The sequence below is a fragment of the Nocardia sp. NPDC102475 genome (assembly GCF_055584605.1).
The window spans coordinates 350,801-464,071 of sequence record NZ_JBVJLS010000001.1 but is presented as its reverse complement, the minus strand read 5'-3'; the positions used below and the strand labels follow the sequence as shown (position 1 = coordinate 464,071).

Below are 113,271 nucleotides of genomic sequence, written 5' to 3'. Positions count from 1 at the left end.
TCGTCGTAGCGGCGATCGAGTTCGCGCAGCGGATCCGCCAGCACCGGCCGGGAACGCAACTGGGCCAGCGCCCTGGTTTCGCGGTCGACCCAGCCGCGCAGTGCGGCGGCGGCGCGGGCGCGCATATCGCGGACCCCGGCCAGTTCGGCGGCCGCGTCGGGCACGATGCGCTTGGCGGCATCGGTGGGGGTGGCGGCGCGCAGGTCGGCGACCAGATCGCACAGCGGGTTGTCGGGTTCGTGACCGATCGCGCTGACGATCGGCGTGGTCGCGGCGACGATCGCGCGGCACAGCGTCTCATCGGAGAAGGGCAGCAGATCCTCGACACTGCCACCACCGCGGGCCAGCACGATGACCTCGACGGCCGGATCACGATCGAGTCCGCCCAGCGCCTGCACCATCTGCGATACCGCGGCCGGGCCCTGCACCGCGGTATTGCGGATTTCGAAACGCACTGCGGGCCAACGATTTCGGGCCACCGTCAGCACATCGCGCTCGGCGGCGCTCGCTCGGCCGGTGATCAGTCCGATTGTCTTGGGCAGGAACGGGATCGGCCGCTTCAGCCGGGGATCGAATAGTCCCTCCGCGGCGAGCAGTGCCTTCAGCCGTTCGATGCGGGCCAGCAGTTCACCGATGCCGACCGGGCGAATCTCCATGGCCCGCAACGAAATCGTGCCGCGACCGGTGAAGTACGCGAGTTTGCCGTACACCACCACCCGGCTGCCCTCTTGCAGCGGGACGGCGGCGCGGCGGATGAGATCCGGATGACAGGTCACCGACAGCGACATATCGGCGGCGGTATCGCGCAACACCAGGAATGCGGTGCTGGTGCCGGGACGCAGATTGATCTGGGTGATCTGGCCCTCCACCCAGATGCTGCCCAGCCGATCGATCCACTGCGCGACCTTGATGGCCACCGAACGCACCGGCCACGGCTGCTCGGCGGAGTTGGCGGGAGCCGCTCGGTCGGGTTGGCCGGCGGATTCCCGGCCAACCGTCGACGAAGACGCGGGGGGTTCCGTCACTGGGCCCGCACGGTGGCGATCCGGTTCGTCAGCATGGTCACGAACGGCGCCCTGGCACGCGTCTGCTGTTCGTACTCGAGCAGGGCGTTCAGATCTTCGACGGTCAGCATGCGCAGGCGGGCGCGCAGCTGGGCCAGGGTCATATTGGCGTAGTCGTAGCGGGTGGCGACCTCGGGCTCGACGACCTCTGGTTCGGGCTCGGGCTTGGGTTCGGGGACCGCGGAAACCTCGGTCTCCGGCACGGCGATGGTCTGTACCGGGGCGGCGTGACCATTGGTCTCACCGACGCGGGCGGCATCGGCGGCGAAGTCGGTCGGTTCGTCGTCGTACAGGTCGAAACTGCTGGTGCGTGCGGGAGCCGTGAACTCCGGCTCGGTGTCCTCGTCGAAGGTGGCCCAGTCGGGCTGCTCGACGGGGGTGTTCGTGAGACGGTCGAATACACCGTCGCCCTTGAGGGCGAGGCTGGTCACGAACTGCTGGACGTGCATGCTGGTCTGCAACATCTGGCTGATCGCGGTGATCGGGAAATTCATTGCGGCAGTTGGTAGCCGACGGGTTTCTTCGATGGCGTATACGGCCGCGCCGGCGGCGACCCGGGCCAGGAACGGTGGTCGAAACATGCTCCTAGCCTGCCCGATACGGGATGTTATGCAAAGCACTGGTGTCACAGACACGGAATCTACTTTGGCGCGCGGGGGGCCCTGCGTGGTTACGCAGGCTGCCTCCTCCGGGCCTGACCACGTGCGCCCGGGGGTTCTGCGTCATCCGGCGGCCTTTTTCGCCCGGTGCGAGTGTGTCGAGAACGACGTGACCGGCCGTCCACTTACTCATCGGCCGCACGTAAGCTGAGGGGCATGTCTTCGGCCATCCCCTTGAACGTCGGAATCGCCAGCTCGGCCGGTTCCGGATCCGCCGATGCCGATGGTGGTAAGCGCGTGCTGCTAGCCGAACCGCGTGGCTACTGCGCCGGCGTGGACCGCGCGGTCGAGACGGTGGAGAAGGCGCTCGAGAAGCACGGCGCCCCGATCTACGTGCGCAAGGAGATCGTGCACAACCGCCATGTCGTGGAGACGCTGCGTGAGCAGGGTGTGATCTTCGTCGACGAGACCGACGAGGTGCCCGAGGGGGCGCTGGTCGTATTCTCCGCGCACGGTGTCTCACCCGCGGTGCACGAGTCGGCGGCGGCGCGCAATCTGCGCACGATCGACGCCACCTGCCCGCTGGTGACCAAGGTGCATCAGGAGGCCAAGCGCTTCGCCCGCGACGACTACGACATTCTGCTGATCGGTCACGAGGGGCATGAGGAGGTCGAGGGCACCGCGGGCGAGGCCCCCGAGCATGTGCAGCTCGTCGACGGTCCGGATGCGGTCGACCGGGTCACCGTGCGCGACGAGTCCAAGGTGATCTGGCTCTCCCAGACCACCCTCAGTGTCGACGAGACCATGGAGACGGTGCAGCGGCTGCGCCAGCGGTTCCCCGGATTGCAGGATCCGCCGAGCGATGACATCTGCTACGCCACCCAGAACCGTCAGGTGGCGGTGAAGGCGATGGCGCCGGAATGCGACCTGGTTATCGTGGTCGGCTCGCGCAATTCGTCTAATTCGGTGCGCCTGGTCGAGGTCGCGCTCGGCGCGGGCGCGAAGGCTTCCTACCTGGTGGACTACGCCCGCGAGGTCGACCCGGCGTGGCTGGCAGGTGTGCGCACGGTTGGCATCACCTCGGGTGCGTCCGTGCCCGAGATCCTGGTGCGCGGTGTGCTGGATATGTTGGCGGAGCACGGGTTCGGTGAGGTGCAGCCGGTGACCACCGCCAATGAGACGTTGGTATTCGCACTGCCGAGGGAGTTGCGGACGTCGCGTCGCTGAGCAGCGCCAACGGTTTTCGCCCGTCGCCAGTATTTCGCTGCGGTCGGTGTTTGCGTTCTCGAGAGTTTGTCGAGGGTAGTCGAATGGTGGCTGTGGGTGAAGTTTGGAGCCGCCATTCGACTACCCTCGATGGCTAGAGGCTTTCTGGCCGGCGTCGCTCGGTTCGGCTCGAATCGCGTTCGCGATAGCGCACATTGGGCTGTGGATGGGGCGGTGCCTCGCCTCGCCTTCTTGCCGCGGTGCGGCTCGGATCGCCCTCTGCCCGGGGGGCCGCCGATCGGGCGGCCCGTGTCGTATCGCCTTCGCCTCGAGCGGCTGACACCGATCGTGCGGCTCGTGTCGGTTCGGCCTCGCCCCGAGCCGCTGCCGCAGTGGGACGGGTGCTCGATCGGCGCTCGCGACTCGGGCGTTCGTCACTCCGTGCGCTCTTCGCGTCGCCGACGCGTGGCGGGGTGTCCGCTACTTCCGAACTACCGCGCCGACTCGGTCGCGGCAGATGCAGATCGGTATCGAGGTCGGAGGTATCGACCTGGGGGCGGCGGGTGCGGCGGCGCGCGGCATCGGCGCGCGAGCCGTCGTCGGTGCGCTCCGACCTGGTGCGTTTGGCTGCGTTGCCGCGGCCCCAACTGGTGCCGCGACGGGATTCGTCGGCGCGGCCGGCGGCCTCCTCACGCCTGTGTAGCAGGATCCGCCCGGCGCCGATCGCCCCCACCAGCACGGTGGCCAGCGCCATGATCGGGAACCGGTTCACCAGCGGGATCGCCAGATTCAGCAGGATGTCCTTGAGGCCGGTCGAAGCGCCATCGGTGAGCTGCTGATAAGCCAGCGGCACCGCGACGAACAGCAACAGTGGTGGCAGCACCATCGTCGTGAAGAGTCCGCGATAGCGAACGGCGAGCACTGCCGCGACGCAGCCGAGGACGTACAACGTGTTGAACGTCGCGGTCAGCTCGTTATTCTCGCCGTGGGCATCGATCAGGAACCCCAAAAACGTGCACGCCACCGCGATCAGTACCGCCGCCCCGGCCGGAATCCCCGGCACCGAGGGCAGGATCGAACGATGCGGCGCGGGCACCCGGGTTCGCACACGTTGGGAAGCAGCCACACCATGACACTAACTGCCGCCGTGCGCGGCGGCGTTACGGCACGGCCGTCGCAGGGCTAATCGTCGGCGTCGGCGAAGCCGACCGCCCGCGGCAATGAATCGACCCGATGGATTGCCGGCACCTCCTGCTCGGCTATTTCAAGATCGTGGAGTTTGCGTGCGGTGACCATTACCCGCGACTCGACCGAGGCGACGGTGTAGTTGAAAGCGTCTACGGCTTTACCGAGTTGCGCGCCGAGGCGGTCCAGATGTCGGCCGGTCATGCCGAGCCGGTTGTAGAGCTCGCGACCCAATTGCTGAACGGTAGCCATATCGCGGGACAGAGCTTCCTGCCGCCAGCCGAAGGCGACTGTGCGCAGCAACGCGATCAAAGTCGTCGGAGTAGCGAGGATCACGTTGCGGCCGAACGCGTACTCGAGCAGGCCCGAGTCGGTGGTGAGTGCGGCATCGAGGAATGGATCGCCCGGTACGAACAGCACCACGAACTCCGGCGCGGGATCGAAGGCCAGCCAATAGGCCTTATCGGCCAGCTGATCGATATGGGCACGCAGATGTTTGGCATGGCGGCCGAGCAGTTCGGCGCGCGCGTCCGGGTCGTCGGTCGTGGTGGCGTCGAGATAGGCGGTGAACGGCACCTTGGCGTCGACCACGATCTGCCTGCCGCCTGCGAGATTGACCACAAGGTCCGGCCGCACCATGCCGGTGCGTTCGGTAGCCCCGTCGCTGCGCGCCGCCCGGCTCACCTGGGTGTCGAAATCGCAGTGCCGGGTCATGCCCGCCAGTTCCACCACCCGCTCCAATTGGATCTCGCCCCAGCGACCGCGCACCTGCGGTGCGCGCAGTGCGGCGACAAGCTGACTTGTTTGGCTGGTGAGCTGATGTGACGTGCGCTGCATCCCGGCGACTTGTTCGCGCAGACTCGAATAGGCGTTGATCCGGTGATGTTCGACCTGCTGGATGTGCTGGTTCAGCGTGCCGACGGCCTCGCGCAGCGGATCTACCATCGCGCCGATGGCGTGCGAATGTCGGCGTGCCGCATCCTCATTCGCCGCGGTGAGCGATTGCCGCAGTAGCCGCTCATTGTCGGTGGCTGCGGCCAGTCTCGCCTCCGCGGCCGTCGCGCGCTGCCCGGCGCGCGCGGCATGCCCGAGCCAGCCGAGCCCTACCCCGGCCGCGAACACCAGCATCAGTGCGACGAGCATCGGTGCGGTCATAGCGCAGATAGTGCCGCATGGCACCGACAAGTTCGAAACCCGCGAGCTATCGGACAGCAGTTCGTCGACAAATAGCTGGAGCCCGCGGATTCGTACAGGGCAGCCGACCGCCAACCCGCGCGCAGCAAACAACGTGGTTGGGTCGCGCATCCTGCATTGGCGACCACAACGGAGCGAGTCTTACGAGCAACCCGTTCGCGGCCCGTCTCGCGTCCGAGTCGTCGAAGCGCATGCGACGTAGTCGCGAGTCTCGACGGCACCGCTAGCGACTGCTTGCAGGTCGCTCGAAATGGTCGGACGCGAGACACCGGGGGCCGCGAATACGCCGCGCCCGCGCGGCCAAATTGTTGAGTGTGTCGGTGCGATCGCCTACGGTTTCGCGGCATGCGGATGCTGCACACCTCGGACTGGCACATCGGGCGCACATTCCATGGGGTCGATCTGCTCGCCGATCAGGCCGCCGCGCTCGCGGCCATTGCCGAATTGGTGGCCGCGGAATCCGTTGACGTCGTCGTACTGCCGGGGGACGTGTACGACCGATCCATTCCCAGCGCCGACGCGATCGCGGTGTGTATCCAGGGATTCGAGGCGATCCGCGCGGCCGGAGCGCAGATCGTGGCGACCTCCGGCAATCACGATTCGCCGACGCGGCTCGGCGCCGGTGCGAGTTTCGCGGCAGCGGGCGGGCTGCATCTGCGCACGACGGTCGCCGCTGCCGATCAGCCGGTGCTGCTGTCCGACGAGCACGGCGCGATCGCCTTTTACGGCATCCCGTACCTCGAGCCGGAAATCACTCGCGCCGAACTCGGTGTGCCGCAGGCGCGTTCGCATGCGGACATCCTGGACGCGGCAATGCGCCGGATCCGGGCCGATATCGCCGAGCGTCCCGGCACCCGCACCGTGGTACTCGCCCATGCCTTCGTGGTCGGTGGCGAGGCGACCGGTTCCGAGCGTTCGATTTCGGTCGGCGGCGTGGAGACGGTGCCGCTGTCGGCATTCGACGGCATCGACTATGTGGCACTCGGCCATCTGCATTCACCGCAGGCGCTCTCGGAATCGGTGCGCTATTCCGGTTCCCCGCTGCCGTATTCGTTCGCCGAGACCTCGCATCGCAAGGCGGTATGGCTCGTCGATCTGGACGCCGCCGGCCTGCATTCGGTACAGCGCCGCGACCTCCCGCTCGTGCGCGGCCTGAGCCGCCTCAGCGGTACCCTCGACGAATTGCTCAGCGACGCGGCCTATTCCGAGGCCGAGGCGCACTACGTCTCGGCGACGCTCACCGACTACGCCCGCCCCGTCGACGCCATGCGCAAACTGCGCGACCGCTTCCCGCATGCGGTGCACGTGGAATGGTCGCGCCCGGAAGGCAACCCGGAACTGCGCTACCGTGAACGCGTGCACGGACGCCGCGATACCGAAGTAGCGCAGAGCTTCCTCACCGACGTCCGCGGCGAACCAACCCCGGGTGAAATGGCCTGGCTGGAACGGGCACTCGCCGCGGCGATACGCGAACCCGACCGGGAGGTGCCCGCAGCGGTCACGCTTGCCGGGGAACTGTCCGCATGAGGCACCATCGTGCGCTCAGCCAGGTCGCCAGCGGACACCGCTTCAGAGAATCCGTGCCGAACCCCCTTCGCGGCATGGGCTATCGAGACAACCTTGCCGCAGGCGTGGGTTCTTGCAGCAGGGGCGCGCTCGGTGGATGTTTTCTGGTTCGCCGGACGACGCTCCGCATGCCCGCGACGTCGACTGCGCCCGACGGGAGCGGTGGATGAGGCTGCACCGGCTGGAGATGACCGCATTCGGTCCGTTCGCCGAGACCACGGTTGTCGACTTCGACGCGCTCGGCGCGGACGGGCTGTTTCTGCTGCACGGGCAGACCGGAGCCGGAAAGACGACGGTGCTGGATGCGATCGCATTCGCGTTGTACGGCAGCGTGCCCGGCGCACGTGGCGAGAGCAAGCGCCTGCATTCCGATCATGCCGACGAGCAGACGCCGCCCCGGGTCGTGCTGGAGGCGACGCTGGGTGGGCGGCGAGTGCGGTTGACGCGCTCGCCGGAATTCCAGCGGCCGAGCAAACGGGCCAAAAGCGGCTGGGTCAAAGAGAATGCCGCAGCGACGCTGGAATGGTTGGACGGGCGCGGCGCGAATCTCGCTCGCCTGACCGATATCGGCGACGAGATCATCCGCCTGCTCGGCATGAGCGCGGACCAGTTCTTCCAAGTCGTGCTGTTGCCCCAGGGTGATTTCGCGCGATTTCTGCGCGCGGAGAACGAGGAGCGCGAGAAGCTTCTCGAAAAGCTCTTCGACACCGAACGTTTCGGCAGTGCCGAGCAGTGGTTGGCAGACAAGCGCCGGGCCTCGACCGCGGACGTGGAGTCGCGCAAGCAGGGCATCGATCGGTTGATCGCACAGGTCGCGGTGGCGGCGGGGGAGACGGCGGCCGAAACCGTCGGGCCACTCGAGGCAGTTGGCTGGTCGCAAGATCTGCTCGCGACCGCACGTGCGGCACTCACCACGACCGCAGCGGAAGCCGAACGGTGCCAACAGGAATCGGTGCGCATCAGGTCCCGTGCCGAGGAGCAACGCCGCCTGCACGAACTGCGCCGCCGCATGACCGCGGCCCGCGAGCGGCTCGACGAATACGCGGCCGCCGCCGACCACCGCGCCGATCTGCAGGCCGAACTCGAATCGGCTCGCCGTGCCGCGCCGGTCGCCGAGGCCATCGATGATGCTCGCGCGGCGGTAATGCACGCCAGGCGCAAGTCGGACGAAACCCACCGCATCGCGGCACGATTGGCCGCACTGCTCGCCCAGCCCGCTGGCGCGGATGTCGCGGGTAAATCGCTGATCACGGTCGAACGCGGGCCGGACGGAAAGCCGATCGTCGTCGCCGACGCGGATGTCGATGCGGCCATTCGACGGTGGAGCGCCCAGATCGGCGCGCTCGACGAGGTGAGCGCCGATGCGACCACCGCGACTCGGCTCACCTCCGAACTGGCCACGCTGCGCGATGAGGACACCGCACTCACCGGCCGCGTGGACAAGCTGACCCGAATGCGTCAGCAACTGCCCGAATCGATCGCCACCATCGAGGCCCGGCTGCGCGAAACCACCGAGGCCGCGGCCAAACTGCCCACTCTGACGGCCGAATGCGAACGCCTGCAGGCAGCAGCGATGGCGGCGGTCGAACTCGCCGGTCGCAGAACAAGTCTCGATCACGCCCGGATCGAATTGGAGTCTGCCCGCGCGGCGCACCTCGATGCCAAGGAACGCGTACTCGACCTGCGTGAACGCAGGCTGGCCGGGATGGCCGCCGAACTCGCCGGGCAACTGCTCGACGGGGAGCCGTGCACGGTATGCGGCTCGGCCGACCACCCCGCACCGGCTCGCGCCGCGGCCAGCGCGGTATCGAAGGACGCCGAGGATGCGGCGGCCACCGCCGAGCGCGCGGCCGAGGACGCCCGCGACCGGGTGCTGGCCCGAATCACCGATCTGGAACGCGAAATCGACGCGCTGATCGCCCGCGGCGGCGATGCCGACCGCGTCGAACTGGCCGCCGCCCTGCGCGCCGCGACCGACCGCTACGAAGACGCCGCCGAACTCGCCACCCTCTCCGACAGCCTCACCGCCGAACTGTCCCGCCTGCGCACCGACGAATCGCGCCTGCACGACGAACTCCGCGAATCCGACACCCGCCGCAGCACCGTCACCACCCGCATCGCCGCCGCCACCGCGCGCCTCACCGAACTCACCGACCGCCTGCGCACCGCCGCGGGCGCCGACGAAACCATCGACCGCCGTCGCACCCGCCTCGACACCCTGATCGGCGACGCCACCGCCCTCCGCGACGCACGCAATGACGAGTCGACCGCAATCGAGCAGGTCACCGTGATCGCGGACCGGGTCGAAAGCCTTGCGCTGGCAGCGGGTTTCGTCATCGAGCAGGCTGAGAACTCCGTCGCGACCGGACCGGGGGCAACGCCCGGCCGGGCGGCTGGTTCGAATGCTTCACAGGTCGCCGATCCACGCGGCGCGGCCAGCGGAAATGCGGTCACCGATGCCGATGCCGATGCCGATGCCGATGCCGATGCCGATGGTGCTGGTGCTGGTGCTGGTGCTGACACGGTCTCCAATTCGACCGAGAGGCGCGTCGATAATGCGGAGACCATCGGGGGCGCAGTCGGTTCGAGGTCAGCCGAAGACGGTACGCAACCGCGCGACGACGTGGCCTTGTTGACGGCATATGCGCGAGTAGTCACCGCCGCCTCGCGAACCACGCAGCGGCAGAACGAGATCGAAGCGAAATTGGTGGCCGCGGATCGGGCTCGCGCGCATGCCGAGGCGGTCCTCGCGGAGCCGGAGATCCAAGCCGCCGCCTCGACCGAACCCGGCGATCTCGATGAGTTGGAGTCGGCCGTCGCCGCCGCGCAGACCCAGCTGAACGCAGCCGTCGCCGCGCATGCGGAGGCCACTCGGCGGGTGAACCTGCTGGAGGATTTGGGCGGTCAGCTGTGGGCAGCGGTCGATCGGATCGCCCCGGTGCAGCGCGCCCACGAGGAACTGGCGGCGCTCGCGGAGGTGGTGGCGGGTCGAGGCGAGAACAATCGCCGAATGTCGTTGCGCTCCTATGTACTTGCCGCCCGGCTGGAGGAGGTGGCATTGGCGGGTTCGGTTCGTCTGCGCCGGATGTCGGGCGGCCGCTACGAATTCGTGCACTCCGACAAGGCGGGCCCACGCGGTCGTCGCGGTGGCCTCGGCCTCGATATCCGCGACGACTACACCGGCGCCGTCCGCCCCGCCAAAACCCTCTCCGGTGGCGAATCCTTCATGGCCGCACTCTCGTTGGCTCTCGGCCTCGCCGATACCGTGGCGGCCGAATCCGGCGGCGTGGTGCTCGACACCATCTTCATCGATGAGGGTTTCGGCGGCCTCGATGCCGACACCCTCGACGCGGTCATGGGCGTTCTCGACGAACTGCGCGCGGGCGGGCGCGTGGTCGGCGTGGTCAGCCACGTCGACGAAATGCGCCAGCGTATTCCGAGCCGCCTGCACGTCATCCGTGGTCGAGCGGGCTCCCAGCTGCGCACCACCGTCGCCTGAGCGCACGTGCTGATCACTGCGTGGCCATCGTGACAACTGCGCTTTTCGGGCCGCCCACCAGGATCCAGCCGTGCGCGATGACCGCGACCCACCACAGCAGCACAATGACCTCGAACCACAGAGCTCGGGCAAAGCAGGCGAGGAGGGCGACCAGCCCGATCGTGATCGCCGTGGTAGTAATGGCCAGGTAACGTCGCCGCAGCAGCAAGTACCCGATGCCGGGCATCGACGCGTTGCCGAGTGCGACCGCGAGCGGGTCACGGGGCCGGGCTACCTGCATCGTTCGATTCGGTTCGGTGAGCTGATCCCTGGTCAGCCCGGGGACCGGCTCGTGGCCGCAGGCGCGGGCATACTTCTCATCCGAGAGGCGCGCCCGAACGCGCCCGATCACATCCGCTACCCGCCGATCGGTCCAGCCCGCATCCGGTCGCAGCGTATGCAGCAGTGCGGCGGCTTCCTTCCAGGTCCACGGCTGCGGCCAGCGCTCCTGGTAGAGGTAGGGCTGGCCGAGCGCGACGAGCGCCAACTTCTCGTCCGCATCCAGCGGCCACGGCTCGGGCTTCGCGGTGACATGCTCATGGCGCGGCGCGGGCAGATCGCCGTCGACGCCGGTCACGTAGACCTCGAGCAGGTGTTCCCGATTGTGCGACCCGCGAATGAACATCGGGGTGTAGCCGGTGCCGAGCGGGAACGGTTCCTCGCCTTCGAACACCAGCCGGGCCCGCGGCAATCGAATGGGTACGCCGCCGGTGTTGTCGAGCTGCCAGCGGTTCCACCGGTAGGTCAGCGTTCCGTGCACGCGGCTGATCCGCAGATCGTCCCCGCCGACACCGACATCCACCTCCCCGACATTGCGGCCGAACTCGATGAAGTTCCCGTCGTCTGGCGTGCCGTGGACCCCGCCCGCCGTCGACAGCACCGAGATCGTGCCCGGCGCGGTACCGACGGCTCCTCTCGCCAATCCGTGACCCGACGGGGACATCGGATACACGCCTTTGCGTCTCGGCTTTCCCTGCGGCACAACGGCCTCCTCATGGCTGGTCTGGTCCGGATCCGGACGGCGCTGCCGTTCCGTCACCGCGAGCAGTGCGGCCGCGAGTGCGTAGACATCCGATTTGGGACCGGCCGGACCACCCGCCGTGACCTCTGGTGCCAGATACCGCCATTTGCCACGCGCGATATCCGGTGTGTCACCGGTGCCCGCATTGCGCAGGTCGAGCGAGCTGCCGAAGTCGGTCAGCCAGGCGTCGCCGTCGTCGGCGAGGATGATGTTCTCCGGGGAGATATCGCAGTGCGGGATGCCGCGATCGTGGCAGTGTGCGAGCGCGCTCGCGATCTGCTCGCCGACTACTGCCGCCCGGGCCGGGCCGAGTTTGCGTTGTTCGCGCGCTACCTCGGCGAGCGAATAGCCCGGCACATATTCCGTTACCAGCCAGCACACATCGTCGTGTTCGAAGATGTCGTACACGCCGATGATGTGCTGATGTCGCAGGGCTGCCGCATTGCGCGCGGCGGTGCGCAGCCGCTGGGCGCTGTCCGGATCGTCCGGGCGCGGACATTTGAGCACGACGTCGCGGCCGAGGTCCTCATCCGTCGCCCGCCAGGCCATACCCTCGCCGCCGAGCTTGAACAGCTCCCGCAGCGTGTACCGGCCCGCGATGCGGTCTCCGACGCCAACCATGCGCCCGCCCTCGTAATTCGGCCCATATCCCGATATTCCGGCCCAAATCTCGCGAACGCAGTCTAGCGCTCAGCGCTACATTCCGTTGTGCTGCTCGGCAATTCGCGCTCACCGCTTTCTGCTCCGGTCGGTCTCGTCCGCGGGTACCACCGGGGTTTGTGGCGGATTTCCGCTAGCGCCAGGTGTGGGTTGCTGCCATTGTGGATTGGGTGACGATCACGGCTTTGGATTTCGAACGCTGCTATCGGGCGGTATCGACCCGGGACTCCCGATTCGACGGCCAGTTCTTCACCGCGGTGCGAACGACCGGAATCTATTGCCGCCCTTCCTGCCCAGCGATTACGCCGAAGCCCACGAATGTGACGTTCCTGCCGACGGCCGCGGCCGCGCAGCAGGCCGGATACCGGGCCTGTCGCCGCTGTCTGCCCGATGCCGCACCCGGATCACCGCTGTGGAATACCCGCGCCGATCTGGCCGCACGGGCGATGCGACTCATCGGGGACGGCGTCATCGAGCGCGGCGGCGTGCCCGCACTGGCCGCCACGCTGGGCTATTCGCAGCGCCAGGTGACCCGGGTGCTCACCACCGAACTGGGTGCCGGTCCGCTGGCGCTGGCCAGGGCGCATCGCGCGCACACCGCGCGGCTGCTGATCCAGACCACCAATATGCCGATGTCCGATATCGCCTTCGCGGCCGGATTCGCCAGCATTCGCCAGTTCAACGACACCGTCCGCGAGGTATTCGCGGTCAGTCCGACCACCATGCGCACCGAGGCGCAGCGGGTGACCCGCTCCGGCGGCCAGCTGGTGCCCGCCACCAATGGATCGCTGACGCTGCGGCTGCCTTTCCGGGAGCCGCTGGACCGCGGCTGGCTCGAATGGTTCCTCTCCTCGCATGTCGTGCCGGGCATGGAGCTATGGGAGGACCGCGCCTACACCCGGAGCCTGCGCACCCCGCACGGACATGCGACCACGCGGCTGAGTTTCCAACGCGATCACGTGCGCGCCGAACTGTCCCTGCACGATATGCGCGACCTCGCACCGACCGTCGCACGGCTGCGGCATCTGCTGGACCTGGACGCGGACCCGGTCGGCATCGATGAGGCGCTCGGCGTGGTGTCCGCCGATACCGACGTCATCGAGACGTCGGGACGAGATCTCCCGGACGCCGGTGCGGCACCGGCCGACCATCCCTTCAATGTCGGTGCGGCCACCGTCCGCCGTGGCCGAGCCCGCCCGCCGTTCACTCCCGGTATCCGGGTGCCCGGTGCGCTCGATGGTCCAGAGTTATTGCTGCGCACCATGATCGGGCAGCAGATTTCGGTATCCGCCGCCGCGACCCACACTGCTCGACTGGTCGAGGCGCTCGGCGAGCCGATCGACGGACCGGTCGCACGGCTGTTCCCGACACCGGCCGCGATCGCCGAACGCGGGGCCGAGGTATTGACCGGCCCGGCGCGGCGGATCCGCTCGATTATCGGCGTGGCCTCGGCTCTCGCCTCCGGCGATCTGGTGCTGCACCAGGGCCGCACCGCCGCCGACCTGCGCCGCGACCTGTTGGCGCTGGAAGGTGTCGGACCGTGGACCGCCGACTATGTGACCATGCGACTGCTCGCCGATCCGGATGTGCTGCTCGACACCGATCTCGTTGTCCGCCAGGGCGCCACCCTCCTCGGCGTCGATCTCACCGATACCGCGCGCTGGGCCCCGTGGCGTTCGTATCTATCCATGCACCTGTGGAAGGCCGCGCTCGCCGGTCGCAAGGCCGCACCGCCGAAAGCAACCGCGACGAATGCCGTCGCCGCACCGAAAGCGAAAACCCGATCGTGACAACAGAGTTCGCGACATCCGGCACTCCTATCGGCCCGTTCACCGCACTTGTCGATGCGGACGGTGCCGTGCTCGCCTCCGGCTGGACCGACGACGCCGAGAACTTGCGGCAGTTGATCCACCTGAGTCTGCGGCCCGGCGAGCTACGCGGGCGTGCCGACCTCGGCGCGGTGACCCGCGCGGTCACCGCCTACCATCGCGGCGAGTTGACCGCCATCGACGCGATCGAGGTGCGTCAGCAATCCGGCGAATTCCTCATGCACGCATGGGAAGTGCTGCGCAAAATCCCGGCGGGCGATCCGGTCACCTATACCGAATACGCCGCCATCTCCGGCCGTCCCGACGCCACCCGGGCGGCCGCCAATGCCTGCGCCCGCAATGCCGCAGCGCTTTTCGTGCCGTGCCACCGGGTTCTGCGCATCGGGGGAGCGCTCGGCGGGTTCCGTTGGGGGCTGCCGGTCAAGCGTTGGCTGTTGGATCACGAGCGTGGCGAAGCTCAGTCGACCGTCGAATAGCCGGATCGTTCAGCAGCAACGATTCTGCGGATTGGTATCCGCATCCGCGTGCCTGCGCCGCCAATACTCGCGCTCCGACGGAATCTCGCAACCGGGGTGATTGCGCTGCAGATGGTCAACATAGCGCTGGTAATCCTGGCCGCCGAGCACCGCGTTGAACCATGAACCGAATGCGCGAACCCTTGCCGCACCGGCACTTCCGACCACCCGCAGACGCCGAATGACGGCCGGTCGAGGTGACCGGCCGTCATTCGGCTGCGCCGCTGCGGTCAATGTGCTGATGTTTCCGCCGTCGCGCCCTTGGTATGTGCGGCGCCAGGTGCCCGGACCTGCCCCGATTCGATCAGGGCATCCCATTCCTTCTGCACCGCTTTCTCTTCCGCGGTGGCGATGAAGCCGCGCGGCGCGAAGATCTTCGACGGTTCGTCCGGCGTTTCACTGCTCGGTCCGCCGCCTGCCCGCCAGGCACGCAAGCAGACCACCACACCGACGACCGCGACGACCAGCACCAACACCGCGAAGATGATCGACAGCGTGCCCTGGATGAACGTGTTGCGCACGACCTTGTCCATATCGTCGGCAGTCTTGGCCGGTGCCAACAACTTTCCGGCATCGCGGGCGGCACTGTAGTTATCGTGCTGCTTCCAGTAACCGATCTTCGGATCGGCGGAGAAGATCTTCTGCCAGGACGCCGTCATCGTCACGATCAGATCCCAGATCAGCGGCAGCGCGGGAATCCACGCCCACTTCACCAGGCCCTTCTTGATCAGAATGGTCAGCACGACGGTGAGTGCGATCGCGGCCAGCAGCTGGTTGGAGATGCCGAACAGCGGGTAGAGCGTGTAGATGCCGCCGAGTGGATCGGTGACACCCATCAGCAGCACCGAACCCCAGGCCGCGACCACAATGGCCGAGCACAGCCACGCACCGGGCCGCCACGACGGATCCTTGAACTTCTTCGCCGGACCGCCGAGATTGCCGAGCGAATCCGAGAGCATGAAACGCGCGACGCGGGTACCGGCGTCGATGGTGGTGAGGATGAACAGCGCCTCGAACATGATCGCGAAGTGGTACCAGAACGCTTTGAGCCCGGAGCCGCCGAGGAATCCGGACATCACCTGGGACATACCGATCGCCAGCGTCGGCGCGCCACCGGTGCGCGAGATGATGCTGGTCTCGCCGACATCCTTGGCGGTCTGGGTCAACTCACCCGCGGTGATCGGATCACCGCTCAGGCCAAGGGAGTTGGTGTATGCGGCGGCCTTCTCGGCGGTACCGCCGGTGAGACCCGCGCCCGCGTTCATGGCGAAGTACAGGTGCTGGTCGATGATGCTCGCGGTGATCATCGCCATGATCGCGACGAACGACTCCATCAGCATGCCGCCGTAGCCGATCATCCGCGCATGCGACTGCTTCTCCAGCAGTTTGGGTGTGGTGCCGGAGGAGACCAAGGCGTGGAATCCGGACAGCGCACCACATGCGATGGTGATGAAAAGGAACGGGAACAGGCTGCCCGCGAAGGACGGACCGTTGCTGTTGTGCGCGAACTGCGATACCGCGGGCGCCTTCAGCACCGGCATGGTGAACACGATGCCGAGCGCGAGCAGGCCGATGGTGCCGATCTTCATGAACGTCGACAGGTAATCGCGCGGTGCGAGCAGCAACCACACCGGCAGTACCGAGGCGATGAAACCGTAGACGATCAGCAGCCAGGCGATGGTGGTGCCGGACAGCGTGAACAGGTCACGGCCCCAACCGGATTCGGAAACCCAACGGCCGGAGATGATGACGAACAGCAGCAGTGCGAAGCCGATGACCGATACCTCGCCGACCCGGCCCGGCCGCACGAAGCGCAGGTAAAGGCCCATGAACAGGGCGATCGGGATGGTCATGCCGATGGAGAACACACCCCACGGGCTGCCGCCGTGCAATGCGCCGTCCGGACCCTTGACCGCGGCGAGCGCCTGCACGACCACGATGCCGAGCACCGCGAGCAGGATCATCATGATCACCAGCACGGCAACGATCGCGGCGACACCGCCGATCGGCCCGAGTTCGTCGCGGGCCATCTGCCCGAGGCTGCGCCCACGGCGCTTCGACGAGGCCCACAGCACCAGGTAGTCCTGCACGGCGCCGGCGAGGACAACGCCGACGATGATCCAGATGGTGCCCGGCAGATAACCCATCTGCGCGGCCAGCACCGGTCCGACCAGTGGACCGGCGCCCGCGATGGCGGCGAAGTGGTGCCCGAAGAGCACCCGCCGGTCCATCGGCATGTAGTCCTTGCCGTTCTCCAATTCCTCAGCGGGCGTGGCCACATCGTCGCGCGGCTTGGTGATCCGGTATTCGATCAGCCTGGCGTAGAACTGGTAGGCGGTCACATAGGTACAGACCGCCGCGATCACGATCCACACCGCGTTCACGTTCTCACCGCGGGAGATGGCGAGTACGGCCCAGGCTATCGCTCCGACGACCGCGATCGCCCCGAAGATCGCCTTCTTCCGTGGCGTGATCGGGGAGTGATCGACCACCCCGACGGGCGGCAGATCGGGATCCGTCCGCAAATATTCGATTGTCGCCATCCGCTTACTCTCCTGAAAAACGCGCAGGATCCTGCTCAAACATCTGACAACGTATCCGATCGGTGATGTCGATCGGGCTCGTTTCCGATCGGCTTTGGACAACGTTAAGTTTTGTTCGTGTGTCGGCCATCACGTCGGTGTTGCCGAACGTATGCTGCCATGCGATTCCGCCAAGCTCCACACCCGCCTGGAGGAGGGCCTCGTTGCGCAGGCGCACGCTGCTCGGTTCGGTGCTGGCCGCGCCGCTGCTCGCCACCACCGGCTGCGGATCCGATGACGACGCGCTGACCTTCTTCTTTCAGGCCAGGCCGGAGGAGGCGCGGGTCCGGCTGAAGATCATCGACGAGTTCCAGCGCCGGCATCCGGAGATCCGGATCCGCACCATCATGTCCGGGCCGGATCCGCTGCAGCAGATGCTGACCTACTGTGCCGGCGGCAAATGCCCCGATGTCATGATGGCGTGGGAGTTGCTTTATGCCGGACTCGCCGAACGCGGGGTGCTGCTGGATCTGCGCACGCTGCTCGATCGGGAGCCCGAATACGCTGCCGCACTGCGTGCCGACAGTTATCCGGCGCTCTACGACACCTTCACCTATGGCGGTGGGCAGTACGCGCTGCCGGAACAGTGGTCGGGGGTGTTTCTCTACTACAACCGGGAGTTGTTCGCCGAAGCCGGAGTGACCGCGCCGACCCGGTGGCGGGATGCCTGGACTTTCGCCGAATTCCTTGATGCCGCAAGGGCACTCACGCGGCATGAGTCATCCGAGCGGAACCGGCAGTGGGGCTTTGCCGACGCCTGGGTGCCGTATTTCTCGGCCGCGTGTTTCGGTATGAACAACGGGGCGGAGTGGTTCTCGCCGTCGGTGGATCCGACCAGGACCAATCTCGGTGATCCACGGTTCGCCGAGGGGTTTCAGTTCTATGCCGATCTCGCGGTTCGCCACCGGGTCGCACCGAAAGTTGCTGACCAGCAGTCGGTTTCGGCACCGGACCTGTTCCGTCGTGGACGCGCGGCGATGGCGATGGGCGGGCATTGGCTGTATTCCGAGTTCGCCGGACAGGATGGTCTGCCCATTGATGTCACGGTGTTGCCGGTCGGGCCGCATGGTGGCCCGGGGGCGATTACGGATGTGGGGAGCACGGGGTTGTCGATTGCCGCGGATAGTCCGCGCATCGAACAAGCGTGGGAATTCGTGAAATTCGCGACCGGTCCGGTGGGACAGGCCATTATCGCCGCCTCCGGACTCTTTGTGCCGGTGCTGAAATCCGCAATGGGCTCTGCCGGATTCGCGGACGCGCATCGCGAGATACGCAACCTCCAGGTGTTCACCGAGGGGCCGGAGAATTCGCGGGCGCTGCCGGTTACTCCGGTGTGGGGCAAGGTTTCCGCTTTGCTCGAGCGCGGCGGCAACCGGGTGCTACGCGGTGCCGCAACGGCTGAATCGGTGAGCGCGTCCCTGACCGCCGATATCAATACCCTGCTGGAATCCTCATGAAACTGATCGGTAGCCGGATGCGTGCGCCACACGAGCGAGGGCGGCTCGAGCGGCGGCGTGAGCGGGCGGGCTGGGTCTTCGTGGCGCCGAATCTGGCGGCGGTGCTGGTGTTCTTGCTGCTTCCGCTCGGAGTTTCGTTGTATCTGAGTCTGCACTCGTGGGACTTGTTCAGTGCGCCACGGTTCGTGGGGATGTCGAACTATCGGCGGCTGTTCGTGTCGGATCCGTTGTTCCTCATCGCATTACGCAATACGGCGGTGTTCACCCTGTTGACGTTGGTGCCGACGGTGGTGATCGGGCTCGCGGTTGCGGCGGTGCTCAATCGAAAGTTGGCCGGTATCGGTATCTTTCGAACCATCGCGTTCCTGCCGCTGGTCGCCTCGACCGTGGCCATGGCGGTGGTGTGGCGCTTCATCTTCACCACCGATGACGGGCTGCTCAACATCATGCTCGGCTGGGTCGGCATCGATCCGGTGCCGTGGCTGACCGACCCGGACTGGGCGCTGGTCTCGCTGAGCATTGTGACCGTATGGAAGAGCGTGCCTTTCGCGACGGTCATCCTGCTGGCTGCGATGCAGGGCGTGCCCGAGACGCTGTACGAGGCGGCGCGCATCGACGGTGCGGGAGCGCTGCGGCGCTTCTGGTCGGTGACACTGCCGTTGATTCGCGGGCCACTGTCGTTCGTCTTCGTCATCACCATCATCAACTCGGTGCAGGCCTTCGATCAGGCCTATGCCTTGACCGGCGGCAACGGCGGGCCGGAGACCGGGACCTATCTGCTCGGAATCATGTTGTTCCAGAACGCCTTCGGGTTCTACGAGGTTGGCTATGCGGCGGCGCTGGCCTGGGTGATCTTCGCGATCCTGCTGGTGCTGACGCTATTGCAGCTGCGGTTCGCGCGCCGGGCGGAGGTGGAATTGTGAATGCGTACGAGGCGGTTCGGTCGCTTCCGGTGCGGATCGGTGTGCGGGCACGCAGTACCGGCCGGGTGGACCGGGCCATTCTGCGCCGGACGCTGCGCGGCGTCCTGATCTATGTGGCGCTCGTCGGTGTCGCCTGGTGTGCGCTGTTTCCGATTCTGTGGGCATTGTCGGGTTCGTTGAAGCGCGATGGTGAGATCACCGAGCCGACACTGGTCCCCGCTCGTCCGCAGTGGTCGAACTACGGGAAGGTCTTCGACCTGCTGCCGCTGGGGCGGATGCTGCTCAATACCGCGTTCTATGCGTTGTGTGTCACAGCGGGGCAGGTCTTCTTCTGTTCGCTGGCCGGATATGCGTTCGCGCGCTTGCGATTTCGCGGACGCGATGTACTTTTCCTCGCCTACCTCGGCACGCTGATGGTGCCGTTGACGGTTACCGTGATTCCGCAATTCCTGATCATGCGTGCCTTCGGCTGGGTGGACACGCCGTGGGCGATGATCGTCCCCGGCCTGTTCGGCAGCGCATTCGGCACCTATCTGATGCGCCAGTTCTTCCGAACCTTGCCCGCCGAACTCGAGGAGGCGGCGATCGTCGACGGGTGCACGACCTGGCAGGTGTTCTGGCGAGTCTTGTTGCCGCACACTCGTCCTGGGCTCATGGTGCTGGGGGTGCTGACCTGGATCGCGGTCTGGAACGACTTCCTGTGGCCGCTGATCATGATCCAGCGCAACGACATCGCCACCGCCACATTGGGTTTGGTGCGCCTGCAAGGCCAGTACCACACGCAATGGCCGATTCTCATGGCCGCGGCGGTGGTCATCCTGCTGCCGCTGGTGGTCGTCTACGCGATCGCGCAGCGGGCGTTCGTGCGCGGTATCGCGGCCTCGGGTCTGGGCGGGCGTTGACGGCCGCGCTGATGGCGGCCGTCGCTATTACTCGCCCCAATAGGTGCCGAAGCTCCAGAGGTTGCCTTCCGGATCACGAACGGTGAAGCCGCGCGAACCGTAGTCCTCATCGCGCAGGCCACGCACCACCTCCGCGCCCGCCGCCACCGCGCGGTCATGCAGGGCGTCGGGTTCTGCGCAGACGAGGTAGATCGAATCGGTGCCCGGCCCGCGCTCACAGAACGGGTTGTCGCCCTTGCCGATAGAACTGAACATGATGCCGCCGCCGAGCGGCCAGCGCAGCTGACCGTGCTCGATGAACGACGGATCGTCCTCCCTCGCGTAGAGCGCAACCTCCTCGAAGCCGAATGTGCTGGTCAGGAAGGCCACCGCCGCGCGAGCGTCGGTGAAATTGAGGCACGGCCATACGGCGGTGCGAGTTGCTGTGGTCTGTGGTGAATCCGTTGGTGTCGTCATGAATCCAGCCTCACCCGCCGGACTCCTCTGGGTCTTGTACAGATGGAATCTCCTCCGCGAGCCATGCGGTCGGGCTGCAACCGGCGAGTTCCGCGAAGTCGCGGTCGAGGTGGGCCTGGTCGTAGTATCCGCAGGTCGCGGCCACCTGCGCGATCGTCACAAAGGACGGCGTGTGTCCGATCATCCGCCTGGCGCGTTCGAAGCGGGCGATCCGAGCGGCGAGCTTGGGACCGAGCCCGAACTCGGCGCCGAAGCGTCGGGCCAGATGTTGACGGCTCCAACCGATCTCCTCGGCGAGCGGGCCGATCTGCGCCGCACCATCGGATTCGACCAAAGTGCGCCAGGCCCAAGTCAATTCGGGCGTCACCAGGCGATCATGACAGGCCAACCTGGTCAATACCCGATCGCAGGCGGCGAACCGCTCCGGCCAGGACGACAGCTCCTGCAATTCCTCCCACAGCTGCCGCCCGACCGGCCCCGCCACCTCGGCGCATTCCACCGAGGTGTTCCACAGCGCACTCGCGGGCATCCCGAACAGGGCGCGGCTCCCGAGCGGCGTCAACTCGATCCCGATCCCCTCCTGATAACCGTTGTGCGAGATAACCGCCGAACTGGCCTGCAACCCACTCAGCACACACCGGTAATCCTGCGGCGACTGCCGCGAATCCGTCTGCGTCACAACGTCGATACTCGGTCCGATCGACACGATGAACGTCATATGCCGCGACGGCAGCCCCCGATGCAACCCGGGCGCGAACCCGCTCAGTCGATACCCGAGGTACCCATCGATGAACGCCGCGAGCGCAGGTGCCGGACGTGCCGTCACCACTTCGGTGGTCGGCTCCATGCCCGGAACGCTACGCTGCCGATCGGCTATCGCAAGGCGAGTCAGCCGGCGACGTTGATGTGGTGGTGGATCGACTGCGGATCCGCCGCCAGCTCGAGCAGGCAGGCGGCCAGGTCCTCGCGGCTGATCCGGATGCCGAACGTCACGTTGCGATCGACCGCGGTTCGGTAGGAACCCTTCGCCGGACGGTCGGTGAGCTGCGGTGCTCGCACGATGGTCCAATCCAGTTCGGTGTCCCGCGTCGCCTGCTCGGCAGCGGCCATATCGTCGAGGCTGTGCCGCAGCAGCGGACGCAGAACGAGCGGCTTCACCACGAAACGAGTGCACCAATCGTCGCCCGGCCCAGCGATTCTCGCGCTATTGCTGATCAGAATCAATCGTCGCACGGCCACCGATGCCATGGCCTCGGTGATGGCGAGTGCGGCATCGGTGGCGACCGTCGTCGGGCCCTTGTTCCGTGACCCGATGGTGTCGAGCACGGCATCGGCGCTTCGGATGGCCGTCTCGATGTCATCGGGATTCATGACGTCGGCCTTGATCACGCGCAGTTGTGGGTGATCCGCGAATGGGTGCTGACCGCGCACAACGGCGGTCACCTCATGTCTGGCGGCGAGTGCCTGGCGCACGAGGTGTCCGCCGGTGCGGCCGGTCGCTCCGAAGATCGTGAGTCGCATGTCTATCCCATCAGGTTGGTGAGTATTTACTAACCTAGAATGGGTGAGTACTTACTAACCTGTCAACCTGGAGGCCGCATGGGCACGCGTGACCAGATTCTCGACGCCGCGGCAGAAATCATGCGCAACCGTGGCGTCGTCGAGGCGACGACCAAGGAGATCGCCAAGGCGGCGGGCTACTCCGAGGCCGCGCTCTACAAGCACTTCAGCGATAAAGAGGACCTGATCCTGAACGTCCTCCAACACCGCATGCCCGGCCCCGCCGCGACCCGATCCGAACCAGGTTCGGCCACGATCGAAGCGAACCTTGCCGCCCTTGCCCGTGCCGCCCTGGCCTTCTACCAGCAGTCCCTGCCCCTCCTCGGCGGACTACTCGCACAACCCAAACGCATGGCGGCACATCGCGACTCGATGCGTCGGCACGGTGCAGGTCCCGGCCACGCCATCGCCGGAATCGCTGCTTATCTGAGTGCCGAACAGCAACTCGGCCGACTCGGTTCCGAAGCCGATGTCGAAACCGCAGCTGCGCTCCTCGACGGCACCTGCTTCCACCAGGCCTTTCTGCGGTTCTACGAGGAGGGACCCGATGCGACTGCCGCCCCGGACGAGTTCGCCGACAGCCTGGCCCGGACGCTCGTGCGCGGGCTCGGATCATCCGACGAGTAGCGCCTCTCTCCCGTTCGGCCGCGGCGGTGAGATTTCGCACTCGGCGCGGTAAATAGGTAAGGGTTGTCGCAGCGTCGGGCTACCTTTACCCCTCCTAAGGATTTTTGGAGGTGTGATGCGGCGGGTGCAATACCAGCGCAGCGGTGGTCCGGAGGTACTCGAGGTGGTGTCGGCCGAGGTGCCGACGCCGGGCCCCGGGGAACTGCTGGTCCGGGTCGAAGCGGTTGGTGTGACACTGCCGGTGGTTCGCAAGGTGCGTGAGCCGCGGGAACCGATCGCGCTGGGTGGCGAGGTTGCGGGCGAGGTGGTCGCGGTCGGTGAGGGCGTGACCAGCTGTATGCCCGGCTACCGCGTCACCGGTCTGGTCTTCGGCCACGGTTATGCCGACTACGCGCTGCTCTCCGCCGCGATGGCCTCGCCGATTCCCGACGGCGCTTCAGCCGTCGATGCGGTCGCACTGGTCCGCAGCGGTTTGGTCGCACTCGGTGCGCTCGATGCCGCGAATCCCAAGCCGGACGAGTCTGCCCTGATCACGGCCGCCGCCAGTGGTGTCGGCCACCTCGCCCTGCAATTGGCGCGGGTGCGCGGGGCTGCGCGCGTGGTGGCGGCGGTCTCCGACCTCGCCAAGGTCGACTTCCTCCGTGGCCTCGGCGCTGACGAAGTCGTCGCTTACGACCAGGAATCCTGGGGCGAGCCCGTCGACTACGTCCTCGACGCCGTCGGCGGGGAGCTCCTCACCCCGGCCATCGCGGCACTGGCTCCTGGTGGCCGACTCGTCGCATACAGCTCGGGCGGCGGCACCATCCAGGCCTACGACCTGCTCGTCGGTGCGAAGTCTGTTATCGGCTTCCAAATGGCCCGCATCGCCCGCAACTCCCCGGACCTGTACGAACACTGGCGCCAAGAACTCTGGCAGTACTTCGCATCCGGTCTACTCCACCCGGTCGTCCACGCGGAATTCCCGCTGGAAGACGCCGCCGAGGCCCACGCCGTCATCGAGAACCGCTCGAACCTCGGCAAGGTGATCCTGATTCCCTGACGCAATCAGCATGCGTGCGTAACGCATGAGAGCGAGTCCTGCGAAGGCCGCTCGCTCGGCCGCTGCCGAAGGGGTGCGTCCTGCCGCGTAGACTCTGTTCCTCGTGAGCGAGTGTGCGAGCGAACCATCCAACACAGCGTCTGAGACGTACGCGGCTGCCGAGCGAAGCGAGGTAGCCGCGTGAGTCTCACCCTCGGAATCGTCGGCCTGCCCAACGTCGGAAAGTCGACGCTGTTCAATGCGCTGACCAAGAACGACGTGCTGGCGGCGAACTACCCGTTCGCGACCATCGAGCCGAACGTCGGGGTGGTTCCCCTGCCCGACCCGCGACTGGACAAGCTGGCCGAGATCTTCGGCTCCCAGCGCATCCTGCCCGCCACGGTGTCGTTCGTCGACATCGCGGGCATCGTGAAGGGCGCATCCGAGGGCGCCGGACTCGGCAACAAGTTCCTCGCCAATATCCGCGAGGCCGATGCCATCTGCCAGGTGGTACGGGTCTTCGCCGACGATGATGTGGTGCACGTCGACGGGCGCGTCGACCCGCTCGCCGATATCGAGGTGATCGAAACCGAGCTGATCATCGCCGATATGCAGACCCTGGAAAAGGCGATCCCGCGGCTGGAGAAGGAAGCCAAGGTCAAAAAGGACCGCAAGCCGCTGCTCGACGCGGCCAAGGCCGCCCAGGAAGTTCTCGACAGCGGCAAAACCCTGTACTCCGCCCGCGCCCAACTGGACGGCGAACTGCTGAAAGAACTTTCGCTGCTCACCACCAAGCCGTTCCTCTACGTCTTCAATGCCGACGAGTCGGTGCTCACCGACGAGGCGAAGGTTACCGAGCTGAAAGCCGCTGTCGCACCAGCGGATTCGGTCTTCCTCGACGCCAAGGTCGAAGCCGAACTCCTCGAACTCGACGACGAATCCGCCCTCGAACTCCTCGAATCCATCGGCCAGACCGAACCCGGCCTGCACGCCTTGGCCCGCACCGGCTTCCACACCCTGGGCCTGCAGACCTACCTCACCGCAGGTCCGAAAGAGGCCCGCGCCTGGACAATCCACCAGGGCGACACCGCCCCCAAGGCCGCCGGTGTAATCCACACCGACTTCGAACGCGGCTTCATCAAGGCCGAAGTAGTCGCCTACGACGACCTCATCGCCGCCGGCTCCATGGCCGCCGCCAAGGCCGCAGGCAAGGTCCGCATGGAAGGCAAGGACTACGTCATGAGCGATGGCGACGTAGTCGAGTTCCGTAGCGGAGTAGCCTCACCGTCGAAGAACAAGTAGCGTTTGAGGGCTGGTGAGAGGCTCGAGAGCCAGCTGAGCCTCGTCCGGTTGCCGGGCGGGGCTCAACAGACGCCGATACGCCGCGGCCGTGCATCGCCCGCGCGCTTTTGCGAACTCGGCATTTCCTCGGAGCAGATCGGGCACAGAGTATGCCGGCTTCGCGGCCGAAGCGTCGATGGCGTGGCCTGGTCATGGTCGGAACTGCGCGTCGACCTCGATATGTATTCCAGCTGCGTCTCGTAGCCGGTAGGCGTAGCGCCGGTGTCCGACTTGGACAACCCCGGCCAGGTCCGTAGCCGCGCTGACAATCTGACCCGCCCTCACCGCCGAGAAGGCCCGCCAGCTACGCGAGCGCGCCGCCGCCCGTGAACGGAAGTCCTTGCTGGCCAAGGAGTTCGGCATCGGCAGGAAACCGTGTACAGCTACTTGCGGACCCCGGCCGCTGCAGGTGTCACTGGCTGAGCCGGGCACGGAGTCGGATACGGAACTGGCCGAGGTCGTGGTTGGTGAACCGGTAGCCGGACTCGACAGTGCCACCGGCACGCGCTGGCGTCTCGGCCAGGGGCTCGCTGACCGCCCGGCGGACTGCAGCGGGATCGAACCCTTCCCGGCCCAGCAACGCCGCGGTTTCGTCGGCGATTCGGCCGGGAATAGCCATAATCCTGGCCGGAGTCGATGCGCGTACGTCGTCGTCGAGATCGGCTCTGCTGATTGCTCGTGCGCGGATGTCGTCATAGGACCGCTCAGCGGGCGGGTTGATCAAGCCGGTGTGTAGTCCTTGCCGACCGCCTCAGGGCAGGACGCGGTAACGGATGTGGGTTGCCTGCGGTGTGTCGATCACCCGCACGACCTCCAACTCGACCTCTGCCGGTAACACGTCGAACATCCTGTGGCCGCGACCGAGGAGCACCGGGATCACGTGGATCTGCACCTCGTCCAGGACGCCGGCCTCGATCGCACGTTGCGCCGTGTACGCGCCACGCACCTGCACGTCGCGCTCGCCCGCGGCGGCCTTCGCCTGCGCCATCGCGCTCTCGATCCCGTCGTTCACGTACGTCACCAACGGATAGCCCCACCGCGCGGCCGGGCTCGGTGGGCGGTGACTGGGCACGAAGATCGGCAGGCCGTTGTGGGAGCCGCCCCAGTGATCCATGAGCTCGGCCGTGCGCCGTCCGGACAGCACTGCGCCGGCAGCGTTCCATTCGTCCTCGAATTCTCGGGTCGGCCCCGACTCACCGCTGGAACCGGCCCATCGGTGCAGCCGCTCGCCGTCCTCACCGCCGAGGAAGTCGTCGGGATCGGCGATGTAGCCGTCGAGGGACATCGACATGTCGAGTACCGATGCGGACACTGCAACCTCCTGAGGTGTGAACACTTGCTTCTGGGACAGCCCGTCTTGGCAAACTGCTGTACCGGATCAGTCTGTTCGTCACGGAACAGGCCTCGCATCGGACGAAAGGATGTGTGCTCAGCGACCTTCGGATATTTCGGCGTCGTGGACGAGGATGGCGATCTGCATGCGCCGACCGGAACTCGAGCGACTTGCTTTGCGTCGGGCTTTGGGGTGCAAGGGTTGCGGCCTTGGTGCCCTGGCAGTCAGCGGCCTCGTAGACTTCAGTGTCTGACTCCGCTGTCATCGCGCGCCTGCCCAGGTAATCGTGATGATCTCGTCAGAATCGGTGGCACGCATCGCTGCCACGCGGGCACCCACAACAAAGCGGGCAAGGAACGTCGCGAGTGCGGCTGATGCCCTGGCGGCCTCGGACCACCAGCCGGAGTCAAGCTACTTACGTACCACGTAGCGCAGATGAAGGACGCCTGGATCCTCCAGCGTGCGCACCAGATCGAGTTCGATGTGTTCGGGTGGGAGCCCGTCGAACAGCCGTCGACCTTGGCCGAGCAGGACAGGTCGAAGCTGGATGTCGATTATGTCCAGTACTCCTGCCTTCAGTGCCTCTTGTCCGGTGTAGGCGCCGTGCATCATCACGTCCCGGTCCCCGGCGGCCCGCTTGGCTTGTTCCACACAGGAGGCGATGCCATCAGTGACGTATCGAACCTGCTCGTGGGGGTTTCGTTCCGGTGGCTGGTGCGTCGGTACGAAGATCGGCACTCCGTTGTGGTGATCCCCGTCCCAGTAGCCGGCGAAGTCGCCTGTCCGTTTACCTGTAATCACGGCGCCGGTTGCCATGGCTTCGTCGAACACGACTTGGCTGTTGGGATGTTTGGGTCGGAATGCGTTGACTCCTTCCGCGCCGGGCTCGGCGCCGCCGTCGAGCCAGTTCATCAGGCGCATACCGTTGGTGCCTGCCGGGTTCTCGGCGTTGTCGTCGGGTCCGGTGATGAACCCGTCCAATGACATTGCCATGGTCAGAAATACTTGGGACATTCTTTTACCCACATCGTTATTGAGCGATCGGTATTCGGGTGGTGAGTTGTGTGAAATACGCCAACGTGGGCGATCCTGCGACCGGGCACATTGTCTTCCCGATGCGGGCGGTCCCGTCGCAGTCAATGCGCCCCCACGCGTGGCGTTGTCCGGAGGTCTGTAGGCCGGCACCAGCCTGCACAATCGGCGATTCGGCCGATCAGGCCTACGTGTCATGGACCGGCGATGACCGCCATGTGTCCAGGGCGGTGGCCCAGGCCTCGTTGTCGTTGGACTCCATGAACTCTCTGCGGTCGATGAGCAGATAGATCTCGCCGACCGTGGTCGTGGTCGCCAAGATAAGCGGTTTGCCGGAGTTGAGCAGGCCACCGATGAATCGGCCGTAGAGATCGGTGTACTCACGGGTTATCCCAGCCAGATCGTTGCGCCGTATCACCAGGTCACTTCCATCGCTGTGCCATGGCGACAGGGTCAGCGCGTGCTCGGTGAGAGCGATCTGCCCACGATGGCGGAACAAGGCCTTCTGGCTGACCATTCCGGCGGCTTTGTCCGCAGTCGTATTGGCGTGCAGATCGGTGGCGGTGGCACCGACGTAACTGCCTGCCTTGAGCACGGTCATGAGCGAATTCCTTTCGGCCGACGGACTGCTGTACCGGATCAGTCTGTTCGTCACGGAGCAGGCCTCGCATCGGACGAAAGGATGTGCGCTCAGCGACCTTCGGATATTTCGGCGTCGTGGACCAGGATGGCGATCTGCACGCGGTTGTGCACGCCTGCTTTGCTCAGGATGTGAGAGACGTGGGCCTTGATCGTGGGCAAGCTCAAATACAGTGCCGCGGCGATGGTGGCGTTCGATTCCCCCTGCCCGATGCGCACAGCGATCTCGAGTTCGCGATCGCTGAACTCGACCAGCCGGGCGCGCGCGAGGTCGCGTCGTGCGGTTCCACTGGTGTCGCGAGTGGCGTGCAATGCGGAAAGCACGGTGCGCGTGACCCCCGGTGAGAGTACCGAGTCACCGGCGACGACGGCGTGGATGGCGGTGACGATGTCGGCGGGAGCGGTGTCTTTGACCAGAAATCCCGCCGCGCCCGCGGCGAGAGCATCGAGCACCAGTTCATCATCGGCGAAGGTAGTCAGCATGATGATCTGCGGTGGGCGGAGTCCGGCATGGATCTCCCGAGCAGCGTCGATCCCGCTGCACACGGGCATCCGGATGTCCATCAGCACCACATCCACGCTCAGCGCGGCGACCGCAGCGACAGCCTCGACTCCGTTTGCGGCTTGGCCGCGGATTTCGATCTCATCGTGCCCGCCGAGCATGAACGCTAGTCCGGTCCGTACCAGCGGATCGTCATCGACGAGCAACACCCCGATCGGTGCCACAGCGGTCACCGGTTCCTTTCGGTAGTCGCAGGTGTGAGTGGAGTGGCGGGAAGGCGCGCGGCAATTCGGAACCCGCCCGCATGCGCTGGGCCGTGCTCGAAGCTCCCGCCGACCAGCTCAACCCGTTCCCGAAGCCCGATGAGCCCTGCGCCGGCACCGGGAATCGACTGCCGGAGCATGCCCGGCGACGCAGAATTTGTCACCGTGAGTTCCATCCATCCCGGTCCAGCCGACTCGAGCCGCACCCGTACGCGACTCTTCGGAGCATGCTTGCGAATATTGGTCAGCGCTTCCTGCACTATTCGGTAGATTGTCAGGCCGACCCGAGGGGCGATGTCATCGAGCGGCACCGCGGTGGCGAGTTCGATTTTGTCGCCCTGCTCAGCCGCGGTGGCAATGAGCGTTCGCAGGTCGGCCAGTGTCGGCGGTGGCCTACGCCCATCGGAATCGTCGTCGCGCAGAACGTAAATCGCTGCGTGAACTTCATCGAGACCCTCGTGGACAGTCTGACGAATCGCAGCTGCCATCGCAGTGACCTGCTCCGGTGGCGCGTCGACACGGTACTCGAGTGCACCGGCCTGCACCGCCAGTAACGAAAGTCGATGCGCCAAGATGTCGTGCAGCTCACGGGCGATACGCCGCCGCTCGACCAGGCGGGCATGCTCAGCGGCGGTTTTCCGGGCAAGTTCAGCCTCGTCGATCCGCTCGACCAGCACCTTGACGAGCTCACGACGGGCGCGAACAAACATCCCCCATCCGGTGAAGGAGAAGATCATAAAGGCGGCAATACCTGTGTCGACCCACAGATCTGATCCACTGGAACCGTACAAAGCCAGATTCGGAACCGACATCACCGAAAACGCCACAGCGAGCCAGATGGCTGTGCGCCAGCGACGGTATTCAGCCACTGTGAAGACCGCCACCAACACAAGTCCGCCACTGATTGTGGTGAATGTCGACACCACCAAGATGTAGAGGGCGAACCACACAGCGTATCGACGTCGCCACCAGAGGGCAACGAACCCGATCACCCCCAGCACCCCATCCGCGCACCGCAACGCGATGGGATAGCCAGCGATCCCCTGCACCAAGGAATCCTTCACCACCAGGCTGAGCGACAGTGCCAGGATGCTCATCACGACATTGATCGCTGCAGCAGTCAACGCTGATCGCGTTTTAACCACACGCGGACCCTAACCCACCGCGAAGCGGCGGCGGGCACACCTGCCTGGTCAGGCAGTCAACTTCATGACTACCGGGGCCAAACGAAAGGTCATGTTGCCGTAGACCTTTGGTCGCGATAGTTGACAAACCAAGTCTCGCCCGCCAGGCTTACCGTCCATCATGACCGACCCCGCCCACCGCCAATCACAGACAGACAGCGCTCAGCAACCCGCGCGCACCACGCGATAGGCGGCATTGTGGGACGTTCCAGCCGAGTGATCGCTCGGCAGCTGAGTCTTCGACCCAGTCCTTCGACCCAGTCCTTCGAATCATTGGTCAACGCAACGTCTGACGCCGGTCGTGTTCCGAACTCATCGGTCCGTCGGCGTCGGCGGCTTCGACCGGCGCACTGTCATCGGCAGTAGCGATGTTCTGCAGCGCAGTCGATCTCGCCGCGTAGAACGCCCGAACAGCGGCTAGTTAGAGGATGAGTTGGACACAGTGCCTACGGCCGACGATTGCCGGAATCTCAACTGCTACCGGTCGGGCTGAAGCCTGGCAGCGGCTCTACCAGAGTGATGCTGTTTCCATCGGGGTCGGTCAACTGACCGAACTTCACCCTGGTGGATGTAGTGTCGTCGTAGGTCAGCGCGATATCTGCAGCCGCCAATGCCTTCTGTGCGGCGGTGATATCGGGCAGGTGCAGGGTAACCATCCCGCCTCCGGCGCGGTTCGGGTCCAACACCACTTGGAGTGTCTGTTTATCAGTGAAGTGCCAGTCGGCCAAGGTTGCCATCGGGCGGGCGTCAGGGCCGCGACCGAGCAAGCGGGAGAACCATTCGATGGCAGAGTCCATGTCGTGCACCGGAATTCCAGCCAAGATTCCCGCAACGTCGAGCTGGGTCATGTTGTCCTCCTCGGGGTATAGCCGTGTGTCGACCGATGAACAGCCACCGGGCCAGGTCTGTTGAGCAGTCAAGTGATTCGACGCGATGGCGCGCTCAAACTAATCGGTCCCGCCACCAACTCACGGAACGTCCGCTCGTCGGCATGAGCGCGCACTCGAGTTGACTAGAGCCAGGCGCGTGAAGCGGCAGGGAAGCAGGACCGTCCGTGGTTCGACCGCTGGATACCGCGCAGAGGTTATTCGGTTACGGAACGCGAGTCGAGGGGTGAACAGGGTGTTTGACGTGCAGATATTCGACGCAACCGTGGTCGAGTTCCGTTTCAACGTATAGCCCCGTCCAAGAGCAAGTAGTGCTCGTGGGCTGGTGAGAAGCCCAGAGTTCATTGAGCCTCGTCCGGTTGCCGGGCGGGGCTCAGTCGTTGTTCGGGTAGGCCGGTGGCTGTACAGCGCACTGCGCGTTGATCTTTGGCTGCCGCAAGCTGGCCGGTTCGGTCAGCGCGGTATGCGGCATGTTATCGGCTAGAGGCGTATCGCCGTACGGACAAGGCCGGCGACGGCTTTGGATCTGCTGTGTGGTGGCCAGGCGATGACGGTCGTGACGGCCGGTGCGTCCGGCACGGGCACGATGGCGTGATCGTCGCGTAGCTGGGCTCGGAGCGACTCGGGCATGAGCGCGCAGGCCCGTCCGAGCGTGATCAGCTGGGTCAACTGGGTATGGTCGCGAACCTGCGGGCCGGGGCCGTCGGGATAACTCCCATCCCGTCGAGGCCAGCGTGGCAGGGGCAGGTCCGTCAGGGCGTTGACCTCGGCCATCGATATGTGGGGTCGGTTGGCGAGGGGATGCCCCGCGGGCAGGACCACGACCTGCTGTTCGGTGTGCAGATCCTCGGTATCGAATCCGGCTGTCGTGTCGTAGGGCCGGTGGAGCAGAGCAACGTCGGCACGCCCGTTGCGTAGCAGGCCTTCCGGTTCGCCGGGCCCGCAGAGCATCACCTCGACTGCGACAGCGCCCGGTTCGGCGGCGTAGGCGTCGAGCAGCTTCGACAACAGTTCGCTGGACGCTCCTGCCTTGGCGGCCAGCACCACACCGGGCCGCTCGGCGGCGGCGCGGCGGGTGCGGCGCTCGGCGGCTTCGACCGCTTCGAGAGCGAGCCGGGCCTCCCGCAGGAGCACCGACCCGGCCTCGGTCAAAGCGATCGCGCGAGTAGTGCGGTGCAGCAGAACGACTCCGAGCCGCCGTTCGAGCTGCTGGATCGCACGCGACAGCGGCGGTTGCGCCATCGCGAGCCGTTGTGCCGCCCGCCCGAAGTGCAACTCCTCGGCGACGGCGACGAAATATCGCATCTCCCGCGTCTCCATCGGGTCATGGTATCCGGCGATGACCACGACCAATACCCGTGCGGTATCGCCGCCCACCCGACCGGTCTTGGACGCTGCACCCGCAACCGCAGCAGGATCGGCGGCGTGAGTGAACAGACGATTGCGCTGGTGACCGGCGCGAACAAGGGAATCGGATACGAGATCGCCGCTGGCCTGGGCGCGCTCGGCTGGCGAATCGGTGTGGGTGCGCGTGATCGGCAACGCCGCGACACCGCGGTGGAGAAGTTGCGCGCGGCCGGGACCGACGCGTTCGGTGTGCCGCTCGATGTGACCGACGACGCAAGTGTGGCCGCGGCGGCCGAATTGATCGCCGACCATGCCGGAGGGCTCGATGTTCTGGTCAACAATGCCGCGATCACCGGCGGTATGCCGCAGACACCGACCACGGTCGATCCCGCGACCGTGCGAATCGTCGTGGAAACCAACGTGATCGGGGTCATCCGGGTCACCAACGCGATGCTGCCGATGCTGCGCGATTCCGCATCTCCGCGCATCGTCAACATGTCCAGTAGCGTCGGTTCTCTCACCCTGCAAACCACGCCCGGTCTGCCCAGTACCGAGATCGGTTCTTTTGCCATCACCGCATACATGGCATCGAAGACGTTTCTCAACGCCGTCACGGTCCAATACGTCAAAGAGTTGAGCGACACCAATATCTTGATCAACAGCGGTTGCCCGGGTTTCACCGCCACCGACCTGAACGGTTTTCGCGGCGTCCGTACACCGCAACAGGGTGCGGCCATCGCGATTCACCTAGCGACCCTGCCCGACGACGGCCCGACCGGAGGATTCTTCGACGACGCCGGAACGGTGCCCTGGTGACAGACACACCGGTGCCACCATTCCCGTTCTCGAAGTCAGCCACGCGTCGCGCGTCGGAGGAGAAGCACGACAATGACAAAGGCAGTCAGATACGACGAGTTCGGCGGAATCGAGGTCTTGCGGGTCGACGAGATCGCCCGCCCTGTGCCCGGAGACGAGCAGGTCCTCGTGCGGGTCGAAGCGGCGGGCATCAACCCCGGTGAGGCAGCCATCCGAACCGGCGCGATGGCTGACATTTTTCCCTCGACGTTTCCGTCCGGGCAGGGCAGCGATCTCGCCGGGGTTGTCGCGGAAGTCGGCGTCGGAGTCGACCGATTCTCGGTCGGCGACGAGGTGATCGGGTTCTCCGAGAAGCGGGCCGCTCAGGCCGAGTTGGTCCTGGTCGACGTCGACAACCTCACACCCAAACCGAACGACGTCTCATGGGAGGTGGCTGGCGGCTTATACGTCGCCGGCGTGACGGCATGTGGGGCAGTACATTCCGTGCAACTCGACAAGGGGGAGACCGTTGTCGTCTCCGCCGCAGCCGGAGGAGTCGGCTCGCTCGCCGTTCAGCTCGCGCGCCGTGCCGGAGCCACGGTTATCGGCCTGGCGAGCCAGTACAACCACGAGTGGCTGCAAGGCCACGGCGTGATCCCGGTCGTATACGGTGACGGCGTCATCGACCGGATCAAGGCCGCCGCACCGGGCGGCATCGATGCCTTTATCGACACCCACGGCGGCGGGTACGTCGAACTGGCCCTTGCTCTTGGCGTCGCGGTCGAGCGGATCGACACCATCGCCGATTTCGCAGCGGCCGCGAAGTACGGAGTCATGACCGAACCCGGGACCAACGCCAGGCCGGGCGCCGAGGTACTCGCCGAATTGGCCGCCTTGATCGCCGAGGGACACCTCGAAGTCCCGATCGCCAACGTCTACCCGTTGACACAGGTCCGCCAGGCCTACGCCGAACTCGAACGCCGACACACCCACGGCAAAATCGTGCTCGAGCCCTAACCCGCACCAACACAATGCAGCCCGCTCCCAGCGGCACTGCTCAACCGCAGGATAATCCCGACGACACGGCCCGGTCGGCCACCCCAGGGATTGCGACAACCCCGGACGACACATCCGATATTCGGCATGAGCGCGCACTCGAGCTCACTAGAGCCACCCGCGCGAGGCGGCGGGGGGATGCGAACAACCTCCCGATAGGTTGCTTCGACGACGGATTCGTCCGTGAGATCGGCGTGCACTACCTGCATGCCGACCGAGTGGTCGACTTTGTCCACACCGACGACCACCGCGCCCTCACGCGTAAACCGATCGGCGACGGCCGGACCGATCAGACTGGCGGCCCCGTTGATGACACAGACCTTGCCGGCGAGCCTCTCAGCCACCACGACCTCCTACATAGACGTTCGGCACGGTGACACTCCGTAGCTGGTGGCGATCGCGGCGGCGCGGTTGCGCATAGAGTTGCGCAACCATTGCGGGGCAAGGGCTTCCGCGTTCGTGGCGAGTTGCCATAGTGCCCATTCGGCGTGTTTCGCATCTTGGAAGGTCACCTCCAGCCGCAGCCAGCCGTCTGCGTCGGCTTCTTCGGCGCGGACGGTCAGCGCGGTGCCCACCAGATCCTCCAGCCCTGCGGGGTTCACCCGTACCAGCACGGTGACTTGGTCGCCGCCGGTTCGAAACTTCGTGCTGCGTTCCTGCCAGGCGCGGTCCAGATCGACCCGGTCCGGTCGCTGGGCGGGTTCGGGGAGTTCCTCGGCGGCCAAGACCCGCGACAGCCGGTAGGTACGGTCCGCGCCGGACCTCGTGGCCAGCAAGTAGACCTGGTCGCGGACGGTGACCAGGCCGATCGGGTCCACCGTGCGCCACTTCGGGGCCTGGTCCACAGCCGCGTAGTGGATGCGCAGCTTGTGTCCGGCGAACACCGCGCGCCGGACCTCGGTCACTACCGTGTCGGGCGCCTCTTCAGCGACCAGTCGGCGTGCGAGGAGGTCGGTCTCCGGGTCGATGAGCAGTCGCTGGGCCGCGTCGTCCGCGGTGGCCCGATGGCTTTCGGGTAGCGCGTCGACCACCTTGCGCATGGCCGAAGTGAGCGCCGAGCCGAGGCCGAATGCCTGTGCGCCGCGCCGTGATCCGGCGACCAGCAGGGCAAGTGCCTCGTCGTGGTTCAGTCCGGTCAGCTCGGTCTGGAAACCGGGCAACAATGCGAAACCACCGTGCCTGCCGCGTTCGGCGTAGACCGGGACGCCGGCTGCGGACAGCGCCTCGATGTCGCGCAGCACCGTGCGGGTGGATACCTCCAGTTCGCGGGCCAGCGCGGGCGCGGACAGCTGACCGTGCCGGCGCAGCAGCAGCACCAGCGAGACCAACCGGTCGGCGCGCATGCGAAAACTCTACGGAATACACGACACAGGATGTCGTGATTCGTTGGGAGGCTTATCAATATGACAAATGAGAAAGTGGCCACTGACCCGAACGACCTGGGCAGGTACTTCATCGAGCGCGCCAACGCGGGCGACGTCGACGGGCTGGTGGCGCTGTACGAGCCGAACGCCGTACTGGCATTCCCGCCGGGCAACCTCGCGACCGGACATGCGGAGATCCGCAAGGTGTACGAGCAGTTCGTCGCGGCCGCGCCGGTGCTCTCGCCGGGTAGGCAGCATCCAGCGCTGGTGAGCGGCGACCTGGCCATGACAGCGTCCACGCTGACCACCGGCGAGGTGACCGTCGAGATCGCCCGACGCCAGCCCGACGGGTCGTGGCTATGGACCGTGGACCAGCCGGCACTCGTGCCGTAGCGGTGCGGCGGTGGGCCGGCGCGACCGAGCCCACCGCATTACCTCAGGTGGTTCGAGGTTGACGGGGTCAGGCCGCGGACGTGGGGCCATGCCTTGGCAAGTGCGAGTAGCTGGCGCAGCTCCGCGGTGAGGTCCCGTGCCCCCGGTTGGACTTGGTGTCGGGGCGTGAACCGGCTTGCGCTCGGCGGGTGCCCGGCAGCTTTGGTGGCGATGGCCTCGGCGATGTGGCGGGCATAGATATGTGGGTCACCGCCGGTGGCGGCCAGTTCGTCGGGGCTGCTGCTGTAGCGCTTGAGATGCAGCAGGCTGTCGCGGATCTCGACTGTCATGCGGTGCAGACGGATGGCCGGGTCTGTCCGGCCGCTGTGGTCGCGCCGCATCTCCAGGACGATTTCGGGTACGGCCGCGGTGAGATCGGCCCACATCGGCCGCAGGCGGCGGCAGTATCGGCCGGTGCGGTCCCAGCCGATGTGGGTGAGCAGGGTGCTGATCAGCGGCACGGTGATCGTGGCGGGAGCGCCGACGGCAGAGAGAATGAAGGCGCCCCATCCTTCCCAGTGCATCTCGGGATCGAATGACGGTTGGCCCGTTATGAGCCTGATGATGGTCCCGAGCGGGTATCCGACCGCTACGATTCCCAGGCCCACTATGGTGCCCAGCACCGCTGTGTACATTGCACGTTCCTGCCAGAGGGTAGCGCCTGCGGCGCGCATCTCGCGCACACTTACTCGGCCGAGGAGCAGGGCTGTAGCGCCGAGCGGCAGGGAAAACGTGACGCAGATGACGACAGTTGACCAGCCGAGGGCTTGGTCGATCAACTGGTCGGCGTGGCGGGCGGGCGTCCCTGCGATCAGGATGATGGTGGTGGCGGTGATCGTGAGGAGGTAATAGCGCGACTGCCTGCGCCACGTGTGTGCGGGATCGGCGCCTGCCCACAACTTGGCGATGCCGTAGATATGCGAGATGGTCAACAGGGTTGCTCCCAGTGAAAGCTGTCGGGCGATGTTGACCACGTCGCTGTCGTCGCCGGGCACCAGCCAGGCCAGTGACTGCTCGAACCAAGCCTCCCGCAAAAGGTTTTCGAAGAGAGCGGCGGCGAGCCCGCGGTTGATGAGCCGGTCGACGATGCTGTCCCGCAACAGCCACCACCGACCGGCGAGCACCAACGTCATACCTGCCAGGACGGGCCAGGCGATCAAACTCGGGACCGGGGAGGTCATCTCATCGATGCCGGTTTCGGAAGAACGTCGAGCGGAACCGGCTCGCCGACCGCTTCGGCAGCATCGCTTCGACGAGCAGCAGGTCGGCGAAGGTTTCGGCGGCGTGCTCGCGCTCGCTGCCGTAGTCTTGGCGGCGCAGTACGCTGCGGATGGTTTCCAGTGACAGCGATGGCATCAATTCGCGCAACGGCAGATCAGCCGCGGCACCACTGGGATCGCTCGCGGTCCCGCCGTGGCCGAGCAGCATGTGACCGATCTCGTGGGCGATGATGTGATCGGCATGCCATTCGGAGTCGGCCCCGTACATGATCACGTCGTCGCCTTCCCGGGCAATCCACAGGCCGCTTCCGGTGCCGCATCCGTTCCCCGACAGTGCGCCGACGTCGATCGGGCGCAACGTGATCGGCCGTCCCCGGTACTCTGCCACCCGCGCGATGTATTCCGTTATGTCCCACGGGTGGGGGATCGGTACCAGGCGACCCAACTCCTCGAATCGCGCGGCGAGATCCTCCATTACGCCTTCCCTCGTTGATCACGTGACCTATGCCGATATTGCGGTGAGCGTAGTCGCCGCCGGAGCATTGTCGCGGACGTGGCCTGTCGCGCAAGCATTCTCGCATCCGCCTTCGGCGGCTCGGCCGCAACATCATCGGCCTTCGCTCACACCTCGAGCTGCGCAGAGGCAATCCCGCGGCTTGCCGCCCTTGGCCGCGAGCGCGAGAGGTCAGCCCCGGTCTTCGCGCGGCGCTGGCGGTGCAGGCATTTCGACTCGCCTACCTGTCTTCGGCGCTACTGTGCATCCGGAATTGACGGTCGGCAGGATCAGTCGAGCGCGGCGCGGGGGCGGAGGATGACGACCGGGATTTCGCGCTCGGTCCATGCTTGGTAGGTGTCGAAGTCGGCGTAGGCGTCGACCAGCCTCGGCCATAGACGTGCGCGTTGTTGCGGGTCGGCGGTGACTGCGCGCACGGCATGGCGTTCGCGGCCGATCTGGATATGGATGTCGGGGGTGGCGCGCAGGTTGTGGTACCACTGCGGGTGTTTGGCGAGGCCGCCCTGGGACGCGACGACAACGGTGTCGGCGCCGTCGGTGATGTAGAGCAGTGGCGTGGTGTGGGTGGTCCCGGACTTTCGGCCTCGATGCTCGAGCAGCAGCGTCGGTACCGGCTTGCGGAATCCGGCGCCGATGCGCCATTTTCCGCCGATGCGTCCACCGGTGCGTTTGTAGACCCAAACTTGGATCTTGCCTGTGTATTTGAAGATCTTCGGCAATACGGGCGAGTCGAGCTGTTTGGGGCGTGGTGGAGGGGTCATTGCGTTCCTTCGATCAAGCCGACTGGCTTGACCATACACATGTGGCTAAATGTATGGTCAAGCGATCGCGATGACCCGGTCCAGACGGCGCGGGTGAAGGAGTGAGCAATCCGGTGCGCACGCATGGATGGTCGGGTACGGCGCCCGTGAACGACGACGAAGCCGTCGAGCGCATCCTGGCCGCTGCGCGTCGAGCGATCGACCGATCAGGCAGCGATTTCAGCATCGCCGAGGTCGCGCGCGACCTCGGCGTCACCCGCCAGACCGTGTACCGCTATTTCCCCAGTGCGGAAGCACTTTTGACCGCGACCGCGATCGCGCAGACCACACATTTCCTCGACGTCCTAGCCGAGCACGTGAGCAAGATCCGTGACCCCGCCACCGCCGTCGTGGAAGGCATCGCCTACACCCTCGAACGTCTGCCCCACGAGAAATACCTCAACCTGCTGCTCACCCCTGGCCGCGCCGGCGCCTTCTCCGCGGGCGTAACCTCCGACACCGCACTGGCATTCGGCCGCTCGATCCTGCAACGTTTCGCTGTCGACTGGGCGGCCGCCGGGATCTCCGACCCCGATCTGGACGAACTCGTCGAGCATATGCTGCGCATCGTCCAGTCGTTCGTCATCGACCCCGGCCGCCCGCCCCGCCGCGGGGCGGAACTTCGGACTTACCTCACCACCTGGGTCGCCCCGGCACTCGATCCGAGATAGCGGGGTGTGGTCAGTCGACGCCGAGCGGTGGCCGGTGCAGGACGAGTTTGGTGGTGTGGGCTCGGTAGGCGTCGGGCGCGTCGTCCCAGTCGGCGAGCAGGGTGGTGACGGTTTCGGCGGGGAACCCGGTGCGGGCGACGAAGTCCAGCAGGGCCGGTAGCACCGGACGCACTTGGGAGACACCGATTTTGAGGGTCGCATCGTTCGCGTACATGTGCATCAGCGGCACCTTTGTACCCGGCGGGAGGTAATAGCCGACCGGTGTGCAGATCCCACCGGGTTGCAACGCACGCAGGGCGGCGTCGACACCGGCGGCGGTGGAGGTGCCTTCGACGACGATGTCGTAGCGGCGCGACGGCAGATCCGCGTGACGTAGCTTCCCCTTCTTGACCGGATGTGCTCGCGCACCAAGCTTTTCGGCGATCGCGAGACGTTCGGACCGGTGATCGACATAGTCGACGATCTCGGCGCCGTGCACGACGGCCAGCCCGGCGGCGTAGAGCCCGATGCTCTGGGCTGCGCCGCCGAGGATGAGCACCGACCCGCCGGGTCGTTCTGTCAGCGGCGCGACGACACACCGCCATGCGTCGGCGAGATTGTCGCTGGCGGCGGCTACTCGAAGCGGGTCGAGTCCGTCGGGTAGGCGCACGAGCAGGTGGTCGGCATACGGGATGCGCAGGCGGTCGGCGACCATGCCGCCCCACGGTCCGCTGGCGGGTCCGAATCCGAAGGCGGCCAGTGGGCCGGTGCGGGTAGTGGAGCATTTGGCGGTGAGCCCGCGCATGCATTCGCGGCACTCGCCGCAGGACACCGCCCACGGCACGACGACGAAGTCGCCGCGCGCGAGTCCGGTTACGTCCGAACCTATTTCGAGGACTTCGGCGATGCATTCATGGCCGATGCCGAAGGGACCCTGGAACGGGACCGGTCCGCAGATTCCGGACACCACCGGGTCGATCAGCCCGGCCCGGATGCCCAGCTGCATGGCACGCGAGACGTGGCGGTGGATGGGCAGGGTGTCGCCGTCGCAGCGGCCGGCGACGAACGGGCGCACGATCGCATCCCGCGCATCGGTCAGGACCGGATCGGGGCGCTCACGCCACTCGAGGTGGTTGGTGCGCAGGAAGTTCAATTCCCGCATCAGCCGCGCGCCTGTGCCGCAAGGGCTTTCAGTTCGGCGAAGCGCACGACGGTGCCCGCCGCGCCCCAGGTGCCCTCGGGCTGCTCGTGGATGAGCACCCAGACGCGCAGTGCGTCGTCCACGCCGAGTCCGGCGGCTGCCAGCACATCGGCGGTCACCTCTTTGATCAGGCCCTCCTTACGCCGAGCGGAAAGTGCGCCCTCCGGCACGGTGACATCGACCCGGAACCGCGGCAGGTCGTCCTCGGCGCTGCTGAAGCCGCCGCCCGGTACTTCATCGATGCGGCACCACGCCTGCGCGCGGAAGAACGCGGTGTCGGGTGCGCCCTCCCACTTCAGCAGGGTGGCGGGCAGCGTCTGCTGCAGGGTTCGGCGGGTCTCGGGGGACAAGACCGCCGCGGGCAGGGTGAGCTGGATCATCGGCATGGGAACACCTCCGTTATAACGACTGTTATATGTCGTGGACGGTACGCTATGACAGTCGTTATGAGCAAGGGAGTGTGATGGCGCAGTCGGAGGCGCGAGATCGAATGGTGGCCGGTGCGGCCGACATGCTGCGCCGACGCGGGCTGAACGCGACCAGCGTGCGCGAACTGGCCAAGCACTCCGGCGCCCCCCTCGGCTCGACCTATCACTACTTTCCCGGCGGCAAATCCCAACTCGCCGCCGAAGCCGTCCGTTTCGCCGACGCCCTGGCCGCGCGCAAACTCGCCGAGGAGCTCCCCGTCGGACCGGTCGCCGGGCTACGGGCATTCGTAGACATGTGGCGAAAAGTAGTGGTGGACAGCGATTTCCGTGCCGGATGCCCAGTACTGGCCGTCTCGGTCGAAGACCAGCCCGACGCCGACGACGAACCCCGCCGCGCCGCGGCCGCCGCCTTCGACCACTGGACCGAACTACTCGCCGAATCCCTTCGCACCCACGGCGCGACCCCCGACGCCGCCGACCGAACCGCCACCCTGATCGTCGCCGCCATCGAAGGCACCGTCGCCATGTGCCGAGCCCAACGCAGCACCCGCCCCCTCGACCAAACCGCGGACGCCCTCGAAAACGTCGTGCGCGCGGTGACCGACCAGGCCGTGAAGTAGTCCGTTACAGTCGCCGGTTCAGCTGAGCACGGGAGTACTGGGGAGTAGGATCGTGCTGGTCGGGGATGGTTTTTATTCGGTGTGAAATGCCGACGATCGGGCGGTTTGAATAGAGGAGTGCCCGCGATCCGTCATCGGATTGGAGGATTGATCATGCTTCGTATTTCGCTATTGGTCGCTACTGGTGCTGCAGGGATCGGCGCGGCTCTTTTTCCGGTGAGTGCGCAGGCTGGTCCGGATGATCCTGGGACGCCCTGTGGGGACAAGATGGTTATGAATACGCATCAGGAGTGCGTTCAGATCGGCAGTTTTTGTACGTTGTCGGATGGGATGATCATCGGGAATATCGGGCCCGATGGGCGGTGTGTTATTCCCGGTACGAATATTTGAGGTCGTTGCGAAAGTTGGTGGGGCTAGCGGCCTCTGGGGTATTTGGTTACTACGGTGCCGTCGGTGTCGGCGGCCAGGTAGGCGCCGCCGTAGTCGTCGGTCAGGTAGACCCTGACTGTTGGCTTGTCGTTGTTGAAGGTCCAGGCCGGGTCGACGATTACGTAGCGGAGGGTGGGGGTGGGGATGCCGAGGCTTTCGTCGGCGATGCGGAACAGGTCGGGGAGGATGTCCCAGTTGATCGAGCTCAGCTTGACGGTGGCTTTGTCCGAGAGTGGGCCGCCTGCGCCTTTTCGGGTGGCTGTTCCGTCGCGGTAGACGAAGAGGTCGTAGAGGTTGGGGTTGTTCTTGACCGGGGCGCCGACGTCGGCGTAGGTCGGGTAGAACGTTGCTTCGTTGAATTCATCGCCGCCGGAGACCTTTTCGAGTGCGGCGATGGCCTGGCGGATGCTGGTCGGGGTCAGGAGGTCGACGGGTTTGCCGCTTCCGGGGGTTCCGGACGGGCTTGCGGATCGACTTGTCGTGGGGAATTCGTCGGTCGCAGGTGGATTGCTCGGAGTGGCCTGGTTGCCGGTCGAATCGGGGCGCAGGGCCACTATCACTAGCGTGGCGACGACAGCAACGATGACTGCGGCGGCCGCGAGGCCGATGACGATCCCGCGTGAGAGTGGTTTGCGTGCAGGGGGATTCGCCGAGCCGTATGGGTGCGGCGAGTGTGTCGTGCCGGGTGCCGTGCCGCTGGATCCCCGGAACTCGCCGACTGAGCCAAGCGTATTGAAGACACCGGGCGCGTTGCCCGCGCCTGGTGTATTGAATCCGCCGGGTGCACGGGCTGCGTCGGGTGTGCTGAATGCGGGTGGGTTGCCCACGCCTGGCGTTCTGAACGCGGATGGGTTGCCCACGCCAGATGTGCTGAATACGCCGGGTGTGTTGCTCGCGCCTGGTGTATCGAATCCGCCGGACATATTGCCCGCGCTCGGTGTTTCGAATCCGCTGCGTGCATCTCCTGGACCTGGGGTATCGAATCCGCTGGGAGTGCTGAATCCGCCGAGTCCATCCGCACTGCCGAACCCACCCGCCGCAACCGCCTGCGCAAGCATCAGATCCACCTGCTCGGCACTCGGCCGACGATCCGGATCGGGCACCAACAGCGCCGTCAACACCGCCGTCAACACCCCAGCGCGCTGCGGCGGCGGCACTTCGCCTCTGATCACGGCAGCGAGCGTGGCAACGGTCGACTCACGCCGCATCGGGTGAAACCCCTCCACCGCGAAATACAGCAGCAAGCCGAGTGACCACAGATCAGAGGCTGTATGCCCCTCCTGACCACTGAGCCGCTCCGGCGCAACATAATCCAGTGAGCCGACCACGCTGCCGGTGGAGGTCAAACCGTTCATGCCATTGATCGCGGCGATACCGAAATCGGTCAGGACCGGCGAACCGTCTTCGCGCAGCAGCACATTCGCGGGTTTGATATCGCGGTGCAGTACGCCCACCTGATGCGCGGCACGGAGGGCGGCCAGGATGCCCCGGCCGAGGTGCGCCACTTGCAAAGGCTGCAACGGCCCACCAGCCAGGTGGTCGGCGAGGCTCTGGCCGCGAACCAATTCCATGACGATCCATGGATGCGCCACTTCGGGCGAATCCACGATGTGGTGGATGGCAACGACATTCGGATGACCGATCCGGGCCAGCGCCCTGGCCTCTCGCAGCACCCGCTCGCGGTGCACGCCGGGCGAGCCTGCGCCATCGGTCTCGGCCCGCACCTCCTTGAGCGCGACCTCGCGATGCAGCGCGAGGTCATACGCACGCCACACCGTCCCCATACCGCCGCTACCGAGCGGCTCGAGCAACTCGAAACGCCCGTCGACCACTGCACGCTCGGAAATCACGGCGCAAGCCTATGGTATCGGCGCGCCCACGCGACATACGTGTTTCACATACATCATCCGGCGGAGATGAGGCGCTCCAGCCCGGCGAGGGTTCCGACCCGGATGGAGGTCAGGTCGATGACGACCGATACGGTTCAGCTCCACCATGATCGGCTGGTCGCGACTCGTCCGGTCCTGATCTGCTCGGCAGGCGCGGCGCATCCGAAAATGCGCGAACTGCTCGGCTCGGACTGGAAGACCCGGCACCGCATCGAATTCGCCTTGTACACAACGGTTGCCACCCTCGCTTGGCAACACCTGCCGTGTCGGCTCACCCTGACGCCGTTGGCCCACAACCGATTCCGATACGAGAAGATCCGTGCTCGCTACAAGAGCCTGCAGCTGAACTCATTCGCCGCCTCGGCTTGAAGCGCGCTACTTTCCGGTGCCGACCAACTGGTCGAAGAAGGCGCGGTAGCTGCGCAGCGCCAGCCGCAGATCTTCGGTATCGCCGTCCTCCTCGCGCGACCACAGCCGTTCCAGCGACTGCTTGCGCTCGGCCAGCGCGGCGGACAACTGCTGAACTGTCGTCATGACCAGATCGTCGGCCTGTGTCACCGCATCGTGCGGGCTGTCCACGAAACTGCCCTGCAACTGCCGCCATGCGGTGCGCAGGCGCTCGACATCGGCAGCACCGAAGAGCGGCTGATCGCCGATTTCCTGTTGCCCTGCGGCCGTGCGCTCATCTGTGGCCGCGCTCTTGTCTGCCGCCGTGCGCTCGTCTGCGACTGGGCTCGTGCCTGTCGCAGTGCTCCCTGCGGCCGTGCCTCCGCCTGCGGTCGTGCGCTGGTCTGCGGTCGTGCGCTCGCCCGCGGCTGCGCTCTCGCCTGTGGTCGTGCGCTCGTCTGTCGTCGTGCGTTCGGCCTTGCCCGTGCGCTCGTCTGCCGCCGCTATGCTCACGCCCGCAGCCGTGCCACCGCCTTCAGCTATGCGCTCGTCCGCAGCGCTCTCCCTGTCAGCCGAGCCCGCAGCCGACGTAGCCCCGCCCCCGCTCGCCTCAGCCTCCGATATCGGCGCCGACCCATACGACGCAGCCGAATCGCCCTCGGTCCCGTTGCGTGTCCCGGTCGGCGAAACCCCTTCCGGCACTTCGCCTTCCAGACTCCGCTCCCGGTCCTGTCCTGTGCTCATCGCTTTGCATCCTTCTTCTCGCCCGGCGCGCTGCCGAGCAGGTCCTCGAACAACTCGCGGTACTGCACCACCGCGAATCGCATGTCCTCGGTGGAGATTCGGGTATCGGAGCGCCGGATCGCGATCTCGTGTGCGGCGCGATAGTGGCCTACTGTCGCCGCGTGCTCGACGGACAGATCGGCGAGCTGCTGGTCATACCCTTCGGTGGGGTAGCCGCGCTCGGCCATGATGTCGGCCACCAGCACATCGGCCGCGGTTACGGCATCCGCCGGAGCGTCGACGAAGCGCTCCTGCATCCGCGCCCACTCGGTGCGATACCGCTGCTTCTCCTGATCCGAGAGCTCCCGGATATCGAGCTCGGCATGGCGCCGCTCCCGCTCGGTCAGCTCACGGTCGGTGGCTTTGCGGCTGTCCAGCTCCTCCCTGGTCCGGTCGTATTCGGGCCCGAACTTCTCGCGCAGCCGCTTTCTTCGCAGCATCGGCCAAGCCGCGACCAGCAACCCGGCCACGACCAAAACCACCACCACGACGACCACAATTGCTATCACTGCAGAAGACACGCGATCCTCCTAGCTCAGACGGTCGTGTCATGCAGGTAATGCCTCGCCGACGGCCATCCAAACCTCAGGAACGGACGTCGACCGCCTCCGGCGCGGGCGTCGTTTCGCGCGGCGCGCCGCGGCGACTATTCAGCCAGGCGCCGACGAACATCATTGCGGCCCCGAGGGCCTGCGTCGGCGAGATGGACTCTCCGAGCAGCATCCACGCGCAGCTGAGACCGAAGGCGGGCACGAGGAACATCGCCGCCGCCGCGGTCGCCGGTCCGACCTGACTCACCGCGCGGTAGTAGAGGACATATGCGAGGGCGGTGGGCAGCGCGCCGAGATAGGCCTGATTGAGCCAGAATCCGAGGTCCAGCTCGGACCACCGAACGTCGGAAAGTTCAGGAGCGGCGATGAGCCCGAGCGCGAGCGTGCCCGCAGCGGTGGCGTACACGGTAACGGTAGGGGCGGACAGCCGAGACAACAGCGGCGCTCCGAGCATCGTGTAACTCGCCCAGCAGGCCGCCGCCGCAAGGAAAACGAGATCGCCGAGCAGCCGATGGGTTCCGGTCGCGGGGATGCCGAGAAAGAACACGCCCGCACCGGCGATCGCCACGGTCAGCCCCACCATTCGGATGCGAGACAACCGCGTACGGCTGACCAACGCCGTCACGACCACCGTGAAAATCGGTGCGGCCATCGGGACGATCACGCTGCCGTCCGCCGCGGGGGCCAGGGCAAGCCCGAGAAAGAACAGAAAGTTATAGCCGAATATCCCGACCAACCCGAGCCCGGCCGCGCGAGCGGCATCGGCGGCGGGCAGTCGCGGCGCGCGCAGCACGATGAGCAGCACAACCGTGCCGATCAGAAATCGCAGAAATCCGGCAACCGCATGCGGCACCTCGTTCACCGCAAGTTTCGAGGAGGCGAACGCACTGCCCCACAACGCCATGACCAGGACCAATAGCAATCGGATACGCACAGGTCGATCATCGGCGGGGGCCGCGCCCGAGTATTGAACGCTGGTGCGGTGACAATGGACCGGTGACCGAGCGTGAATGGGTCGACTACCGGCGAATGGCGGACCGCCCGGTCGAGGTCATGCACGCGCATTTCGAACGGCACGTCTACGACCTGCACAGTCACGAGACGTACTCGTTCGGACTGACCGAATTCGGCGCGCAGACCTTCGACTGCCGCGGCGCCACGCGCACCAGCGCGGCGGGCATGGTGATGGCCTTCAATCCGGACGAGCCGCACGACGGACACAGCACGACCGAACTCGGATTCACCTATTGGATCGCGCATATCGGGTCCGAGTTGATCACCGATCTGCTGGCCGACCGCGCGGGCCGCGCGACCGGTCTGCCGTTGTTCGCCGACCCGGTGCTCCGAGATCCGATGCTCTCATCGGCTCTACGCAGGCTTTGTGCGAGTCTGATCGGCCCCGCCACCGAACTCGCCGCCGACGAGGCATTGGCCGCGTCGGTCGCGGCGCTGGTGCAGCGCGGAACCCGGACGCCGATGAGAACCGCTGTGGTACAGGCTGGTTCGGCAGCCGATATCGCACGGCGGGTCCGGGCGGTACTGCACGATCGCTATCTCGACCCCATCTCCATGGACGATCTGGCCGAAGCCGCGGAATGCAGCCGATTCGCCCTGTATCGCGCCTTCCGCACCAATTACGGTCTGGCACCGAGCGATTACCAACGACTGCTGCGGCTGCGCACGGCGCGCAGATTGATCGCCGCCGGCCGACCGATCAGCCAGGCGGCGATCGATGCCGGATTCGCCGATCAAGCCCATCTGACCCGCTGGTTCCGGCGCTGCTACGGCATTACGCCCGGCGTGTATTTCGAAGGGGGTCAGGGCTCGACGGGTTCGAGTGTCGCCCCGGTGAAGGTAACGAAATCCGGTCCCTCAGTGAAACTTTCGGAAGTTTCCTCGCCGATGTAAAGGTCCAGATGCCGCGGGCCGCCGAGTCCCGGCGTGAATTCGTCGCCGATCGTCCAGGTTGCCGCACTGAATCTGCCGCATACGCTGTCGGGCCTTGCGTTCCCGCAACCGGTGAGCCGCAATCGAGTTCCCGGCTCGATGCCATCGGCGGCCGCACTCTCGAACGGATGCAGCGCCTCGCCCCGGGTGTCCCGCGGTTCGGTGTCGAGCCAGAAGCCGACATCGTAGGACCAGTTCAGATATTGCCCAGCGTGCCCGCCGCTGGTGATCCGGCCGGTGCCCTCATCGCGGACCACGTCGATGAAATCCTCTGGCAGCGAGCCTATTTCGACATTGGCGTCGGTGCATTCGAGATCGCCGCAGCCGCGTACGGTTTCGAGCGATCCGGAGTGATAGGACTCGACCGCCGTGTAGTACACCGTCACTGTCCAGCCGTTCCATTCGTCGGCCTCGGTATCGAGTCCGCAGCCGACGGCGAGTGGCGACGCCACGAACAGTGACGCCGCGACCACCCCGAACCCGAACCTCACCGCAGCGATATTGCCCGACGCCCCGGGTGCCGCGCCACTCGGTGGTTTACCGAGCGGGCGGACGCGGCCACGGATTCTCCTCGAGATGCTCTATCGACATATTGAACCGAGAGATGAGCCCGCTCAACTGCGTGATATCGGCGGCCGTCCAGTCGGCGACGACCGCGCCGATGCCCTCCTGACTCTGCTCGCGATCGGCGGTCACCAATTCCAGGCCCTTGGCGCTGGCCCGGATCTTGCGGGCAATGCCGCCGTCCGGATCGGGGACGCGCTCGACCAAGCCCTGCTTCAGCATCGCGGCGACCTGCCGGTTGATGGTGGAGATATCGAGCTGGAAGGCCTCCGACAGCTCGCGCAGGCTGAGTGGGAAGTCCATCTCCAGTCTGGTCAGGATCAGATACGCCGACCGGTCGAGCTGGAAGCCGGGCCGACGCAACAGCGAGGCCGGGAAGTGCCGGGAGAGCAGGGTCAACTCGAAGACGAGGCGGGTGAGTTCATCGTCATTCTCGGGACCTGATTCGGGCATGGCCCACACTATGTCGGCTGAATCACGTCGATTGCAAATTGTGCACGATACATAGGATGTGTACCGTACATATTCATGTCTGTTGCAGCCGACGCGTCTTCGACCGTCACCGAAGACGACGCCCGGCGCCGTCCCGCATCCGGCCTACTCATCGCGACCCTCGGCATGATCGGTGTCGTCGTATCACTGATGCAGACGCTGGTCATTCCGATCATTCCCACGCTGCCGACGCTGCTGGACACCTCGGCGTCCAATGCGTCCTGGGTGATCACGGCGGCCCTGCTGGCCGGTGCCGTCGCCACCCCGATCAGTGGCCGACTCGGCGATATGTTCGGCAAGCGCCGGGTGCTGTTCGCCAATCTGGTGTCGCTGGTCGCCGGTTCGGTGGTGTGCGCGCTGTCCTCCGCGCTGGCGCCCGAAATTATCGGGCGCTCGCTGCAGGGTGCGGCGGTCGGCGCGATCCCGCTCGGCATCAGCATCATGCGTGACGAATTGCCCGCCGAGAAGGTGGGTTCCGCGATGGCGATCATGAGTGCCACACTCGGTGTCGGCGGTGCGCTCGGCCTGCCGCTGGCGGCGGCGATCGCGCAGAATGCGGACTGGCACATGCTGTTCTGGACCGCGGCCGGGCTCGGAGTCATCTGTGCCGCACTGGTTTTCGTCTTCGTACCGGAATCGCCGGTGCGCACACCCGCGCGTTTCGATTTCGGTGGTGCGGTCGGACTGTCGATTGCGTTGCTGGCCTTGCTGATTCCGATCACCAAGGGTGCGGACTGGGGTTGGGGCAGTGCGACCACGCTCGGCCTGTTCGCGCTCTCGCTGGTGACATTCCTGATCTGGGGCTACTTCGAACTGAAGCAGCGCTCGCCGCTGGTCGACCTGCGGGTCTCGGCGCGGCCGCGCGTACTGTTCACCAACCTCGCTTCCATCGCGGTCGGGTTCGCGCTCTACGGCATGTCGCTGACCTTCCCGCAGCTGATGATGGCGCCGGAGCAGACCGGATACGGCTTCGGTCTGTCCATGGTCAATGCCGGATTGGCGCTGGCCCCAACGGGATTCGTGATGATCCTGCTGTCGCCGGTGTCGGCGCGGCTGTCGGCGGCGCGCGGCCCGAAGGTCACGCTGGCGCTCGGCTCGGCGGTGATCGCGGTCGGTTATCTGTGTGCCGTGGTGCTGATGAACAGCGTCTGGGAGCTCATGATCTCGGCGATGATCGTCGCCGGCGGTGTCGGTCTGGCCTATGCCGCGATGCCCGCGCTGATCATGGGCGCGGTGCCGCTCACGGAGACTGCCGCGGCCAACGGCCTCAATTCGCTGATGCGCTCGATCGGTACGTCGACCTCAGCGGCGGTGATGAGCGTGGTGCTCGCCCACATGACGATGCAGCTCGGCTCGTACGTACTGCCCTCACGCGACGGCTTCCACACCACCTTCCTGATCGCCACGGCCGCAGCCCTGGTCGCCATCGTGCTCACGCTGGTCATTCCGATGCGCAAGGCAGCCGATGCCGCCGATAAGACCGGGCACGCCTGATCATCGGGGCACGAGCCCGAACGGCCACCGGGCCGATCCTCAACGGCGAGGATCGGCCCCGTTGTCGTTCGATGGCCGGCGGTTCAGTCGATCGGCACCAGGGTGTACATCCACCACGGCCGCCGCGGGAATTCGGACATGAAGACGTTCAATGTCATTCGGCGCAGTTCGCGACGCGCCGGATCGCGCACGTGGATCCACTGCCTGGCGATATCGGCCGGTGCGACATCGGTGAGCCACAGTTGCTCCCACTCCGGTGCCGACCGGCAGGCGGAGATGATCTTGTCCAGCCGCTCCTGCGGCACCAGGCCAGGCGCCATCATCCGCAGCGCGTAGACCATCAGATGCGCTTCCTTGTGCCACTCGTGCACGGCCTGTCTGGCCGCCGGATTCAGCATCGTCCACTCGAGGATATTGTCGCCGGGCTCGAGCCCGGGAAATAGCCGCAGGTAAGCGGAGTTCGCGGCGACCAGATCGAAGGTGGGCACGATCTGGAACCAGGCGGGCTGGGCAATGCTGCGCAAAGTGCGCAGATCGGTGGGCAGCGGGACGCTAGGCGCCGGTCCGAAGGTCTCCGGAAACTGGCTCGCCTGCGTGAGACTCACGATGTGGTCGCGGAAGAACACCGGTACACCCAGCGCATCGAACAATCGGCCCAGCGTCGCCGAAGTCGGCGCGACCACCCCCTGTTCGAAATCCTCGATCACCGTCTGCGGGAATCCGGTGGCCACGGCCATCGCGGCCTGGGTCAGTCCAGCGGCTTCCCGGCGTTCCCACAGATAGCGGGCGATCGAAGGGCGGGTATCCGCCATGGTGCTATGCCTCCTGATCCTCGGGATCAAGAGTTGATCCCCCCGTTCACATACCCGTTCCAACCTAACTTCGACCGAAAGCCTTGCCGCGACGTTGGATAACGCTACGGTGCCAGTTCGACGGACTCGGTATAACGCCGCGCGAGGGTGCGCAGGTGCGCAACCAGTTCCGGTGGGCCGTCGACCCGGAAGTCCATCATCAGCATGCTCAGGTAGATGGCAATGGTTTCCAGGGCATCCGCGCCGGTCAGCAGGATGCAGGTATCGGCGTCGACGGCCTCGACCACGCCGACGGCCGGGTTGATGCGGGCGATCACCGTCTCGGCGGGCACCAGGACCGTCACCCGGGCATGCACCTTCCAGCCCGTGCTGGCGATATGGCGCATGACGAAGGCCACCAGATCGTCGTCGGGCAGTGACCGTGCGGCGAAGCGGCGCGACCCAGTGACGGCGCGCTGTACCTGGGCGACGGGAATCGCACGCCAGGAATGGGTTTCGAGGTCATAGGCGACCAGATACCAGCGGCGCTGCCAGTTGATCAGCCGATAGGGCTCGATTTCGTTGTCCGCGTCTGGATCCAGGCCGATGTGCACGGTGGCGCCATCGCGGATGGCGCTCGCAAGCGTGGTCAGTATCGCGGCCGGGACCGGGGCATCCGGTTCACGTGAGCCGGTGGTCGCCGGTCCGACGGCGGTGGCGTTGCGCAGCGCGGTCACCTTGCGCTGCAGGCGTTTCGGCAGGATCTGTTCGAGTTTGGCCAGTGCCCGGGCCGCGTTCTCGGTGATATCGGCGATGCCGGTGGAGCCGTCCTCGGCCAGGCCGATGGCCACGGCCACCGCGACAGTCTCATCGTCGTCGAGCAGCAGCGGCGGCATGGTGCTACCGCGGCCGAGTCGGTAACCGCCGATCGCACCCCGCTCGGCGTGCACCGGATAGCCGAGTTCGCGCAGTCGCTGGATGTCGTTGCGCAGCGTCCGGTCCGTGATGTCGAGCCGTTCGGCCAGTTCACGGCCGGTATGCGCGCGGTCTTGCAGCAGCGAGAGCAGACGTAGAACGCGCGTTGTGGTGGCCGCCACCGTCGCCTCCGGAAATCTTTTTGGATGAAGCCGATGTATTAGGAACGAAACTAGCCTAATGGCCTCATAGGCTTGGTGACATCAGCAAGAAGGAAAAAGAAAGGCCAGCCATGAACATCACCACTGCCGCCGACGCCACCGTGACCCTGCGCCCCGTCTGGCGCGATGTCCTCGCCACCTCCTACCGCGCACTGACCGAAGTGGTCGCGGGTATCGGCGACGACCAGTGGCAGTTGGCGACCCCGTGCTCGGAATGGGATGTCACGCAGGTGATTCAGCACGCCGCGGGCGATCAGCTCGCCTTCGCCAAGGCGCTCGGTATCGGAATCGGCCCCACCTACAACCCCTTCGCACCGTCCGGCGCCATCGACGGCACGGCCGCCGAGTTGGTCCGCGATGCGGTCGAGCAGACCGCGACCGCCTGGGCCACCGTCACCGACGAGACCGAGACCGTACCCACCCCGCTGCCGCACGGCGCCCTGCCGACCCCCGTCGCCGCGGTCATGTGCGCCTTGGACGCGGCCGTGCACGCCTGGGATATCGCGATCGCGACCGGACAGCCGTCCCCGTTGAACGACGAACTCGCCGGTCACCTGCTCACCGCGGCGCGGACCATGAACCCGGCGCCCGGCGGCGGTCCGGAGGCGGAAATCGTTGAGCCGCTGCGTCAGTGGGGTGCGTACGCCGCGATCGTCGACGGCGCGGCGGATGACACGGTGGTCGCCGAGCTGCTGCGCTACCTGGGGCGCGACCCGCAGGCCTGATTCGGGCGGGGGTCTGAGCGTGCGAAGTGCACGCTCAGACCCATTCAGCGAGCAGTGACGAACCCTTCCGCCACCATCCAATCCCGCGCTACCTCAGCGGGTTCGCGGCCATCCACGTCGACCTGGCGATTCAATTCGGTGATCGCCTCATTGGTCAGCTTCTTCGATATCGGCGCCATGATGTCGGCGACCTGTGGATGCGCGTGCGCAAAGGACTTCCGCATCACCAGCGCCGCATTGTATTTCGGGAAGAAGCCCAGATCGTCTTTCAGCAGGATGAGCCCGAGCGCCGGAATCCGGCCGTCGGTAGCGGCGACCGAGCCGAACCGGCACTGCTCGGCATCGGCGGTGGCCTGATAGACCACCGCATCCTGCACGATCTGCTTGTGCACCTTGCCGACATCGATCCCGTACTTGCGCGCCATTCCGGGATAACCGTCTTGGCGCACATTGAATTCGGTGCCGACGCACGTCGCGGCGGCGGCCGGATCGGTGGCGATCAGCCGGGCATAATCGGACAGCGTGACGACACCTGTCTCTTTCGCGGTATCGGCGCTCATCACCAGCGCGTAGGTGTTGTTCATGGGCGCCATATCCGTCCACACGATGCCGTGCGCGGCCAGGTCTGCGTCGCGAACCGCCTCGAACTGTCCGACTTCATCCGGAACCGGTGTCTCGTTGCCGAGATAGTTGATCCACCCGGTGCCGGTGTATTCGTAGGAGATATCGATCTGACCGTGTAGTTGGGCATCGCGAACACTGTTGGAGCCCTGGATATTCGTCAGATCCCGGACCTGCGCGCCCGCCGCGGACAGGGCGAATTCGATGAGATATCCCAGGATGTTCTGCTCGGTGAAGTCCTTGGAGCCCACCGTAATCGACACACCGTCGAGCTCGGGCACGGGACGAATACTGCCGGGACCCACCCGCAGCGGCACCGCGCTCCCGGACTGTAATCCGCAGGCGCTCAATACGAATACGGCCGCAAGGCCCAGCACCCACGCCCTCACTTCAACCCCCTCGGCCCTAGGTACTGTTCGGCCAACGCACCGAGCCAGTCGACGAGCAGTGCCAGCGCGACCGCGAGGACGGCCCCGACCACCAGCGTGACGTTATCGCGCAGCTTGTACCCGGTATCGATCAGAATGCCGAGACCACCCGCGCTCACCAGGAAAGATAGCGTCGCGGTCCCGACCGCGAGTACCAGCGAGGTGCGCAGCCCGGCAAGGATATAGGGGACGGCGAGCGGAAATTCGATGCGGCGCAATACCGTCAGCGCCGACATGCCCTGGCCACGTCCAGCATCGATGACCGCGGGATCCACCTGCTGGTAGCCCAGGATCGTATTGCGCAGCACCGGAAGCAGCGAATAGAAGGCGATCGGCGCGACGCCGATCCAGAACCCGGTGGTGCGGGTGGCGAGGTAGAACAGCACGATCAGGCCGATCGCGGGTGCGGCAGCGCCGATATTGGCGATACCCACGAAAAGCGGTGCCAGACGGCGATATCCGGGCCTGGTGAGCAGTGTGCCCAGCGGTACCGCCACCGCGACGACGATCACCACGACCGTCGCGGTGATCAGCACATGCTGCCAGGTGACGGTCGCGATATTGGATACGCTGATACTGGCCTGCTGGGTGACGGTGAGATCGCGCCGGAATGCCCACACCAGCACACCCGCGGTGAGTACGAGCACGAGCGCCGGTTGGACCAGCAGCCGAATGCGTTCGGCCCGACGCAGTGTCGTCGGCGATGCGGTGGCCGGTGCGGTGGTCGCCGTGGTCATGTCGTCGCATCCGTCTCGGCGCCCGCATGCGTGGCGCGCATGGCCGACAGATGGCCGACGAGCGTGTCGATTGTGATCAATCCGGCGTATTCACCGCGCCGACCGGTGACGACCGCGGTGGCGGTCTGTTCGGCGAGCAAGGCCTCCAACGCATCCTGCAGTGTCGATTGCAGTGACAGCTGCTCACCGACCGACGAGCCGACATCGCGCAACGAATTCGCCTGTGCCAGTTGCTCACTCGACACCCAACGCAACGGCCGCTGCTGCGCGTCGAGAATCAGCGCCCATGGCCAATCCCGTCCGGCCAGCGCGGCGCGGAGGCTGTCGACCGAATCGGACTCGGGGGCCGTCGGGCAGCTGCCGAGCTCGACATCGCGGACCCGGGTGAGGGTGAGCTGCTTGAGCGAGGCATCCGCGCCGACGAACCCGGCCACGGTCTCATCCGCGGGATCGGCCAGGATCGCCGCCGGGGTGTCGTACTGCAGAATCCGGGATTGATTGCCTAGCACCGCGATTCGATCGCCCAGCTTCACCGCCTCGTTGAAATCATGGGTGACGAACACGATGGTTTTACCCAGTTCGGATTGCAGGCGCAGCAGCTCGTCCTGCAGCAGGCCGCGGGTGATCGGATCGACCGCGCCGAACGGCTCGTCCATCAGCAGCACCGGCGGATCGGCCGCCAACGCGCGGGCCACTCCGACGCGCTGCTGCTGACCGCCCGAGAGCTGCCTGGGATAGCGGTGGCGGTAGGTATCGGGATCGAGGCCGACCAGCTCGAGCATTTCGTCGGTCCGTGCGGCGACCTTCTTGCGGTCCCAGCCGATCAGGCCCGGCACCGTCGCAACGTTTTTCGCGACCGTCAGGTGCGGGAACAATCCGGCCTGCTGGATGGAATAGCCGATGCCCCTGCGTAATTGGTCCGGATTCACGCCGGTGACATTGCGTCCGCCGATCGTGATGGTGCCCGAGGTCGGCTCGATGAGGCGGTTGATCATCCGCATGGTGGTGGTCTTACCGCAGCCGGACGGCCCGACCAGGACGACGATTTCGCCTGCCGGGATGGTCAGCGAAACCCGGTCGACGGCCGGATCACGTTGGCCCGGATAGTGTTTGGTGACCTCGTCGAGCACGATCTCGACGCCGGATACCGCCGATGCCGTACTGTCGCCGCGGATTTCGGTATCAGTCACGTAGTCCCCTCGAGGTGGTGAGTCGCCCGACGATGACGAAGATCCCATCGAGGATCAGCGCGAGTACGACGATCAGGATCGTCCCGACCAGAGCCTGCGGCACCGCATTCGGACTACCGAGCCGGGCCAGGCCGGAGAAGATCAGATTGCCGAGTCCGGGTCCCTTGGCATAGGCGGCAATGGCCAGAATGCCCATGATCATCTGGGTGCTGACCCGCATCCCGGTCAGGATCGATGGCCAGGCCAGCGGTAATTCGATGCGCGCGAGTACACGGAGCCGATTCATGCCGACCCCGCGCGCGGCGTCCACGATCGCCGGATCCACCGAGGCCAACCCGATGATGGTGTTGCGCAGAATCGGCAGCAGGGCATAGAGCACCAGCGCCGTAATCGTCGGTCCGACACCAAGTCCGAGGAACGGAATCAGCAGCCCGAGCAGCGCGAACGACGGAACGGTGAGGATGGCGCTGGCCAGCGCCGTCGCCACCGAGGATCCGAAAGGGCTGCGGTAGACCAGGATGCCGATCAGCACGGCAACGACCGTCGCGAGCAGTATCGACTGCACCACGGCCGAGACATGCAAATACGAATCGGTGACCAGCTGCGCGCGCCGATGCACCACGAATGTCCACAATGTGTCCAGGGCCGTACCTCCCCGTCGCCCGGTGTCCTCGGAGACTATCGCGCCTGCCGCTCGACCGGGACGAAATTCGCGCGGGCGGCAATTACCAACGGCCACCTTGCCTTCGAGAGGCTGCCCCGCACCCATCCAGTTGAAACCACATCCGCGGGAACCGCGGGGCGGGCCCGTTCGTCCTAATGATCAGGAGTCGAACGCTTGGAGGGGGAGTATGTCGGAGCGAGAGGTGGCCGATCGGCGACGGTATCGGTGGCCGGTGCTGGGCCTGGTGGTGGTTGCGCTGGTCGCGGCAGGTGTGGTCGGGGTGCGCTGGTGGCAGGATCGCGCGCAACCCGCACTCGCCGGTGACCGCCTGACCGCATTTCCAACGATCGACAGGTCCGGGCTGGACCCCACGCAGGGGCGGATCGTCGCGGCTCTCGAACGGGAATTCAAGGCGCAGGGCGACGGTCCGAAGTACAGCGAAGGTTCCGGCGAATCGTGGTGCGCCGACTTCGTCAGCTGGGTGCTGCGCGAGGCGGGCGCGCCGCTGGCCAATCCGAACTCCGGATCGTGGCGGATTCCGGGTGTGTACACGCTGCAGGAGTACTACCAGGGTGCGGGCCGCTTCGCGCCGGCCCGTTCGGGATATCAGCCGCGCACCGGTGACGTGTTGCTCTATGCCGAGGGAAGCCCCTTCAACCAGCACACGAATTTCGTGCTCACGGCCGCGAACGGGACCGTGACGACCATCGGCGGCAATGAATTCGGCGAGGTCGCGATCCATCGTTTCGCACTGCTGGAGGTGCCGGGGGTGGTGGGATTCGGTCGTTTGTGAATAGGGTTGGTACTCAGCCGGTCTTTCTAGTGGCTATGCATTGCCGGCGGGTCCTCCGCTAGCACTTACCATTGACTAGGCGGCGCCCGGCAGCGCCGTCTTTCGGTCCCTGTCCTGCTACCCCCTCATCAGCAGGACAGGGACCTCTTGGTGGGGGATGCCGGCCCGACCTCGCCGAAATCTGCGTCGCGTACCGTGTCGGTTGTCCGTTGAGAGGTTAGGGTTTCGGAAACTCTGATGCTGCCAATCGAGGAAAAGACCGACGATCCCGTGTGGATCGACTACGCCGACTTCGGGGAACGGTTCGTCACCCACGCGGTGACGGCCGAACGGATCGAGGCCGCCGTCTCCGCGATGACCGACCACGGCATCGCAATCGGTCCGTTCTCCCTCGGACCAGTGGGCTTGGCCGGATTCATGGCCGAGGGCAAGGTGGGCAAGCCGGTCATTCTGCGCAACGGACCGCATGTCACCTTCGAGGTGACCGTGCCGCTGACGATGTCGGTGAAGGTGCTGCTCGGCGGGCGGAAAATGCGGCTGGAGGCGGTCGCCGAAATCGATCTCACGCTGCATGCGCGCACCGCGGATCCGCTGCTCATCGTCATCGATATCCCGCCGATCACCTCGCGTGATGTCAGCTTCGTGCTGCGCGCCCAGGCCATCGATTCGGCCTGGGAGTGGTTGCTCGATCCGATCGCCGGGGTGGTGCAGCGCGAGGTCGCCAATCGGGTGAATGCGATGCTCGCCGAACCGCAGGCGCGGCGCGGCCGGGCCTTCGACGTCGAGGCCATCATCAACGGCGTCCGTTCCGAGCACGTCGATCAGGCCGAATTCGACTGGATCGGCTACGACGAATTCGGACATCAGTTCTTCTCCCGCATCGTGACCCGCGATCGGGTCTTCGAATTCGTCGAGCGGATGGCGGGCCGTCCCATCGAGGTCGGGCCACTGCGCGCTGGACCGCGCGACTCCGCGACCGTCACTGTGCAGGGCAATGTCCGAACGCCGCAGCTGACGGATCGCTCGGACGAGCCGGTCTCCTTCGATCTGACACTTCCGGTGAGCCTGGATATCACCGTCGATGTGCTCAAGGCCAACCAGTATCGCGCCGATGTCGAGATTCCACTGGTGCTGACCGCGCGGGCCGCCGATCCGCTGCTGATCGTCATCGATGTGCCGCCGCCCGCGGCCGATGACCTGCGGCTGGAGTTCAAGGCGCGCGGGGTGCGGGCGGCGACGCTCGGTGTGCTGGCCGGTATCAAGAAGCAGGTCGTCGCGCAGGTGGCCAGGGTGGTGCGCGAGGAACTCAGCGACAGTTCGGGTCGCACGATCGATGTCGCGGAGCGGCTCGACAGCATCGCCTAGAACCAGCCCTTGACCAGTGTGGCAAGTGTGATTCCTGTTTCCAGTGGGTCTGGCGGTTCCAGTGTGAATATGGTGAAATAAGTACACGTTCGAGGCTCCCGGCGCGCGAATGAACCTTGGGGAAGGTGCGCCGGGCACGCTACCTGTCCATGTCGGGTTTGCGCGAAGGAGTCCTGCGATGCGTTCCATCTCTGTGTCTCGCCGCCAACTGTTCGCCTACACCGCCGCGGCCGCCGCCGTCGGAGTCGCCGCGCCCCGTGCTTCGGCGGCCGGTGTGCTCGGCACCCTCGTCGACTACGCGGGCGGTGTTCCGTCCGCCGGCGCGATCCTGGATGACGGTCACCTCGGCGTCATCCGTTACGTCTCCGATCGTCGTCCGGGCGCCGAATGGATGGAGGGGAAGCCATTGCGCGCCAAGGAGGTCGATCAACTGCACGCCGCCGGGCTGACGATCGTGTCGAACTACCAGTTCGGCAAGGGCTCGACCGCCGACTGGCGTGGTGGCCTGGAGGCGGGCAAGAAGCATGCCGATCGCGGCCTGGAACTGCATCTGGCCGCGGGCGGTCCGGAGAACAGGCCGATCTACGCCTCCATCGACGACAATCCGACCGCGGCCGATTTCGCGACCATGATCGCGCCGTACATCCTCGGCTGGGAGTCGGTGCTCGGCAAACAGAACGTCGGCATCTACGCCAATGCGCCGACCATCGAACTGGCACGCGCCGCGGGCCTGGGTTCCTGGTACTGGCAGCACAATTGGGGCACGCCCAAGGGGTTCGTACACCCGTCCGCGCATCTACACCAGATCGAGATCGACAAACGCGCCATCGACGGCATCGGCGTCGATGTCAACAACATCCTCGCCGCCGAATACGGCCAGTGGTGACGGTGCGTCAGGTCTGGCAATGGCAGGTGGGCGCCAGGCGAAGTTCGGGTTCGTCGTCGGGAACCACGCGGAGCATGGGCCGGTTGTCGGGTGCCTCGTGGTCGCCGCGCCAGGAGAACAGTGACCAGCGGGAGATGCCGGAGAAGGCGGAGCCGAGGCTGCCGATGGAGAAGGACGAGATCACCGAGCCGAAGGATCCGACGGCCCCGATGGACAGTATCGAGCCCACGCTGCCGATCGAGAGGATCGAGTAGGCCGAACCGATGGACAGAATCGAGCCTTCCGAACGGAAAGACAGGATCGATCGACGCGAACGCCTGCTCCGGATCGAATGACCCGGATGGATCGAGGGACCGGACCGAAGCGAATCATCGACAGTCGCCATGACTTCGGTCTACCACAGTCCCTTCATGACGGCGCGCTATCGCGGCGATTCGCACCACGTGTGTCGACAAAGAGCGAAGCCCGGTGCCCCCTCAGGGGGCACCGGGCTTCGAAAGCATCAGCTAGGCGACGGTGAAGAAGCCGAGCGTCGGCAGGAACGAGCAGGTCCGCGGATCGGCGTCATCGGCCTTGGTGGTCAGCGAACCGCCGACGACCGCGACGACCCGGCCCGAGCCGGTGTTGACGATCGCCGAAAGTGTGGCCGGGCCGTCCGGGTTGATATGCGCCTCGTCGGTCAGCGCCTGGACGCCGGACTGACGGGTGTCGAGATTCAGCCACTGGACCGTCATCGGGGGATTCTGCTCCGGCGTCGGCGACTTGGTGCCGAGTGCGGTGAATACGAATCCGGTCTGACCGGCCTGCGGTCCCGGCGGCGGCAGCTCGGCCGGGCCGGGGACAGCCAATGCGGTGCCGATCGAATCGGCACCGGCAGCGATGCAGCCCTTGCCGATGGTCGGGTAGAGGAACTGGGAGATGGCCGGGCCGCCCTGCGGGACCTCCGGGCCGCCGCCACCGCTGCCGTCCAGGAAGGTGATGATCCGTTCCAGCGTGGACTTGATCTGCGGCGGCAGGTTCAGCGCGTTGAGCAGCGCCCGGACCTGGTCGAGGATGGCGTTCTTCGGGGCATCCGCGATGGGCTTGGCATCGGCGGGTCCGGCGATGGCGCCGACGATGGCCGGGGCCAGCGAGGCGAGTGTATCGATCGGGACGCCCTCGGGAACCATCGGAATGGTGTTCCTCGGTGCAACGGGCGCGGGGGCCGGTGCCGCGACTGCCGTCGACGGCGCAACGAGCGACGCGCTCGCTGCGATGGCGAGCGCGGACAAGGCGATCCGCGATCCTCGGGTGCGAAGCACTGGTCTAGCCGTCCTTAACCTCGGGTACATCACAGGAGCGATGCAAAAAGCCATCGTTTCGGGGTCACTCTAGGGACATGACCGCCGTGTTGTACAGCCGCCGTGCCCCTACTTCTGTTGTGGACGATCAGTGTTATCAGACGCTATCGCTTTTCCGCTGTTACCAGAGTGAAAGGTGATGCAAATGTTATCAGTGATAATCGGCGGTTGCGGTACGCAAGATACCTTCTCCAGGTTCGACGCGCATCCCGGGGTGGGTCCAGGGGATTGATGGGATCTCTCACGGCGCCGGTTAGGCTAGTCGCAGCCTTCCCGGAACCGACTCGAAAGCCTGCGAATTGAACCGAAGTCTCCGATTGGCTGTGCCGGTGCTCGGTCTGTCCGTGTTGGCCAGGCTGCTGTGGATGCTGCTGACGAAGAACGGCATGAATCTCGTCGATCTGCACGTCTATGTCGACGGTTCGGCGGCCCTGCTCACCGACCGCCTCTACGACTTCACCTACGCCGAGAAGACCCCGGACTTCCCGCTGCCGTTCACCTATCCGCCGTTCGCGGCGCTGGTCTTCTTCCCGCTGCACTATTTTCCGTTCACCGTGATCGCGGTGCTCTGGCTGCTGGCCATTGCCGTCGCGCTGTGTGTAGTGGTGTGGATCGCCTTCGAATTGATCCTCGGCGCGGAGCGGATGCGCGAGCCGCGGTGGCGCACCGCCGCGGTCTGGTGGACCGCGATCGGCATCTGGATGGAGCCGGTGCGGACCACCATCGACTACGGCCAGGTCAATGTCTTCCTGGTGCTCGGGGCCATGCTCGCGGTGCGCAGTTCGCGATGGTGGCTGTCCGGCGGCCTGATCGGTGTGATCGCGGGAATCAAACTGACACCGGCGATTTCGGGGCTGTACTTCGTGGCGCGGCGGCGGTGGGGGACCGCGGTGTGGTCGGCGGTGGTTTTCGGTGCGACGGTCGGGGTCAGCTTCCTGATCAACCATAAGGAGGCCAAGCGGTACTTCGGCACGCTGCTCGGTGACGCGGATCGGATCGGTCCGGTGGGCTCGGTCTGGAATCAGTCGCTACGCGGTGCGCTGAGCCGTCTGCTCGGCCATGACGTTCAATCCGGGCCGTGGTGGCTGGCGGCTGTTGTCGTCGTAGCCGTCCTGGCCTTCTTCGCTTGGCGCGCACTGGGTCCCGACGATCGGTTGGGCACCCTGATCATCGTGCAGCTGTTCGGGCTGATGGTTTCGCCCATCTCGTGGTCGCATCACTTCGTGTGGCTGCTGCCCACGGTGATGTGGTTGCTGTACGGGCCGCTGCGACAGGCCCCCGGCGCTCGGATACTCGCCGGATATTGGTTGGTTACCACCCTTGTCGGCGTGCCGTGGGTGCTCTCGTTCGCCCAGCCGTCGATCTGGACCATCTCGCGGCCGGGGGTCCTGTCCTGGCTCGGCGCCGTGGACGTGCTCGGTGTGCTGGTGCTCTACGGCTGGGTGATCTGGTCCGGGCGCATGGTCAATCGGATTGCGCCGCAAGCCGATCTATCTCGCGAGCCAGCGACACGTCCAGCGCGGTGAGTCCGCCCGAGTCGTGGGTCGAGAGGGCGAAGGTCACCCGGCGCCAGCGGATATCGATATCCGGGTGATGATTCGCTTTCTCGGCGACTTCGGCGACCTGACGCACGAGTTCGATGCCCGCGGGAAAGCTCGCGGCCTCGATCGTGCGGGTGATGGTGTCGCCGGACCGGGTCCAGTCCGACAATTCGGTCAAAGCTTCGGTGAGTTCTGCCTCAGTTAGTTTGGGAGCGCTCATACCCGAGTTGTACCCCCATGGCCGCAAAGGCATCAGGGAATTCGGATTCGTCGCTCAGGCGGCGCGGGCCTTCTTGAGGCCCTTCTTCAGTTCCTTACCGCAGCAACCGGCCGCTTCCAGGCGTTTCATCCGCATGATGACAACCGGGCACTTCAAGCAGCGCGTCTTCTTGCGACAGCACTTCTTCTTCGGTTTGAGGCTAGAAACCTTCTTCGCCTTGACCTTGCCCATGATTGGTTAGCATACCCTTAGCGGAGTGCGCGGTCTGCGGGCCGCTCGGATGCCGGTACTGTGTAACTGGCCGCAATGCCCTGGTGAGTTTCGATTCTCCACCTATTTGCAGGGGTCGGCCGGCATCTATACCAACAGCAGGAGGATTGAGGCGTGTCGTCTGCACGCGATTTTCGCAACGTCGCCATCGTGGCCCACGTCGACCACGGTAAGACGACGCTGGTCGACGCCATGCTGCGCCAGTCCGGCGCCTTCGCCGAACGCGCCGAGCTCGTCGATCGTGTGATGGACTCCGGTGACCTGGAGCGCGAGAAGGGCATCACCATTCTCGCCAAGAACACCGCGGTGCACCGGCATCACCAGGACGGTTCGGTCACCGTGATCAACGTCATCGACACCCCCGGCCACGCCGACTTCGGTGGTGAGGTCGAGCGCGGTCTGTCCATGGTCGACGGTGTCGTGCTGCTGGTCGACGCGTCCGAGGGACCGCTGCCGCAGACCCGCTTCGTGCTGCGCAAGGCGCTGGCCGCGAAGTTGCCGGTCATCCTGGTGGTGAACAAGACCGACCGGCCCGACGCCCGCATCGAGGAGGTCGTCGAGGAGAGCCACGACTTGCTGCTCGACCTGGCCTCCGATCTGGACGACGAGGCCGCCGAGGCCGCCGAACTGGCGCTGGACCTGCCGGTCCTCTACGCCTCCGGGCGTGAGGGCAAGGCATCCAAAGAACGTCCCGAGAATGGCAGCGCGCCTGCCGCGGAGAACCTGGACGCCCTGTTCGACGTGCTGCTGGAGAACATCCCGGCGCCCAAGGGCGATCCGACCGCACCGCTGCAGGCGCACGTCACCAACCTCGACGCCTCGGCCTTCCTCGGTCGCCTCGCGCTGGTCCGCATCTACAGCGGCGAGTTGCGCAAGGGCCAGAACGTTTCGTGGATGCACGGCGACGGCGTCAAGCAGGTCAAGATCACCGAACTGCTGCAGACCATCGGTGTCGAGCGTCAGCCCGGCGAGGTCGCTGAGGCCGGTGACATCGTCGCCATCGCGGGCATCCCGGAGATCATGATCGGCGACACCCTCGCCGACATCGACAATCCTGTCGCGCTGCCGCGCATCTCCGTCGACGAGCCCGCCATCTCGGTCACCATCGGCACCAACACCTCACCGATGGTCGGCCGGGTGCAGGGCCACAAGCTGACCGCACGCATGGTGAAGTCGCGCCTGGACTCCGAACTGGTCGGCAATGTCTCGCTGCGCGTGCTCGATATCGGCCGCCCGGATGCCTGGGAGGTGCAGGGCCGCGGTGAGCTGGCGCTGGCCATCCTGGTCGAGCAGATGCGCCGCGAGGGCTTCGAGTTGACCGTCGGCAAGCCGCAGGTGGTCACCAAGCAGGTCGACGGCAAGGTGCACGAGCCCTACGAAGAGCTGACCATCGACTGCCCCGACGAGTACCTCGGCGCGATCACCCAGCTGCTGGCCGCCCGCAAGGGCAAGATGGTCCAGATGAACAACCACGCCGCCGGTTGGGTGCGGATGGAGTTCATCGTTCCCTCGCGCGGCCTGATCGGCTTCCGCACCGACTTCCTCACCGAAACCCGCGGCACCGGTATCGCCAACGCCGTCTCGCACGGCTACGCACCGTGGGCCGGTGAGATCCGCGCCCGCCACACCGGTTCGCTGGTCTCCGACCGCGCGGGCTCGGTGACCCCGTTCGCCATGATCCAGCTGGCCGATCGCGGTCAGTTCTTCGTGGAGCCGGGTGCGGACACCTATGAGGGACATGTCGTCGGCATCAACCCGCGCGCCGAGGATCTCGATATCAATGTCACCCGCGAGAAGAAGCTGACCAATATGCGCAGCTCCACCGCCGATGTGATGGAGACACTCGCCAAGCCGCTGCAGCTCGACCTGGAGGCGGCGATGGAGTTCTGTGCCGCCGACGAATGTGTCGAGGTCACGCCGGAGATCGTGCGGGTGCGCAAGGTCATCCTCGGCGCCACCGAGCGGGGGCGCGAACTGTCGCGACGGAAGGCACGGGACCGGGCTGCGCTGTAAGGCAAGTAGAGTGCGGCACGTGAGCTCGGGGGCGATACGACGCGCGTTGCTGATCATGATGGCGGCCTCCTCCGTGGTGCTCGCCGGCTGCACCGCGAATCCGCCACCGCCGATCGAGAGCACCGACAGCCCGAAGACGACACCGGCCAAGCCCGGCAAGAACACCGTCGTGGTGGCCATCGACGACATCGGCATCGGGTTCAATCCGCACCTGCGTTCCGATCAGTCACCGGCCACCGCCGCGGTGAGTTCTATGGTGTTGCCGAGCCCGTTCCGGCCGGTACCGCATCCCGGCGTGCCCGGGGCCACCGAATGGGTGCCGGATACCGCGCTGGTGGTCTCGGCCGAGGTGACCGCGCAGGAGCCGTTCACCATCACCTATACGCTGCGCAACCAGGCGAATTGGTCCGATGGCGCGCCGATCGCGGCGGAGGACTTCCGGTTCCTGTGGCAGCAGATGATCAGCCAGCCGGGTGTCGTCGATCCGGCGGGTTATCGGCACATTGCCGATATCAGCTCCTCCGGCGGCGGCAAGACGGTCACCGTCACGATGACCGAGCCGTATCCGGCCTGGCGTGAGCTGTTCACGAATCTGCTGCCCTCGCATCTGATCAAGGATCAGCCCGGCGGTTTCGCCACCGGTCTGGTCGAGGGAGTTCAGGTGTCGGGCGGCAACTTCCGGATCAAATCGACCGACCGCGGACGCGACGAGATCCTGCTCGAGCGCAACGATCGGTACTGGGGTACGCCCGCGGCTCCGGATCAGATTCTGTTGCGCCGCGGCGGAACTCCCGCGCAGCTGGCCGATTCGCTGCGCACCGGTGACGCGCAGATGGCGCTGGTGCACGGTGGTGTCGCGACCCAGGCGCAGCTGGCGGCGATCCCGTCGGTGCGCACCGTGATCATGCCGCAGTCGCGTGAGCTGCAGTTCGTAATCAATGGGCGCAGTGGCGATCTCGGCGATCCGCGGGTGCGTCGCGGGGTGACCGCGCTGATCGACCCGACGCTGCTGGCCACCGTCGCCGGGCAGACCGGCGGCTGGGTCGAGCCGGTGCGCGCGCAGATCCTGACACCGTCGGATCCCGGATATGCGCCGACCGCGCCGCCGCGACCGTCTGCCGAGGAGGCGTTCGCGATGCTGGCTGAGGCGGGTTACGGTCGGGCGCCGGAGACGCCGCCGGTGCAGTCGCCGACCTCACCCGCACCGCAGCCCCGTTCGGTCGCGAAAAACGGTAAGGCACTTGCGATTCGGATCGGCGCGGTAACCGGTGACGCCACCGCGCTCGCCGTCGCCAATACCGCCGCCGACCAATTGCGCAGTGCCGGAATCGATGCCAGCGTGCGCAGTCTCGCGGCCGATACCCTCTACGGCAAGGAACTCACCGAGAGCGGCGTGGACGCCATCGTCGGCTGGGAGGTCGCCGGTTCTGATCCGGCAACCGTGCTCGCATCGCGTTACGGGTGTCCGCCAGTGGATACCGGTGCCGCCAACGGGGATTCGCAGACCGCCATCGAGGCGGCCAAGAAGGCGCCGAGCAATTTGTCCGGCGTCTGCGAGCCCGGACTGCAGCCCTTGATCGACGAATCGTTGCGGGGTGTAGAGGTCGGCCGGGCGCTGGCCGATGCCGAGCCGCGGCTGTGGGCATTGGCGACGGTGCTGCCGATTGTGCAGGACAATGTGGTCGCCGCATCCGGCCCGCGCGTCGACGGTGCGTCGTTGAGCGGTGCCATTCAGGTCGGCATTTTCGGTGATGCGGCGATGTGGCGCAGGATCCCATGACCGGTGGACTGCTGCTGGTGCACGCCCACCCGGACGACGAGTCCATCACCACCGGGGGCACCATCGCGCACTACCGCAGCCGCGGCGTACCGGTGACGGTGGTGACCTGCACCCTCGGTGAAGAGGGTGAGGTGATCGGCGACGAATGGGCACAGCTGGTCGCCGAGCAGGGCGATCAGTTGGGCGGCTACCGGATCGCGGAGCTCACCAAGGCGCTGACCGCGCTGAAGGCCGGACCGCCGCGGTTTCTCGGCGGTGCGGGCTGCTGGCGCGACTCCGGTATGGCGGGCACGGCGGCGGCAGAGAATCCGCGGGCCTTCGTGCATTCCGGTGCCCCTGCGGTGGAGGCACTGACCGCGATTGTGCTGGAACTGCGGCCCGAGGTGGTGATCGGCTATGACCCACGCGGCGGTTACGGGCATCCGGACCATATTCGGGCGCACTGGGTCACCTCGGCGGCGGTGACCGCGGCGGCCGAGCAGGGCTGGGACACCCCGAAGTTCTATTGGACGGTCACCGACGCCGATATGTTGCGCCTGCACACCGAGGCGCTGGCGCGGCGGACCGTGGAGGGGTTGCCCGGCGCATTGCCGCGCGGCTGGCGGTTGCCCGCCGCGGGAGAACTCGCGAGCGTGCCGAGTCATACGGTGACGACCACCATCGACGTATCCGATTCGCTGGCAGCTAAGCGGGCGGCATTGCGGGCGCATGCCACGCAGGTGACGGTCGCGCCGTCGGGGCGCGAGTTCGCGCTGTCCAATAATGTTGCGCAGCCGGTACTTCCGGAGGAGCACTTCATCTTGGTCCGTGGTCCGCGCGGTCCGGTCGGGGCCGACGGGCGTGAACACGACTTGTTCGCGGGCCTGTGATTTCTGATCGTTGCCTGAGGGTTGCTGTCGTTGCCGTTTTCGGCGGCGAGTACCGTCTTTGTGATTTCGGACATCGGTGTGGAGGGTATAGCGGTTCATGACAGCGGTCGGCGACAAAGCTCACCTCAGCATCGAGGATCACGGATACCACAAGAGTCTCAAACCGCGTCAGCTGCAGATGATCGCTATGGGCGGTGCGATCGGCACGGGTCTGTTCCTCGGTGCGGGTGGTCGCCTCGAGAGTGCGGGACCAGGTCTTTTCGTGGTCTACGCGGTCTGCGGGGTATTCGTATTCTTCATTCTGCGCGCGCTCGGTGAGCTGGTGCTGCACCGGCCGTCATCCGGTTCGTTCGTTTCCTATGCTCGCGAATTCTTCGGTGAGAAGGCCGCATTCATCGCCGGATGGATGTATTTCCTGAACTGGTCGATGACCGGTATCGCTGACACCACCGCGATTGCCCAATATTTTCACTACTGGGCCGGATTCACTCATGTTCCGCAGTGGGTGCTCGCGCTCATCGCGCTGGTGCTCGTGCTCGGGGTCAATCTGGTCTCGGTGAAGTGGTTCGGTGAGATGGAATTCTGGGCCGCGCTGGTCAAGGTGGCCGCGCTCAGTGCGTTCTTGATCATCGGCACGGTATTCCTGATCGGCCGATTCACCGTCAAGGGTGCGGCGACCGGTCCGAGCGTCGTCGCCGATCACGGCGGACTGTTCCCGACCGGGATCCTGCCGCTCGTCGTGGTCACCTCGGGTGTCGTATTCGCTTATGCCGCTGTGGAATTGGTGGGCACCGCGGCGGGGGAGACGGAGAATCCGGCGAAGATCATGCCGCGCGCGATCAATTCGGTGATCTTGCGGATCGCGGTCTTCTACGTCGGCTCGCTCGTGCTGCTTGGACTGCTGCTGCCATACACCAGCTATAAGTCCGGCGAGAGCCCGTTCGTCACCTTCTTCACCATGCTCGGGGTACCCGGCATCGGCAGCATCATGAATGTCGTCGTGCTGACGGCCGCCTTCTCCAGTCTCAATGCGGGCCTGTATTCCACCGGGCGCATTCTGCGGTCGATGTCGATGAACGGCAGCGCGCCCAAGTTCACCGGGGTGATGGGCGGCAACGGTGTGCCCTACGGCGGCATCATGCTGACCAGCCTGATCGCGCTATGCGGTATCGCACTCAATGGCATCGTGCCCGAGCGCGCGTTCGAGATCGTGCTGAATATGGCCTCGCTCGGCATCATCGCGTCCTGGGCCACCATCGTGCTGTGCCAGTTGCAGCTGTGGCGCTGGTGGAAGCAGGGCAAACTCCAGCGGCCGCAGTTCCGCATGTGGGGTGCGCCGTGGACCGGCCTGATCACGCTGGTATTCCTGTTCTTCGTGGTGGTGCTCACCGGCATCGACTATCCGGTCGGCACCTGGACCGTCGCCTCGCTCGTGCTGCTCATTCCAGCGCTGATCATCGGCTGGTTCGCCGCCCGCAAACGGGTGCTCACGATCGCCCAGATGCGAAAGGGCTATACCGGAGAATTCCCGGTCGTCGCCAACATCCCCGTTGAAGGCGAGTGATTTCGGCTTAGACTCCGATCATGTACAACTGGGATCTGCAGAACGCCATCGCTGCCTTCGTGGACAGCCTGCGCCCTGGCGCGCAGCAACAGCACGACCTCTACATGTCGGTGCTGTACGCGTTCGTCGATATGCAGAGCCACCTGCTCACCCTCCTCGGTTTCCCGCCGGTCGCGTGAGGGTCACTTTCGACAAGGCTCCGGACCGCACCGACGGTGCCCATGACACTCTGCCCTTGGGGCCGGTAATCATCGCCGTCTTGGTCCTGGACGCTCTGATCACCCTCGCCCTCGAGGTCCTCTACCTCCCCACCTATATCAACACCGTCGCCTTCCCCCTGTCCGCAGTGCTGGCCGGTGTGGTCAACGTCCTCCTGGTGATGGGAGTCCGCTCCATAACCCATCGCGTAGGCGCGATGTTCCTCCCGGTAGCCGCCTGGACCCTCGGCTTCCTGACCTGCTCCGTAACCGGCCCCGGTGGCGACATCATGCTGGGCAGCGACTGGCGCACCCTGCTGCTTCTTTTCTGCGGATTGGTCCCGCCGCTGCTCTACATCTACATCCGAACAAACGCGGGGTTGTTCAGCACCCGCTGAGTCCTGTTGTCGCTATGGGGATTCGGACTGCGGGACGGCTACGGCGATGATGTCGGTGTACGGGCGCAACGTGGGCTCAGTCGAGGCGAATGGCCAGGCTGGCGATAACGGCGTCGGTGCGGGCGCGGAGGGTGGCGGCCAGGACGGGGCCGCGGGGGTTGTGCAGGGGGCGGTGGTACCAGTGGGCGGCTTCTACCTGGGCCAGGAGAACGGTGACTCGGCGGCCGGTTCGGGTTTGGGCGTGGACGTAGCCGACGAGGGTGGTGATGAGACTGCGGTGCGGGCTCGGGAGGACGGTGAGAGGTACACCCGGATCCCACTGCTTCCACTGGGCGCTGAGTCGCCGAGTAGCGGCGTGGTCGATTTCGGCTGCGACGGCGACGATTTCGCCGTCGAAGGCTTGGGCCGTGCGCAGGGCACGGGCGGTGATCTCGCTGACCGCGACCACCGGAACCACGATGAGCATCGGTTCCTGATCCGGGGATTGTGGTGGGAGGAAAGGGATTCGGCCGAGGCTGAGTTGGTCGGCGACGCTGCGGTAGTAGTTTTCGGTGCGGGCGAATAGCGTCATCAACGCGGGCACGATGATCAGCAGTAGCCACGCGCCTTCGTTGAACTTCTCGATGAGCAGAACCACCGCGGCGACGGCGGTGAGCAGCGCGCCGAAGCCGTTGAGAATGGCGCGCGGAATCCAACCGGCTCCACGCTGCTCGCGCCAGTGCCGCACCAGCCCGGTCTGGCTGATGGTGAAACCGATGAAGACGCCCACGGCGTAAACCGGTAGCACGCGGTGGGTTTCGGCATGCACGACCAGCAACACCGTGGCGGCCAGAATGGCAAGGGCCGCAACGCCATAGCGAAACACCGGGCGTTCGGAGCGCAGCGCGAACAAGTGGGCGACCCGATGATCCTTCGCCAGCAGCGACAGCAATACCGGCAGTCCGCCGAAGCTGGTATTCGCGGCCAGGCACAGCGCGAGTGTGACGGCCAGACTGGTCACGTAGAACGGCCACCCGGTCCCGAATGCCGCCGCGGACAATTGCGCGATCAGGGTGACATCGCCGCGCGGCACCGCGTGATGGCGACGGATGAGCAGCGCCAAACCGAGCAGCATCGTGCACAGCAGCACGCCGAGCGCCACCTCGGTGTGCTGGGCCCGTCGCACCGCGGGCGACCGGAACGACGGCACGGCATTGGCAATCGCCTCGACGCCGGTCAGTGCCGAACACCCGGCCGAAAATGCCTTGAGCAGCAACAGAATTCCGACGGTGTCGTACGGAACGAACGGCTCCAGGTCGGTACCGATCACCGCGACCGGTGTCGCGCGGAACAGTCCGACCACGATCACGGCGAGGATCGCGACGATGAACAGAAGTGTCGGCCCCATCAGCACTTTCGCCGACTCGGCCACCCCGATCAGATTGATCACGGTGAGCAGCGCCAGTCCGCTCAGCGTGATCAGCAGCAGATGATCGGCCAGCACCGGAAACGCGCTGGCCAAACTGGCCGCACCGGCCGCGAGACTCACCGCGACGGTCAGCACATAGTCCACCACCAGACTCGCCGCCGCGAGCAGACTGGCACCGCGCCCGAGATCCTTCTTCGCCACCGCATAGGACCCGCCGCCATCCGGATGTACAGCGATAACCTGCCGATACGACAGCACCAATACCAGCAACAGTGCCGCGATCGCCAGCGACACCGGCAATGTCCACGACACCGCCGCCGCGCCCGCCGCGACAAGAACCAGCACGATCGCCTCGGGACCGTATGCCACGCTGGACAGCGCATCCAGCGATAACGCCGCCAAACCGCCGCTCGCGGTCAGTCGATATTTGTCGCCCCGCTGCATCCGCCGCACGCGGCGATCGGCGATGGGCAACTCCCGCGTCGGTGATATCGGGGTCTCGACCACGGTCACCATTGAACTCGGCGCGGTGTCAGCAATCGATCAGCGACACTGCGCGAGTCGGATCGGCCCGGTCGCGCTCTATTCTCGGAGCGAACGGTCTCAGACACTTGGGCCCGCATTGCGCCGGGCGATGGGCGCCGGATTCGCACCTGGATTCGATCCGGATGCCACCGGACCGGGCTGGTCTCAACTGCGTTCGGATTGCCGCGCAATGTCCTGGCGCGCATATCGCGCCGTCCTGGTGGCGCGCCCGCAGGCGGTGGCGGCACGGCCGCTGGATGCCCAGATCCACGCTCTCGGCCTGCCCGCCTTGGTAGTTCACGGTCGACACGACAGTCTCTACGGCTGGCACAACACCATCGACCGATACGCCGCCGCAGGCGCACGCATCGAGACTATCGACACCGCAGGCCACTCACCCAACGTCGAAACACCAGACCGGGTGGCCATCGCACTTCGCGACTTCCTCACCGACCCGCGCCGATCCCGCACGCAACCTGACGCATACCCATTGGCTGTGCGTGAACTCGATCGGCGGGGTCAGCGGGTGCCCAGGCGGCCGGGGGTTGCCGATTCGATGAGGTCCCAGGCTTGTTCGAGCGGAATGTCGACGACGAGGTAGCGCTTCTTACCGGCTGCGGTGGCGGCAACCACGGTGGCGATGCCGGAGCGTCGCTGCCAAAAGGATTGGCGGACAGTCCAACCGATGATGCCGGGGGCCTCGAGACAGTCTCGGTCGCGGTCGAGCGAGCCGGATCGGGTGATGAGCCAGGCCGGACTGCTGTCGGTGGCGGGCAGCACGGCGTGACCGAGGCCGCGGTAACGGTCGGCGGCCAGCGCGGCGGCGGCCAGGGCCGGGAGTGCGGGCAGCAGCCACCACCATGGTGAAAAGTGCTCTCCGGCAAGGGAAATGTACAGCATCGCGATCGCGAGGAGCGCGATCGGGCTCAACGCGCGGGTATACCGGCGGCGGCGCGCGATCGGACCGTGCGCGATCAGCGGTGCGGTGCTCACCGTCGCGCGCGGGGTGTGGCCGGTCAGCCCCTGTTGCGGTGCTGGGCCCACTGGATCTCCGGCCCGTGGGACTTCGTTCGTGGCACCGGGACGTCGGGCACCTCGGGGTACGAGCAATTCCGCGAGGGTGCGTTCGATGGCGGAGCGCGGCGCCTGGGGCAGGATTTTCTGGCGCGGGCTCTGGCCGGTCATGATGGCTTCGAGCTCGGCGGCACCGGCCATGCGGAGCAGCAGCGGCTCGTTGACGGTCGCGCCGCGGAAACGAGCCAGATCCAGCGTGATCTGTCTGGTCGTGAACAGTCCGTGGCGCAGCTGCAATGTGCGGTCGTCATCGAGCACCCGCAGCCCGAAATACGTTGTCAGATAACGTGCGCAGGCCGCGAGGCTGACGATCACCACGATCGCGACAACCAACAGTGCGATGGCGACGGCGATGAGGGCCGCACTACCGTCCTCGATGCTGTGCACCGCGTGCGAACTGACCACGATCTGGTCGAACCCGTACTGAATTGCCAAACCGACAATGGGTGCGATGATCGCGAAACCGGTGAGCGACAGCGGCGCGTAACGCACCCAGCTCGCTCGCCAATGACCGATCTCGCGGGCGGTCCCGGACACCGGCCGGTCTTTCCTTAGGTCGGGAACCTGTTGTCCGGCAGTAGATTCCGGCGAACCGGCGGTATGGGCGAGCAGCGCCGTCCGCAAGTCCGGCACCACATCCGCGTCCAACGCGTCGAGCTTGAACGTCTCACCCGAATCCGCGTGCTGCCCGGTGCCGATCGCCAACACCGCGAGCCCCAGCATCCGATGCAATAGATCGGCTTCGATATCGACCGACCGGATCCGCGACCGCGGTACCGACAGCTTCTTGCGCTGAATCAACCCGGTCCGCAACTCGACGTCTGTCGGTCCGACCCGATAGGTGGTGGTGAACCAGCGTGTCAGCGCGAAGCCGACGATCACCGCCAACGCGACCAGCCCCCAGACAGGATTACCGGTATTGGTGCCGAGGATCACCGACCCGATCAGCACCGGAATGAACCGCACGACCTCGTTGACGGGGTGTACCAACAACATTCGCTTATCCAGCCGCAACCACGGCTGCTCCGTCTCCGACGCGAGATCGGCCGCATACGAACTCACGTCGCGTCCCCGCGGTGCAACGCGGCGATCTCGGTCAACCGCGTGACGGTCTGTTCGGCGACCGGCAGATCGAGCGCGGAGATCCGCACCGCGCCGGCCGAGGACGCCGTCGTGACGGTCACCGTCGCCAGCCCGAGGAATCGCTCCAGCGGCCCGCGCTCGGTATCGACGGTCTGCACCCGGGAGATGGGCGCCACCCGGCTCTCCACCGTCAACCAACCGACCCGGGTGTACACCGCCTCATCGGTCACCTCCCACCGATGCACCGCGAACCGCCACAGCGGCACCACCCCGATGCTCACCGCCGCGAGTACGAGCGCCACCGCGAAGACCACCAGCTGCGCACCGCGATGCTCGGAATCGACGACAACCCACAAGATCAGCGCCACGACCGGAATCACCCAGCCGACCGCGGCCTGAATCGTCCATAAGAGCTTGGCCCTGGTGCTCGGACGCCAGGCCGGATCGGCCATGATCGTGCGCGGCTGCGACATGCTTGCCATGGTTCCACGTCACGGCGCGGCCGTCTCCATCGTCGGCCCCGACCCACCTACCTGCACGGGAATAATTCGCCCGGACGTACCGGAATACTGCGTGAGACCGCAGAGTTATCACCCCTCACAAGCACTGGAGGGAGACAGCCCAGGATGTGTAGCGCATGATCGAGGGCGTGACCGAGCTAGCGACCCCGAGCGTCCCGCCCGCACCGCCAACGCCGTCGGCAATGCGCCGTGCGCTGCGGCGGGCCCGCGACGGTGTGACACTGAATGTGGACGAGGCGGCCGTGCTGCTGCACGCACGCGGTGATGACCTCGTCGATCTGTGTCGCAGCGCCGCCCGGGTGCGCGATGCCGGACTGGAATCGGCTGGTCGGCCGCAGACCATCAGCTATTCCCGCAATGTCTTCATCCCGCTGACCAAGCTCTGCCGGGACAAATGCCACTACTGCACCTTCGTCACGGTGCCGGGCAAGTTGCGCGCCGAGGGCAAGGGCATGTTCCTGGAACCCGACGAGGTGCTGGAAATCGCGCGTCGCGGTGCCGAACTCGGCTGCAAAGAGGCCCTGTTCACCCTCGGTGACCGGCCCGAGGACCGCTGGCCGGAGGCCGCGCAGTGGCTCGACGAACGCGGCTACGACTCCACGCTGGACTACCTGCGCGCCGTCTCGATCATGGTGCTCGAGGAGACCGGTCTGCTGCCGCATCTGAATCCGGGCGTCATGAGCTGGGAGGAAATCTCGCGGCTCAAACCGGTGGCGCAGTCCATGGGCATGATGCTCGAGACCACCGCCACCCGCCTGTTCAGCGAAAAGGGCAACTGCCACTACGGAAGTCCGGATAAGGATCCGGCGGTGCGGTTGCGCGCCATCACCGATGCCGGTCGGCTTTCGGTGCCCTACACCACCGGCATTCTGGTCGGTATCGGCGAAACGCTGACCGAGCGTGCCGAGTCGATCATGGCGATTCGCAAGCAGCACAAGGCATTCGGGCATATCCAGGAAGTGATCATCCAGAACTTCCGCGCCAAGGACGACACCGCCATGCGCGATGTCCCCGACGCCGGTATGGAGGAGTTCCGGGCCACCATCGCGGTCACCCGGTTGCTGCTCGGACCCGACGTTCCGGTGCAGGCGCCGCCGAACCTGGTGTCGCACGAGGAATGCCAGGCGCTGATCGATGCGGGCATCGATGACTGGGGCGGCGTCTCGCCGGTCACCCCCGACCATGTGAATCCGGAACGGCCCTGGCCGAACCTCGATACGCTGCGCGAAATCACCGAGGCCGCGGGCTACCAACTCGTCGAACGCACCTCGGCGCACCCGAAATATGTGCGCGCGGGCAACCCGTGGGTCGATCCGCGCATCGGCGCGCACGTCGCCGCACTCACCGATCCGAAAACCGGTCTGGCGAATCCGGATGCGCTCCCGGTCGGCCTGCCCTGGCAGGAACCGGACGAGTCGTGGGAATCCGCGGGCCGTGTCGACCTCAATACCTCGATCGATACCGAAGGCCGAAATACCGAGAGCCGCAGCGATTCCGCACTCGGCCAGGATGTCGTCGGGGCCTTCGGCGACTGGGACACCATTCGCGAACAGGCTCGTGACCTCGCCGTCGCGGCACCCGAGCGACTGGATTCCGATGTGCTCGCCGCGCTGCGCGCCGCTGAAAACGATCCGGCCGGGCTCACCGACGCCGAGTACCTGGCGCTGGCAACGGCCGAGGGACCAGCGCTGGATGCGGTGGCCGCCCTCGCCGACCAACTGCGCCGCGACGTCAACGGCGACGACGTCACCTACGTGGTGAACCGGAATATCAACTTCACCAATATCTGCTACACAGGCTGCCGCTTCTGCGCATTCGCCCAGCGCAAGGGCGATGCCGACGCCTTCACCCTGAGCATGGACGAGGTCGCCGACCGCGCCTGGGAGGCGCACGTCGACGGCGCTACCGAAATCTGCATGCAGGGCGGCATCGATCCGGACCTCCCGGTCACCGGCTACGCCGATCTGGTGCGCGCGATCAAACAGCGGGTGCCATCGATGCACGTGCACGCGTTCAGCCCGATGGAGATCGTGAACGGCGCATCCCGCGGCGGGCAGAGCATTCGCGACTGGCTGGTCGCGCTGAAGGAAGCCGGGCTGGACACGATTCCCGGCACGGCCGCGGAAATCCTCGACGACGAGGTGCGCTGGGTGCTCACCAAGGGCAAACTGCCGACCTCCGCATGGGTCGAGGTGATCACCACCGCACATCAGGTCGGCGTGCGTTCGAGTTCCACGATGATGTACGGCCACGTCGACAATCCGAAGCACTGGGTCGGACATCTGCGGGTGCTGCGCGGAATCCAGGACGAGACAGGCGGTTTCACTGAATTCGTGTTGCTGCCGTTCGTGCACCAGAGCGCACCGCTGTACCTCGCCGGTGCGGCGCGACCTGGCCCGACCATCCGGGACAACCGTGCGGCGCACGCCCTCGCGCGGATCATGTTGCACGGCCGCATCGATAACATCCAGACCAGCTGGGTGAAACTCGGCACAGCGGGCACCCGCATCATGCTCAACGGTGGCGCCAACGATCTGGGCGGTACCTTGATGGAGGAGACCATCTCGCGTATGGCCGGATCGCAACACGGTTCCGCCAAGACCGTCGCGGAACTCACCGAGATCGCCGAGGGCATCGGCCGTCCGGTGCGCGAACGGACCACTACTTATGGGGTGCCACCACGGAAGATCTCCGCGGCGCTGCCACTGACGGTGGGCTAGTCGGTACCAGATTCCCGTTCGTCGTGCTCGGAGTATTCGCAAAGGCGCGGACGCCAGGGGTGTTTCATATCCAGCGAGTGGCAGGCGGGGCGAAGTTGGTTAGGGCAGGCTGCCCCGGAGTAACCTGGGTTGCCGGGATAGTGTGACGCCGGGCGGAGTATCCCCGTGAGGACAGACTAGGAGAGCGGCAGTGCCGTACATCATCGCTGAACCGTGCGTTGACGTGAAGGACAAGGCATGCATCGAAGAATGCCCCGTGGACTGCATCTACGAGGGTGGTCGCATGCTGTACATCCATCCCGACGAGTGCGTGGACTGTGGTGCATGTGAGCCGGTGTGCCCGGTGGAGGCGATCTTCTATGAAGACGACACCCCGGACCAGTGGAGCGGCTACGTGAACGCCAATGTCGACTTCTTCGACGAGCTGGGTTCGCCCGGCGGTGCGACGAAGGTCGGCAAGGTGGACTACGACCCGCCGTTCATCAAAGAGCTGCCGCCGATGGCGACTGAATGAGTAATTAGGTACTGAGTGAGTTCTGTGTCACCGCGTCGCCGGGTCAGCAGTCTGCTGCCCGATTTTCCATGGGACACCATCGCGTCGGTGAAGGCCGAGGCCGCCGCGCATCCGGACGGGATAGTCGACCTTTCGGTCGGCACCCCGGTCGATCCGGTGGATCCGCTGATCCGTGCGGCATTGAGTTCGGTCGCCGACGTGCCCGGATATCCGACCACGCACGGCACGCCCGAACTGCGGGCCGCGGCGGTCGATGCACTGAAGCGGCGCTATGGGATCACCGGACTCGACCCGGCCGCGGTGCTGCCGGTAATCGGCACCAAGGAGCTGATTGCCGGTCTGCCAAGGCTGCTCGGGCTCGGTGCGGACGATCTGGTCGTCATCCCGGAGGTCGCCTACCCGACCTACGAGGTGGGTGCGCTGCTGGCCGGTACCGAAGTGGTGCGAGCGGATGGCCTGACCCAGTTGGGTCCGCAATCGCCTGCCCTTATCTATGTGAACTCCCCATCGAACCCGACGGGGAAGGTGCTCGGTGTCGAGCATCTGCGCAAGGTGGTGCAGTTCGCGCGTGAGCGCGGCGCGGTCGTGGCCTCCGACGAGTGCTACTTGGGCTTGGCATGGGAGGGTCGCGCCGTCTCGATCCTCGATCCGGAGGTGTGCGACGGCGACCACACCGGCCTGCTCGCGGTGCACTCGCTGTCGAAGACCTCCAACCTGGCCAGCTACCGCGCCGGATTCGTGGTGGGTGATGCGGAACTCGTCGCCGAATTGCTCGAGGTGCGTAAGCACTCCGGCATGATGGTGCCTTTCCCGATCCAGGCGGCGATGACCGCCGCACTCGTTGACGACGCCCATGAGGCAGTGCAACGTGAGCGCTACCGTGCGCGTCGCGAGGTGCTGCGAAAGGCCTTGCAGGACGCCGGTTTCCGCATCGATCACTCCGAAGCGGGCCTCTACCTGTGGTCCACCAGGGGCGAACCGTGCCGCACCACCCTGGACTGGCTGGCCGAGCGCGGCATCCTCGCCGCGCCGGGCGACTTCTACGGACCGGGCGCAGGGGAGTACGTGCGCATCGCGCTGACCGCTTCCGACGAACGCATCGAGGCCGCGGCGCAACGCCTGGCCTGACACGTCCCGCAGTCGTGCCCGATGACCCGGGAACGGCGATAGCCTTGGGGTATGGACGCTGTCACGGTAGTCCCTATCCCCAGCAACGAGCCGGTGCATTCCTACGCGCCGGGCAGCCCCGAGCGGGAACTGCTGATCACCGAGCTCAATGAGATCGCTGCCGAATCCATCGACATTCCGCTGGTCATCGGTGGCAAACACCGGCCGGGCATCGGGGCTCGGCACGATATCGTCGCCCCGCACCGACATCGGCAGGTGCTCGGCACCTACACCGACACCACGCATTCGGAAGCCCACGGCGCCATCGAGGCCGCGATCGCGGCGGCGCCCGGCTGGCGCAGCACGACCTTCGACGAGCGGGCTGCCGTCTTCCTGCGCGCGGCGGATCTGCTGGCCGGGCCGTGGCGGGAGACGGTCGCCGCCGCGACCATGCTCGGTCAATCCAAGACGGTCCAGCAGGCCGAAATCGATGCGCCGTGCGAATTGGTCGACTTCTGGCGATTCAATGTGGCCTTCGCGCGCCAGATTCTGCAACAGCAGCCGCAGTCGAGCGCCGGGGTGTGGAACCAGATGGACTACCGCCCGCTGGAGGGGTTCGTCTACGCGATCACGCCCTTCAACTTCACCGCGATCGCGGGCAATCTGCCGACCGCGCCCGCGCTGATGGGCAATACCGTGGTGTGGAAGCCCTCGCCGACGCAGACGCTCGCGGCCTTCTACACGATGCGGCTGCTCGAGGCGGCGGGACTGCCGCCGGGTGTCATCAACATGGTGACCGGCGACGGTATCGAACTGTCACAGGTCGCGCTCGCCGATCCGCGGCTGGCGGGTATCCATTTCACCGGCTCCACCAAGACATTTCAGTTCCTGTGGTCCCAGGTCGGCGCGAATATCGGCCGTTACCGTTCGTATCCACGGTTAGTGGGTGAGACCGGCGGTAAGGACTTCATCGTCGCGCACTCGTCCGCCGATCCGGATGCCTTGCGTACCGCGCTGATTCGCGGTGCCTACGAATATCAGGGCCAGAAATGCTCGGCGGCTTCGCGCGCGTATATCGCTCGCTCGGTGTGGCGCACAATCGGTGACGACTTCCTGCAACTGACCCGCGAAATCAGCTACGGCGATGTCGCCGATCTGACGAATTTCGGTGGGGCACTGATCGATCGGCGCGCCTACGACAAGAATGTCGCCGCCATCGAACGCGCCAGGTCGGCGGGTATCGCCATCCCGGCGGGCGGCGAATACGACGACAGCGAGGGCTGGTTCGTCCGGCCCACGGTGCTGGTGGTGGACGATCCGCACGACGACGCCTTCGCCACCGAATATTTCGGTCCCATCCTCGCGGTGCACGTCTACGACGATGCCGAACCCGGCTCCTACGCGGCGGTATTGGCCGAGGTGGAGTCGGCGGCACCCTACGCACTGACCGGCGCGATCTTCGCGCAGGACCGCAAGGCCGTCGAACGGGCCTCGGCCGCACTGCGATTCGCCGCGGGCAACTTCTACATCAACGACAAGCCGACCGGCGCGGTCGTCGGTCAGCAGCCCTTCGGCGGTGCGCGCGCCTCGGGCACCGACGACAAGGCGGGTTCGCCGCTGAACCTGCTGCGCTGGGTCGCGCCACGCACGATCAAGGAGACCTTCGTGCCGCCGGGTGATTACCGGTATCCGCACATGGGGTCGGAATGAATCCACTGCGGCCGGTCATTCTCGCGGCCTCCGCATCGCCGCGGATGAAGCGCATCGTCACCGGAACGCCGGTCACCGCGGAGATCGTCCGGCGCTTCGTGGCCGGTGCGGGCCGTGCGGAGTTGATTCCGGTGGTGCGGGAGCTGCTCGCGAGCCATCGGCTGATCAGCGTCGACTTCCTCGGGGAGAACACCACCGACCGGGCACAGGCCGATGCCACGGTGGCCGAATATCTTTCGCTGATCAACGATCTGGCGGCCATGAACGGCTTCCGGGATGCCACGGCGCGTACCGAGGTGTCGGTGAAACTCTCCGCGCTCGGGCAGGCGCTGCCCGCCGACGGCCCGGCCGTCGCCACCGAGAACCTGCGCATTCTGTGTACCAAAGCGGCCCAGGCCGGAGTGTGGGTCACCGTCGACGCGGAGGACCACACCACCACCGAAGCCACGCTGACCACGGTTCGTGAAATGCGTGCCGAATTCCCTTGGCTCGGCGCGGTATTGCAGGCCTATCTGCATCGCACCGAGGAAGACTGTCGCGAGCTGTCCGGATCGCGCATCCGCTTGTGTAAGGGCGCATATCGGGAACCGCATACCGTCGCCTACCAGCGCTCCGCCGAAGTGGCAGATTCCTATCTGCGCTGTATGGAGATCCTGATGGGCGGTCCAGGCTACCCGATGGTGGCCACCCACGATCCGGTGCTCATTCTCGCCGCCGAACAGCTGGCCGCCGAAACCGGCCGTGGCCCGGACCGATTCGAGTACCAGATGCTCTACGGCATCCGCGATCCGGAGCAGTTGCGGCTGGCCGCCGCGGGCAATGCCATGCGGGTGTATGTGCCCTACGGCAGCCAGTGGTACGGCTACCTGACCCGCCGCCTCGCCGAGCGTCCGGCCAACCTCACATTCTTTCTGCGCGCATTGGTCAGCAAGTCCTAGGGGAATGGCAGCCGACGGGGTGGGTGAGCTCAGACGAGCGGCTTGCCGAGACGATGCCGCCTGCGCATATCCCACAGGCAGAGATTCATCGGAAAGAGCCTGGCGGGTTTGGGAAGTATGCGGTGCACGGCGCCGATCGCACGCAGCAGTTTGTTCGCGAAGCGCTCCTGGCGTTCGCTCCAATCCATACGCATCTCGGCGCGCAGGTGCGGCGGCAGCAGACTGGTCACCAAGAACCGCTGCAGCCGGGCGAATAGTATGCGCAACGGCCAGGCGACCATCTTCAGATCGATGAGATCGTTGAAGTACGCGCGGGTGCGGGCATCAACCGTCTTGGTCGCAAGAGTGGTATTCCAGTACTCCTGGAAGGCTTTTCGGTCGGGGGGCCACATTTCCGGTCGCATCTGCAGGGTGGTGCCGAGCCGGGCGGCGTACTGGTACAGCACATCCGCGGTGTCCTCGTCCATCGGCCCGTGCAGCCGCTCCTCCAGATCGACCAGGCCCCAATACAAACAGGCGGCGACCCACAGTTGCAGCTTCGGGTCGAAGGCGTTGTATTTGACCGCGGCGCCCGGCTCGGAATGCACCGCGCGATGTGAGCCGTTGACGGCCTCGCGATAGTTCGCGCGGTCCTCCTCGGTGCCCATCAGCGCCACCGCGAGATAGGTCAGCGTAGTGCGCGTCCGCTTCCACGGGTGCACATCGATCCGGCCGGATTCGACCGTGCTCTCCATGACGCCGTACGCGACCGGCCGCAGGCTGAGCTGCATGATGACATTCGCCGTTCCACCGAGGAAGGCCGCGACACCGCTCCAGAATTCGTCCATCGCGAAGTTGTCGACGGTGCCGTAGCGACAGGTCGGTCCGGGATCGGGCGGCTCCACGGGTAGTGGCAAGGTCATCGTTGGCCTCGTCTTTCAGGGGGTCGATCAGCGGCAATCGAAAGGTGATGAGAAGAATTGGTATTTACCTTCTCATCGCCTCGAGGGCGTGTCAAACGGTCCCCTTATACGAGCGGTTTACCCAGTCGGATGCGGCGGCGAACGTCGAACATGTAGGCGTTCAGCGGGAACATCCGTGCCGGCTTCGGCATCCGGGTGTGCACCGCCGAAATCATCCGCAGCAGCCGATCGAAGCGGCGCTGATCACGCTGGGACCAGGTCATTCGCATCTCATTGCGCAAATGCTGTGGCAGCAGGCCGGTTACGACGAAGCGCTGGAATCGGGCGAAGGCGAATTGGACGGGGCGCGGCATCATCTTCAGATCGATGAGGTTGTCGAAGTAGTCGCGCAGGGCCGGTTCGATACCGCGCTCGGGCAGGTTCTTGTCCCAATACCGTTGGAATTCCGCACGATTGGCGGGCCACATCTCCGGTCGCATCTGCAGGGTGGTTCCGAGCCGGGCGCAGTAGCGGTAAAAGTCCTCGGCCACATCGGGATTCATCGGTCCGTGCATGCGGGTGTAGAGGTCGTCGATGCCCCAGTAGAGGCAGGCGGCCACCCAGAGTTGCAGAGTGGGATCGAAGGCGTTGTATTTCACCGGACTCGCCGCGGTCGAGCGGACCGGTCGATGCGATTCGTTGACCGCCTCCCGATACCGTGCGCGCTCTTCGTCGGAGCCCATCAGTGCGACCGCGAGGTAGCTCAGGGTGGTGCGCAGCCGTTTGATCGGGTGCAGTGTGACCTTGCCGCTGTCGACCGTGCTCTCCAGTACGCCGCGCCCGACCGGTCGCAGGCTCAGCTGCATGATCACATTGGCGGCGCCGCCCAGGAAGGCCGCGACTCCGTCGACGTACTCCTCGACGGTTTCCGGGGTAATGGGCTCGACGGCGGCGGGGCCGACGCGGCCGGGAATCGGCAGGTAATCGGCACTGCGGAGGGGTTCGGTCATCGTTGACCTCGCCTTTCTGTAGCCATCCGCGACCAAGGCGGATGGATGAGAAGGTTCTACACAAACCTTCTCATCGCCTCGCCGTGGTGTCAATCACGCTTTCGGGGGCGTTCGTGGGTGGCGCTGACTGACGGCATGCGATGCTAGCGGTGTCATCGTGTCATCGGAGCGGAATAGGGGTGGAAGTTATGGCGACGCTGACCAGACTGCTGGCGCTGGTACGCAGCACTGGCCCGGAGGACCGCAACCAGACACGGGTGCTGGATGCCGCTCTGCTGGCGTTTCTGGACTTCGGTATCAAGCGGACCAGCATGGTGGAAGTCGCGCGGCGGTGTGGCCTGTCGCTGGCCACCCTCTACCGGCGCTTCGCGAGCAAATCCGATCTGATCCAGGCCGTCGGGATGCGGCAGGCGCGGCAATTCGTCGAGCAGGTGGATGCGGCCCAGCAGCGGCAGGTCGATCGCGATGCCGGCGCCGAGGAGCAGATCGTGGAGCTGTTCGTCGCCTGCCTGAACGGACTGCGCGGCAACAAGCTGCTCGACCGATTGTTGAAGACCGAGCCGGAGATCGTGCTGCCGTATCTCACGGTCAAGGGTGCGCCGGTGCTCGAGCTCGGCCGCGACTATGTGGCCGAATTCATCACCCGGCTGCAGGGGGAGGGCAAGTTGCCCGAATACGATCCGGAGCCGGTCGCCGAGATGATCGCACGGACGGCGCTGTCCTTGGCGCTGACGCCGCAAACGGTCCTTCCGCTCGACGACGATGCCGCGATCCGCAAGTTCGCGCGCGATCACGTGGTCGTTTCGTTCCGGCTGTAGAAATCACACCAGCCGCAGACCGAACCGCTTGCGAATGCGCATATCCCACAGGTAGGCGTTGATCGGAAACATCCTGACCTGCTTCGGCATTCGGGCGGTGATCGAGCCGATGGTGTGCATGATTCTGGCGAGTTTCCGATCGTCGTCCGCGGTCCAGGTCATGCCCATCTGGTCGCGCAGATGCTCGGGCAGCAGGCCGGTGACCACGAAGCGCTGGAACCGGGCGAACGGTAAGCGGGCGGCGCGCGGGAGCATCTTCAGATCGATCAGATCGTTGAAGTAGTCGCGGATCGGGGGATCGATGGTGGTCTTCGCCAGATGTTCGGTCCAGTACTTGTCGAAGGCGGCACGGTCGGCGGGCCACATTTCCGGACGCATTTGCAGCGTGGTGCCGAGCCGAGACCCGTAGCGGTAGAAGGCTTCCGCCTCGGCGTCGTCCATCGGTCCGTGCATGCGCTCGTACAGATCGCGGGCGCCCCAATAGAGACAGGCGGCCACCCAGAGCTGCAGTGCGGGATCGAAGGCGTTGTACTTCACCGGACTCGCCGCGGTCGACTTGACCGGATGATGCGACAGGTTCACGGCCTCGCGATAGACGTCGCGTTCGTCATCGGTGCCGAGCATGGCGACCGCAAGGTAGGTGAGGGTGGTGCGCAGCCTCTTTATCGGATGCAGCATGACCTTGCCGCTGTCGACGGTGCTCTCCAGCACGCCGTAGCCGACCGGCAGCGTGCTGAGCTGCATGATGACATTCGCCGTTCCGCCCAAGAACGCGGCGACACCGTCGAGGTATCGCTCGATATCGAACGCGTCCTCGGCGGGTGTGGACGCGGGTTTGCGAAACGGGCTGGTCATTGTCGACCCCGTTCTCATCGTTGAGAAGGAATTGCTTAGACGTTCTCACCGTCTCATGGGTGTGTCAACCGTCACGTTCTCGTCTGGGGGGAGCTTGATGGTGCGGTGTCGTGCCGAAGTAGCGTGAGCGAATGTCGTTCGGTCCGCCGCTGCTGCTTCGTTCGCTCAATCCGCTCGCTGTCGCCGGGGGAGCGGATATCCCGAATGCCGTCACCATCGACGGGGTGACGCTGTCGCGCAGTGATCTGCTCGGTGCGGCAACGTCGGTGGCCGAGCGCATCGCGCGCGCCGATCGGGTTGCGGTACTGGCGCGACCGACCGTGACCACGGTGCTCGCGGTGGTCGGCTGCCTCATCGCCGGGGTGACGGTGGTGCCGGTGCCGCCGGATTCGGGGACCGCCGAACTGGCGCATATCCTCGCCGATTCCGGTGCGCAGGCGTGGTTGGGTGAGGCGCCGGAGGGGACGGATCTGCCGGTCGTTCCGGTGCGCGTGCACGCGCGCTCGTGGCATACCTATCCCGAACCAGGTCCCGCCACACCGGCATTCGTGCTGTACACCTCGGGGACCACCGGTCTGCCGAAGGGAGTTGTGCTCAATCGCGGTGCGATTGCCGCCGGGCTCGATGCGCTCGCCGACGCGTGGGCTTGGACGTCGAACGACGTTCTGGTGCACGGTCTTCCGCTGTTCCACGTGCACGGGCTGATCCTCGGTGTGCTCGGGCCGCTGCGGGTGGGCAGCCCGCTGATCCACACCGGGAAGCCGACACCGCAGGCATATGCGGACGCGCGTGGCACGCTGTATTTCGGGGTGCCCACCGTGTGGTCGCGAGTGGTCGAAGATCCCGATGCCGCAAGGAAATTGGCCGATGCGCGGCTGCTCGTCTCGGGTAGTGCGCCGCTGCCGGTGCCGGTGTTCGAACGGCTGCGCGAACTCACCGGGCACGCGCCGATCGAGCGGTACGGGATGAGCGAAACGATGATCACGCTGTCCACCCGGTTCGATGGGGAGCGCCGTCCCGGATGGGTCGGCACGCCCGTCGCCGGTGTCGAGACCCGGCTGCGCGACGAGGCCGGTGCGGATGTCGCGCATGACGGTGAGAGCATCGGTGGCCTGCAGATTCGCGGTCCGATGCTGTTCGACGGTTACCGCAACCGGGCCGAGGCGACCGCCGAATGCTGGACCGAGGACGGCTGGTTCAAGACCGGTGATGTCGCGGCCATCGATGCTGATGGTTTCCACCGCATCGTCGGCCGGGAATCGGTTGATCTCATCAAGTCCGGTGGTTATCGCATCGGCGCGGGCGAAGTCGAGACCGTACTGCTCGGACATCCGGATGTGGCCGAGGTTGCGGTGGTGGGCCTCCCCGACGCCGATCTGGGGCAGCGGATCGTCGCGTACGTCGTACTGCGCGGTGCCGCACCGGATTCCATCGAGAAGGCTCTCATCGAGCATGTGGCCGAACAGCTTTCGGTGCACAAGCGCCCGCGTGAGGTCCGCGTGGTGGATTCGCTGCCGCGCAATGCCATGGGGAAGGTGCAGAAGAAGCTGCTCGGCTGAACAACTTGACCTCTACTTCGGTTCAGGTTCTACGGTCGCCGGTATGAGCGCAGCACTGACACCCGAACAGATCGACTACCTGGCCACCCAGCGCCTGGGCCGATTGGCGACCGTACGCCCCGACGGCTCACCCCAGAACAGCCCGGTCGGCTTCCGCTACAACGCCGAACTCGGCACCATCGATATCGCGGGCTGGAATATGGGCAAATCCTGGAAATTCCGCAATATCGCCACCAACAACCGCATCGCCTTCGTCGTCGACGACGTCGCCTCCGTCCAACCCTGGCGCGTCCGCTGCCTCGAAATCCGCGGCACCGCAGAACAATTGATCGACGTGGAGCCTTACGTCTCGGGCCTCTCCCGAGAAATGATCCGTATCCATCCGACCCGAGTGATCGCTTTCGGCTTGGAGGCGGGCGTCACCCACGGGTAGGGCCTTTATGACAAGTAGCGACGGCTGGCCGGCAACCACGCCGGGCACGAGCGATCGCGCATGGTGCAACGTGGATAACGACCGCGTGCCCCTGGCTGCCGTGCAGCGCACCGCCATCACCAGCACGCGGTAGCAACGCCGCGAACATGGGCCGCTACATTCCCATGTTCGATGTGCCCTCGGCGGGGCACGTCGAACACGGGAACGCGGACGACTTGCGGTTTTCGGGTGGGCGGTTGGTGATCGAAGCCGATTATCAGTGGTCGATCAGTGTGACGCGGGTGGGATGCTCTGTTCGTACTGGAAGACGTTGTGGGGGTCGTACTTCGCCTTGATCCTGCATAGCCGCTCGAAGCGCTGGCTCCCCCAGTAGGCGGTCTGCCACTCTTGCATTCCGACATTCGGCACGTTGACGTAGGCGCCGTCTGCGTAGGGCCGCAGCGCCTGGCCGAACTCAGCGGTCCAGGCCTGGGCCTGCGAGGTCAGCGGGTCGCCGACGCCTGGTTGTGTTGAACGAGTCCCCCAGGCTGCGCCGATCTCGCCGTAGAAGAGCGCGTCGCGATGCGCGAACGCCGTGCCGCCGGGGGGCTCCCGCTTGATCGCCCCACCGAAGGCATCGACGAAGTAGTTGCTCTCCTCTGTGGGAGCGTTTCGCATGAAGTCGCCGATGATGTCGATCGCCTGCTTCGGAAACCGCTCTTTGACGAACTCCGAGAAGAACTTCCAGTTCGCGGGCTCTTGCGCGAGCGGGACCTGGGCTCCCGCAAAGAAGTCGCCCCAGTTACCGACCTGCACCGTGACATCGGGCGTGCCGACCGACAGGATCGGAGCCAGCATCTCTGTAGCCTGTGCCGCTGCCCCGTCCACAAGCCACGCGGACAGCAGGATCTGGGACTTGTGGATCTCGAGCTCGGATCCCAGACGGCTGTCGGCGGACGGCACCGTACGCTGCCACGCTTCGAAGACCCCGTACAGGTCCCCAAGTCCATCCCATGTCGCCTGCACATAGGCGAGATGCTCGAGCGGATACACCTTATAGGTGAGTTGTGTGACGATCCCGAAGTTGCCGTTTCCCGCCCCGCGAAGTGCCCAGAGCAGGTCCGAGTGGTGCTGCAAGTCCGCGTTGATCACCTTGGCGCAGTCGTGACCCGACGGGACGACGACCTCGGCCGCCATCAGGCTGTCGCAGGCCATGCCGGCCCAGCGGTTGAGGGGACCGAGGCCACCGCCAAGCGTCGCACCACACAAGCTCACGCTGCCCTCGCTCCCGGTTGTGACCGCAAAGTTCTGCTTCGCGAGCGTCGTCACCGCTTCCAGTTGGTTCAGCCCGGCACCGACCGTCGCGATACGAGCGCCAGGGTCGATCTGGACCGACTTCAGCTGGCTGACGTCGATTACGATGCCGTTGTCGATGTTCGACCAGCCTTCGAGGGCGTGGCGGCCGCTCCGCACCCGCAGCGCGATGTTGTGCTGCCGCGCCCACGTCAGGGCGTTCACCACGTCCTGGGTTTCCTGTGCGAAGGCGATGACCAGCGGATAGTGAGAAAAGAGCTGGTCCCAGCCGAGTCGCGCATCCGTGTACGACGCGTCACCCGGGCGGACGATGTGGCCGGTCAGCGTCGCGGGCGGGCATCCTGGGCTTTTACTCGGGTGGTCCGCGCCCACAATTCCCGGGGCGCTTGCGTCCGCAATATCCGGCGTGTCAGCGGCCGCAAGGCCCGAGACAACGACTGCTCCGACGCCAGCGGCCGCCGACGTCCTGAGCAGGTCACGGCGAGAAAGATCGCTCAAAATTCAGATCCTCTCAATCGGTCTACGCCAGTACCGGGCTGCCAAGGGAACTCTTAGCCGCTGGCCGCCGGGCAGTCCTTTGTGGTCGACCCCCGCACGGTAACGGGATGAGGTGGTGGTGTGTCCCGACACGCCAATCGAGAACGGTGACGACAGCCTGAAGGAGTAATGGACCGAGCCCTCTACCGCACCGCCACGCTGGAACCTCGAACAGCGGGACGGGCTAACTTGCCCACGGCTCTACCCGCGCCGCCGACCTCATCGTTATCGCGACTGAGTCTGGCGCCTAAAGGTTCGGGGAGGCGGGGGAGCCTAGTCGTTGGCGTGCAGGTCGGCGTTGAGTTCGATGCCGGTGCCCTTGCGGTGGACGACCTCGACTGCGCCGCTGGTGGAGTTGCGGCGGAAGAGCAGGTTGTTCTGGCCGCTGAGCTCGGCGGCCTTGACCACCGTGCCGTCGGGGGTGGTGACCTTGGTGCCCGCGGTGAGGTAGAGACCGGCTTCCAGAACGCAGTCGTCGCCGAAGGGGATGCCGAGTCCGGAGTTGGCGCCGAGCAGGGAGCGCTCGCCGATGGAGATGATGGTGGTGCCGCCGCCGGACAGGGTGCCCATGGTGGAGGCGCCGCCGCCGATATCGGAGCCGTCGCCGACCACGACGCCCGCGGAGATGCGGCCCTCGACCATCGAGGCGCCGAGCGTGCCCGCATTGAAGTTCACGAAGCCCTCGTGCATGACGGTGGTGCCGGAGGCCAGATGCGCGCCGAGGCGGACCCGGTCGGCGTCACCGATGCGCACACCCGACGGCACGACGTAGTCGACCATCCGCGGGAACTTGTCGATGCTGTACACGGTGACCGGGCCGCGCGCACGCAGCTTGGCGCGCGTCGCCTCGAAACCCTCCACAGCGGCCGGACCGTGGTTGGTCCACACCACATTGCTGAGCAGTCCGAACTGCCCATCCAGGCTCACCTCGTGCGGCTTGACCAGCCGATGCGAGAGCAGATGCAGCCGCAGGTACACGTCGTGCGCGTCCACGGGTGCGGCCGACAGATCGGCGATCGTGGTTTGCACCGCGATCACATCGACCCCGCGCGCCTCGTCGAATCCGAGCAGCGCCGCGTATTCCGCGGGCGCCTCGTCCAGGCGCTTCGTGCCGGTGTCACCGAACGCGCCCAACTCCGGATTCGGGTACCACGTATCCAATACGGTCCCGTCCGCGGTCACATTGGCGATACCGACTGCTGCTGCTCCCTGAATGCTCACGTCATCAGAGGTTACCCACCCATCCGCACTCGTGGTGAGCCACGTTGGCCCGAGGTGCGGCCTGGTACATATCGGCCACCGCATCGCCGAAATGGCGACGGACCCGATCGCAGTCGAACATCGCGGTCGTAGGCTGGCAGCCGTGACCCTCGACTTGCGCGCCGACCCCATCACCCTGACCGCGGCTCTCGTCGACATCCCCAGCGTCTCGCACGACGAAGCGGTCATCGCCGACCTGGTCGAGCGGGCGCTGCGTGAGCAGACAACGGGATTCGAGGTGCTGCGGCACGGGAACGTGGTGCTCGCCCGTACCAATTCGGGGCGGCCGACGCGGGTCATCCTCGCCGGTCATTTGGATACCGTGCCCATCGCCGACAACGTGCCGAGCACCTTCGTGGACGAGGCGGGGGAACGCCAGCTCTACGGCTGCGGCACCGTCGATATGAAATCCGGTGACGCGGTCTTCCTGCATCTGGCCGCGACCGTCGCCGAGCCGGTGCACGATCTGACGCTGATCTTCTACGACTGCGAGGAGATCTCCGCGAAGTACAACGGCCTCAACCACATCGAGCGCGACCTCCCGGATTGGCTCGTCGGCGATCTGGCCATCCTCGGCGAACCGTCCGGCGGTGTCATCGAGGCGGGTTGCCAGGGCACCTTGCGCGTCCGGCTGACGACCACGGGCGTGCGGGCCCACTCGGCGCGATCGTGGAAGGGCGACAATGCGATTCACCGCATGGCCCCGGTGCTGCAGCGCCTCGCCGATTACAAGGCCCGCGAGGTCGATATCGACGGCTGCGTCTATCGCGAGGGCCTGTCCGCGGTCCGCATCGGCGGCGGCGTGGCGGGCAATGTCATTCCGGACGAGGCCGAGGTCGACGTGAACTTCCGCTTCGCCCCGGACCGCACCGTCACCCAGGCCACCGAGCATGTGCGCGAGGTATTCGACGGACTCGAGCTCGATTTCGAGCTCACCGACGCCGCGGCGGGCGCACTGCCCGGCCTGTCCGCCCCCGCCGCCAAGGATCTGATCGCCGTGGTCGGCGCCGACAGCGTGCGCGCCAAATACGGCTGGACCGATGTCGCGCGCTTCGCCGCCCGCGGCATCCCGGCGGTGAACTTCGGTCCCGGCGACCCCAATCTCGCCCATAAGCGCGACGAACACGTCCCGGTCGCCCAGATCAGCTCGGTCGCCGAGGTGCTGCGCGGCTACCTCACCGGCGCATCCCGGTAGCGTGGGCGCCATGTCCACCGAAGCCGCCGATAACGAGATCGAAAGCACGCCGAAGTCGACACCCAAATTCCGCGGACCGATCATGTTCCGCCGCGATCGCAAACCGGGCGGCACCGCCGACCAGAACCTATTGGACCAGCACGGACCAAGCGATTGGGTGCACACCGATCCGTGGCGGGTGCTGCGGATCCAGGCCGAATTCGTCGAGGGCTTCGGTGCGCTCGCCGAACTGCCGCGCGCGGTCACCGTCTTCGGTTCGGCGCGCACGCCGGCGGGTCATCCGGAGTATCACGCCGCCATGGCCATCGGCGGCGCGCTGGCACAGGCCGGATTCGCGGTGATCACCGGCGGCGGCCCCGGCGTGATGGAGGCCGCGAACCGGGGTGCGTCGGAGGCGGGCGGATACTCGATCGGTCTCGGCATCGAGTTGCCGTTCGAGCAGAGCCTCAACGAATGGGTCGACCTCGGCATCAACTTCCGCTACTTCTTCGCGCGCAAGACCATGTTCGTGAAGTACTCGCAGGCATTTATCTGCCTGCCGGGCGGATTCGGCACCCTGGACGAGCTGTTCGAGGCGCTCACCCTGGTGCAGACGCACAAGATCACCCGCTTCCCGATCATCTTGTTCGGCAGCAAGTACTGGGCCGGACTCGTCGACTGGTTGCGCGATTCGCTCGGCGGCTCCGGCAAGATCTCATCCGGCGACCTCGGCCTGCTCCATGTGACCGATAGCGTCGAGGAGGTCGTGCAGATCATCCTGGCCACCGCGGACGGGGCCACCGACACCGATGCCCTGGGGACGGAGGATCAGTGGTGAGCGCGGGATACGCGGTCTGCGTCTACTGTTCGGCCAGTACCGCCGACCCGGCCATGCTCGCCCTCGCCGCTCGGGTCGGCACCGAGATCGCAAGGCGTGGTTGGCAATTGGTTTCCGGCGGCGGTCACGTCTCGATGATGGGCGCGGTCGCGACCGGCGCCCGCGCGGGCGGTGCGCACACCGTCGGGGTGATCCCGAAACACTTGGTGCACCAGGAAGTAGCCGATGTCGACGCCGACGAGCTGATCGTCACCGACACCATGCGCCAGCGCAAACAGGTCATGGAGGACCGCGCCGACGCCTTCTTGACCCTGCCCGGTGGCATCGGCACGCTGGAGGAATTCTTCGAAACCTGGACCGGCGGTTATCTGGGCCAGCACGATAAGCCGGTGGTTGTGCTAGATCCCAATGGCTTCTATCAGGGTCTGTTCGACTGGCTGGACCAACTCTACGATCGGAAGTTCGTGTCCCAGCCGGCCATGGCCAGGATAACCGTGGTCGACGATCTGCCCGCCGCCTTCGCCGCGCTGAAACCGGTGCAGGCATCCGAGGTGACGCAGGAGCCGGGAATCACTCTCGACGAGGAGAACTGACGCATTGAGCACTTCCGCCCGCCAGCAGGTCAGCCTATTCGATATCGCGAAGCGGTTGCCGCTCATGGCATTCGACGCACCGTCCATGCTGCGTGGCGCGCGCGGCATGCTGGTGCGGCCGGATGACAAATCCTCGGTCGGGCTGTACTTCCAACGCAACGCGCACCGGCATCCGGACCGGCCGTTCCTGAAGTACGAGGGCGAGACCTTCAGCTACGGCGCAGCCAACGCGCAGGTGAACCGGTACGCGCGGGTGCTGGCCGACCGTGGCGTGCAGCGCGGTGACGTGGTCGGCGTGCTGATGACCAACCGTCCGGAGACCCTGTTCGTGGTGCTGGCCACCGTGAAACTCGGTGCGACGGTAGGCCTGTTGAATCACCACCAGCGCGACCAGGTGCTCGCCCACAGCTTCGGACTGCTCGACAGCGTGCTCAACGTGGTCGGCGAGGAATGCCAGGCAGCACTGGACTCGCTCGCCGAACCCCTTGCCAACGTGCTGTTTTCGCAGGATCTGCACAAGGCGGCCGAGGATGCGGACCCGGCCGATCCGCCGAGCTGTGCGCAGATCACCGCGCAGGAACGCGCCTTCCTGATCTTCACCTCCGGCACCACCGGCCTGCCCAAGGCGAGCGTGATGACACATCTGCGCTGGACCAAGAGCATGTCCGGACTCGGCGGACTCGGAATTCGCCTGCGCGGCAACGACACTCTGTACTGCTGCCTGCCGCTCTATCACAACAACGCGCTGACCGTCGCGCTGTCGTCGGTGCTCGCCGCGGGCGGCGCCTTCGCGCTCGGCAGGCAGTTCTCCGCATCCCGGTTCTGGGACGAGATCATCCGGGAGCAGGCGACCGCATTCATCTACATCGGTGAACTGTGCCGCTACCTGGTCAATCAGCCGGTCAAGCCGACCGATCGGCAGCACCGGGTGCGGCTCGCCGTCGGCAATGGTCTGCGGCCGGAGCTGTGGGACGAGTTCAAGAGCCGTTTCGGCATCGGCCGGATTGTCGAGTTCTACGGCGCCAGCGAGGTGAACATCGCCTTCGTCAATGCCTTCGGGGTGGATCGCACCGCGGGCTTCGGGCCGCTGCCCTATGCCATCGTCGAATACGACGATGCGACCGGAAAGGCCAAGCGCGACAAGGACGGTCGGCTGCGCCGGGTGCCGGGCGGCGGGGTCGGGCTGCTGCTGGCCAAGGTCACCGATCGCTCGCCCGCCGACGGCTATACCGATAAGGCAGCCTCGGAGGCGAAGCTGGTCCGCGACGGCTTCGAGAACGGCGACATCTGGTTCGACACCGGCGATCTGGTCCGCGATCAGGGCTGGCACCACATCGCCTTCGTCGACCGGCTCGGCGATACCTTCCGCTGGAAGGGGGAGAATGTCGCCACCACCGAGGTCGAGGGTGTACTCACCGAATCCGACGTGATCTCGCAGGCAGTCGTCTTCGGCGTGGATATCCCGGGCACCGACGGCAAGGCGGGCATGGCGGCGGTGACGCTGCACCCGGACGCCGAATTCGACGGTCGCGCGCTCGCCGAACTGGCCTGCTCGCGGTTGCCCGGCTATGCGGTCCCGCTGTTCATCCGGGTCGTCGCCGAACTCGCGCAAACCTCCACCTTCAAGAGCCGCAAAGTCGAACTCCGCAAGCAGGGCTACGCACCCGACGCCGGCAGTCAGCTGTACGTGCTCGCCGGTCGGACCGACGGCTACATCCCGGCGTACGACGCATACGCCGCCGACGTCGCCGCGGCTCGCGCGCCGAAGAACTAGCGCCGATCGCACGGCGGCGCTTTGGGCGCACTCGGCAAGTTGCCCAGGTGCTGGCGAAATCCGTTGTTGCCCGTCCCAAGAATGCACCGTCCACAACCCGTTCGCCGGGGGCGTGTTACAGGACTAGGTACAGTCGGGGCATGTTCAGCCCCACCGCAGCGCCGCTCCCTACCTTGTGCGGCAAGCCGGTGGCGACGGATCGGGCGCTGGTCATGGCCATCGTCAACCGCACCCCCGACTCCTTCTACGACAAGGGCGCGACCTTCACCGACGCGGCCGCCATGGACGCGGTCGCGCGCGCGGTCGACGAGGGCACCGATCTGGTCGATATCGGCGGGGTGAAGGCCGGTCCGGGCACCGTTGTCGATGCGGCGGAAGAGGCTCGCCGGGTGGTCCCGTTCGTCGCGGCCATCCGGGAGAAGTATCCGGAGCTACTGATCAGCATCGATACCTGGCGCGCGGATGTGGCCGAGGCCGCCGTCACCGCGGGCGCGGACCTGATCAATGACACCTGGGCGGGCGCCGATCCGGATCTGGTGCACGTGGCCGCCGATCGCGGGGTCGGCATCGTGTGCAGCCATACCGGCGGGGCTGTCCCGCGTACCCGTCCGCATCGGGTGCGCTATGCCGATGTGGTGGCAGAAGTAACGCAAACCGTGCAGCGCGCCGCAGAAGATGCGGCCGCGGCCGGGGTTCGCAAGGATTCGATCCTGATCGATCCGACCCATGATTTCGGCAAAAACACTTACCACGGGCTCGAGTTGTTGCGGGGAATAGACGTTCTTGTAAATACCGGATGGCCAGTCTTGATGGCGCTGAGCAACAAGGATTTTATCGGGGAGACTTTAGGTGTCGGTCTATCCGAACGGTTGGAGGGCACATTGGCAGCAACAGCATGGTCGGCGGCCGCCGGCGCCCGAGTCTTCCGAGTGCACGAGGTTGCCGAAACCCGGCGCGTCGTGGACATGATCGCCGCGATACAGGGCATCCGGCCCCCCGCACGAACCCTGCGAGGTCTGGCATGAATTTCCACCACCACGACAGCCCGCTCTGGGCGACGACGAATACCTGGGACACCCCGGACTGGACGGTCGACGAACTGATCGCCGCCAAGCGCGGACGCACCGTTTCCGTGGTGCTGCCCGCACTGAACGAAGAGAACACCGTCGCCGATGTGGTGGCCAGCATCCGACCGCTGCTCGGCACCCTGGTCGACGAGCTGATCGTGCTCGATTCCGGATCGACCGATGCCACCGCCGAACGCGCGCTGGCCGCGGGCGCCGAGGTGATCAGTCGGGAGCAGGCCGTCCCCGAACTCGATCCGCTGCCCGGCAAGGGCGAGGTGCTGTGGCGCTCGCTGGCGGTGACCAGCGGCGATGTCATCGCCTTCGTGGACTCCGATCTCATCGACCCGGATCCTGCCTTCGTGCCGAAGCTGCTCGGCCCGCTGCTGCTGGTCGACGATATGCATCTGGTGAAGGCCTACTACCGCAGGCCGCTGCGGCAGTCCGGTGCCGTCGACGCGCACGGCGGCGGTCGCGTCACCGAACTCGTGGCCCGCCCGCTGCTCGCCGCATTGCGTCCGGAACTGTCGCAGGTGCTGCAGCCGCTCGGCGGCGAATACGCGGGCACCCGCGAACTGCTGACCTCGGTGCCGTTCGCCCCCGGCTACGGCGTGGAGATCGGTCTGCTCCTCGACACCTACGACCGCCTCGGCCTGTCCGCGATCGGTCAGGTGAATCTCGGTGTGCGCACCCACCGCAACCGCCCGCTGGCCGATCTCGGCGTGATGAGCCGTCAAATTCTCGGCACCGTGCTCGGCCGCAGCGGCGTGCAGGATTCCGGTGCGGCGCTGACCCAGTTCCCGCTGATCGGCGATGCCTTCACCGCGCACAGCACGGAAGTCTCCCTCGCCGACCGCCCGCCGATGAACACGCTGCGCCCGGCCTGGGCAGCGGCCTGAGATAACCCGCCGAACCTCGGGTGCTCCGCGCGCCCGGGGTTCGTCCGTCATGGCCAGGGCTGCGATCAGGGCCGAGGATCCAGCAATGGGCGGATCAGTTCCGCGCCCTTGCGGCCGAGCCAGTCCCGAAGATTCATCAATCCCGGGTTCAGTGAACGCAATTCGTCGATATCGACGTCGGGGACGCTGCCGTCGCCGCTGTTGAGCAACTCGTAGCCGCGAGCGAATCGTTCGTTGATGCGGCGCAGTTCCTCGATCGGGCGTTGGATGTAGGGGACCTCCCTACCGACTGCCGCGCTGACCTGAGCAGCGACTTCGGGCGGAGTCAGCGCGTCACCGACCAGCTCGAGCGTCCGGCCACGGTAGCCATCCGGGTTCCGCAGCGCGAGTGCGGCGAAGGCGCCGATGTCGTCGAGCGCGATGAACTGCTGGCATATGTGGGGAGCGGCGGCGGTGCGCAACGCGCCGTCCCGAATCCCGACCGTGGCCGACTGCGTGATCAGGTTCTCCATGAAGGAACTCGGCCGTAGCACGGTGGCCGAGACGCCCGACGCGGCGATGTATTGCTCGATCTCCCATTTGGTCGGTTGCCCGCCCCGATCGGCACCCAGACCCGAGCTGTAGACCAGATGCGTCACACCGTATTTCACCGCGGCATCGGTGATGGCCTTGCCGGCCTGCACCTCGTCCTGTTCCGGGGACAGCGGTCCGGGGTGCACGCTGTAGACACCGTAGGCGCCGTCGACGCAGCGATCGATCGTCGCGGGATCCTCCAGCGAGCCCGCGATCACCTGTGCGCCCGCGTCCATCAAGGTCTGAGCCCTGATGCCGTCCGGATGGCGTGTCAACGCCCGCACCTGCCATCCGTCGGCGAGCAAGCGGTCCGCGACCGCCCCACCCTGCTGCCCGGTCGCACCGGTGACGAAAACAACCTTGTCCACTGTGTCCTCCATGGTCGTTCCGGGTCGTCGCAGCCGAAGCCACGCTAACCGGAGAATATTCTCCGATTAAGGACTATACGGAGAGACTTCTCCAGTTCCCAGTGTCGAAGCTACGATCGAGCGATGGGTGATAGTGCCGGGCCGATCGCCAAGCCGCTGCGCGCTGACGCTCGCCGCAACCGCGATCAGGTGCTGGCTGTCGCTCGGGAGATGCTGTCGGTCGACGGCTCGTCGGTGTCCTTCGACGAGATCGCGCGCCGAGCCGAAGTAGGCGTCGGTACCGTGTACCGGCATTTCCCCACCCGCACTGCGCTGTTCGAGGCAGTCGTCCTCGGTCGCGTCGAGGAGTTCGTCGAACGAGCACGCATGCTGTCGGCAACCGACACCCCACCGGGCGCGGCCTTTCGCGGCTACTTCGCCCATCTGGTCGGCGAGGTCGCCCTCAACCAGGCGCTGTGCGAAGCGCTCGACGACGGCACCGCGATCGCCATACCCGACCAGCTCCGGCGCGACTTCATCGAGTCGTTCGAAACCCTGCTCTCACAGGCGAAATCGGCAGGGGAAGTAAGACCCGATATCGACATCGCCGACGTGCAGGACCTACTTATCGGCGCAGCGGAAGCGGAGCGCCGTGCCCGACTGCGCGGCACCCCGAACCAGTTGATCGCAGTCGTGCTCGACGGGCTTCGCACTCGGTAATCGGCTACGAGCGCGAAGGCCGAATCAGTCTTGAACGACCAGCCTGAACAGCGCGGAAAGCGGCAGGAGCGGACGTAGTCCGGCGGTGGCCTACCGAAGCGTCGTCCCGCTCGACACGTTATGTGACACCTATGATTTGGCCGAGGAAGTGATCGGCGCTCCGGCCGGGGCTCCGGAGTCCGGCACCCCCGCGTAGTCGGGCAGTTCGACGCCGTTGATCGCGCGCTCGACCAGCTCGGCGAACCACTCTCCGGTGAAATCGGGGGCCGGCTCGGCATCCGGCCCGGGGACGTCGCGGCTGCGGGCGTTCAATTGGGCGATCTCCTGGTTGGCCTCGACGAACGAACGCATCCGGCCCTCGTAGGCGGCGAATCCGGCCTCCGGGTCCCACCCGGCGGCGGCCAGCTCTCCGGCCAGCAGATAGGCGCCGACCAAGGCCAGCCCGGTGCCCTGCCCGGACATCGGGGACGAGCTGAACGCCGCGTCCCCGAGCAGCCCCACCCGTCCGCTCGACCAGCGGTCCATCACCACCTGCGCGACCTGGTCGAGGTAGAAGTCCGGGGTGTCGTCCAGGTGCGTGAGGATGCCCGGGGTCAACCAGCCCATGCCGGCCATCTGCTCGCGCAGCAGGAGCTTCTGGGCCGCGACGTCGCGGTAGTCGACGTCGAAGTCGGCCGAGGGGAAGGAGAACATGGCCATCGCCCGGGTGGCGTCCTGGATCGGCCGCAGCCCGGCGGAGCGCCCGGACTCCTGGTAGTCGATCAGCCAGCGGTCCAGCCCGAACTCGTTGGGCACACTGTAGAAGGCCAGCACGTACCCGAGGTGGCGGACGAACCGCTCGCGCGGCCCGAAAACCATTGTGCGCAGCGCCGAATGCAGCCCGTCCGCTCCGATCACCAGCTCGAAACGCCGCCGGTCACCGCCCGCGAAGACCACGTCGACCCCGTCGGCGTCCTGGGCGAGTTCGGCGATCCGGTCGCCGAAAATGTATTCGACCCCGGCGCGGGTGTCGTCGTAGAGCACCTGGGACAAGTCACCGCGCAGGATCTCGATCTCCGCGATGAATCCGTCGCCGCCGTCGTCGTCCACGCGGAAGGTCTCCAGCACGTTGCCGTCCGCGTCCACGGTGTGCGCGCCGATGGTCTGGGTGCAGGCCGCGCGCACGGCCGGGTCCAGCCCCATCCGCCGGATGACCTCCTTGGTCACCCCGCGCGCGTCCACCGCCTGCCCACCCGGTCGCAGCTCGGGGGCCCGCTCCACCACGGTCACCTCGGCCCCCCGTCGGCACAGCCAGTGGGCCAACGCGGGCCCCGCGATACTCGCCCCCGCCACCAACACTCTGATACCGCTCACTGCGCCTCCCGCTCACCCGTCCGGATCACTGTCCGGATCGATTGCTTCTGTTCTGACCCACCGCTGTCGGTGTATCCAGTGGTACCGACGACGGATCCACACAAAATTCATCGGTGCGGCCGAGATCGTGTCCACGCTCCTGCGAACACCCTGAACTCGGCAAGGTAGTGCACGGTTGAGATCTCATGTGCCGGAGGCCATGTAGGCGGCCGAAGTGTAGTTCGGGTGCCGGTCGAGATTCGCTGTTCTTCGGCTGGAGTATTCAGCAGAATTGGGCCGTCGGCGCGGTCACCGCACGATCGGTCGATTGCCCGGCCCACTGCCGGCAGTAGCGGCACCAGAACGACCTTGGTGCCCTTGCCGACACTCGCAGGCCTCGATGCCCGTGTTCTTCGCCGAGATCGAATCCTGCGCCACCGTAAGCAGCGCCTCGAACTGCAGATGCGAAAGCCCCAGCGTCGGAGACTCATTCGCCACCCACGGTCGGCGCACGTATTCAGCGCCTGCTGATCCCGCCCTGGTAATCAGTCAGGAGTCGCGCCGCCGCGTCTCCTATGAACGTGGCGGCTGACTCTCGATCCATCGGCCGCAAACGACTGCTACGCAGCCTGTGAGAAACAGATTCAGATCTATGAAGATTGCCGGGCTCTGCTCGAGCGAATGGACACCGTCACGGGTCTGGGCAAATTCGAATGCGCGGACCAGCTGGCGAAGATGCTGGGCGAGAAAGCCATCGGCGGTGACGGGGATGTCGACTCCAGCACATCGAGGTGGTGAAGCTGATCCGCGACACAATCAAGGTATCGGTCGCCCGGCTCGCCGAGCAGGACCAACAGAACGCCCAAGGCATCGCTGGTATTCAGATCCGGTAAGAACGAACCGGGGTGTGCCCACTGCGCATCGCCCGGATCATCTTCTGACGCTGGATGTTTGGATCGCGCTGCCCGAGAACAACAGTCGCAGTCATGAACTCGTCGAGGGTGTGCTGATCGTGTCGCCGAGACCGATGGTGAGTTAAGGTTTCGCAGGCGTCGACGACAGTGACGCGGTAGCCGAGCCGGCCGCCGACGCTCGGCAAGTTTCTATGCACTGCGTCCGAGTTCATGCGGTGCGGCGCGCTCGACGCCGTCCGGATGCAACCCTCGGCCAAACGCGCCTGCAGATCGGCAACGGTCAGATGAGTGCGATTGCGCCGCAGCCGCACCAGCATCGTGACCACAGCGGCGATCACCACGACAACAAGTGCGACACTCACGATCACGATGACATTCATGGTTGTCCCCTCCAGACGTTGCGCATCAATCGAGAACCTCACGAAGTTGGAAACCGGCCGGGATATCGCCGGTGTGGAAGTAGGTCGCGAATACCTGCGCCGCATGTTCGGCGTCGAAGATCTCGTCGGGGTACACGCGCAGCAGTTCGGTCCCATTCGGCACGTCGACGCCCGGGTAGCCGACGCGCTCGCCGGGCAGGCCGAGCAGGTACCGGCGGGGCATCCCGTCGTCCTCGGTGCGCAGCTCGATGGCCAGCATGTCGGCCGACCCGATGCACTCCACGGAGTTCCTGCCCGGCGCGGCGCTGAGCGTCGCAGTGACCTCGGACGCGGGCATCGGATGTGGTAGCCGGGTGAGATTCACCGAGTAGGAATCGAATCCGTCCAGTCTGCGCATCGGGCGCAGGAAGTTGATCACGGAGTCGTCCGGACCGATGAAGACCCTGAGTCGATTGCTGTAGGTGAGCCGATGGGTGGTGGTCACCGGTTCCGCTGTCGGACTGCCCCCTTCGAGCTCGACCCCCAACCCGGGTGCAGTACGCGCGCTCATCGGACGCGGAACCTCCATGTGAAACCCACCTACCACCATAGTTATCAGCTAGCTAACTCAGCATTGCTGTCGCCGAGCCCAGATGGAAGGTCTAGGTGATGTGTTACACATCACGGTTCATTGCGAACTGCTGTGAGCTACCTGGGTTCTTCGGGGGCGAGTGAAATATCGCGCGGCTCCGTTGAATCCAGGTGCCGCGCGGCGGTCGCGATCTCTACTCGATTGCCAAAAGGTTTCCAGCAGTCGAACAACTCAGCGTCGAAGGCCGGAGATCGATCTGGGCTCGGCATCGTGCCGATACACCGGTGTGAGCAGATCGGCATCGACTGGTTCCCCTGTGGAACGGTCGTATCGGACGGCGACCAGCACCGAAAACAGATGTGTGGCAGCACGTTCGTGCAGCGTGGCCAATCTTGTTGCGAGCAAACGAATTGCGCCGAGCGAGCCGGGTGGGTGCAGGCCGTCGATGATCAGGGCGGTGCCGCGTCCGTCGGGACGCGGCAGACGCGCGACATAGGCGATATCGTGCGGTTCCGGACCGCCCGGCCGGTACACCCGCCGGGCCGCCCGATCTTCGATGCCGCGCCGGGCATCCCCGGCTCGCGCCACCGCGCGCCGCAGTCGCGGATCGGCCGTGATGAGCTGACGAATGCTCGGCGAGAGTTCGGGCCCGCCGAGCACGATCAGTCCGTCGCGATTCAGGTCGACGGGTCGGCCAGGCAGGAAGTGTTCGACCGTTGCGGTGAAGCCGAGTTCGCGAAGTAGCTCCACCAGTCGTTGTGCCGCACTCGGATCCGGTGCGCCGAGCACTCGGCCGCCGCGCACCTCCGGAGCGATTACCGTGAGCGATCCGTGCCCGAAAAACAGACCTTCCGGTGCGGGACCCTGGGTACTCACCTGATGGATCCGCGCGCGGGAAAGCCCCGCCGCCGCACCGATTCTGGCGAAGGTCCAGCCTTCGGCATGAAGTTCCCTGATCACCGCCCTGCGGATACGGGTTAGTTCGTTGATGGTCTGCTGGGCCGCCGCCACCCCATCGGTGGCCGCCTTGAGTCGCTCGACTTTATCTTCGATCGCGAAAACGCGCGCCACGTCATCGGCCGACATGTGCGAAGTCTAGACATCTCGACACGATCAAGCGTCTAGTCTTCTTGACACAACAGACCCGTTGCGACCCTTAGCAACCACGTCGGAGCGAGTCTAACGAGCGACGTTCGCGGCCCGTCTCGCGTCCGCGCGAAGGCGCGGCCATAGAACACAGTCGAGTCGTCGAAGCGCATGCGACGAAGTCGCGAGTCTCGACGGCGCCGCTAGCGACTGCTTGCAGGTCGCTCGAAAGGGTCGGACGCGAGACACCAGGGGGCCGCGAACACGCCGCGCCGCAGGCGCGGCAAATCAAACACAGTCACGTCGCGTCGGTGTCGATGGGCGGACGTTCGTTGTGCTCCAAGGGCTTTTCGAGCTTGGGCATCGGGTAGTCCGGCATGCCGCCGCTGGCGCCGAGCAGGTCCTGCTTATCCGGGATCGCCTTCTCGAAATCGCGGAAGACCGAATCGTCGCCATTCAGAAGATGTTTGGTGACCATCTGGCGTGGCGACATCTGGCGCAGCTCGTTCAGATCGGCCAGCGGCTTACGCAGGTCCTCGAATTCCGGTCCGAGCTCCTGCTGCAACTGCTGGGTCGCACCGCTGGCGTAGTCGCGAGCCTTGCGCAGGCTCTGCGTGGTCCAGCGAATCGCCCCGGGCAGTCGCTCCGGGCCGAGGATCACGAGGGCGGCGACGAGGAGGATGACCATCTCGCCCCAGCTGATGTTGCTGAACACGGGTCCAGGCTACCTGGGCCGACGTTGCCGAGCCGCTCCGGATTCCATCCGCGGCTCAGTCCGATTCCAGCGTGACCGGTACGTCCACCTGCCTGCCATCGCGGATCAACTGCACGTTCACCGTCTCGCCGATCTTGCGCTGCTGCACCGCGACCACCAGCTCGTCCGGGCCGGTCACCTCGCGATCGCCGATCTTCACGATGACGTCGTTCTCCACGATTCCGGCCTTGGCCGCCGGCCCGCCGGGCTCCACGTCGGCAACGGCCGCGCCACTCATCACATCGTTAGCGACCTGCTTGCTGCGGGCACTGAGACCGATCTTCGGGTGGTGCACCTGGCCGTCGTGGATCAGGGCCTGCGCGATATTGGTCACCATATCCACCGGAATCGCGAAGCCGAGGCCGACTGAACCGCCGGTCTCACTGCGGATCGCGGAATTGATGCCGATGACCCGGCCTTCCATGTCGACCAGTGCGCCACCGGAGTTACCCGGGTTGATCGAGGCGTCGGTCTGCACCGCGTCGATGACGGCCTTGGTGTCGCTGCCCTCGCCGGAGAGCGCGACCGGACGGTGCAGGGCGCTGACGATGCCGGAGGTGACGGTCTTGCTCAGGCCGAGCGGCGAACCGATCGCCAGCACGTCGTCACCCACCTGGACGTCCTTGGACTTGCCCAGATTGGCGACAGTGAGATTCTTCACATCGACCTTCAGTACTGCCAGATCGGTCTTCGGATCGCGTCCGACGATATTCGCGGGCACCCGGCTGCCGTCGGAGAAGGTCACCTGAATGGCGGCGCGGTTCGACTTGTCCTGTGCCGCCATCGAAATCACGTGATTGTTGGTCGCGATGTAGCCCGCACCGTCGATGACCACACCGGAACCGGTCGCACCGTTGTCGCCGACCGTGACCCGGATCGAGACCACCGAGGGCAGTACCGCATTGGCCACCTTGGCGATCAGGCCGTGCGGGCGCTCGATCTCGCCGGACTGCTCCAGGCTGACCTTGCGCGAGGTCAACGGGGATGTCGCCTCCGCGGTCAACCGGCCGACCAGTCCGCCGAGCACGCCGATGGCCAGCGCGACGGCCGCGAGCAGGGCCAGCGCCTTGGGCGCCACCCGGGAGCCGAAGAGCACCTCCCTGGCCGAGAGCTTCCGCGCCTGCGGCAGCGGTGCGGGTCGCGGGGTGGCGACGGCGGGTGCTCCGAGACGTGCGGCGGCATCGGGATCGCGCCACGGATCTACCGGACCGGCCACCGGTGCGCCGGTGTCGGCGGCGTCGGGGTCACGCTGCAGAAGTTCGGTGGAGCCCTCGGGGCGACCGAAAGCCTCCTCGAGCACCGCGTCGGGCGGGCTGTTGTGCAGTTCCGGGCCGACCTGTGGGACGCCCGAACCGGTCGACTTGGGCTGGTCGCCGAACGACCCGGCCTGGCCCGAGGGGCGGCGGAACGCATGCGCCGTGTGACCGTCCACGTGGGGCCGGTAGACCGGGCGCGGTCCGAGTACGGGCGCGTCCGACGGCCTTAAGTTCCCCCGGGGCGCCGAATCGTTGGTGTCGCCTGCGGAGGGCCGCGATTCCGACGGCCCGGAATTCGTCGATTCGGTGGTCACTCGGCAAACTCTACTTGCGCCACCAGGTTGCCCACCGGGTCGCGGTGAACGAATCGGTCAGAAATCCGAAAACCGCCTCGTTGCGGGGGCTTCCGGCGGGGGGGCGGCCGGCCGCGCTGGTTGCGCCGCCGGGCAGTTCGGCGAGCGGAATACGGGTGAGGCTGTCGTGCAGATCGGTCGGAATCGACACCTGACCGGCCCGGCGCAGCGCGATCCGCGCCTGCTGCTGTGCGTCGACCTCCGCCGCGCATTCCGGGCAGACGGAAAGATGTTGGGCGGCACGCAGATAGGCATTCATCCGCAGTTCGCCGTCCACATAGGCCGCGATCGCCTCGCTGGCCAGATGCTCGGTGGGACGGAAACGGGGACGACCTGACGTGCTGGCGTCGCCACTCATTCGGTGCTCACCCTTCCAACCGACATCATCCACTCCTGCGCTCGACCGAACGGATATCCGGCCGTCGGGTGCGGTTCGGCTTGCGCCGGATCACCCCAGGGTCGCGTCAGCGGCGAACCGCTGCTCACTTCCATTATGCGCAAGGTAGTCGCGCAGTGCCTGACGGCCGCGGTGGATGCGGCTGCGCACGGTGCCGAGCTTGACACCGAGGGTCGCACCGATCTCTTCGTAGGACAGACCCTCGATATCACAGAGCACGACCGCCGCGCGGAACTCCGGAGCCAGCGAATCCAGGGCGGATTGCAGGTCGGGATCCAGGCGGGAATCGTGATAGGCCTGCTCGGGGCTCGGTCCCTCGGCGGGCACCCGGTCGTAATCCTCGGGCAGCGCCTCCATCCGGATCCGGTTGCGCCTGCGCACCATGTCCAGGAACAGGTTCGTGGTGATGCGGTGCAGCCAGCCCTCGAAGGTGCCCGGCTGATAATTCGACAGCGAACGGAATACCCGGATGAAGGTTTCCTGGGTCAGATCATCGGCGTCCTGCGCGTCGCCGGAAAGTCGGTAGGCCAGGCGGTACACCCGGTCGGCATGTTCGCGGACCAACTCGTCCCAGGACGGCATCGCGGAACGGTCGCCCGTCGCGTCGAAGGCCGCGGTGCCGGTCAGCTCGACTTCGGTGACGTCCTCGTCGTGCATTTCGGCCTCCGTCGGGAGAATATGCGCCGCTTCCGTCGGGATAGCTTGCGCTGGCAGGGTGGCGAACTCGCGCGCCGCATCGACCATGTGGATGGTGATACCTCCTACTCGGGACCGTGACTGCGGATCTGGTGGCGATCCGGGTCTCGGATCGTCACGTACGGTTACAACAGACGATCGGTATGTCGTTGTTCCCGCGCCCCCGCGCCGGACGGTCGGCTGGTCTTGCTTGCCCATACTCTTTCCTGCCTCGATATGCCGAGGGTGTGGAGATCCTGAAAGACACCTGAGAATCCGCCCCCGCCCCCGACAAACAATTAATCGCACGGCCACGGGATAACGCTTCACCGATGAGCCAAACTTGCGACTTCGTGCCCTAGATTCATAGGCGTGGCATCGAATCTGGAGCGAAATCTCTCCTACGTGGAGGAATCCGTCGTGGAAGACGAGGTCCTCGTCAGCGCGCGTGAGCGCGCCACTGAACTCGGTGCGTTACCCGTACCACCCTCGGTCGGCGCCTTACTGAGCATGTATGCCCAGCTGCTCGGCGCGCGTGCGGTGGTCGAGGTGGGGACGGGCGCGGGGATCAGCGGGCTGTGGCTACTGGATGGCATGCGCGAGGACGGGACCCTGACCACCATCGATTCCGAACCCGAGCATCAGCGCGCGGCCAAGGAGGCATTCCGCACCGCCGAGATCCTGCCCGCGCGTACCCGGTTGATCAACGGCCGAGCCCTCGATGTGCTACCCCGACTCGCCGACGGCGCCTATGACTTGGTTTTCATCGATGCGGCCCCGCTCGAGCATCCGCAATACGTCACCCAGGCCGTGCGTCTGCTGCGCGCGGGCGGCGCGATCCTGCTGCACAATGCCCTGCTCGGCGGCCGGGTTCCGGACCAGTCCCAGCGCGATCCGGCGACCCAGGCCGTGCGCGCCGCGACCAGGGCGATCGCCGAGGATCCCGAACTCACCAGCGTGCTGATCCCGGTCGGCGACGGTCTGCTCTGCGCATCGCGGGGCTAGTAACCGCCCGGCTATTCACAAGCGTTGCGAGCGTGTGGATTTCATTCGCCGTGTGCTGATTTCTTCGCCGCCGGACGGGTATTCGAGCTGATGCCAGGTTCGACGACGGCAAGGGACGCCCATGGTGTGGGAGCGCGGATCCCAGATCCTAGAAATCGGCCATTTCGGCCACACGATCAAAGAGGGACGAGCACGCGGCGGTTGTCTGCTGCCCGCTCTCGGCTTTCTGATTTTCATCATGGTGCTGGCCGTGGTGGTGCTGTTGTGGGTCAGCAATGCCGATTTCGGCACCGAGCACACAAAAGTTCCGCTGACTCCCGGTCCCTGCGAACCGTTCTGCACGGTCACCGTCGCACCACCGGAACCCGGCCCGCGATAGCCGTCGGAATTATTTCGCGCGAAACCGCCGCCGACTGGGTATCAAGGAGTAGAGGATGTCCCGGGAGGGGCGATCGGGGAGAGGTTCAGCGTGTTTCGCGACAACGACGATCGAGACCCGATCAACTGGGGCTGGTCGGCGATCTTTCTCGTGCTGGTGCTCGGTCTCGCCGTTGTGCTGATGCTATTGGTCGTCACCGCCGATTTCGGCGATAAGTCACCGGCCACGACCGTGCCGCGAACACCCGGTGCCTGCGCGCCGTTCTGTCCGTCGAATCCGACGTAGTCAGACCCAGACGCCCTTGCCGACGGTCACCACGCCGCCGTTGCTGACCGCGAAGCGATCCCGATCCCGGTCCAGATCCACGCCGATGATCTCGCCCTCGCCGACGACCACGTTCTTGTCCAGAATCGCGCGCCGCACCACCGCGCCGCGCCCGATCCGGACGCCGGGCATGATCACACTGCCCTCGACGGTCGCGCCGTCGTCGACCATGACATTGGAGCTGAGCACCGAATTGCGCACGGTCGCGGCCGACAGGATGCAACCGGCGCCGACCACGCATTCCTGCGCGAGCCCGCCCTGCGCGAACTTGGCGGGCGGCAGATTCTCCGCCGCGCCGCGAATGGGCCAGTGCTTGTTATAGAGATTGAAAACCGGATGCACCGAGACCAGATCCATATGGGCCTCGTAGAACGCGTCGATCGTGCCGACATCGCGCCAGTAGCCGCGGTCGCGTTCGGTCGCGCCGGGCACCTCGTTGTCGGCGAAGTCGTAGACCGAGGCCTCGCCCGCGGCGACCAGCGCCGGGATGATGTCGCCGCCCATATCGTGATCGGAATCGGAGTTGTCGGAGTCGGCCCGGATCGAATCCACCAGCACCTTGGTGGTGAAGACGTAGTTGCCCATCGAGGCGAAGGTGACATTCGGATCGTCCGGTGTGCCCGGCGGATGCGCGGGCTTCTCCAGGAACTGGGTGATCCGCCCGGACTCGTCGGAGTCGATGCAGCCGAACGCACTGGCCTCGCTGCGCGGCACCCGGATGCCCGCGACCGTGACGCCCGCGCCGGAGTCGATGTGGTGCTGGACCATCTGCTCCGGATCCATCCGGTACACATGATCGGCACCGAAGACCACGATGTAGTCCGGATCCTCGTCGTAGATCAGGTTGAGCGACTGCATGATCGCATCGGCGCTGCCGGTGTACCAGCGCGGACCGAGCCGCTGCTGCGCGGGCACCGGCGTGATGTATTCACCCGCGAAACCGGAAAGCCGCCAGGTCTGCGAGATGTGCCGGTCCAGTGAATGCGATTTGTACTGGGTGAGCACGCACAGGCGCAGATAGCCCGCGTTGACGAGATTGCTGAGTACGAAGTCGATCAGTCGATACGCACCGCCGAAGGGGACAGCTGGTTTGGCCCGATCCGCGGTGAGGGGGAACAGGCGCTTACCCTCGCCACCGGCGAGCACGATCCCGAGTACGTGCGGCTGGCTCCTCACACCTGCCAAACTACCGCGCGACGCGGGTACAGGTGGCCCATGCCAAAGTGAACGTCTAGTTTGAAGCCGTGAGTTTCGGCACGGGTGGTGGGGGTGCGGGGGCGGAAGCCGGCGATCACGACCGGCTTCGCGTTGCTATGTTGACGCGCGAATATCCCCCCGAGGTGTACGGCGGGGCAGGCGTCCATGTCACCCAGTTGGCCGCGCAATTGCGGCAGTTGTGTGACGTGACCGTGCATTGCATGGGCGTGCCACGCACGGATGCCGTAGTGCACCAACCGGATCCGATGCTCTACGCCGCCAATGCCGCCATGCAGATGCTGTCGGCCCAGCTGCGGATGGCCGATGCCGCGGGTGAGGTGCACGTGGTGCATTCGCACACCTGGTACACCGGGCTCGCCGGACATCTCGCCGCCACCCTCTACGGGATACCGCATGTGTTGACCGCGCATTCGCTGGAGCCGCGGCGGCCGTGGAAGGCCGAACAGCTCGGCGGCGGCTACCGGCTGTCGTCCTGGTCGGAGCGCAATGCCGTCGAATACGCCGACGCGATCATCGCGGTGAGCGAGGGTATGCGCCACGATGTGCTCGACGCCTATCCGACGATCGATCCGGACCGGGTTCACGTGGTGCACAACGGCATCGACGCGACCGTCTGGCATCCGGGACCGCCAGTCGGCGGAGCCCGCACGATCCTGGACGAATTGGGCGTGCGTAGCGACCTGCCGATGGTGGCCTTCGTCGGTCGCATCACCCGGCAGAAGGGGGTCGGGCATCTGCTCGCCGCCGCCCGCGAATTCGATCCGGAGATCCAGTTGGTGCTGTGCGCGGGCGCGCCGGACACCCGCGAGCTGGAAACCGAGGTCGCCGCGGCCGTCGCGGAACTCACCAAGGCGCGCGGCAATGTGTTCTGGGTGCGCGAGATGCTGCCGACCGAACAGATTCGCCAGATTCTGGCCGCGGCCACGATGTTCGTCTGCCCGTCGGTCTACGAACCGCTGGGGATCGTGAATCTCGAGGCCATGGCGTGTGCGACCGCGGTGGTCGCCTCCGATGTCGGCGGCATTCCGGAGGTGGTCGTGGACGGCCGGACCGGTCGCCTGGTGCACTACGACGCGAATGCGCCGGAGCAGTACGAACGCGATCTGGCCGCGGCGGTCAACGAGGCCGCCGGTGATCCGGTGCTCGCCGCCGAATTCGGCGCCGCCGGACGCCACCGCGCCATCGCCGAATTCGACTGGCTGCAGATCGCCGCCCAAACCGTGGCGATCTACGACCAGGTTCGCAAGTTCTGACGTCGGAAGGTCGAGACCTGGACCGAGGCGGTCACCTCGAGCGTGTCCGGTAGGCCGTCCATGTGGTTGGTGGCGTGGTGGGCGGACGGGCCCATCGCCACCACGTTGCCGATATCGGTGCGGGTGAGCTTCATCGGGTATTCGACGACGGTGCGGTCTACCGCGTCGAAGTGGCCGGACATGGCGTCGGTGAGACGACGGTCCTTGCCCGGGTCGACCGTCACCATGCCGAGCGGGCCGACAAGCTCGGCCAGGTGGCGTGGTGTAGGTGTGGCGACGACGAACCGGCCGTCGGCGGTGAGGACCCTGGCGACCTCGCTCGGATTACGGGGTGCGAATACCGAGACCACTCGATGCAGCGCACCGTCTAGAACCGGCAGTCCGCGCCAGGCGTCGGCTAGTACCGAGGCGGCACGCGGATGGGCGCGGGCACAGCGTCGGGCCGCGGGTTTGGCCACATCCAAGGCGATCCCGATGACCGGAACAGCATCGAGCACCGCGGCCAGGTAATAGCCGGTTCCGGCACCGACCTCGAGTACAGCGCCGCCGTCGAGCACCGGATCGTCGGCCGCGACGGCCGTGGCCACCGCATCGGCGATCGGCGCGAAATGTCCCCCGACCTGGAACGCGGCACGCGCGTCCAGCATCGCCGAGGTATCGCCGGTCATTTTCGTCGACGCACCGGTCAACAGACTGACGTAACCCTGTTTGGCGATGTCGAAACTGTGCCCGCGTCCGCAGCGCAACGCCCGATCCCGCGACTCCATTTCGGAGCCGCATTCCGGACAGGCCAGCAGACCGGCCACATCAGCGAGTGTGGGATTAGCTGGTGACACTCTTCAATTCGTCACCGAGCGCTGCCGCTTCATCCGGCGTGAGCTCAACGACCAAACGCCCGCCACCCTCGAGTGGAACCCGCATCACGATTCCACGCCCTTCCTTGGTTGCCTCGAGGGGACCGTCCCCGGTGCGGGGCTTCATGGCCGCCATCCTCTGCTCCCTCCAGATCTGCGCGATATGCAGCGCACTTTCTTGGAACTCCAGTTGTCACCAACTAGTGAGCTCGCCGGCATTTGGCGAGCTACACCCGTCCCATTCTTCCCTATCGCCGGAGCGGACGGATACCTGAGTTCGAAATGTGACCGCTCGGCCTGTGTTGGGCCGTCCTCGCTAGACCCAGCAATCGGCCAGGTGGTCGTCGACCATTCCGGTCGCCTGCATCAGCGCGTAGGCCGTCGTCGGGCCGACGAAGCGGAACCCACGCCGCTTCAATTCTTTTGCCAGAGCGATGGATTCGGGGGTGGTCGCGGGCACCTCGGCAATCGCGCGCGGGCGCGGCCGGGCGGACGGTGCAAAGGACCAGATCAACTCGTCGAGTCCGGTATCGAGGTCGGCGGCAACCCTGGCGTTGGCGATCGACGCTTCGATTTTGGCCCGGTTGCGCACGATGCCGGGGTCGGCCAACAGCCGCGCCACATCGTCATCGCCGAACGCTGCCACCCGTTCGATCGCGAACCCGGCAAATGCGGTTCGGAAGGCCGGACGCTTGCGCAGAATGGTGATCCACGCCAGCCCCGATTGAAATGCCTCGAGGCACATGCGCTCGAACATGGCGTCATCGCCGTGCAGCGGTTTGCCCCATTCGTTGTCGTGATAGTCCCGATAAAGCTGGGAGCCCTCCGACCACGGACAGCGGATCTTGCCGTCGGATTCGGTCGTATCCGCCGCGGCCATGTTGATTTCGGCGGTCATTTCTGCTCCAGCCCGAATGGGGTGTGTTGCATGCTCGGGAGCTGCTGCGCGCCCGGGACTTGCTGTGTGGTTGGGCCGTGCTGTGCGGTCGGGACTTGCTGCGTGGTTGGGCCGTGCTGTGCGGTCGGGACGTGCTGTGTGGTTGGGACTTGCTGTGCGGTCGGGACCTGCTGTGTGGTTGGGACTTGCTGCGTGGTTGGGCTGTGCTGCGCGCCCGGGACCTGCTGTGCGGTCGGGACTTGCTGCGCGGTCGGGACTTGCTGTGCGGTCGGGACTTGCTGTGCGGTCGGGACCTGCTGTGTGGTTGGGACCTGCTGTGTGGTTGGGCTGTGCTGTGCGGTCGGGACCTGCTGTGCGGTCGGGACTTGCTGTGTGGTTGGGCCGTGCTGTGCGGTCGGGACTTGCTGCGCGCCCGGGACTTGCTGCGCGGCCAGGGTCTGCTGCACGGCTGGGGTCTGCTGTGTAGTCGGGACTTGCTGCATGTGCGCGGTCTGCTGCACGCCCGGTAGTTGTTGCGCGGTCGGAGCCTGCGAGGCGGCGACGGAGGGCTGCATAGTCGGCGGCTGGGTGATCACCCCGTTCTGCGGCACAGTCGTGGTCTGCTGGACAGTCGGCAGCTGCAGCGGGGTGATCGATGGTTGTGCGGTCGGTGTCTGCATTGTGCGGTTCTGCGGTGCGATCGGCGGCTGCGGCTGGGCGACCGATGTCTGTCCGAACGGTCCCTGGGTCGCTGTGCCGTTCGTCGGGACGGTCGGGGCTTGGGGCTGGCCGGTCGGGGCTGGCTGATCAATCGTGCCGCTCGGCGAGCGGAGTGTGGCTTGCTGGGCTGTCGGTGGCTGCGGACGGGCGACCGATGGTTGTGCGGTCGGTGCGTGGGGCGCAGTGCTGTTCGGCGGAACAACCGACGGCTGTCCAATCGGTGCTTGGGTCGCGGTGCCGTTCGGTGGGTCGGTGGGTGGGTGCGGCGGAGCCGCAGGTGGCTGGGCAGTCGGTGCCTGCGGGGTGATCGAAGTCGATACCTGGGACTGGCCGGTCGGGGCTTGGGGCTGGCCGGTCGGGGCCGATGATTGAGCGGTCGGGGCTGGTGGTGACTGGGTGATCGTTCCGTTCGGTTGCGCGGTCGCTGATTGCGGCTGCTGGTGCGGCGCGCTCGGCTGCTTCGGGAGCTGGACGCTCGGGGTCTGGGTGCCGCGCGCCTCGGCCAGTTGGAGTTGCAGTTCGTCGATTCTGGCCGCGAGCCGGGTAAGCGCCCAGTCGACTTCACCGGCCTTATACCCACGCACCACCTGCTGGAAGCGTAGGGCGCGTACATCCGCGCCGCTGATGCCTTCGGCGGGCAGCACGGTCGCCGTTGTTCCCTCGGGCAGCGGTCCGAGTTCCTCGGCTCGCCCGAAGACCGCACTGGCGAGCAGGAACAGCACCGCGGCGACCAAGCCGACGATCAGCACGTACAACAGCAGCGTGAGCATGTCCCCGAGCTTATTGGCCTACGCCGACAGCTGACATCCGCCCGCGCGCGAAAATTGGACCTCGAATTGCGAGCGGCCATGTCATCGACCGCCCGAACTGTGCGAGCGCCCCATCATCCGAGTCGGCACGGCGCTGTCGCAGCCCGACAATGACCCTCGATGGTAATGAGGCCGTAGGGCGGCCACACCGTGTGTAAGCGAAATTCATCAAGCCGCCGGTGGGGCCCGCGATGACGCGTTCGGTCCACGGTGCCGGGTGAGGTCCGCAGTGACGGACTGGCCCGCAGTGACGGGTGTGACCCGCGATGACGTGTGCGCCAAGGTGACGGGCGCGATCAGCGATGACAGGTG

General features: G+C 66.0%; 111 protein-coding genes and 1 pseudogene (1 of these 112 running past the window's edge). 49 read left to right on the top strand and 63 right to left on the bottom strand.

Translation table 11 applies throughout. The features are described 5' to 3' along the window. On the bottom strand, positions 1 to 1,025 hold the 5' portion of the coding sequence (xseA, locus tag ACZ60G_RS02145) for an exodeoxyribonuclease VII large subunit (protein ID WP_465806468.1). 307 nt of this gene lie to the left of the window's left edge; 1,025 of the gene's 1,332 nt are visible here — the first part of the coding sequence; its start codon is at positions 1,023 to 1,025; the stop codon falls past the left edge of the window. Beyond that, positions 1,022 to 1,645 (bottom strand): lipid droplet-associated protein, encoded by a 624-nt coding sequence (locus ACZ60G_RS02140; RefSeq protein WP_465806466.1) that lies wholly within the window; start codon positions 1,643 to 1,645, stop codon positions 1,022 to 1,024. Before ACZ60G_RS02140 ends, xseA begins: the two co-directional genes overlap by 4 nt. A 234-nt stretch (positions 1,646 to 1,879) precedes the next feature. On the opposite strand from ACZ60G_RS02140, the gene ACZ60G_RS02135 reads away from it, so the two are divergent. Beyond that, complete coding sequence (locus ACZ60G_RS02135) at positions 1,880 to 2,890, top strand: 4-hydroxy-3-methylbut-2-enyl diphosphate reductase (protein ID WP_465806464.1); 1,011 nt, start codon at positions 1,880 to 1,882, stop codon at positions 2,888 to 2,890. A gap of 133 nt (positions 2,891 to 3,023) precedes the next feature. On the opposite strand, the gene ACZ60G_RS02130 is transcribed toward ACZ60G_RS02135, so the two are convergent. Together ACZ60G_RS02130 and ACZ60G_RS02125 are read right to left on the bottom strand one after the other, a co-directional pair. After that, positions 3,024 to 3,995 carry a DUF6542 domain-containing protein gene (locus ACZ60G_RS02130; RefSeq protein ID WP_465806463.1) on the bottom strand — a complete coding sequence of 324 codons (972 nt, stop codon included), beginning with the start codon at positions 3,993 to 3,995 and terminating at the stop codon, positions 3,024 to 3,026. A gap of 56 nt (positions 3,996 to 4,051) precedes the next feature. Continuing rightward, a complete protein-coding gene (locus ACZ60G_RS02125; RefSeq protein ID WP_465806461.1) occupies positions 4,052 to 5,209 on the bottom strand; it encodes a DNA recombination protein RmuC in 1,158 nt (385 codons plus the stop codon). Between the two features lie 384 nt (positions 5,210 to 5,593). On the opposite strand from ACZ60G_RS02125, the gene ACZ60G_RS02120 reads away from it, so the two are divergent. Both ACZ60G_RS02120 and ACZ60G_RS02115 read left to right on the top strand, forming a co-directional pair. Beyond that, positions 5,594 to 6,775: an exonuclease SbcCD subunit D gene (locus ACZ60G_RS02120; protein WP_465806459.1), complete on the top strand. Its 1,182-nt coding sequence runs from the start codon at positions 5,594 to 5,596 to the stop codon at positions 6,773 to 6,775. Between the two features lie 205 nt (positions 6,776 to 6,980). Continuing rightward, entirely contained in the window at positions 6,981 to 10,313 is a 3,333-nt protein-coding gene (locus ACZ60G_RS02115) for an AAA family ATPase (RefSeq protein WP_465806457.1), read from the top strand. Between the two features lie 13 nt (positions 10,314 to 10,326). Here ACZ60G_RS02115 and ACZ60G_RS02110 read toward each other — a convergent pair whose 3' ends face one another. Continuing rightward, positions 10,327 to 11,994 (bottom strand): serine/threonine-protein kinase, encoded by a 1,668-nt coding sequence (locus tag ACZ60G_RS02110; RefSeq protein ID WP_465806456.1) that lies wholly within the window; start codon positions 11,992 to 11,994, stop codon positions 10,327 to 10,329. A gap of 200 nt (positions 11,995 to 12,194) precedes the next feature. Between ACZ60G_RS02110 and ACZ60G_RS02105 the strand changes: the two genes are divergently transcribed. Both ACZ60G_RS02105 and ACZ60G_RS02100 read left to right on the top strand, forming a co-directional pair. Further along, complete coding sequence (locus ACZ60G_RS02105; protein ID WP_465806454.1) at positions 12,195 to 13,823, top strand: DNA-3-methyladenine glycosylase 2 family protein; 1,629 nt, start codon at positions 12,195 to 12,197, stop codon at positions 13,821 to 13,823. Next, a complete protein-coding gene (locus ACZ60G_RS02100; RefSeq protein ID WP_465806452.1) occupies positions 13,820 to 14,338 on the top strand; it encodes a methylated-DNA--[protein]-cysteine S-methyltransferase in 519 nt (172 codons plus the stop codon). Before ACZ60G_RS02105 ends, ACZ60G_RS02100 begins: the two co-directional genes overlap by 4 nt. A gap of 9 nt (positions 14,339 to 14,347) precedes the next feature. Here ACZ60G_RS02100 and ACZ60G_RS02095 read toward each other — a convergent pair whose 3' ends face one another. Continuing rightward, positions 14,348 to 14,611 (bottom strand): YbdD/YjiX family protein, encoded by a 264-nt coding sequence (locus tag ACZ60G_RS02095; protein ID WP_465806450.1) that lies wholly within the window; start codon positions 14,609 to 14,611, stop codon positions 14,348 to 14,350. Further along, the gene (locus ACZ60G_RS02090; protein ID WP_465806448.1) at positions 14,608 to 16,920 is read right to left on the bottom strand and encodes a carbon starvation CstA family protein; all 2,313 of its coding nucleotides are present in this window, start codon (positions 16,918 to 16,920) and stop codon (positions 14,608 to 14,610) included. Before ACZ60G_RS02090 ends, ACZ60G_RS02095 begins: the two co-directional genes overlap by 4 nt. 203 nt (positions 16,921 to 17,123) lie before the next feature. On the opposite strand from ACZ60G_RS02090, the gene ACZ60G_RS02085 reads away from it, so the two are divergent. The 3 genes from ACZ60G_RS02085 (at position 17,124) to ACZ60G_RS02075 (ending at position 20,241) form a co-directional block, all read left to right on the top strand. Further along, a complete protein-coding gene (locus ACZ60G_RS02085) occupies positions 17,124 to 18,416 on the top strand; it encodes an ABC transporter substrate-binding protein (protein ID WP_465806446.1) in 1,293 nt (430 codons plus the stop codon). Beyond that, positions 18,413 to 19,339, top strand: a complete 927-nt coding sequence (locus ACZ60G_RS02080) for a carbohydrate ABC transporter permease (RefSeq protein ID WP_465806444.1) — start codon at positions 18,413 to 18,415, stop codon at positions 19,337 to 19,339. Before ACZ60G_RS02085 ends, ACZ60G_RS02080 begins: the two co-directional genes overlap by 4 nt. Before the next feature lie 65 nt (positions 19,340 to 19,404). Continuing rightward, positions 19,405 to 20,241, top strand: coding sequence for a carbohydrate ABC transporter permease (locus tag ACZ60G_RS02075; RefSeq protein WP_465806751.1), 837 nt, complete (start codon positions 19,405 to 19,407; stop codon positions 20,239 to 20,241). 27 nt (positions 20,242 to 20,268) lie between these two features. Here ACZ60G_RS02075 and ACZ60G_RS02070 read toward each other — a convergent pair whose 3' ends face one another. Genes ACZ60G_RS02070 through ACZ60G_RS02060 form a run of 3 tightly spaced genes read right to left on the bottom strand, consistent with a single transcriptional unit; the run spans position 20,269 to position 22,218 of the window. Beyond that, the gene (locus ACZ60G_RS02070) at positions 20,269 to 20,697 is read right to left on the bottom strand and encodes a VOC family protein (RefSeq protein ID WP_465806442.1); all 429 of its coding nucleotides are present in this window, start codon (positions 20,695 to 20,697) and stop codon (positions 20,269 to 20,271) included. Between the two features lie 10 nt (positions 20,698 to 20,707). Beyond that, the gene (locus ACZ60G_RS02065; RefSeq protein ID WP_465806440.1) at positions 20,708 to 21,544 is read right to left on the bottom strand and encodes an AraC family transcriptional regulator; all 837 of its coding nucleotides are present in this window, start codon (positions 21,542 to 21,544) and stop codon (positions 20,708 to 20,710) included. A gap of 41 nt (positions 21,545 to 21,585) precedes the next feature. Continuing rightward, complete coding sequence (locus tag ACZ60G_RS02060) at positions 21,586 to 22,218, bottom strand: NAD(P)-dependent oxidoreductase (protein ID WP_465806438.1); 633 nt, start codon at positions 22,216 to 22,218, stop codon at positions 21,586 to 21,588. 78 nt (positions 22,219 to 22,296) lie between these two features. On the opposite strand from ACZ60G_RS02060, the gene ACZ60G_RS02055 reads away from it, so the two are divergent. From ACZ60G_RS02055 to ychF, 3 genes are all read left to right on the top strand, one after another. After that, positions 22,297 to 22,884 carry a TetR/AcrR family transcriptional regulator gene (locus ACZ60G_RS02055; protein WP_465806436.1) on the top strand — a complete coding sequence of 196 codons (588 nt, stop codon included), beginning with the start codon at positions 22,297 to 22,299 and terminating at the stop codon, positions 22,882 to 22,884. A gap of 115 nt (positions 22,885 to 22,999) precedes the next feature. Next, positions 23,000 to 23,923, top strand: coding sequence for a quinone oxidoreductase family protein (locus ACZ60G_RS02050; RefSeq protein WP_465806434.1), 924 nt, complete (start codon positions 23,000 to 23,002; stop codon positions 23,921 to 23,923). A gap of 180 nt (positions 23,924 to 24,103) precedes the next feature. Then, entirely contained in the window at positions 24,104 to 25,204 is a 1,101-nt protein-coding gene (gene ychF / locus ACZ60G_RS02045; protein WP_465806432.1) for a redox-regulated ATPase YchF, read from the top strand. A gap of 451 nt (positions 25,205 to 25,655) precedes the next feature. On the opposite strand, the gene ACZ60G_RS02040 is transcribed toward ychF, so the two are convergent. From ACZ60G_RS02040 to ACZ60G_RS02005, 8 genes are all read right to left on the bottom strand, one after another. Further along, the gene (locus tag ACZ60G_RS02040; protein ID WP_465806430.1) at positions 25,656 to 25,967 is read right to left on the bottom strand and encodes a hypothetical protein; all 312 of its coding nucleotides are present in this window, start codon (positions 25,965 to 25,967) and stop codon (positions 25,656 to 25,658) included. 27 nt (positions 25,968 to 25,994) lie between these two features. Then, positions 25,995 to 26,555 (bottom strand): dihydrofolate reductase family protein, encoded by a 561-nt coding sequence (locus tag ACZ60G_RS02035; protein WP_465806429.1) that lies wholly within the window; start codon positions 26,553 to 26,555, stop codon positions 25,995 to 25,997. 432 nt (positions 26,556 to 26,987) lie between these two features. After that, positions 26,988 to 27,590: a dihydrofolate reductase family protein gene (locus ACZ60G_RS02030; protein ID WP_465806427.1), complete on the bottom strand. Its 603-nt coding sequence runs from the start codon at positions 27,588 to 27,590 to the stop codon at positions 26,988 to 26,990. Positions 27,591 to 27,795: 205 nt separating this feature from the next. Continuing rightward, the gene (locus tag ACZ60G_RS02025) at positions 27,796 to 28,209 is read right to left on the bottom strand and encodes a hypothetical protein (RefSeq protein ID WP_465806426.1); all 414 of its coding nucleotides are present in this window, start codon (positions 28,207 to 28,209) and stop codon (positions 27,796 to 27,798) included. 89 nt (positions 28,210 to 28,298) lie between these two features. Continuing rightward, positions 28,299 to 28,982, bottom strand: a complete 684-nt coding sequence (locus ACZ60G_RS02020) for a response regulator (RefSeq protein ID WP_465806424.1) — start codon at positions 28,980 to 28,982, stop codon at positions 28,299 to 28,301. Further along, positions 28,979 to 30,136 (bottom strand): sensor histidine kinase, encoded by a 1,158-nt coding sequence (locus ACZ60G_RS02015; protein ID WP_465806422.1) that lies wholly within the window; start codon positions 30,134 to 30,136, stop codon positions 28,979 to 28,981. Before ACZ60G_RS02015 ends, ACZ60G_RS02020 begins: the two co-directional genes overlap by 4 nt. Positions 30,137 to 30,666: 530 nt before the next feature. After that, on the bottom strand, positions 30,667 to 31,044 hold the full coding sequence (locus ACZ60G_RS02010; RefSeq protein WP_465806421.1) for a VOC family protein: 378 nt from the start codon (positions 31,042 to 31,044) through the stop codon (positions 30,667 to 30,669). Between the two features lie 519 nt (positions 31,045 to 31,563). Further along, a complete protein-coding gene (locus ACZ60G_RS02005) occupies positions 31,564 to 32,403 on the bottom strand; it encodes a LysR family transcriptional regulator (protein ID WP_465806419.1) in 840 nt (279 codons plus the stop codon). 105 nt (positions 32,404 to 32,508) lie between these two features. Here ACZ60G_RS02005 and ACZ60G_RS02000 point away from each other — a divergent pair, with 105 nt between their 5' ends. After that, positions 32,509 to 33,246 (top strand): SDR family oxidoreductase, encoded by a 738-nt coding sequence (locus ACZ60G_RS02000; protein WP_465806417.1) that lies wholly within the window; start codon positions 32,509 to 32,511, stop codon positions 33,244 to 33,246. Positions 33,247 to 33,318: 72 nt separating this feature from the next. Continuing rightward, positions 33,319 to 34,242, top strand: coding sequence for an NADP-dependent oxidoreductase (locus ACZ60G_RS01995; protein ID WP_465806415.1), 924 nt, complete (start codon positions 33,319 to 33,321; stop codon positions 34,240 to 34,242). On the opposite strand, the gene ACZ60G_RS01990 is transcribed toward ACZ60G_RS01995, so the two are convergent. After that, on the bottom strand, positions 34,239 to 34,625 hold the full coding sequence (locus ACZ60G_RS01990; protein WP_465806413.1) for a hypothetical protein: 387 nt from the start codon (positions 34,623 to 34,625) through the stop codon (positions 34,239 to 34,241). The genes ACZ60G_RS01995 and ACZ60G_RS01990 overlap by 4 nt on opposite strands. 9 nt (positions 34,626 to 34,634) lie before the next feature. Further along, positions 34,635 to 35,624, bottom strand: coding sequence for a helix-turn-helix transcriptional regulator (locus tag ACZ60G_RS01985; RefSeq protein WP_465806411.1), 990 nt, complete (start codon positions 35,622 to 35,624; stop codon positions 34,635 to 34,637). A gap of 60 nt (positions 35,625 to 35,684) precedes the next feature. Here ACZ60G_RS01985 and ACZ60G_RS01980 point away from each other — a divergent pair, with 60 nt between their 5' ends. After that, positions 35,685 to 36,038, top strand: a complete 354-nt coding sequence (locus ACZ60G_RS01980) for a YybH family protein (protein ID WP_465806409.1) — start codon at positions 35,685 to 35,687, stop codon at positions 36,036 to 36,038. 38 nt (positions 36,039 to 36,076) lie between these two features. Here ACZ60G_RS01980 and ACZ60G_RS01975 read toward each other — a convergent pair whose 3' ends face one another. From ACZ60G_RS01975 to ACZ60G_RS01965, 3 genes are all read right to left on the bottom strand, one after another. After that, a complete protein-coding gene (locus tag ACZ60G_RS01975; RefSeq protein WP_465806407.1) occupies positions 36,077 to 37,258 on the bottom strand; it encodes an MAB_1171c family putative transporter in 1,182 nt (393 codons plus the stop codon). 1 nt (position 37,259) lies between these two features. After that, complete coding sequence (locus tag ACZ60G_RS01970) at positions 37,260 to 37,772, bottom strand: hypothetical protein (protein ID WP_465806405.1); 513 nt, start codon at positions 37,770 to 37,772, stop codon at positions 37,260 to 37,262. Between the two features lie 308 nt (positions 37,773 to 38,080). Then, positions 38,081 to 38,572 carry a nitroreductase family deazaflavin-dependent oxidoreductase gene (locus tag ACZ60G_RS01965; RefSeq protein WP_465806403.1) on the bottom strand — a complete coding sequence of 164 codons (492 nt, stop codon included), beginning with the start codon at positions 38,570 to 38,572 and terminating at the stop codon, positions 38,081 to 38,083. A 113-nt stretch (positions 38,573 to 38,685) separates the two neighbouring features. Here ACZ60G_RS01965 and ACZ60G_RS01960 point away from each other — a divergent pair, with 113 nt between their 5' ends. Next, the gene (locus ACZ60G_RS01960; protein WP_465806401.1) at positions 38,686 to 39,282 is read left to right on the top strand and encodes a TetR/AcrR family transcriptional regulator; all 597 of its coding nucleotides are present in this window, start codon (positions 38,686 to 38,688) and stop codon (positions 39,280 to 39,282) included. A 10-nt stretch (positions 39,283 to 39,292) separates the two neighbouring features. Here the strand turns inward: ACZ60G_RS01960 and ACZ60G_RS01955 are convergent, their stop codons facing one another. Together ACZ60G_RS01955 and ACZ60G_RS01950 are read right to left on the bottom strand one after the other, a co-directional pair. Continuing rightward, positions 39,293 to 40,423: a zinc-dependent alcohol dehydrogenase gene (locus ACZ60G_RS01955; RefSeq protein ID WP_465806399.1), complete on the bottom strand. Its 1,131-nt coding sequence runs from the start codon at positions 40,421 to 40,423 to the stop codon at positions 39,293 to 39,295. Beyond that, entirely contained in the window at positions 40,423 to 40,848 is a 426-nt protein-coding gene (locus tag ACZ60G_RS01950) for a tautomerase family protein (protein ID WP_465806398.1), read from the bottom strand. The genes ACZ60G_RS01955 and ACZ60G_RS01950 overlap by 1 nt, the downstream gene beginning before the upstream one ends. Before the next feature lie 77 nt (positions 40,849 to 40,925). On the opposite strand from ACZ60G_RS01950, the gene ACZ60G_RS01945 reads away from it, so the two are divergent. Beyond that, a complete protein-coding gene (locus tag ACZ60G_RS01945; RefSeq protein ID WP_465806396.1) occupies positions 40,926 to 41,510 on the top strand; it encodes a TetR/AcrR family transcriptional regulator in 585 nt (194 codons plus the stop codon). A 413-nt stretch (positions 41,511 to 41,923) separates the two neighbouring features. On the opposite strand, the gene ACZ60G_RS01940 is transcribed toward ACZ60G_RS01945, so the two are convergent. Next, positions 41,924 to 43,789 carry a serine/threonine-protein kinase gene (locus ACZ60G_RS01940; RefSeq protein ID WP_465806395.1) on the bottom strand — a complete coding sequence of 622 codons (1,866 nt, stop codon included), beginning with the start codon at positions 43,787 to 43,789 and terminating at the stop codon, positions 41,924 to 41,926. Between the two features lie 117 nt (positions 43,790 to 43,906). Between ACZ60G_RS01940 and ACZ60G_RS01935 the strand changes: the two genes are divergently transcribed. After that, positions 43,907 to 44,197, top strand: a complete 291-nt coding sequence (locus tag ACZ60G_RS01935; RefSeq protein ID WP_465806393.1) for a hypothetical protein — start codon at positions 43,907 to 43,909, stop codon at positions 44,195 to 44,197. A gap of 6 nt (positions 44,198 to 44,203) precedes the next feature. Here the strand turns inward: ACZ60G_RS01935 and ACZ60G_RS01930 are convergent, their stop codons facing one another. The 3 genes from ACZ60G_RS01930 to ACZ60G_RS01920 all read right to left on the bottom strand — a co-directional run bounded on the left by ACZ60G_RS01930 (position 44,204) and on the right by ACZ60G_RS01920 (position 46,483). Beyond that, positions 44,204 to 44,959 (bottom strand): hypothetical protein, encoded by a 756-nt coding sequence (locus tag ACZ60G_RS01930; RefSeq protein WP_465806392.1) that lies wholly within the window; start codon positions 44,957 to 44,959, stop codon positions 44,204 to 44,206. Then, the gene (locus ACZ60G_RS01925) at positions 44,956 to 45,519 is read right to left on the bottom strand and encodes a hypothetical protein (protein WP_465806391.1); all 564 of its coding nucleotides are present in this window, start codon (positions 45,517 to 45,519) and stop codon (positions 44,956 to 44,958) included. The genes ACZ60G_RS01930 and ACZ60G_RS01925 overlap by 4 nt, the downstream gene beginning before the upstream one ends. A gap of 64 nt (positions 45,520 to 45,583) precedes the next feature. Then, on the bottom strand, positions 45,584 to 46,483 hold the full coding sequence (locus tag ACZ60G_RS01920; RefSeq protein WP_465806390.1) for a DMT family transporter: 900 nt from the start codon (positions 46,481 to 46,483) through the stop codon (positions 45,584 to 45,586). Positions 46,484 to 46,545: 62 nt separating this feature from the next. Between ACZ60G_RS01920 and ACZ60G_RS01915 the strand changes: the two genes are divergently transcribed. After that, the gene (locus tag ACZ60G_RS01915; protein WP_465806389.1) at positions 46,546 to 47,457 is read left to right on the top strand and encodes an AraC family transcriptional regulator; all 912 of its coding nucleotides are present in this window, start codon (positions 46,546 to 46,548) and stop codon (positions 47,455 to 47,457) included. Here the strand turns inward: ACZ60G_RS01915 and ACZ60G_RS01910 are convergent. Together ACZ60G_RS01910 and ACZ60G_RS01905 are read right to left on the bottom strand one after the other, a co-directional pair. Further along, complete coding sequence (locus tag ACZ60G_RS01910) at positions 47,367 to 47,987, bottom strand: hypothetical protein (protein WP_465806387.1); 621 nt, start codon at positions 47,985 to 47,987, stop codon at positions 47,367 to 47,369. The two genes, ACZ60G_RS01915 and ACZ60G_RS01910, sit on opposite strands and share 91 nt — an antisense overlap. Before the next feature lie 46 nt (positions 47,988 to 48,033). Continuing rightward, positions 48,034 to 48,513, bottom strand: a complete 480-nt coding sequence (locus tag ACZ60G_RS01905) for a MarR family winged helix-turn-helix transcriptional regulator (RefSeq protein ID WP_465806386.1) — start codon at positions 48,511 to 48,513, stop codon at positions 48,034 to 48,036. Between the two features lie 75 nt (positions 48,514 to 48,588). Between ACZ60G_RS01905 and ACZ60G_RS01900 the strand changes: the two genes are divergently transcribed. Beyond that, positions 48,589 to 50,046 (top strand): MFS transporter, encoded by a 1,458-nt coding sequence (locus tag ACZ60G_RS01900; RefSeq protein WP_465806384.1) that lies wholly within the window; start codon positions 48,589 to 48,591, stop codon positions 50,044 to 50,046. A gap of 83 nt (positions 50,047 to 50,129) precedes the next feature. On the opposite strand, the gene ACZ60G_RS01895 is transcribed toward ACZ60G_RS01900, so the two are convergent. Continuing rightward, the gene (locus tag ACZ60G_RS01895) at positions 50,130 to 50,858 is read right to left on the bottom strand and encodes a helix-turn-helix domain-containing protein (RefSeq protein WP_465806383.1); all 729 of its coding nucleotides are present in this window, start codon (positions 50,856 to 50,858) and stop codon (positions 50,130 to 50,132) included. A 104-nt stretch (positions 50,859 to 50,962) separates the two neighbouring features. Next, complete coding sequence (locus tag ACZ60G_RS01890; RefSeq protein ID WP_465806381.1) at positions 50,963 to 51,934, bottom strand: helix-turn-helix transcriptional regulator; 972 nt, start codon at positions 51,932 to 51,934, stop codon at positions 50,963 to 50,965. Between the two features lie 110 nt (positions 51,935 to 52,044). Here ACZ60G_RS01890 and ACZ60G_RS01885 point away from each other — a divergent pair, with 110 nt between their 5' ends. Continuing rightward, complete coding sequence (locus tag ACZ60G_RS01885; protein WP_465806379.1) at positions 52,045 to 52,698, top strand: TIGR03086 family metal-binding protein; 654 nt, start codon at positions 52,045 to 52,047, stop codon at positions 52,696 to 52,698. A gap of 44 nt (positions 52,699 to 52,742) precedes the next feature. Here the strand turns inward: ACZ60G_RS01885 and ACZ60G_RS01880 are convergent, their stop codons facing one another. Genes ACZ60G_RS01880 through ACZ60G_RS01865 form a run of 4 tightly spaced genes read right to left on the bottom strand, consistent with a single transcriptional unit; the run spans position 52,743 to position 56,317 of the window. Then, positions 52,743 to 53,708 (bottom strand): glycine betaine ABC transporter substrate-binding protein, encoded by a 966-nt coding sequence (locus ACZ60G_RS01880; RefSeq protein ID WP_465806377.1) that lies wholly within the window; start codon positions 53,706 to 53,708, stop codon positions 52,743 to 52,745. Further along, positions 53,705 to 54,484, bottom strand: coding sequence for an ABC transporter permease (locus tag ACZ60G_RS01875; RefSeq protein WP_465806375.1), 780 nt, complete (start codon positions 54,482 to 54,484; stop codon positions 53,705 to 53,707). The genes ACZ60G_RS01880 and ACZ60G_RS01875 overlap by 4 nt, the downstream gene beginning before the upstream one ends. Continuing rightward, positions 54,481 to 55,674, bottom strand: coding sequence for an ABC transporter ATP-binding protein (locus tag ACZ60G_RS01870; RefSeq protein WP_465806373.1), 1,194 nt, complete (start codon positions 55,672 to 55,674; stop codon positions 54,481 to 54,483). The genes ACZ60G_RS01875 and ACZ60G_RS01870 overlap by 4 nt, the downstream gene beginning before the upstream one ends. Continuing rightward, positions 55,667 to 56,317: an ABC transporter permease gene (locus ACZ60G_RS01865; protein WP_465806749.1), complete on the bottom strand. Its 651-nt coding sequence runs from the start codon at positions 56,315 to 56,317 to the stop codon at positions 55,667 to 55,669. The genes ACZ60G_RS01870 and ACZ60G_RS01865 overlap by 8 nt, the downstream gene beginning before the upstream one ends. A 208-nt stretch (positions 56,318 to 56,525) precedes the next feature. Here ACZ60G_RS01865 and ACZ60G_RS01860 point away from each other — a divergent pair, with 208 nt between their 5' ends. From ACZ60G_RS01860 to ACZ60G_RS01850, 3 genes are all read left to right on the top strand, one after another. Then, positions 56,526 to 57,131, top strand: a complete 606-nt coding sequence (locus ACZ60G_RS01860; protein WP_465806371.1) for a CHAP domain-containing protein — start codon at positions 56,526 to 56,528, stop codon at positions 57,129 to 57,131. A 237-nt stretch (positions 57,132 to 57,368) separates the two neighbouring features. After that, positions 57,369 to 58,496 (top strand): hypothetical protein, encoded by a 1,128-nt coding sequence (locus tag ACZ60G_RS01855; protein ID WP_465806369.1) that lies wholly within the window; start codon positions 57,369 to 57,371, stop codon positions 58,494 to 58,496. 178 nt (positions 58,497 to 58,674) lie between these two features. Beyond that, entirely contained in the window at positions 58,675 to 59,382 is a 708-nt protein-coding gene (locus tag ACZ60G_RS01850; protein WP_465806368.1) for a DUF1906 domain-containing protein, read from the top strand. A gap of 7 nt (positions 59,383 to 59,389) precedes the next feature. Here the strand turns inward: ACZ60G_RS01850 and ACZ60G_RS01845 are convergent, their stop codons facing one another. Both ACZ60G_RS01845 and ACZ60G_RS01840 read right to left on the bottom strand, forming a co-directional pair. Continuing rightward, positions 59,390 to 59,767, bottom strand: coding sequence for a hypothetical protein (locus ACZ60G_RS01845; RefSeq protein WP_465806366.1), 378 nt, complete (start codon positions 59,765 to 59,767; stop codon positions 59,390 to 59,392). A 121-nt stretch (positions 59,768 to 59,888) separates the two neighbouring features. Beyond that, positions 59,889 to 60,683: an Rv1157c family protein gene (locus ACZ60G_RS01840; protein ID WP_465806365.1), complete on the bottom strand. Its 795-nt coding sequence runs from the start codon at positions 60,681 to 60,683 to the stop codon at positions 59,889 to 59,891. 338 nt (positions 60,684 to 61,021) lie between these two features. Here ACZ60G_RS01840 and ACZ60G_RS01835 point away from each other — a divergent pair, with 338 nt between their 5' ends. Next, positions 61,022 to 62,248: a mannosyltransferase gene (locus ACZ60G_RS01835; RefSeq protein ID WP_465806363.1), complete on the top strand. Its 1,227-nt coding sequence runs from the start codon at positions 61,022 to 61,024 to the stop codon at positions 62,246 to 62,248. Here the strand turns inward: ACZ60G_RS01835 and ACZ60G_RS01830 are convergent. Both ACZ60G_RS01830 and ACZ60G_RS01825 read right to left on the bottom strand, forming a co-directional pair. Further along, complete coding sequence (locus ACZ60G_RS01830) at positions 62,187 to 62,483, bottom strand: 4a-hydroxytetrahydrobiopterin dehydratase (RefSeq protein WP_465806362.1); 297 nt, start codon at positions 62,481 to 62,483, stop codon at positions 62,187 to 62,189. The two genes, ACZ60G_RS01835 and ACZ60G_RS01830, sit on opposite strands and share 62 nt — an antisense overlap. A gap of 54 nt (positions 62,484 to 62,537) precedes the next feature. Beyond that, a complete protein-coding gene (locus ACZ60G_RS01825) occupies positions 62,538 to 62,714 on the bottom strand; it encodes a hypothetical protein (protein ID WP_085998628.1) in 177 nt (58 codons plus the stop codon). Between the two features lie 153 nt (positions 62,715 to 62,867). Here ACZ60G_RS01825 and typA point away from each other — a divergent pair, with 153 nt between their 5' ends. The 6 genes from typA (at position 62,868) to ACZ60G_RS01795 (ending at position 69,574) form a co-directional block, all read left to right on the top strand. After that, complete coding sequence (gene typA / locus ACZ60G_RS01820) at positions 62,868 to 64,766, top strand: translational GTPase TypA (protein WP_465806360.1); 1,899 nt, start codon at positions 62,868 to 62,870, stop codon at positions 64,764 to 64,766. Positions 64,767 to 64,776: 10 nt separating this feature from the next. After that, the gene (locus ACZ60G_RS01815) at positions 64,777 to 66,546 is read left to right on the top strand and encodes an ABC transporter family substrate-binding protein (RefSeq protein ID WP_465806358.1); all 1,770 of its coding nucleotides are present in this window, start codon (positions 64,777 to 64,779) and stop codon (positions 66,544 to 66,546) included. Continuing rightward, positions 66,543 to 67,415 (top strand): N-acetyl-1-D-myo-inositol-2-amino-2-deoxy-alpha-D-glucopyranoside deacetylase, encoded by an 873-nt coding sequence (mshB, locus tag ACZ60G_RS01810; protein WP_465806356.1) that lies wholly within the window; start codon positions 66,543 to 66,545, stop codon positions 67,413 to 67,415. Before ACZ60G_RS01815 ends, mshB begins: the two co-directional genes overlap by 4 nt. Positions 67,416 to 67,512: 97 nt before the next feature. Next, the gene (locus ACZ60G_RS01805; RefSeq protein ID WP_465806354.1) at positions 67,513 to 68,979 is read left to right on the top strand and encodes an amino acid permease; all 1,467 of its coding nucleotides are present in this window, start codon (positions 67,513 to 67,515) and stop codon (positions 68,977 to 68,979) included. A gap of 20 nt (positions 68,980 to 68,999) precedes the next feature. Next, the gene (locus tag ACZ60G_RS01800; RefSeq protein WP_169338103.1) at positions 69,000 to 69,158 is read left to right on the top strand and encodes a hypothetical protein; all 159 of its coding nucleotides are present in this window, start codon (positions 69,000 to 69,002) and stop codon (positions 69,156 to 69,158) included. Then, positions 69,155 to 69,574, top strand: coding sequence for a hypothetical protein (locus tag ACZ60G_RS01795; protein WP_465806352.1), 420 nt, complete (start codon positions 69,155 to 69,157; stop codon positions 69,572 to 69,574). The genes ACZ60G_RS01800 and ACZ60G_RS01795 overlap by 4 nt, the downstream gene beginning before the upstream one ends. Positions 69,575 to 69,650: 76 nt before the next feature. On the opposite strand, the gene ACZ60G_RS01790 is transcribed toward ACZ60G_RS01795, so the two are convergent. From ACZ60G_RS01790 to ACZ60G_RS01780, 3 genes are all read right to left on the bottom strand, one after another. Beyond that, positions 69,651 to 71,489 (bottom strand): APC family permease, encoded by a 1,839-nt coding sequence (locus ACZ60G_RS01790; RefSeq protein WP_465806350.1) that lies wholly within the window; start codon positions 71,487 to 71,489, stop codon positions 69,651 to 69,653. 537 nt (positions 71,490 to 72,026) lie between these two features. Then, positions 72,027 to 73,577, bottom strand: coding sequence for a PH domain-containing protein (locus ACZ60G_RS01785; protein ID WP_465806747.1), 1,551 nt, complete (start codon positions 73,575 to 73,577; stop codon positions 72,027 to 72,029). A 62-nt stretch (positions 73,578 to 73,639) separates the two neighbouring features. Further along, positions 73,640 to 74,137, bottom strand: a complete 498-nt coding sequence (locus ACZ60G_RS01780; RefSeq protein WP_465806348.1) for a PH domain-containing protein — start codon at positions 74,135 to 74,137, stop codon at positions 73,640 to 73,642. 164 nt (positions 74,138 to 74,301) lie between these two features. On the opposite strand from ACZ60G_RS01780, the gene ACZ60G_RS01775 reads away from it, so the two are divergent. The 5 genes from ACZ60G_RS01775 (at position 74,302) to ACZ60G_RS01755 (ending at position 81,174) form a co-directional block, all read left to right on the top strand. After that, positions 74,302 to 76,905, top strand: a complete 2,604-nt coding sequence (locus tag ACZ60G_RS01775; RefSeq protein ID WP_465806346.1) for a bifunctional FO biosynthesis protein CofGH — start codon at positions 74,302 to 74,304, stop codon at positions 76,903 to 76,905. Positions 76,906 to 77,095: 190 nt separating this feature from the next. Continuing rightward, the gene (gene fdxA / locus ACZ60G_RS01770; RefSeq protein WP_040695137.1) at positions 77,096 to 77,419 is read left to right on the top strand and encodes a ferredoxin; all 324 of its coding nucleotides are present in this window, start codon (positions 77,096 to 77,098) and stop codon (positions 77,417 to 77,419) included. 24 nt (positions 77,420 to 77,443) lie between these two features. Further along, positions 77,444 to 78,547 carry a succinyldiaminopimelate transaminase gene (dapC, locus tag ACZ60G_RS01765; protein WP_465806745.1) on the top strand — a complete coding sequence of 368 codons (1,104 nt, stop codon included), beginning with the start codon at positions 77,444 to 77,446 and terminating at the stop codon, positions 78,545 to 78,547. A gap of 51 nt (positions 78,548 to 78,598) precedes the next feature. Beyond that, positions 78,599 to 80,236 carry an L-glutamate gamma-semialdehyde dehydrogenase gene (gene pruA, locus ACZ60G_RS01760; protein ID WP_465806344.1) on the top strand — a complete coding sequence of 546 codons (1,638 nt, stop codon included), beginning with the start codon at positions 78,599 to 78,601 and terminating at the stop codon, positions 80,234 to 80,236. Next, positions 80,233 to 81,174, top strand: a complete 942-nt coding sequence (locus tag ACZ60G_RS01755; protein ID WP_465806342.1) for a proline dehydrogenase family protein — start codon at positions 80,233 to 80,235, stop codon at positions 81,172 to 81,174. The genes pruA and ACZ60G_RS01755 overlap by 4 nt, the downstream gene beginning before the upstream one ends. A 29-nt stretch (positions 81,175 to 81,203) precedes the next feature. Here the strand turns inward: ACZ60G_RS01755 and ACZ60G_RS01750 are convergent, their stop codons facing one another. Both ACZ60G_RS01750 and ACZ60G_RS01745 read right to left on the bottom strand, forming a co-directional pair. Beyond that, positions 81,204 to 82,076, bottom strand: coding sequence for an oxygenase MpaB family protein (locus ACZ60G_RS01750; RefSeq protein ID WP_465806341.1), 873 nt, complete (start codon positions 82,074 to 82,076; stop codon positions 81,204 to 81,206). A gap of 104 nt (positions 82,077 to 82,180) precedes the next feature. Beyond that, a complete protein-coding gene (locus tag ACZ60G_RS01745) occupies positions 82,181 to 83,065 on the bottom strand; it encodes an oxygenase MpaB family protein (protein WP_465806340.1) in 885 nt (294 codons plus the stop codon). A gap of 188 nt (positions 83,066 to 83,253) precedes the next feature. Between ACZ60G_RS01745 and ACZ60G_RS01740 the strand changes: the two genes are divergently transcribed. Continuing rightward, positions 83,254 to 83,883 (top strand): TetR/AcrR family transcriptional regulator, encoded by a 630-nt coding sequence (locus tag ACZ60G_RS01740; protein ID WP_465806339.1) that lies wholly within the window; start codon positions 83,254 to 83,256, stop codon positions 83,881 to 83,883. Positions 83,884 to 83,886: 3 nt separating this feature from the next. On the opposite strand, the gene ACZ60G_RS01735 is transcribed toward ACZ60G_RS01740, so the two are convergent. Continuing rightward, positions 83,887 to 84,738 (bottom strand): oxygenase MpaB family protein, encoded by an 852-nt coding sequence (locus ACZ60G_RS01735; protein ID WP_465806338.1) that lies wholly within the window; start codon positions 84,736 to 84,738, stop codon positions 83,887 to 83,889. Between the two features lie 131 nt (positions 84,739 to 84,869). Between ACZ60G_RS01735 and ACZ60G_RS01730 the strand changes: the two genes are divergently transcribed. Both ACZ60G_RS01730 and ACZ60G_RS01725 read left to right on the top strand, forming a co-directional pair. Continuing rightward, entirely contained in the window at positions 84,870 to 86,297 is a 1,428-nt protein-coding gene (locus tag ACZ60G_RS01730; protein WP_465806337.1) for an acyl-CoA synthetase, read from the top strand. 43 nt (positions 86,298 to 86,340) lie between these two features. Continuing rightward, complete coding sequence (locus ACZ60G_RS01725; protein ID WP_465806336.1) at positions 86,341 to 86,730, top strand: PPOX class F420-dependent oxidoreductase; 390 nt, start codon at positions 86,341 to 86,343, stop codon at positions 86,728 to 86,730. Positions 86,731 to 86,997: 267 nt separating this feature from the next. On the opposite strand, the gene ACZ60G_RS01720 is transcribed toward ACZ60G_RS01725, so the two are convergent. Both ACZ60G_RS01720 and dapD read right to left on the bottom strand, forming a co-directional pair. Continuing rightward, positions 86,998 to 88,521, bottom strand: coding sequence for an FAD-binding oxidoreductase (locus ACZ60G_RS01720; RefSeq protein ID WP_465806335.1), 1,524 nt, complete (start codon positions 88,519 to 88,521; stop codon positions 86,998 to 87,000). 312 nt (positions 88,522 to 88,833) lie between these two features. Beyond that, a complete protein-coding gene (dapD, locus tag ACZ60G_RS01715) occupies positions 88,834 to 89,781 on the bottom strand; it encodes a 2,3,4,5-tetrahydropyridine-2,6-dicarboxylate N-succinyltransferase (protein WP_465806334.1) in 948 nt (315 codons plus the stop codon). A gap of 91 nt (positions 89,782 to 89,872) precedes the next feature. On the opposite strand from dapD, the gene dapE reads away from it, so the two are divergent. From dapE to ACZ60G_RS01685, 6 genes are all read left to right on the top strand, one after another. After that, positions 89,873 to 91,015 (top strand): succinyl-diaminopimelate desuccinylase, encoded by a 1,143-nt coding sequence (gene dapE / locus ACZ60G_RS01710; protein ID WP_465806333.1) that lies wholly within the window; start codon positions 89,873 to 89,875, stop codon positions 91,013 to 91,015. 10 nt (positions 91,016 to 91,025) lie between these two features. Next, the gene (locus ACZ60G_RS01705; RefSeq protein ID WP_465806332.1) at positions 91,026 to 91,832 is read left to right on the top strand and encodes an LOG family protein; all 807 of its coding nucleotides are present in this window, start codon (positions 91,026 to 91,028) and stop codon (positions 91,830 to 91,832) included. Next, on the top strand, positions 91,829 to 92,425 hold the full coding sequence (locus tag ACZ60G_RS01700) for an LOG family protein (RefSeq protein ID WP_465806330.1): 597 nt from the start codon (positions 91,829 to 91,831) through the stop codon (positions 92,423 to 92,425). Before ACZ60G_RS01705 ends, ACZ60G_RS01700 begins: the two co-directional genes overlap by 4 nt. 4 nt (positions 92,426 to 92,429) lie before the next feature. Continuing rightward, positions 92,430 to 94,199, top strand: a complete 1,770-nt coding sequence (locus tag ACZ60G_RS01695; RefSeq protein WP_465806329.1) for a long-chain-acyl-CoA synthetase — start codon at positions 92,430 to 92,432, stop codon at positions 94,197 to 94,199. Positions 94,200 to 94,339: 140 nt separating this feature from the next. Beyond that, on the top strand, positions 94,340 to 95,224 hold the full coding sequence (gene folP / locus ACZ60G_RS01690; protein ID WP_465806328.1) for a dihydropteroate synthase: 885 nt from the start codon (positions 94,340 to 94,342) through the stop codon (positions 95,222 to 95,224). Beyond that, positions 95,221 to 96,162, top strand: coding sequence for a glucosyl-3-phosphoglycerate synthase (locus ACZ60G_RS01685; RefSeq protein WP_465806326.1), 942 nt, complete (start codon positions 95,221 to 95,223; stop codon positions 96,160 to 96,162). The genes folP and ACZ60G_RS01685 overlap by 4 nt, the downstream gene beginning before the upstream one ends. Positions 96,163 to 96,227: 65 nt before the next feature. Here ACZ60G_RS01685 and ACZ60G_RS01680 read toward each other — a convergent pair whose 3' ends face one another. Beyond that, on the bottom strand, positions 96,228 to 97,103 hold the full coding sequence (locus ACZ60G_RS01680) for an NmrA/HSCARG family protein (protein ID WP_465806324.1): 876 nt from the start codon (positions 97,101 to 97,103) through the stop codon (positions 96,228 to 96,230). A 123-nt stretch (positions 97,104 to 97,226) separates the two neighbouring features. Here ACZ60G_RS01680 and ACZ60G_RS01675 point away from each other — a divergent pair, with 123 nt between their 5' ends. Next, positions 97,227 to 97,802 carry a TetR/AcrR family transcriptional regulator gene (locus tag ACZ60G_RS01675; RefSeq protein WP_465806322.1) on the top strand — a complete coding sequence of 192 codons (576 nt, stop codon included), beginning with the start codon at positions 97,227 to 97,229 and terminating at the stop codon, positions 97,800 to 97,802. A 129-nt stretch (positions 97,803 to 97,931) separates the two neighbouring features. Here the strand turns inward: ACZ60G_RS01675 and ACZ60G_RS01670 are convergent, their stop codons facing one another. From ACZ60G_RS01670 to sigE, 8 genes are all read right to left on the bottom strand, one after another. Further along, a complete protein-coding gene (locus ACZ60G_RS01670; RefSeq protein ID WP_465806321.1) occupies positions 97,932 to 99,155 on the bottom strand; it encodes an FAD-dependent monooxygenase in 1,224 nt (407 codons plus the stop codon). Positions 99,156 to 100,014: 859 nt separating this feature from the next. Next, the gene (locus ACZ60G_RS01665; RefSeq protein WP_465806319.1) at positions 100,015 to 100,428 is read right to left on the bottom strand and encodes a hypothetical protein; all 414 of its coding nucleotides are present in this window, start codon (positions 100,426 to 100,428) and stop codon (positions 100,015 to 100,017) included. Positions 100,429 to 100,453: 25 nt separating this feature from the next. After that, entirely contained in the window at positions 100,454 to 100,978 is a 525-nt protein-coding gene (locus ACZ60G_RS01660) for a hypothetical protein (protein ID WP_465806318.1), read from the bottom strand. 252 nt (positions 100,979 to 101,230) lie between these two features. Beyond that, positions 101,231 to 102,085 (bottom strand): hypothetical protein, encoded by an 855-nt coding sequence (locus ACZ60G_RS01655; protein WP_465806316.1) that lies wholly within the window; start codon positions 102,083 to 102,085, stop codon positions 101,231 to 101,233. Positions 102,086 to 102,383: 298 nt separating this feature from the next. After that, positions 102,384 to 102,800: a Sec-independent protein translocase protein TatB gene (gene tatB, locus ACZ60G_RS01650; RefSeq protein ID WP_465806315.1), complete on the bottom strand. Its 417-nt coding sequence runs from the start codon at positions 102,798 to 102,800 to the stop codon at positions 102,384 to 102,386. 55 nt (positions 102,801 to 102,855) lie between these two features. Further along, positions 102,856 to 104,409 (bottom strand): S1C family serine protease, encoded by a 1,554-nt coding sequence (locus ACZ60G_RS01645; RefSeq protein WP_465806313.1) that lies wholly within the window; start codon positions 104,407 to 104,409, stop codon positions 102,856 to 102,858. Positions 104,410 to 104,419: 10 nt separating this feature from the next. Next, positions 104,420 to 104,806 carry a zf-HC2 domain-containing protein gene (locus tag ACZ60G_RS01640; RefSeq protein ID WP_465806311.1) on the bottom strand — a complete coding sequence of 129 codons (387 nt, stop codon included), beginning with the start codon at positions 104,804 to 104,806 and terminating at the stop codon, positions 104,420 to 104,422. 90 nt (positions 104,807 to 104,896) lie between these two features. Next, on the bottom strand, positions 104,897 to 105,502 hold the full coding sequence (gene sigE, locus ACZ60G_RS01635) for an RNA polymerase sigma factor SigE (RefSeq protein WP_465806743.1): 606 nt from the start codon (positions 105,500 to 105,502) through the stop codon (positions 104,897 to 104,899). Positions 105,503 to 105,892: 390 nt separating this feature from the next. On the opposite strand from sigE, the gene ACZ60G_RS01630 reads away from it, so the two are divergent. The 3 genes from ACZ60G_RS01630 to ACZ60G_RS01620 all read left to right on the top strand — a co-directional run bounded on the left by ACZ60G_RS01630 (position 105,893) and on the right by ACZ60G_RS01620 (position 107,189). Further along, positions 105,893 to 106,525, top strand: a complete 633-nt coding sequence (locus ACZ60G_RS01630) for an O-methyltransferase (protein ID WP_433525075.1) — start codon at positions 105,893 to 105,895, stop codon at positions 106,523 to 106,525. 121 nt (positions 106,526 to 106,646) lie between these two features. Next, positions 106,647 to 106,904: a hypothetical protein gene (locus ACZ60G_RS01625; protein ID WP_465806309.1), complete on the top strand. Its 258-nt coding sequence runs from the start codon at positions 106,647 to 106,649 to the stop codon at positions 106,902 to 106,904. A gap of 90 nt (positions 106,905 to 106,994) precedes the next feature. Next, the gene (locus ACZ60G_RS01620; RefSeq protein ID WP_465806307.1) at positions 106,995 to 107,189 is read left to right on the top strand and encodes a hypothetical protein; all 195 of its coding nucleotides are present in this window, start codon (positions 106,995 to 106,997) and stop codon (positions 107,187 to 107,189) included. On the opposite strand, the gene glgC is transcribed toward ACZ60G_RS01620, so the two are convergent. After that, entirely contained in the window at positions 107,190 to 108,404 is a 1,215-nt protein-coding gene (glgC, locus tag ACZ60G_RS01615; protein ID WP_040695098.1) for a glucose-1-phosphate adenylyltransferase, read from the bottom strand. Between the two features lie 137 nt (positions 108,405 to 108,541). Between glgC and glgA the strand changes: the two genes are divergently transcribed. After that, on the top strand, positions 108,542 to 109,699 hold the full coding sequence (gene glgA, locus ACZ60G_RS01610) for a glycogen synthase (protein WP_465806741.1): 1,158 nt from the start codon (positions 108,542 to 108,544) through the stop codon (positions 109,697 to 109,699). Here glgA and ACZ60G_RS01605 read toward each other — a convergent pair. The 4 genes and pseudogenes from ACZ60G_RS01605 to ACZ60G_RS01590 all read right to left on the bottom strand — a co-directional run. Continuing rightward, complete coding sequence (locus ACZ60G_RS01605) at positions 109,675 to 110,505, bottom strand: putative RNA methyltransferase (RefSeq protein WP_465806305.1); 831 nt, start codon at positions 110,503 to 110,505, stop codon at positions 109,675 to 109,677. The two genes, glgA and ACZ60G_RS01605, sit on opposite strands and share 25 nt — an antisense overlap. Positions 110,506 to 110,521: 16 nt before the next feature. After that, positions 110,522 to 110,689: a DUF3117 domain-containing protein gene (locus ACZ60G_RS01600; RefSeq protein ID WP_011211259.1), complete on the bottom strand. Its 168-nt coding sequence runs from the start codon at positions 110,687 to 110,689 to the stop codon at positions 110,522 to 110,524. A 180-nt stretch (positions 110,690 to 110,869) separates the two neighbouring features. Beyond that, positions 110,870 to 111,451, bottom strand: coding sequence for a DNA-3-methyladenine glycosylase I (locus ACZ60G_RS01595; protein WP_465806302.1), 582 nt, complete (start codon positions 111,449 to 111,451; stop codon positions 110,870 to 110,872). Positions 111,452 to 112,650: 1,199 nt separating this feature from the next. Next, positions 112,651 to 112,920, bottom strand: a pseudogene (locus ACZ60G_RS01590) (DivIVA domain-containing protein); the annotation flags it as partial. Positions 112,921 to 113,271 lie beyond the last annotated feature (351 nt).

Coding starts and splice junctions, on each gene's coding strand:
- ACZ60G_RS02140 (WP_465806466.1), bottom strand. CDS start 1,645: ATGTTTCGACCACCGTTCCTGGCCCGGGTCGCCGCCGGCGCGGCCGTA.
- ACZ60G_RS02135 (WP_465806464.1), top strand. CDS start 1,880: ATGTCTTCGGCCATCCCCTTGAACGTCGGAATCGCCAGCTCGGCCGGT.
- ACZ60G_RS02125 (WP_465806461.1), bottom strand. CDS start 5,209: ATGACCGCACCGATGCTCGTCGCACTGATGCTGGTGTTCGCGGCCGGG.
- ACZ60G_RS02120 (WP_465806459.1), top strand. CDS start 5,594: ATGCGGATGCTGCACACCTCGGACTGGCACATCGGGCGCACATTCCAT.
- ACZ60G_RS02115 (WP_465806457.1), top strand. CDS start 6,981: ATGAGGCTGCACCGGCTGGAGATGACCGCATTCGGTCCGTTCGCCGAG.
- ACZ60G_RS02110 (WP_465806456.1), bottom strand. CDS start 11,994: ATGGTTGGCGTCGGAGACCGCATCGCGGGCCGGTACACGCTGCGGGAG.
- ACZ60G_RS02090 (WP_465806448.1), bottom strand. CDS start 16,920: ATGGCGACAATCGAATATTTGCGGACGGATCCCGATCTGCCGCCCGTC.
- ACZ60G_RS02080 (WP_465806444.1), top strand. CDS start 18,413: ATGAAACTGATCGGTAGCCGGATGCGTGCGCCACACGAGCGAGGGCGG.
- ACZ60G_RS02070 (WP_465806442.1), bottom strand. CDS start 20,697: ATGACGACACCAACGGATTCACCACAGACCACAGCAACTCGCACCGCC.
- ACZ60G_RS02065 (WP_465806440.1), bottom strand. CDS start 21,544: ATGGAGCCGACCACCGAAGTGGTGACGGCACGTCCGGCACCTGCGCTC.
- ACZ60G_RS02060 (WP_465806438.1), bottom strand. CDS start 22,218: ATGCGACTCACGATCTTCGGAGCGACCGGCCGCACCGGCGGACACCTC.
- ACZ60G_RS02055 (WP_465806436.1), top strand. CDS start 22,297: ATGGGCACGCGTGACCAGATTCTCGACGCCGCGGCAGAAATCATGCGC.
- ACZ60G_RS02050 (WP_465806434.1), top strand. CDS start 23,000: ATGCGGCGGGTGCAATACCAGCGCAGCGGTGGTCCGGAGGTACTCGAG.
- ACZ60G_RS02030 (WP_465806427.1), bottom strand. CDS start 27,590: ATGTCCCAAGTATTTCTGACCATGGCAATGTCATTGGACGGGTTCATC.
- ACZ60G_RS02025 (WP_465806426.1), bottom strand. CDS start 28,209: ATGACCGTGCTCAAGGCAGGCAGTTACGTCGGTGCCACCGCCACCGAT.
- ACZ60G_RS02010 (WP_465806421.1), bottom strand. CDS start 31,044: ATGACCCAGCTCGACGTTGCGGGAATCTTGGCTGGAATTCCGGTGCAC.
- ACZ60G_RS02005 (WP_465806419.1), bottom strand. CDS start 32,403: ATGGAGACGCGGGAGATGCGATATTTCGTCGCCGTCGCCGAGGAGTTG.
- ACZ60G_RS01995 (WP_465806415.1), top strand. CDS start 33,319: ATGACAAAGGCAGTCAGATACGACGAGTTCGGCGGAATCGAGGTCTTG.
- ACZ60G_RS01985 (WP_465806411.1), bottom strand. CDS start 35,624: ATGCGCGCCGACCGGTTGGTCTCGCTGGTGCTGCTGCTGCGCCGGCAC.
- ACZ60G_RS01980 (WP_465806409.1), top strand. CDS start 35,685: ATGACAAATGAGAAAGTGGCCACTGACCCGAACGACCTGGGCAGGTAC.
- ACZ60G_RS01975 (WP_465806407.1), bottom strand. CDS start 37,258: ATGACCTCCCCGGTCCCGAGTTTGATCGCCTGGCCCGTCCTGGCAGGT.
- ACZ60G_RS01970 (WP_465806405.1), bottom strand. CDS start 37,772: ATGGAGGATCTCGCCGCGCGATTCGAGGAGTTGGGTCGCCTGGTACCG.
- ACZ60G_RS01965 (WP_465806403.1), bottom strand. CDS start 38,572: ATGACCCCTCCACCACGCCCCAAACAGCTCGACTCGCCCGTATTGCCG.
- ACZ60G_RS01955 (WP_465806399.1), bottom strand. CDS start 40,423: ATGCGGGAATTGAACTTCCTGCGCACCAACCACCTCGAGTGGCGTGAG.
- ACZ60G_RS01950 (WP_465806398.1), bottom strand. CDS start 40,848: ATGCCGATGATCCAGCTCACCCTGCCCGCGGCGGTCTTGTCCCCCGAG.
- ACZ60G_RS01945 (WP_465806396.1), top strand. CDS start 40,926: ATGGCGCAGTCGGAGGCGCGAGATCGAATGGTGGCCGGTGCGGCCGAC.
- ACZ60G_RS01935 (WP_465806393.1), top strand. CDS start 43,907: ATGACGACCGATACGGTTCAGCTCCACCATGATCGGCTGGTCGCGACT.
- ACZ60G_RS01930 (WP_465806392.1), bottom strand. CDS start 44,959: ATGAGCACAGGACAGGACCGGGAGCGGAGTCTGGAAGGCGAAGTGCCG.
- ACZ60G_RS01905 (WP_465806386.1), bottom strand. CDS start 48,513: ATGCCCGAATCAGGTCCCGAGAATGACGATGAACTCACCCGCCTCGTC.
- ACZ60G_RS01900 (WP_465806384.1), top strand. CDS start 48,589: ATGTCTGTTGCAGCCGACGCGTCTTCGACCGTCACCGAAGACGACGCC.
- ACZ60G_RS01895 (WP_465806383.1), bottom strand. CDS start 50,858: ATGGCGGATACCCGCCCTTCGATCGCCCGCTATCTGTGGGAACGCCGG.
- ACZ60G_RS01885 (WP_465806379.1), top strand. CDS start 52,045: ATGAACATCACCACTGCCGCCGACGCCACCGTGACCCTGCGCCCCGTC.
- ACZ60G_RS01875 (WP_465806375.1), bottom strand. CDS start 54,484: ATGACCACGGCGACCACCGCACCGGCCACCGCATCGCCGACGACACTG.
- ACZ60G_RS01860 (WP_465806371.1), top strand. CDS start 56,526: ATGTCGGAGCGAGAGGTGGCCGATCGGCGACGGTATCGGTGGCCGGTG.
- ACZ60G_RS01855 (WP_465806369.1), top strand. CDS start 57,369: ATGCTGCCAATCGAGGAAAAGACCGACGATCCCGTGTGGATCGACTAC.
- ACZ60G_RS01850 (WP_465806368.1), top strand. CDS start 58,675: ATGCGTTCCATCTCTGTGTCTCGCCGCCAACTGTTCGCCTACACCGCC.
- ACZ60G_RS01845 (WP_465806366.1), bottom strand. CDS start 59,767: ATGGCGACTGTCGATGATTCGCTTCGGTCCGGTCCCTCGATCCATCCG.
- ACZ60G_RS01830 (WP_465806362.1), bottom strand. CDS start 62,483: ATGAGCGCTCCCAAACTAACTGAGGCAGAACTCACCGAAGCTTTGACC.
- ACZ60G_RS01825 (WP_085998628.1), bottom strand. CDS start 62,714: ATGGGCAAGGTCAAGGCGAAGAAGGTTTCTAGCCTCAAACCGAAGAAG.
- mshB (WP_465806356.1), top strand. CDS start 66,543: ATGACCGGTGGACTGCTGCTGGTGCACGCCCACCCGGACGACGAGTCC.
- ACZ60G_RS01805 (WP_465806354.1), top strand. CDS start 67,513: ATGACAGCGGTCGGCGACAAAGCTCACCTCAGCATCGAGGATCACGGA.
- ACZ60G_RS01800 (WP_169338103.1), top strand. CDS start 69,000: ATGTACAACTGGGATCTGCAGAACGCCATCGCTGCCTTCGTGGACAGC.
- ACZ60G_RS01785 (WP_465806747.1), bottom strand. CDS start 73,577: ATGTTGTTGGTACACCCCGTCAACGAGGTCGTGCGGTTCATTCCGGTG.
- ACZ60G_RS01780 (WP_465806348.1), bottom strand. CDS start 74,137: ATGTCGCAGCCGCGCACGATCATGGCCGATCCGGCCTGGCGTCCGAGC.
- ACZ60G_RS01775 (WP_465806346.1), top strand. CDS start 74,302: ATGATCGAGGGCGTGACCGAGCTAGCGACCCCGAGCGTCCCGCCCGCA.
- pruA (WP_465806344.1), top strand. CDS start 78,599: ATGGACGCTGTCACGGTAGTCCCTATCCCCAGCAACGAGCCGGTGCAT.
- ACZ60G_RS01755 (WP_465806342.1), top strand. CDS start 80,233: ATGAATCCACTGCGGCCGGTCATTCTCGCGGCCTCCGCATCGCCGCGG.
- ACZ60G_RS01750 (WP_465806341.1), bottom strand. CDS start 82,076: ATGACCTTGCCACTACCCGTGGAGCCGCCCGATCCCGGACCGACCTGT.
- ACZ60G_RS01745 (WP_465806340.1), bottom strand. CDS start 83,065: ATGACCGAACCCCTCCGCAGTGCCGATTACCTGCCGATTCCCGGCCGC.
- ACZ60G_RS01740 (WP_465806339.1), top strand. CDS start 83,254: ATGGCGACGCTGACCAGACTGCTGGCGCTGGTACGCAGCACTGGCCCG.
- ACZ60G_RS01735 (WP_465806338.1), bottom strand. CDS start 84,738: ATGACCAGCCCGTTTCGCAAACCCGCGTCCACACCCGCCGAGGACGCG.
- ACZ60G_RS01730 (WP_465806337.1), top strand. CDS start 84,870: ATGTCGTTCGGTCCGCCGCTGCTGCTTCGTTCGCTCAATCCGCTCGCT.
- ACZ60G_RS01725 (WP_465806336.1), top strand. CDS start 86,341: ATGAGCGCAGCACTGACACCCGAACAGATCGACTACCTGGCCACCCAG.
- dapE (WP_465806333.1), top strand. CDS start 89,873: ATGGCGACGGACCCGATCGCAGTCGAACATCGCGGTCGTAGGCTGGCA.
- ACZ60G_RS01705 (WP_465806332.1), top strand. CDS start 91,026: ATGTCCACCGAAGCCGCCGATAACGAGATCGAAAGCACGCCGAAGTCG.
- folP (WP_465806328.1), top strand. CDS start 94,340: ATGTTCAGCCCCACCGCAGCGCCGCTCCCTACCTTGTGCGGCAAGCCG.
- ACZ60G_RS01685 (WP_465806326.1), top strand. CDS start 95,221: ATGAATTTCCACCACCACGACAGCCCGCTCTGGGCGACGACGAATACC.
- ACZ60G_RS01675 (WP_465806322.1), top strand. CDS start 97,227: ATGGGTGATAGTGCCGGGCCGATCGCCAAGCCGCTGCGCGCTGACGCT.
- ACZ60G_RS01665 (WP_465806319.1), bottom strand. CDS start 100,428: ATGAATGTCATCGTGATCGTGAGTGTCGCACTTGTTGTCGTGGTGATC.
- ACZ60G_RS01660 (WP_465806318.1), bottom strand. CDS start 100,978: ATGAGCGCGCGTACTGCACCCGGGTTGGGGGTCGAGCTCGAAGGGGGC.
- ACZ60G_RS01655 (WP_465806316.1), bottom strand. CDS start 102,085: ATGTCGGCCGATGACGTGGCGCGCGTTTTCGCGATCGAAGATAAAGTC.
- ACZ60G_RS01640 (WP_465806311.1), bottom strand. CDS start 104,806: ATGAGTGGCGACGCCAGCACGTCAGGTCGTCCCCGTTTCCGTCCCACC.
- sigE (WP_465806743.1), bottom strand. CDS start 105,502: ATGCACGACGAGGACGTCACCGAAGTCGAGCTGACCGGCACCGCGGCC.
- ACZ60G_RS01625 (WP_465806309.1), top strand. CDS start 106,647: ATGGTGTGGGAGCGCGGATCCCAGATCCTAGAAATCGGCCATTTCGGC.
- glgA (WP_465806741.1), top strand. CDS start 108,542: ATGTTGACGCGCGAATATCCCCCCGAGGTGTACGGCGGGGCAGGCGTC.
- ACZ60G_RS01600 (WP_011211259.1), bottom strand. CDS start 110,689: ATGGCGGCCATGAAGCCCCGCACCGGGGACGGTCCCCTCGAGGCAACC.
- ACZ60G_RS01595 (WP_465806302.1), bottom strand. CDS start 111,451: ATGACCGCCGAAATCAACATGGCCGCGGCGGATACGACCGAATCCGAC.